The 81,517-nt window shown below is 63.9% G+C and carries 69 protein-coding genes, 1 tRNA gene and 1 pseudogene (1 of these 71 only partly in view); 53 read left to right on the top strand and 18 right to left on the bottom strand.

Going from position 1 to position 81,517, the window contains the following annotated elements; translation table 11 throughout:
- Window positions 1–104: 104 nt before the first annotated feature.
- Window positions 105–512: a DoxX family protein gene (locus tag C266_RS20610; RefSeq protein WP_010805672.1), complete on the bottom strand. Its 408-nt coding sequence runs from the start codon at window positions 510–512 to the stop codon at window positions 105–107.
- A gap of 385 nt (window positions 513–897) precedes the next feature.
- On the opposite strand from C266_RS20610, the gene C266_RS20605 reads away from it, so the two are divergent.
- From C266_RS20605 to C266_RS20595, 3 genes are all read left to right on the top strand, one after another.
- Complete coding sequence (locus C266_RS20605) at window positions 898–1,485, top strand: hypothetical protein (RefSeq protein ID WP_010805671.1); 588 nt, start codon at window positions 898–900, stop codon at window positions 1,483–1,485.
- Window positions 1,486–1,596: 111 nt separating this feature from the next.
- Window positions 1,597–1,998 carry a PaaI family thioesterase gene (locus C266_RS20600; RefSeq protein ID WP_010805670.1) on the top strand — a complete coding sequence of 134 codons (402 nt, stop codon included), beginning with the start codon at window positions 1,597–1,599 and terminating at the stop codon, window positions 1,996–1,998.
- 56 nt (window positions 1,999–2,054) lie between these two features.
- Entirely contained in the window at window positions 2,055–2,903 is an 849-nt protein-coding gene (locus C266_RS20595) for a patatin-like phospholipase family protein (protein WP_010805669.1), read from the top strand.
- Window positions 2,904–2,941: 38 nt separating this feature from the next.
- Here the strand turns inward: C266_RS20595 and C266_RS20590 are convergent, their stop codons facing one another.
- Complete coding sequence (locus C266_RS20590) at window positions 2,942–3,952, bottom strand: D-2-hydroxyacid dehydrogenase family protein (protein ID WP_010805668.1); 1,011 nt, start codon at window positions 3,950–3,952, stop codon at window positions 2,942–2,944.
- A gap of 561 nt (window positions 3,953–4,513) precedes the next feature.
- Here C266_RS20590 and C266_RS20585 point away from each other — a divergent pair.
- The 3 genes from C266_RS20585 (at window position 4,514) to C266_RS20575 (ending at window position 7,300) form a co-directional block, all read left to right on the top strand.
- On the top strand, window positions 4,514–6,400 hold the full coding sequence (locus tag C266_RS20585) for a phosphoenolpyruvate carboxykinase (GTP) (RefSeq protein WP_010805667.1): 1,887 nt from the start codon (window positions 4,514–4,516) through the stop codon (window positions 6,398–6,400).
- 262 nt (window positions 6,401–6,662) lie between these two features.
- Window positions 6,663–6,863: a DNA-binding protein gene (locus C266_RS20580; RefSeq protein ID WP_144265877.1), complete on the top strand. Its 201-nt coding sequence runs from the start codon at window positions 6,663–6,665 to the stop codon at window positions 6,861–6,863.
- Between the two features lie 17 nt (window positions 6,864–6,880).
- Window positions 6,881–7,300, top strand: coding sequence for a type II toxin-antitoxin system VapC family toxin (locus C266_RS20575; protein ID WP_010805665.1), 420 nt, complete (start codon window positions 6,881–6,883; stop codon window positions 7,298–7,300).
- Between the two features lie 31 nt (window positions 7,301–7,331).
- Here C266_RS20575 and C266_RS20570 read toward each other — a convergent pair whose 3' ends face one another.
- Together C266_RS20570 and C266_RS20565 are read right to left on the bottom strand one after the other, a co-directional pair.
- Window positions 7,332–7,964 (bottom strand): response regulator transcription factor, encoded by a 633-nt coding sequence (locus C266_RS20570; RefSeq protein WP_010805664.1) that lies wholly within the window; start codon window positions 7,962–7,964, stop codon window positions 7,332–7,334.
- Window positions 7,961–9,346, bottom strand: a complete 1,386-nt coding sequence (locus C266_RS20565) for a cache domain-containing protein (RefSeq protein WP_036663508.1) — start codon at window positions 9,344–9,346, stop codon at window positions 7,961–7,963. Before C266_RS20565 ends, C266_RS20570 begins: the two co-directional genes overlap by 4 nt.
- Before the next feature lie 366 nt (window positions 9,347–9,712).
- Here C266_RS20565 and C266_RS20560 point away from each other — a divergent pair, with 366 nt between their 5' ends.
- Both C266_RS20560 and C266_RS20555 read left to right on the top strand, forming a co-directional pair.
- Window positions 9,713–11,779 (top strand): carbon starvation CstA family protein, encoded by a 2,067-nt coding sequence (locus C266_RS20560; protein WP_010805662.1) that lies wholly within the window; start codon window positions 9,713–9,715, stop codon window positions 11,777–11,779.
- Between the two features lie 16 nt (window positions 11,780–11,795).
- Entirely contained in the window at window positions 11,796–11,993 is a 198-nt protein-coding gene (locus tag C266_RS20555) for a YbdD/YjiX family protein (protein ID WP_010805661.1), read from the top strand.
- A 95-nt stretch (window positions 11,994–12,088) separates the two neighbouring features.
- Here the strand turns inward: C266_RS20555 and hemN are convergent, their stop codons facing one another.
- On the bottom strand, window positions 12,089–13,636 hold the full coding sequence (gene hemN / locus C266_RS20550) for an oxygen-independent coproporphyrinogen III oxidase (RefSeq protein WP_010805660.1): 1,548 nt from the start codon (window positions 13,634–13,636) through the stop codon (window positions 12,089–12,091).
- Between the two features lie 424 nt (window positions 13,637–14,060).
- Here hemN and C266_RS20545 point away from each other — a divergent pair, with 424 nt between their 5' ends.
- Entirely contained in the window at window positions 14,061–15,029 is a 969-nt protein-coding gene (locus C266_RS20545; protein WP_010805659.1) for a LysR family transcriptional regulator, read from the top strand.
- Between the two features lie 100 nt (window positions 15,030–15,129).
- Here the strand turns inward: C266_RS20545 and C266_RS20540 are convergent, their stop codons facing one another.
- The 3 genes from C266_RS20540 to dprA all read right to left on the bottom strand — a co-directional run bounded on the left by C266_RS20540 (window position 15,130) and on the right by dprA (window position 19,995).
- Entirely contained in the window at window positions 15,130–17,838 is a 2,709-nt protein-coding gene (locus tag C266_RS20540; protein ID WP_010805658.1) for a DNA topoisomerase III, read from the bottom strand.
- Between the two features lie 226 nt (window positions 17,839–18,064).
- On the bottom strand, window positions 18,065–18,454 hold the full coding sequence (locus C266_RS20535) for a thioredoxin family protein (protein WP_036663933.1): 390 nt from the start codon (window positions 18,452–18,454) through the stop codon (window positions 18,065–18,067).
- A 101-nt stretch (window positions 18,455–18,555) separates the two neighbouring features.
- Window positions 18,556–19,995 (bottom strand): DNA-processing protein DprA, encoded by a 1,440-nt coding sequence (gene dprA, locus C266_RS20530; protein ID WP_010805656.1) that lies wholly within the window; start codon window positions 19,993–19,995, stop codon window positions 18,556–18,558.
- A gap of 131 nt (window positions 19,996–20,126) precedes the next feature.
- Between dprA and def the strand changes: the two genes are divergently transcribed.
- From def to C266_RS20455, 15 genes and pseudogenes are all read left to right on the top strand, one after another.
- Window positions 20,127–20,630, top strand: coding sequence for a peptide deformylase (gene def, locus C266_RS20525; protein ID WP_010805655.1), 504 nt, complete (start codon window positions 20,127–20,129; stop codon window positions 20,628–20,630).
- A gap of 144 nt (window positions 20,631–20,774) precedes the next feature.
- Window positions 20,775–22,529: a glycosyltransferase family 39 protein gene (locus C266_RS20520; protein ID WP_010805654.1), complete on the top strand. Its 1,755-nt coding sequence runs from the start codon at window positions 20,775–20,777 to the stop codon at window positions 22,527–22,529.
- A gap of 30 nt (window positions 22,530–22,559) precedes the next feature.
- The gene (gene fmt / locus C266_RS20515; RefSeq protein WP_010805653.1) at window positions 22,560–23,543 is read left to right on the top strand and encodes a methionyl-tRNA formyltransferase; all 984 of its coding nucleotides are present in this window, start codon (window positions 22,560–22,562) and stop codon (window positions 23,541–23,543) included.
- Window positions 23,544–23,759: 216 nt separating this feature from the next.
- A complete protein-coding gene (htpX, locus tag C266_RS20510; protein WP_010805652.1) occupies window positions 23,760–24,620 on the top strand; it encodes a zinc metalloprotease HtpX in 861 nt (286 codons plus the stop codon).
- A 174-nt stretch (window positions 24,621–24,794) separates the two neighbouring features.
- Window positions 24,795–26,108 carry a 16S rRNA (cytosine(967)-C(5))-methyltransferase RsmB gene (rsmB, locus tag C266_RS20505; RefSeq protein WP_010805651.1) on the top strand — a complete coding sequence of 438 codons (1,314 nt, stop codon included), beginning with the start codon at window positions 24,795–24,797 and terminating at the stop codon, window positions 26,106–26,108.
- Window positions 26,105–26,692 (top strand): annotated as a pseudogene (locus C266_RS20500) (DUF4390 domain-containing protein); the annotation flags it as partial. The gene rsmB and the pseudogene C266_RS20500, both read left to right, overlap by 4 nt.
- 322 nt (window positions 26,693–27,014) lie before the next feature.
- Window positions 27,015–29,306, top strand: coding sequence for a PAS domain-containing sensor histidine kinase (locus C266_RS20495; protein WP_305809495.1), 2,292 nt, complete (start codon window positions 27,015–27,017; stop codon window positions 29,304–29,306).
- Window positions 29,307–30,044, top strand: coding sequence for a response regulator (locus C266_RS20490; RefSeq protein ID WP_010805648.1), 738 nt, complete (start codon window positions 29,307–29,309; stop codon window positions 30,042–30,044).
- Between the two features lie 106 nt (window positions 30,045–30,150).
- Window positions 30,151–30,226: transfer RNA gene (locus tag C266_RS20485), tRNA-Phe, on the top strand.
- A gap of 218 nt (window positions 30,227–30,444) precedes the next feature.
- Window positions 30,445–31,182 (top strand): 7-cyano-7-deazaguanine synthase QueC, encoded by a 738-nt coding sequence (gene queC, locus C266_RS20480; RefSeq protein ID WP_010805647.1) that lies wholly within the window; start codon window positions 30,445–30,447, stop codon window positions 31,180–31,182.
- A gap of 22 nt (window positions 31,183–31,204) precedes the next feature.
- Window positions 31,205–31,840, top strand: coding sequence for a 7-carboxy-7-deazaguanine synthase (gene queE / locus C266_RS20475; RefSeq protein WP_010805646.1), 636 nt, complete (start codon window positions 31,205–31,207; stop codon window positions 31,838–31,840).
- Between the two features lie 9 nt (window positions 31,841–31,849).
- The gene (gene queD / locus C266_RS20470; protein ID WP_010805645.1) at window positions 31,850–32,293 is read left to right on the top strand and encodes a 6-carboxytetrahydropterin synthase QueD; all 444 of its coding nucleotides are present in this window, start codon (window positions 31,850–31,852) and stop codon (window positions 32,291–32,293) included.
- A gap of 471 nt (window positions 32,294–32,764) precedes the next feature.
- Window positions 32,765–32,980: a hypothetical protein gene (locus C266_RS27570; protein ID WP_144265876.1), complete on the top strand. Its 216-nt coding sequence runs from the start codon at window positions 32,765–32,767 to the stop codon at window positions 32,978–32,980.
- A 96-nt stretch (window positions 32,981–33,076) separates the two neighbouring features.
- Window positions 33,077–33,499, top strand: a complete 423-nt coding sequence (locus C266_RS20460; RefSeq protein WP_010805643.1) for a DsrE family protein — start codon at window positions 33,077–33,079, stop codon at window positions 33,497–33,499.
- A 136-nt stretch (window positions 33,500–33,635) separates the two neighbouring features.
- Window positions 33,636–34,355, top strand: a complete 720-nt coding sequence (locus tag C266_RS20455) for a tetratricopeptide repeat protein (protein ID WP_010805642.1) — start codon at window positions 33,636–33,638, stop codon at window positions 34,353–34,355.
- Between the two features lie 88 nt (window positions 34,356–34,443).
- On the opposite strand, the gene rodA is transcribed toward C266_RS20455, so the two are convergent.
- The 5 genes from rodA to C266_RS20430 form a co-directional block, all read right to left on the bottom strand.
- Window positions 34,444–35,592, bottom strand: coding sequence for a rod shape-determining protein RodA (rodA, locus tag C266_RS20450; protein ID WP_010805641.1), 1,149 nt, complete (start codon window positions 35,590–35,592; stop codon window positions 34,444–34,446).
- Window positions 35,592–37,826, bottom strand: coding sequence for a penicillin-binding protein 2 (gene mrdA, locus C266_RS20445; protein ID WP_010805640.1), 2,235 nt, complete (start codon window positions 37,824–37,826; stop codon window positions 35,592–35,594). Before mrdA ends, rodA begins: the two co-directional genes overlap by 1 nt.
- Before the next feature lie 52 nt (window positions 37,827–37,878).
- Window positions 37,879–38,391: a rod shape-determining protein MreD gene (gene mreD / locus C266_RS20440; protein WP_010805639.1), complete on the bottom strand. Its 513-nt coding sequence runs from the start codon at window positions 38,389–38,391 to the stop codon at window positions 37,879–37,881.
- Window positions 38,392–38,400: 9 nt separating this feature from the next.
- The gene (gene mreC / locus C266_RS20435) at window positions 38,401–39,369 is read right to left on the bottom strand and encodes a rod shape-determining protein MreC (RefSeq protein WP_010805638.1); all 969 of its coding nucleotides are present in this window, start codon (window positions 39,367–39,369) and stop codon (window positions 38,401–38,403) included.
- A 184-nt stretch (window positions 39,370–39,553) separates the two neighbouring features.
- Window positions 39,554–40,597: a rod shape-determining protein gene (locus C266_RS20430; RefSeq protein ID WP_010805637.1), complete on the bottom strand. Its 1,044-nt coding sequence runs from the start codon at window positions 40,595–40,597 to the stop codon at window positions 39,554–39,556.
- Between the two features lie 550 nt (window positions 40,598–41,147).
- Here C266_RS20430 and gatC point away from each other — a divergent pair.
- From gatC to C266_RS20355, 15 genes are all read left to right on the top strand, one after another.
- Complete coding sequence (gene gatC / locus C266_RS20425; protein WP_010805636.1) at window positions 41,148–41,447, top strand: Asp-tRNA(Asn)/Glu-tRNA(Gln) amidotransferase subunit GatC; 300 nt, start codon at window positions 41,148–41,150, stop codon at window positions 41,445–41,447.
- Window positions 41,448–41,559: 112 nt separating this feature from the next.
- The gene (gene gatA / locus C266_RS20420) at window positions 41,560–43,050 is read left to right on the top strand and encodes an Asp-tRNA(Asn)/Glu-tRNA(Gln) amidotransferase subunit GatA (RefSeq protein ID WP_010805635.1); all 1,491 of its coding nucleotides are present in this window, start codon (window positions 41,560–41,562) and stop codon (window positions 43,048–43,050) included.
- A 95-nt stretch (window positions 43,051–43,145) separates the two neighbouring features.
- Entirely contained in the window at window positions 43,146–43,562 is a 417-nt protein-coding gene (locus C266_RS20415) for a hypothetical protein (RefSeq protein WP_246189753.1), read from the top strand.
- 115 nt (window positions 43,563–43,677) lie between these two features.
- Window positions 43,678–45,150 carry an Asp-tRNA(Asn)/Glu-tRNA(Gln) amidotransferase subunit GatB gene (gene gatB / locus C266_RS20410; RefSeq protein WP_010805633.1) on the top strand — a complete coding sequence of 491 codons (1,473 nt, stop codon included), beginning with the start codon at window positions 43,678–43,680 and terminating at the stop codon, window positions 45,148–45,150.
- Window positions 45,151–45,275: 125 nt separating this feature from the next.
- Window positions 45,276–46,082, top strand: coding sequence for a polyphosphate kinase 2 family protein (locus C266_RS20405; RefSeq protein ID WP_010805632.1), 807 nt, complete (start codon window positions 45,276–45,278; stop codon window positions 46,080–46,082).
- A gap of 145 nt (window positions 46,083–46,227) precedes the next feature.
- Window positions 46,228–47,478 (top strand): efflux RND transporter periplasmic adaptor subunit, encoded by a 1,251-nt coding sequence (locus C266_RS20400; RefSeq protein WP_246831206.1) that lies wholly within the window; start codon window positions 46,228–46,230, stop codon window positions 47,476–47,478.
- Window positions 47,475–50,636, top strand: coding sequence for an efflux RND transporter permease subunit (locus C266_RS20395; protein ID WP_010805630.1), 3,162 nt, complete (start codon window positions 47,475–47,477; stop codon window positions 50,634–50,636). Before C266_RS20400 ends, C266_RS20395 begins: the two co-directional genes overlap by 4 nt.
- A gap of 483 nt (window positions 50,637–51,119) precedes the next feature.
- The gene (locus C266_RS20390) at window positions 51,120–51,758 is read left to right on the top strand and encodes a type 4 pilus major pilin (protein ID WP_036663499.1); all 639 of its coding nucleotides are present in this window, start codon (window positions 51,120–51,122) and stop codon (window positions 51,756–51,758) included.
- A 121-nt stretch (window positions 51,759–51,879) separates the two neighbouring features.
- Window positions 51,880–52,389, top strand: coding sequence for a toxin co-regulated pilus biosynthesis Q family protein (locus C266_RS26380; protein ID WP_168162938.1), 510 nt, complete (start codon window positions 51,880–51,882; stop codon window positions 52,387–52,389).
- A 50-nt stretch (window positions 52,390–52,439) separates the two neighbouring features.
- Window positions 52,440–54,206 carry a secretin N-terminal domain-containing protein gene (locus tag C266_RS20380; RefSeq protein WP_010805627.1) on the top strand — a complete coding sequence of 589 codons (1,767 nt, stop codon included), beginning with the start codon at window positions 52,440–52,442 and terminating at the stop codon, window positions 54,204–54,206.
- 1 nt (window position 54,207) lies between these two features.
- Entirely contained in the window at window positions 54,208–55,563 is a 1,356-nt protein-coding gene (gene pilO2 / locus C266_RS20375; RefSeq protein ID WP_010805626.1) for a type 4b pilus protein PilO2, read from the top strand.
- Window positions 55,553–56,017: a hypothetical protein gene (locus C266_RS20370; RefSeq protein ID WP_010805625.1), complete on the top strand. Its 465-nt coding sequence runs from the start codon at window positions 55,553–55,555 to the stop codon at window positions 56,015–56,017. Before pilO2 ends, C266_RS20370 begins: the two co-directional genes overlap by 11 nt.
- Window positions 56,001–57,719, top strand: coding sequence for a GspE/PulE family protein (locus C266_RS20365; RefSeq protein ID WP_010805624.1), 1,719 nt, complete (start codon window positions 56,001–56,003; stop codon window positions 57,717–57,719). The genes C266_RS20370 and C266_RS20365 overlap by 17 nt, the downstream gene beginning before the upstream one ends.
- 42 nt (window positions 57,720–57,761) lie before the next feature.
- On the top strand, window positions 57,762–58,853 hold the full coding sequence (locus C266_RS20360; RefSeq protein ID WP_010805623.1) for a type II secretion system F family protein: 1,092 nt from the start codon (window positions 57,762–57,764) through the stop codon (window positions 58,851–58,853).
- A gap of 2 nt (window positions 58,854–58,855) precedes the next feature.
- Window positions 58,856–59,746: an A24 family peptidase gene (locus tag C266_RS20355; RefSeq protein ID WP_010805622.1), complete on the top strand. Its 891-nt coding sequence runs from the start codon at window positions 58,856–58,858 to the stop codon at window positions 59,744–59,746.
- Here C266_RS20355 and C266_RS20350 read toward each other — a convergent pair.
- Window positions 59,717–61,405 (bottom strand): GMC family oxidoreductase, encoded by a 1,689-nt coding sequence (locus tag C266_RS20350; RefSeq protein ID WP_010805621.1) that lies wholly within the window; start codon window positions 61,403–61,405, stop codon window positions 59,717–59,719. The two genes, C266_RS20355 and C266_RS20350, sit on opposite strands and share 30 nt — an antisense overlap.
- Before the next feature lie 292 nt (window positions 61,406–61,697).
- Here C266_RS20350 and C266_RS20345 point away from each other — a divergent pair, with 292 nt between their 5' ends.
- Together C266_RS20345 and C266_RS20340 are read left to right on the top strand one after the other, a co-directional pair.
- On the top strand, window positions 61,698–63,362 hold the full coding sequence (locus tag C266_RS20345; RefSeq protein ID WP_010805620.1) for an isovaleryl-CoA dehydrogenase: 1,665 nt from the start codon (window positions 61,698–61,700) through the stop codon (window positions 63,360–63,362).
- 188 nt (window positions 63,363–63,550) lie between these two features.
- A complete protein-coding gene (locus C266_RS20340) occupies window positions 63,551–64,915 on the top strand; it encodes a coniferyl aldehyde dehydrogenase (protein ID WP_036663913.1) in 1,365 nt (454 codons plus the stop codon).
- Window positions 64,916–65,052: 137 nt separating this feature from the next.
- Here C266_RS20340 and metK read toward each other — a convergent pair whose 3' ends face one another.
- The gene (metK, locus tag C266_RS20335) at window positions 65,053–66,231 is read right to left on the bottom strand and encodes a methionine adenosyltransferase (RefSeq protein WP_010805618.1); all 1,179 of its coding nucleotides are present in this window, start codon (window positions 66,229–66,231) and stop codon (window positions 65,053–65,055) included.
- Window positions 66,232–66,418: 187 nt separating this feature from the next.
- Here metK and C266_RS20330 point away from each other — a divergent pair, with 187 nt between their 5' ends.
- The 5 genes from C266_RS20330 (at window position 66,419) to C266_RS20310 (ending at window position 71,533) form a co-directional block, all read left to right on the top strand.
- Window positions 66,419–67,315 carry a lipid A biosynthesis lauroyl acyltransferase gene (locus tag C266_RS20330; protein ID WP_010805617.1) on the top strand — a complete coding sequence of 299 codons (897 nt, stop codon included), beginning with the start codon at window positions 66,419–66,421 and terminating at the stop codon, window positions 67,313–67,315.
- Window positions 67,316–67,359: 44 nt separating this feature from the next.
- Window positions 67,360–68,211: a diaminopimelate epimerase gene (gene dapF, locus C266_RS20325; RefSeq protein WP_010805616.1), complete on the top strand. Its 852-nt coding sequence runs from the start codon at window positions 67,360–67,362 to the stop codon at window positions 68,209–68,211.
- Between the two features lie 151 nt (window positions 68,212–68,362).
- Window positions 68,363–69,031, top strand: a complete 669-nt coding sequence (locus C266_RS20320) for a DUF484 family protein (RefSeq protein ID WP_010805615.1) — start codon at window positions 68,363–68,365, stop codon at window positions 69,029–69,031.
- A gap of 55 nt (window positions 69,032–69,086) precedes the next feature.
- Window positions 69,087–70,160, top strand: a complete 1,074-nt coding sequence (xerC, locus tag C266_RS20315) for a tyrosine recombinase XerC (RefSeq protein ID WP_010805614.1) — start codon at window positions 69,087–69,089, stop codon at window positions 70,158–70,160.
- A 158-nt stretch (window positions 70,161–70,318) separates the two neighbouring features.
- Window positions 70,319–71,533 carry a class I SAM-dependent rRNA methyltransferase gene (locus C266_RS20310; protein ID WP_010805613.1) on the top strand — a complete coding sequence of 405 codons (1,215 nt, stop codon included), beginning with the start codon at window positions 70,319–70,321 and terminating at the stop codon, window positions 71,531–71,533.
- Between the two features lie 19 nt (window positions 71,534–71,552).
- On the opposite strand, the gene C266_RS20305 is transcribed toward C266_RS20310, so the two are convergent.
- Window positions 71,553–72,428, bottom strand: a complete 876-nt coding sequence (locus tag C266_RS20305) for a DMT family transporter (RefSeq protein ID WP_010805612.1) — start codon at window positions 72,426–72,428, stop codon at window positions 71,553–71,555.
- Window positions 72,429–72,574: 146 nt separating this feature from the next.
- Between C266_RS20305 and C266_RS20300 the strand changes: the two genes are divergently transcribed.
- The 7 genes from C266_RS20300 (at window position 72,575) to hslU (ending at window position 80,440) form a co-directional block, all read left to right on the top strand.
- Entirely contained in the window at window positions 72,575–73,069 is a 495-nt protein-coding gene (locus C266_RS20300) for a Fur family transcriptional regulator (RefSeq protein ID WP_010805611.1), read from the top strand.
- Window positions 73,070–73,160: 91 nt separating this feature from the next.
- Window positions 73,161–74,228, top strand: a complete 1,068-nt coding sequence (locus C266_RS20295; RefSeq protein WP_010805610.1) for a GTP-binding protein — start codon at window positions 73,161–73,163, stop codon at window positions 74,226–74,228.
- Between the two features lie 389 nt (window positions 74,229–74,617).
- Window positions 74,618–75,037, top strand: coding sequence for an RNA polymerase-binding protein DksA (dksA, locus tag C266_RS20290; protein ID WP_010805609.1), 420 nt, complete (start codon window positions 74,618–74,620; stop codon window positions 75,035–75,037).
- A 236-nt stretch (window positions 75,038–75,273) separates the two neighbouring features.
- The gene (locus tag C266_RS20285; protein WP_010805608.1) at window positions 75,274–75,717 is read left to right on the top strand and encodes a hypothetical protein; all 444 of its coding nucleotides are present in this window, start codon (window positions 75,274–75,276) and stop codon (window positions 75,715–75,717) included.
- A gap of 228 nt (window positions 75,718–75,945) precedes the next feature.
- Window positions 75,946–78,114 carry a TonB-dependent receptor gene (locus C266_RS20280; protein ID WP_010805607.1) on the top strand — a complete coding sequence of 723 codons (2,169 nt, stop codon included), beginning with the start codon at window positions 75,946–75,948 and terminating at the stop codon, window positions 78,112–78,114.
- A 292-nt stretch (window positions 78,115–78,406) separates the two neighbouring features.
- The gene (hslV, locus tag C266_RS20275) at window positions 78,407–78,958 is read left to right on the top strand and encodes an ATP-dependent protease subunit HslV (protein ID WP_010805606.1); all 552 of its coding nucleotides are present in this window, start codon (window positions 78,407–78,409) and stop codon (window positions 78,956–78,958) included.
- Between the two features lie 123 nt (window positions 78,959–79,081).
- Window positions 79,082–80,440 (top strand): ATP-dependent protease ATPase subunit HslU, encoded by a 1,359-nt coding sequence (gene hslU / locus C266_RS20270; protein WP_010805605.1) that lies wholly within the window; start codon window positions 79,082–79,084, stop codon window positions 80,438–80,440.
- A gap of 64 nt (window positions 80,441–80,504) precedes the next feature.
- On the opposite strand, the gene C266_RS20265 is transcribed toward hslU, so the two are convergent.
- Window positions 80,505–81,047 carry a response regulator transcription factor gene (locus C266_RS20265; RefSeq protein WP_010805604.1) on the bottom strand — a complete coding sequence of 181 codons (543 nt, stop codon included), beginning with the start codon at window positions 81,045–81,047 and terminating at the stop codon, window positions 80,505–80,507.
- Window positions 81,044–81,517: the end of an ATP-binding protein gene (locus C266_RS20260; protein WP_010805603.1), read on the bottom strand. 795 nt of this gene lie beyond the right edge of the window; only the last 474 of its 1,269 coding nucleotides appear in the window; its start codon lies off the right edge, out of view; it ends in the stop codon at window positions 81,044–81,046. Before C266_RS20260 ends, C266_RS20265 begins: the two co-directional genes overlap by 4 nt.

Raw genomic sequence — 81,517 nt, 5'->3', positions numbered from 1 at the left:
CCATCGATAGGGGCGGCAGGCGCGGGCCGTCACGACCGCCGGTGCAACGCCGCGCCCGGCGGCCGGTTCCCGATGGGCGACGTTAGCTGGTCTCCGGCCTCCGATCAGTCCCAGGCGCCACGGCCACCGGACACGCTGTAGCGTCCGGCACCGAAGAGAATCACGCAAAGGCCCGCGAGCAGATAGAAGCCTTGCAGTTCCAGCGCCCATCCGCCGGTCTTCGAGAGATCGCCCAGTTGACTCAGGTGGACCAGTGAGAAGGCGACAAGCATGTTGCACACGACGAGCAGGCCACCCAGACGGGTGAGCACGCCGAGAATCAGCAGCACCGGCGCGAGCACTTCACCCAGGTAGGCGCCGTAGGCGAGGAAACTCGGCAGGCCGTGCGAAGTCACCATGCCCTCGATGAAACCGACGCCGTTGATCACTTTGCTGACGCCGTGAAATAGCAGCAGGATGCCGAGGGTAAGGCGCAGGATGAGTTTGCCGAGGTCGTCTCTGGTGCTCTGCATGGGGAAGGCTCCTTCTTGACCCGCTTGTTCGCGGATGGGGACTGAGGGGGGAACGGGGTGGCACGCTCTGCGGCAGGGCGTGCCGGCCAAATGGGCACCACTGTATCAAATCGTTACGGCGCTGTCTGTGACTGTCTGAGCGATTTCAGGGACATAGCCCGCCCCGGACCCGGCGCGCGGATTACAAGCCGTTACTTTTCGGACTGCCCGGTTACACGACGGCTGTCGGCGCGACGCTCGCGCGCCCCGTTAATCCGCATAAGGACACGGTCATTCGCTGGCAAGCCCGCCAACGGCCCCGGTCCCGCCGGTTCCCCGAACACGTATCCACCCGATCATGTCCGGGCATTTCGAAAGCACAGCCAAAGTCAATAAGGATTCCATCATGAACGTTCGTAAAACGCTGATTCTGAGTGCCGTGACGGTTGCCCTCGGCGGTGTGTTCGCCTCGCAGGCGTTTGCGCAAAGCACCACCACCGAGACGGCGCGCGACATCCATCAACAGCAGCGCGTCGAGAACGGACTGAAGAGCGGTCAACTGACGACCAAGGAAGCGTCGAGCATCGAGAAGGGCGAGGCGAAGATCGACCGCATGCAAGCTCATGCCGCTCACACGGGAGATACCGCCGCCGAGAAGGCACGCATCGCCAACGCGCAGAACAAGGAAAGCGCGAAGATCGATCAGCTCAAGCACAACGGTCAGGTGGTGAATCCCACGTCGAAGTCGTCGGAGCGCATGCAGGCCGACGTGCAACGTAACGTCAACCAGGAAAAGCGCATCGCTCAGGGACAGGCCGCCGGCACGTTGACTAATCGCCAGGCCGGTAGTCTTGAGCGCGGGCAGGCCCATGTCGACACCGCCGAAGCGCACGCGGGCAAGAACGGTCATGTGAGCAAGGGCGAGCAGGCCGGTATCCAGCATCGCGAAAATCATCAAAGCGAGCGAATTCATCAGGACAAGACGAACGGATGAGTTGCCGCTGATTGCGGATCACGCGCATGACGCCAGCGCCACCCTTTGCCGGGTGGCGCTGTTGTTTTGGGGCTATCATCGGCGTCACAACGAACTTGGAGGAGGGGCGGGATGGAGCGGGTGCAGGCGCAGAAGATGCTCGATGAACTCGTCGCGCCGTGGGTGCGACAACTCAATCTGCAAGTGGAGGCGACCGGGCCGGAACAAAGCGAATTGCGATTGCCGTTCGACGCCGCGTTCAAACACGGCGGCGGCGTCATCTGCGGACAGGTCTTCATGGCCGTGGCCGACACGGCCATGGTGGTGGCGCTCTCGGCCTCGCTTGGCGGTTTCCAGCCAATGACGACCGTCACGCTCAACACGCAGTTCATGCGTCCGGTGGCCGAGGGCGATTTGCGCGTGATCGCGCGGATTCTGCGTCGCGGCAAGAATCTGGTGTTCGGCGAGATCGAGATTCTCGATGCGTCGGGCAAGATGGCGGTGCACGCCACCACGACCTACGCGCTGCTTTGAGCGCACCGTTGCAAGACGCTCAACGTCGATAACGCGATATCACCGAAGGGGGCCAGGTGTTCGATCAGATCGTATTCGCCGGCGGCGGCAACCGTTGCTGGTGGCAGGCGGGATTCTGGGAGCGCGTCGCGCGCGAGGTGCCGCTGCGCCCGCGCGTCATCACCGGGATATCGGCCGGTGCCGCCACCGCGTGCATGCTGCACATGCGCGAGTCGGACTGGGTGATGGACTATTACCGGCGGGCACTAGCGAACAATCGCAAGAACGCCTACTGGGGCAACCTGCTGCGCCGTGAGCGGGTGTTTCCGCATTACCGCATCTACCGGCAGGCGCTGCTCGACATTTATGAGGGCCAGCTCGACAAGCTCGCCGCCGGGCCGGAGATTCGCGTCGGCGTGTCGCACATCCCGCGCTGGCTCGGGCCGCGCACGGCCACGGCGGCAGCGCTGGTGGCCTACAACATCGACAAGCACGTGCGTCGTACGCTGCATCCGACGCTCGCCCGCCGGCTTGGCTTCACTCCCGAATTCGTGCGCGCGCAGGATTGCCGGTCCACCGGGGATCTGGCCGATCTGATGCTGCAATCGTCCTGTACGCCGCCGTTCACACCGATTCTCCGTCGCGACGGGCGGGCCGTGCTCGATGGCGGCATGGTCGACAACGTGCCCGTCGATGCGCTCGATGCCACGCCCGGCCAGGTGCTTGTGCTGGTGACGCGGCGCTATCCGCGTCCGCAGATATTCACGCAGCATCACGGCGGACAAGACCGGCTATATGTGCAGCCAAGCGTGCCCGTACCGATTTCCAGTTGGGATTACACGCGCCCCGACATGATGGGCCCGGCATTCGCGCTGGGCCGCAAGGACGGCGAGGCGTTCCTGCGTCATCTGGACACGATGAAATAGCGCACGCCTCGCCGTTGCGCGAGGCGTGTGCGGCGGCGTTATCGACCGAAGCCGAGCAACGCAGCCGGATTCGCGACGTGAGTGCGGTCGCCGTTCAGGAAGTCGACGATGTTCTGGAAAGCTACGCGGAAATACAGCTCGTAGCTCTCACGCTCGACATAGCCGATGTGCGGCGTACACACGCAATTCTCCAGGCGCAGCAGCGGGTTGCCTTGCAGAATCGGCTCGCTCTCGAAGACATCGATGGCCGCCATGCCCGGACGGCCGCGGTTCAGTGCCGTGATCAGCGCGTTTTCTTCCACCAGTTCGGCCCGGCTCGTGTTCACGAACAGGGCGGTCTGTTTCATCTGCAGCAGATCTTCGAGTTTGACGAGGTGACGCGTCTCGTCGTTCAGACGCAGGTGCAGCGAGAGCACATCGCTTTGCGTGAAGAGTTCTTCCTTGCTGTTCGCCACGCGCAAGCCGTCGGCCGCGGCAGCTTCACGCGAACCCTCGCGGCCCCACACTATCACCTCCATGCCGAATGCGCGGCCGTAGCCTGCCACGAGGCGGCCGATCTTGCCGTAGCCCCAGAGGCCGAGCGTCTGGCCGCGAAGTACCTGACCCAGCCCGAAGTTCGGCGGCATGCTCGACGATTTCAGGCCCGATTGCTGCCAGGCGCCGTGCTTGAGGCTGGAGACGTACTGCGGAATGCGGCGCTGGGCGGCCATGATCAGCGCCCAGGTAAGTTCGGCCGGTGCGATGGGCGAGCCCACGCCTTCGAGCACAGCCACGCCATGGGCGGTGCAGGCGTCGATGTCGATGTGAGTGCCGGCGCGTCCGGTCTGGCTGATGATCCGCAGACGCGGCAGTTTGTCGATGAGCTGCGCCGTGACGGCGGTGCGTTCGCGGATCAGCACGAGCACTTCGGCTTCGCCGACGCGGGCAGTGAGTTGCCCGACGCCTTTGACCGTGTTGTTGAAGACCTTGACGTCATGACCGGCCAACAGGGAGAAGCAGTCGAGCTTGCGAACGGCGTCCTGATAGTCGTCGAGAATGGCAATTTTCATGGCAAAACGTAATCGGATCGGCGCGGAACCGGGGAGTCCTGCGCGGACGGAACAATTGTCGGAGGCCGCCGCACGGGCGGGTGTTCTGGTCGTTGACATGGACGGCGTCTATCGGGGCAAATCCCCCGCCGGCCTTGTTGCGACGCAGCACCGGTGCGATTTGCGCGGTGGTATGCTGACGCCTCGTTTTGCATAGTATGGCAGGTGTCCTGGCAACCATGGCGAAACCGCCTGAACACGATGGCAAAAAATCGAATCCACCCCGTACACACAAGTCGGACCTGGTGAACGAGACGCTTGAAGCGCACGTATCGATGCGCGTGTTGCCCTCTGCCTTCCCGCGTGTGTTGCTGCGTGTGTCGCAAGACGTACAACACACACCATTTTTCACGCGGCCTGAACCTGCGAGCGCCTGGATTGCCAGCGCCTGCGGCAACCGCCGGGGCACGTCCGCCTGTCCGGTATCCCCAACCGGATGGGTCGCCCGGCGATCCAGGGTGCCCGCGCAACAGACGCCCGTCGTCCGCATCGATTTCCCGACTCTGCATGGAGACAACCCCCATGACGCAAGCCAGTGTGAGCGCTAGCGCGCTCGACGCCTCCTCCTCGTCCAACGTCGCCACACGTGATCTGCCCGCCTGGGCGCGTCACCGCAAGCTGATCGACTGGGTGTCGCACATCGCGGCGATCACCCAGCCTGAGCGTGTCGTCTGGTGCGACGGCTCGCAGGAGGAATACGACCGTCTGTGTGAACAGATGGTCGCCGCCGGCACGATGACGCAGCTCAACCCCGCCAAGCGTCCGAATTCGTTCCTCGCGCTGTCCGATCCGTCGGATGTGGCGCGAGTGGAAGACCGCACGTTCATCTGTAGCGAAAAGCGCGAAGACGCCGGGCCGACCAACCACTGGATCGATCCGCGCGAGATGCGCACGACGCTCGACGGCCTGTTCGCGGGCTGCATGCGCGGTCGCACGATGTACGTGGTGCCGTTCTCGATGGGGCCGCTCGGCTCGCCGATCGCACATATCGGCGTGGAATTGTCCGACTCGCCTTACGTGGTGGTGAACATGCGCATCATGACGCGCATGGGCCGCGCCGTGTACGACGTGCTCGGCACCGACGGCGCCTTCGTGCCGTGCGTGCACACGGTCGGCAAGCCGCTTGCGGCCGGTGAGAAGGACGTGGCCTGGCCGTGCAACGCGACGAAGTACATCGTTCACTTCCCGGAAACCCGCGAGATCTGGAGCTATGGTTCGGGCTACGGCGGCAACGCGCTGCTGGGCAAGAAGTGCTTCGCGCTGCGCATCGCCTCGAAGATGGGCCGCGACGAAGGCTGGCTGGCCGAACACATGCTGATTCTTGGCGTGACGTCGCCCGAGGGCAAGAAGTATCACGTGGCGGCGGCGTTCCCGTCGGCATGCGGCAAGACCAACTTCGCGATGCTGATTCCGCCGAAGGGCTTCGACGGCTGGAAGGTCGAGACCCTCGGTGACGACATCGCCTGGATCAAGCCGGGCAAAGACGGTCGTCTGTACGCGATCAACCCGGAAGCCGGCTTCTTCGGCGTGGCGCCGGGCACGAGCGAGAAGACCAACCCGAACGCGCTGGCTACGCTCGGCGAGAACGTCATCTTCACCAACGTGGCGCTGACCGACGATGGCGACGTGTGGTGGGAAGGCCTGACCGACACGCCGCCGGCGCATCTGATCGACTGGCAGGGCAAGGACTGGACACCGGAAAGCGGGAAGGCGACGGGCCGCAAGGCAGCGCATCCGAATTCGCGCTTCACGGCGCCGGCGTCGCAATGTCCGTCGATCGATGCCGGCTGGGAAAACCCGGCCGGTGTGGCGATCGACGCATTCATTTTCGGCGGCCGCCGTTCCACGACCGTGCCGCTGGTGACCGAAGCCCGCGACTGGACCGAAGGCGTGTACATGGCCGCGACGATGGGCTCGGAGACGACTGCCGCTGCGGCGGGCCAGCAGGGCGTGGTGCGTCGTGATCCGTTCGCCATGCTGCCGTTTTGCGGCTACAACATGAGCGAGTATTTCCAGCACTGGCTCGACACCGGCGCGCATCTCGGCAAGACGGGCGCGAAGCTGCCGAAGATCTATTGCGTGAACTGGTTCCGCAAGGACGCCGACGGCAAGTTCGTGTGGCCGGGCTTCGGCGAGAACATGCGCGTGCTGGCATGGATGCTCGGCCGTATCGACGGCACGGCGCAGGGTGTGGAGAACGCGTTCGGCATCACGCCGCGCTACGAAGATCTGAACTGGAACGGCCTGTCGTTCACGCAGGCGCAGTTCGACGACGTGACGTCGATGGATCCGGCCGCATGGCATGAGGAGTTGAAACTCCACGCCGAGTTGTTCGACACGCTCAAGCATCACCTGCCGCAGGCGTTGCTCGACACGAAGGCCGACATCGAGCGTCGTCTGAAGTCGTGATTCGTCAGATATCGCAGCGATAGTGCACTGACCCTGTGCGATCGCCGGTATCGGCGGTAGCGCCAACGGGTGCACCATACGATCCCATCGAGGAAAACCTCGGTGGGATTTTTTTATTGCCTTGTGATCCTTCCGAAAGCTGCACCGGGCGAGGTCTTGGCCGGTTTTCGAAAGTTCTCCGGTGCTAGCATTTCCCCTGTTGTTCGGGTGTTCAATTCGGACGCCGATTTTTGTTTATGAATGAAGGGAGGGGCATATGCACATGATGCTGATCGAGGGGATTGATGAACCGCTTATGCGATCGATTCGATCGCGTGCGGCATTGCATGGGAGAACGCCGGAGGAAGAGGTGTTGTCGATTCTGGATAACGTGGCGAGACTACCGGGGTTCCGATGTATCGGGGAAGCGATCATGAATTTCCCTAACGTCGGACTCGACAGCGATTTCGAACGTGTCAATTGAGCCAATTGAGTACTGCAATGTATCTGTTCGATACGAACGTGATCAGTGAGTGCAGGAAGTTAGGGGGAGGTGACGTTGGTGTGCAACGATTTATTCGTCACACGACGCGAAACGCGATACCTCGCTACCTGTCGGTCATCACGCTTGGGGAGTTGCGACGTGGCGCGCTCTTGCTGCGTTACCGCAACGATCCGCGTCAGGCAACGCTTGTGGACAATTGGGTGAAGACCGTGCATCGCGATTTTCTGCAGCAGATTCTCCCCGTCGATCAGAGCGTCTGCAACATGTGGGCTCGCCTGCGGGTGCCGCATCAACAGCATCCCGTCGATAAGTTGATCGCGGCGACTGCGCTAGTTCACGAACTCATTGTAGTGACGCGTAACGTCAAGGATTTCTCCGGCACGGGCGTGGAGGTGTACAACCCGTTTCACCAGTAGATCGATGCCGGGCGATTGCCCCGCCGACACCTTACAGTCGATTCTCCACCGCGAATTTGATCAACTCCGCTTGCCCTTCGATGCCGAGCTTGCGCTTGATGTTGAGCCGATGGGTCTCCACCGTCCGGACCGACAAATCCATTTCCGTCGCAATCTGTTTGTTCGCCAGTCCGCGGGCGATACGCGTGAGGATTTCGCGTTCGCGGGGCGTGAGCGAGTCGATTGGCGCATGCGACGTCGAGGCCTGCACCACGCGCGCAGCAATGGCGGCGCTGTAGTACGCGTCGCCGCGGGCTACGCGTTCGATGGCGGTCACGATCTCGTGCGCAGGCGCGTCTTTGAGCACGTAGCCGCGTGCACCGGCACGAACCGCCTGACGCACGTATTCGGCATTGTCGTGCATCGAGAGTATCAACACGGCGATGTGCGGAAACTGCTCGCGGAACTGTGCCGTCAGTTCGATGCCGTTCGTGCCGCGCATGCTGATGTCCATCAGCGCGAGATCCGGCGACGATGTTTTCGCTCGCGTGAGCGCTTCCTGTGCATTGCCCGCTTCCCCCACGACCTGGAGATTGGGCGAGGCGTCGAAGCGCGCACGGAGTCCGTCGCGAACGAGCGGGTGATCGTCGATCAGCAGCAATCGGATAGGGTGAGCTTGCGTCATTTGCGTGTTGTTGCACGAAGCGCCGCTTTCACGGCGGCAGGCGTGAGAGGCACCCACACACTGATGGTGGTAAGGCCGGGCCACGATTGAATACCGAGTACGCCGCCGACGGCGTCCAGGCGCTCACGCATGTTGCGCAGGCCGATGCCGTGGCGGGGGTCGTGGTGCACGTCGGACACGTCGAAGCCGCGTCCGTCGTCGGCAATCGACAGATGAATGCCATCGGCTTTGAAGATCAGCAGAATCGAGACGCGCGACGCCTGCGCATGGCGCTCGATGTTGGTGAGCGCCTCCTGTGCGATGCGGTAGAGCATCGTCTTGATGTTGTCGTCCAGAACGGGAGCGTCGCCTTCGACATTCATTTCGACCGGAAGCCCCGCGTGCGAGCCGAATTCCCGTGCGAGCTGATCGATGGCGGCGGCCAGACCGAGATCGTCGAGCATGGCCGGGCGCAACGCTTGCGAGATGCGCCGCACTTCGCCGAGCGTGCCGTTCAGCCGTTCGATGGCAACGCCCAACGTGGTGCTGGCGGCGGCGGGTGAGCCCGGCAGGCGCATCGATGCCGACTCGAGCAGCAGCTTGACCGAGACCAGAAGCTGGCTGATGCCGTCGTGCAACTCGCGCGAGATACGGGATCGCTCGAGTTCCTGCGACGCCACGACCTGACGCGCCAGTTGGCGCAGCTTCGCGTCGGCGGTCTTGAGTTCGGTGATGTTCACGACGAGCCCGCACAGGCCGACGATCGCCAGACACGATGAGGCGATGAGCGTGATCCAGATCAGCGTGCGATCGATGTTCGACTGCGCGCGCTCGTCCGACTCACGCAGCGTGGCTTCGACATCGTCGAGATAAATGCCCGTGCCGATCATCCAGTTCCAGCGTGGCAGGGCAATGACGTAGCCGAGCTTCGGTGTCATTTGCTGGCGGGACGGTTTCTCCCACGGGTACTGCACGTAGCCGCCGCCCGCGCGTGCCGCTGCGATCAGGCGTTGGATGGTGGGTGCGCCCGACTCGTCCCTGAGCGACCAGAGGTTGTGGCCGACCAGCTCGGGTTGACGCGGATGCATCAGGCTGCGGCCTTCGAGATCGTAGACGAAGAAGTAGCCGTCCTTGCCGAATTCCATGCGGGCAAGGGTGGCGAGGGCCTGTTCGCGCGCGGCCGGGGTGTCGGGGCCGTTGTACAGCGGCTCGATGGCATTGCGCGCCAGACCCACGTAATGCAGCAGCTCGGCCCGCTTGTTGGCCAGCGACGTGGTTTGCACGGCTTCGTGCTGCGCGCGCGAAAGCTCGTTGCCTTGATGCCGTACGGCCAGCGCGATGGCGACCATGGCCAATGCGACCGGTAACAGTGCCAGGACGAAAAATTTCTGTCGGAGATTCATGCCATTCGAAAAGCCTGCAATGCCGTGTTCCACAGCATTTGGCTACGTAGTAGCACGTAGCGGACCTGCGTAGTTCCGCGCTTGTGGCGCAGTGGGCAAACGCCAATACTACACGCCGAATCGTGGCCGGGGCGGCCGAGTGTAACTCGCAAGCTTCTCGCAAGTGTTGCGCAACTTTGCATGTCCGCATGTGGTGTTTGCGCGCAACGTCGCCGGTTCTCGCTGTATGCAGACCCCCGAAAGAGGGGCGTTCGCAGCGAGCCGCGATTCGAGGCGTCTCGATGGCGCCACACCAAAAGGCGGGACAGTGCTGCAACGGCACGGTTCCGGGTTGCTGCCCGCAGGAGGCAGTTCCGAGGAGAGACAATGAATCGCATCTGGCAACAACTGCCCTGGGCAGCGGTGGCCGTCGTCGGCGCTTGCGCGCTTGGCACGGTAGCCCTATCGCGCGGCGAAACCGTTAGCGCACTCTGGATCGTGATCGCAGCCATCTGCGTTTATCTGATCGCTTATCGTTTCTACAGCAAGTTCATCGCCACGCGTGTGGCGCAACTCGACGGCACGCGCATGACGCCGGCCTGGCGTCACAACGACGGGCTGGACTACGTGCCGACCAATCGCTACGTGCTGTTCGGTCACCACTTCGCCGCCATCGCCGGCGCGGGACCGCTCGTGGGCCCTGTGCTCGCCGCGCAGATGGGTTATCTGCCGGGCATGTTGTGGATTCTCGCCGGGGTGGTGTTCGCCGGCGCGGTGCAGGACTTCATGGTGCTGTTCATCTCCACGCGTCGCGACGGCCGTTCTCTGGGCGATCTCGTGAAGTCCGAACTCGGCATGATCCCCGGTGTGATCGCATTGTTCGGTGCCTTCCTCATCATGATCATCATTCTCGCCGTGCTTGCGCTGATCGTGGTCAAGGCGCTCGCCGGCTCGCCGTGGGGCACGTTCACCGTCGGGCTGACGATTCCGATCGCGCTCTTCATGGGGATCTACACGCGTTTCATCCGCCCGGGCCGTATCGGCGAAGTGTCGATCATCGGCTTCGTGATGCTGATGGCCGCGATCTACTTCGGCCAAAGCGTGCACGACAGCGCCGCACTCGCGCCGCTGTTCACGTTCGACGGCAAGCAACTCACGTGGATGTTGATCGGCTACGGTTTCGTCGCGTCCGTGTTGCCGGTGTGGCTGCTGCTCGCCCCGCGCGATTATCTGTCCACCTTTCTGAAGATCGGCACGATTCTGGCCTTGGCGATCGGTATTCTGGTGGTCGCGCCTGAACTGAAGATGCCGGCGCTCACGCAATTCGTCGACGGCAGCGGTCCGGTCTGGTCGGGCAAGCTGTTCCCGTTCCTCTTCATCACGATTGCGTGCGGCGCCGTCTCCGGCTTCCATGCGCTGATTTCGTCGGGCACTACGCCCAAGCTGCTCGATAACGAAGTCAACGCGCGCTTCATCGGCTACGGCGGCATGTTGATGGAGTCGTTCGTGGCCATCATGGCGCTGGTCGCGGCCTCCGTGATCGACCCCGGCGTGTACTTCGCGATGAACAGCCCGGCCGCCGTGATCGGTACGACGCCGGAAGCCGTGGCGCAAGTCGTCTCGGGCTGGGGCTTTTCCATCACGCCCGACGTGCTGACTGCCACCGCCCACGCGGTCGGTGAGAACACGATCATCTCGCGTGCCGGTGGCGCACCGACGCTGGCCGTTGGCATGGCCCACATCCTGCATCAGGTGGCGGGCGGCGAAGCGATGATGGCGTTCTGGTACCACTTCGCGATCCTGTTCGAGGCGCTGTTCATTCTGACGGCAGTCGACGCAGGTACGCGCGCCGGGCGCTTCATGCTGCAGGATCTGCTCGGCACGTTCGTACCGTCGCTCAAGCGTACGGAGTCGTTGCCCGCGAACCTGATCGCCACGGCGCTTTGTGTCGCCGCGTGGGGCTACTTCCTGTATCAGGGGGTGGTCGATCCGCTCGGTGGCATCAATACGCTGTGGCCGCTGTTCGGCATCTCCAACCAGATGCTGGCCGCCATCGCGCTGATTCTCGCAACGTGTGTGCTCTTCAAGCTCAAGCGTGAACGCTTCGCCTGGGTGACGATCCTGCCGACGCTGTGGCTGCTCGCCTGCACGCTCACCGCCGGGTGGCAGAAGATGTTCGATCCGGATCCGAAGGTCGGCTTCCTCGCCCACGCCGGGAAGTATCAGGCGGCACTCGCAGACGGCAAGCTGCTCGCCCCGGCGAAGTCGGTCGCGCAGATGCAGCAGATCGTGTTCAACGATTATGTCGATGCAACGCTCGCAGGTGTCTTCATGTTCGTGGTGGTGGCCGTGGCGGTCTTCGGTCTGCGGACCATTATGGTGGCGCGCCAGGCCAACAAGCCGACGGCCCGGGAAACGCCGTTCGAGCCGATGCCGGCCGGCCGTCAGGTCTGACACCGGGAGAGGCGCCATGCTCGACGAAGTCGGTAAGGTTGGCCGGTATCTCGGACAGGCCATGCGTCTGATGGTCGGCCTGCCCGACTACGAGACGTACGTGGCGCACATGCGCGCCACGCATCCGGATCAGGAGGCCATGAGCTACGAAGCCTTCTTCCGCGAGCGTCAGGAAGCGCGCTACGGCGGCAAGAGCGGTGGACGATGCTGCTGACGCACCGATAGCATCGCAACGTCGACGTTCACGACGAAAACGCCCGGTGGGATCTCCACCGGGCGTTTCTTTTTGTGACGTGAACAGCGCTTCGGTTACATCACTTTTGCGCACCGCGTGTTTGCGGTGCTGCGGCGATAGCTGTCGAAGACCTGCGCCACGACACGTACGAGCAGACGCCCCGCTGGCAGGATGCGCAGCCCGTGGGCGCCGATGGCCACGAGACCGTCGGTGGCCAGATCGGCCAACTCGCCCAGCTCGCTCGCGAAGTAGGTGACGAAATCGATGTCGTAGGCCTGCTCGATGTCGGCGAAGTTCAGCGACATATTGCACATGAGACGCGAAATGACCTCACGCCGGATGCGGTCGTCTTCATCGAGGCGCACGCCGCGCGTGATGGCGAGTCCGCCCGAATCGACGGCGTCGTAATAGGTCTTAAGGGTCTTGGCGTTTTGCGCATAGCTATCGCCCACACGGCCGATGGCCGACATGCCGACGCCGATAAGATCGCAATCCGCCCGCGTGCTGTATCCCTGGAAGTTGCGATGCAGGGTGCCGGCCGCTTGCGCGCGCGCGAGTTCGTCGTCGGGGCGGGCGAAGTGATCCATGCCGATGTAGACGTAGCCCGCCGCCGTCAGGCGGGCGATGATCGTCTGTAACAGCGCCAGCTTTTGCGGGCCGTCCGGCAAGGTGTCGGGCAGGCAACGCTGCATCTTGAACTGCTGCGGCAGATGCGCGTAGCTGAACACCGACAGGCGTTCGGGCGCCATCTCGATCACGGCGTCGAGCGTGTTGGAAAACGACTCGGGTGTCTGGTGCGGCAAGCCGTAGATCAAGTCGAAGTTGACCGAGCGGAAGCCGCAGCTTCGCGCGGCATCAAGTGCGGCTTCGACCAGTGCGCGCGGCTGCACGCGATGGATGGCCTCCTGAACGCGGGGGTCGAAATCCTGTACGCCGATGGACAGGCGATTGAAGCCAAGCGCACGCAGGGCACGAATCGACGCCGGACCCGCACTGCGGGGGTCGATCTCGATGGAGTATTCGGCGCTGTCGTCGGTCGTCATCACGAATTGGCGGCCGATGGCGTCGATGAGCGAGGCGATCTGTTCCAACGCAAGGAAGGTGGGCGTACCACCGCCCCAATGCATTTGCGCGAGCGTGCGGCCCGCGCCGAGCAGCGACGCCTGACGCGCAATCTCCACGTGCAGCCGCTCGACGTAGGCTTCGGCATGGGCGCGATTGTTGGTGACGATTTTGGTGCACGCGCAATAGAAGCACACGGTATCGCAGAATGGAACGTGTACGTAAAGCGAGAGCGGCTTGCCGGTGCGTTTGGACTGGGCCGCCGCGCGCGCGTAGTCGCTGGCGCCGAAATCGTCATGGAATTGCAGCGCCGTCGGATACGACGTGTAGCGCGGCCCGTTGACGTCATACCGGCCGAGCAGCCGCGCATCGAAGTGAATCGGGGCGGGGGGAATGGCGAGGGCCGTTTGCGATGCCGCGCGTGTTGCGCACCGCGATTGTCCGTGTCCTTCGGCAGATGCGTGCGACGTGCAGCCGGGGCACCGCGAACCGGCGGCGCGTGGTTCGCCGGTGGCTGAGGCGTTGGTGCACTGCGCCGACAAAAGGGGGAAGGGGGTCATGACGAAGCCTGTAACGGTCGGTGATAGTCGACTGTAGCGTCGCGGCGAATGCCGCGCCCTGACCTGCGTCAAACCTCCCGCTGGCAGCCGGTAAGCTGCGCGCGAATGGCGTGATTCGCGGCGGCGCTGCGTCAAAACCGCCGTCAGACGCAGATTCGGGTATCACGATGTGCATGCAACGCAGCAGCCGTGCACCGAGATCGTTGCCATGTCAGGCAAATTTTGGCCGTCTACGGTAAGCTACGCGTTGTTGAAGTCCCCCCGCCGTGTCGACATCCCTGGCGGCACGCGCGCGGCGCGCCCCGGAACGGTTCGGGGTGGCGGTCCTGCCGGTGCCCGCGGGTATCCTCAGTGCCGGTGAATCACCGGTCCGCCCATGCTCGTTTTTGCCTGAACGACGCGGCACATCACGATTGGAAAGAACATGGACCGACTGCAATCGATGCGCGTTTTCGTCAAGGTAGCCGACAACGGGAGCTTTGCCCGTACGGCTGCCCAGATGGATCTGTCGGCGGCCGTGGTCACGCGGCACGTCGCCGAACTGGAATCGCATCTCGGCGTTCGTCTTCTCAACCGCACGACTCGCAGCCTGTCGCTGACCGGCGCGGGACAGGTGTATCTCGAACGCTGCCGGCAAATCATCGACGAAGTCGACGAAGCCGACGCCCTCATCTCCAGCGCATCGCGCGATCCGAAAGGCACCCTGAAGGTTGTCGCCCCGGTTTCGTTCGGTTTGCGCAATCTCGCCCCGCTCGTTAAGAAGTATCAGGAGATGCACCCGAAAGTGGTGGTCGATCTCACGCTGACCGATCGCGCGATCGATCTGGTGGAAGAAGGCTACGACTGCGGCATTCTGCTCACGCGCATGATCAATAGCGAAAGCCTGATCTCGCGTGTGCTTGCCGAGACGCGCGTGATGCTGTGCGCATCGCCCGCGTACATCGCTGAGCACGGCGAGCCCGTGACGCCCCAGGAGCTGGGCGAGCACGGCGTGCTGGGCCTGCCGAACGACTTCTGGAGCGACGATCGCGTGTTCGCCGGCCCGGATGGCGAAGTGCGTGTGCGCGTGCAGAACAAGTTCATCTGCAACAACACGGCACTGTTGCGCCAGTCGGTGCTGTTGGGGCACGGCATTGCGTTCTTGCCGTCGTATCTCGTGGGGAACGACGTGCGCGACGGCGATCTCGTCGCGCTGCTGCGCAACTTCTCGCAGACACCGGTCGATGTCTCGCTGGTCTATCCGAGCCGCAAGTATCTGTCGGCCAAGACGCGTGGCTTCATCGATCTGACGGTCGAATATTTCCGTCAGAACGAAGGTATCTCGGCCGCCGAGCGCTGGGTGCCGCCCAAGCTATCGTCTCCGGCTGCGCCGACTACCGAAATTCCGGTGTGACGTCCTTCGTACCACCAGATGACAAAACGGCCACTCCCGTGAGGAAGTGGCCGTTTTTCATTGCCCCGTGGAGAACGGCGCAACGCGGTGCTTGACCCGCTTAGAACGGTGCGTCGTCGTCGTCGAAAGTGGCTGCGTCGTCCGACGCCCCCGACGCCGGCTTCGTGGCCGGTTTGGCCTTTGCCGTCGTCTTCCGGGCGGCTGCCTTCTTCGCAGGCGCCTTGGCCGGTGCCTTGGCGGCAGCCGTCTTCGCTGCCGTCTTGCGCGCCGGTGCGGCCTTCTCGTCGCCCTCGGCGTCGCCTGCCTTCGCAGCGGTCTTCTTCGGGGCCTTCGCCTCGAATTCGAAGCCGATGGTGCCGTCCTTCTGCTTGGCCAGATAGGCCTTGAACGTGCGGCCCGTGCGCGACGACTTGAAGTTCGTCAGCAGATCCGTCTTGCCTTCGGTCAGCAACTTGTGAATCTGCTCGCGTGTGATCTCCTGCTGGAGGATCACCTTGCCCGATGTGAAATCGCAGGTCTTCGGGTTCGCGACCGCGTTCTCGCAGACATAACGCATGCCATGCTCGAATACGCGTCCGCCGCACTTCGGACACTTGCCGACCGGCTCATGCCCCGTGAAGTCCGGGGCTTCGCCGTCTTCGTCGCCATTGTCCTGACCGAAGTCGAACTCGAGCTTGTAGCCCATCTCGTCATCGGGCGAGAGCTTGAGAATGGCCGAGAACGGACGTCCCATCTTGCTGCGAAAACCCGACAGCGGTCCGATCGTCTTGTTCTTGAGCAGTTCTTCGACTTCCGGGATCTCGAACTGCCGTCCGCCCGGGATCTTCGAGATCGAGAAGCTGCAGTTCGTGCACGCGAAACGGCGGTAGTTCTCTTTGACCACCCCGCCGCAATGCGGGCACGGTGTGGTGAGCGTTGCGTAGTCGCCGGGGATCGTGTCCGAGTCGTATTCCTTCGCACGCTTGACGATGGTCTGCGTCATTTGTGCGATCTCGTGCATGAACTCATCGCGCTTGAGGCCGCCGCGCTCGATCTGCGAGAGCTTGGCTTCCCACTCGCCCGTGAGTTCGGGCAGCGTGAGTTCGTCCACGCCGAGGCCGCGCAGCAGCGTCATCAACTGAAACGCCTTGGCCGTCGGGTGCAACTCGCGGCCTTCGCGCACGAGGTACTTTTCAGTCAGCAAGCCTTCGATGATGGCCGCGCGTGTGGCAGGTGTACCCAGCCCCTTGCCCGCCATCGCCTCACGCAACTCACCATCTTCGACCAGCTTGCCGGCGCCTTCCATGGCGGAGAGCAGTGTCGCTTCGCTGTAGCGCGCCGGAGGCTTGGTCTGCAGGCCGACGGCTTCGACCTTGTCTACGCCGACCTTCTCGTCCTTGGCGACCGGCACGAGGTTCGGCTGCTCTTCCTTGCCGTCCTTGCTGTCTTTCCCGTCGCCCGCGCCTTCCTTGCCGTAGATGGCGAGCCAGCCGGCGTTGACCAGCACCTTGCCTTCGGTCTTGAAGTGATGACCGACCACCTCGGTGATGCGGGTCGTCACCAGAGACTCGGCCGCCGGGAAGAACACCGCCAGGAAGCGCTTGACCACGAGGTCGTACAGCTTCTGCTCCGGTTCGGAGAGGTTCTTCGGCGCCTGCAGCGTCGGGATGATGGCAAAGTGATCGCTGATCTTGCTGTTGTCGAAGATCCGCTTGTTCGGCTTGACCCAGTCCTTGCTCAGCACCTGGCTGGCGAACTGGTGATAGTTGTTGCTCTCCTTGAGCACGGCCATCGTCTCTTTGACGGTGTCCAGATAGTCTTCCGGCAGGGCACGTGCGTCGGTACGCGGGTACGTCAGCACCTTGTGCTTTTCGTACAGCGCCTGCGCCAGACCCAGCGTGTTCTTCGCGGAGAAACCGAAGCGGCTGTTGGCTTCGCGTTGCAAGCTCGTCAGATCGAACAGCAGCGGTGAGAGTTGTGACGTCGGTTTCGATTCTTCCGTGACCGTGCCGTGCTTGCCACGTACTGCGGCCACGACCGATTCGGCCGCTGCCACGCTCCAGAGGCGCGAGTCGCGCTGTTCCGGATCGAATTCGTTGCGCTTGAAGTTCGGGTCGAACCAGCGGCCTTCGTAGAAGCCTGCGGCGGCGACGAACTCGGCCTTCACTTCCCAGTAGTCGCGCGATACGAACTTGCGAATCTTCTCTTCGCGCTCCACCACGATCGACAGCGTCGGCGTTTGCACGCGACCGACAGTCGTGAGGAAGAAGCCGCCGCCCTTGCTGTTGAAGGCGGTCATGGCGCGCGTGCCGTTGATGCCCACCAGCCAGTCGGCCTCGGCACGGCTGCGCGCGGCGTCGGCCAGCGGCAACATGTCGTCGTCGGTACGCAGGCGCTTGAAGCCGTCGCGAATCGACTGCGGCGTCATCGATTGCAGCCACAAACGCTGGACCGGCTGCTTTGCCTTCGCGTGCTGCGCAATCAGGCGGAAAATCAGTTCCCCTTCGCGCCCCGCGTCACAGGCATTGATCAGGACGTCGATGTCCTTGCGCTTGATGAGACGGGTGAGCACCTTCAGACGCGATTCGCTCTTGGCAATCGGCTTGAGGTCGAAGTGGGGAGGAATCACGGGCAGGTTGGCGAAGCTCCACTTGCCGCGTTTGACTTCATAGTCTTCCGGCGCGCCGATTTCGACGAGGTGGCCAACCGCCGACGAGACGACGTAATCGTCGTTCTCGAAGTACTCGTCATGCTTGGTAAAGCCGCCCAACGCCCGCGCGATGTCATTCGCGACGGACGGTTTCTCGGCAATGATCAGAGCTTTTGACATGACGTTAGGTAATGTTGAGGGGGTGTCGCCAAGCGACATTCGTTGGCTTTATAACATATAGCCAATCCGGCGTTGCCGCCGGATCGGGCACAAGGGGTGCCTGAAAGCGGCACATCATAAGCGCGTCGCAGGCCGGCGGCAAGCGCGGGGCCGGTGGGGCGACGTCAGGCAAGCGGCGTAGCACCCCGCTGTGCCCGGCGTTCCCGTCGTGGGAGGCCGGCAGGGATTATCCGGCAAGGAGATGCTCGCGCAGCGCGGGGGCGATAACGGTGGCGCCGCCCAGCACGCGGGCGTCGAGCATGCGTTCGAGAATGCCGATGGCAGGCAGCACAGGACCGAAGAAACGCGCCTGTCCGGCCGGTTGCCGCGCGTCCTGAACCAGCAAGGTCGGGAAGTTCTCGATGTCGTGATCGTCGAGCCAGTCGGCGTGCGTCTCGATGTCGACCCAGACGAAACACAACTCCGGATGGCTGGCCGCCAATTGTTCGAACGTCTGCGCGTATTCGCGGCAGGTGCCGCACCACGCTGCGCACAGGCAGGCCACGAGACGCGTGTTGCCATCGGCCAGTGCGGCGGCCAGCGCAGAACGGTCGGCGACGGGATCGAAAACGGGCATGGTGTCGGTGATGTCGGTATCTCGGTATTTGGGAAGCGCGATCGTCAGCAATGCCCCGGTCTTGCACGATTCGGTCTCGACCTCGGCCGGCAGCGCATTCGCTAGCGTGCGCCCTGGGCTGTCAGCCGGACAAACCGGCCGCCGGGCAGGCGAGCGATCCGGCCATCGAGTTCGAGCACGCTCAGGTGAGCGAGCACTGCGCCGGCGCCCATGCCGGTGCGCTCGCAGAGCGTGTCCGCGCTGACGGGATCATAACCCAGTGCCTCCACGACCGCCGTCACGTCCGGTGGCATGCTTGCAGACGCGGTCACGGTGGGATGGACAGTGGGCAGGCCGTGAGCGTTCCCGTCACTGTCAACGTCGACCGGGCCGGCCGCTTGCGGCCCTCGCGGCGCGTGCTGTTGTCCGGGAGGGCGCGCACGCCCCTCGCCAGACCGCCTTGTGTCGGCCTTCGCGGCAAGCGGCACGATACCCAGCGCCTCGAAGACGTCTTCGGGGGAGGTCACGAGTGTCGCGCCATCCCGGATCAACGTGTGACAGCCCTGGCTTTGCGGCGCGTGGATCGAGCCTGGAATGGCGAGCACGTCCCGGCCCAGTTCGCCCGCCAGACGTGCCGTGATGAGCGAGCCCGAGTGCGTTGCGGCTTCCACGACGACCGTGCACCGCGCCAGCGCCGCGATCAACCGGTTGCGGCGCGGGAAATGATCCGGCCGGGGCGGTGTGCCGATCGGGAATGCGGAAAGCAACAGCCCGCGCTCCGCGATGCGCCCGGCGAGTGCGCGATGGCGCGCCGGGTAGACGATGTCGGCACCCGTCCCGACGACCGCGCAGGTGCGCCCCGCCGTCTCCAGCGCACCCTCGTGCGCGGCGGCGTCGATGCCGGCCGCCAGTCCGGACACGACGGTAACGCCTGCCTGACCCAGCACGCGTGCGAAATGCCGTGCGTTGTCGCGACCTTGCGGCGTGGCGCGGCGGCTGCCGACGAGGGCTGCCGCCATGTTGCCCGCCCGGTTCGGCAGACCGATGTCGCCGCGGCAGTAAAGGATGGGAGGGGCGTCGCCGAGCGTCAGAAGCGCGCGTGGATAGGCCGGCTCCGACAACGTCACAACCGCGCACCCCGGCCGGCTGGCCCAGTCGATGGTGTGGGCGATTTGTGTGGCCAAATCGGCGCAAACCGGTGCCAGCAACCGGGCTACGACGTCATTGGGCACGACGTGGGCGAGGTCGCGGCGCGGCGCGCGAAAGACCGCCTCGGGCGGCCCGAAGGCCGCCAACAGACGCCGTACTGCCGCAGGCGGCACGCCGGGCGTGTGACACAGCCGCAGCCAGTCCTTGATTTCCGAGCCGTCGGCCCCGATCTGATCGCTATTGGGCGTGAGGGGGGGACTTTCGTCAGCGGTGCCGTCGGCAGCGACGCCCGCGATGGCGCCGGAACAAGCGTCAGAAAGGGCATCAGAAAGGGCGCCGGAGCGGGCGTTTCGGGCCGGCAGCGTATCGCCGGCCGCCAGCGCCGACAGGGGCGCTATGCTAAAATTTTTCATTATCCGGTAAGCATTGACCGGGGGGCCAAGGGTGGCATCCGCAGCGGCGCGAGCCTCGCGACGCCGTCACCACCGCAAGATTGTGCGTTCGCGGCCACCCCAAGGCAATGCGGCGAATTCCCGTTTTCATCATGGCATTACTGACAATTCTTCAATATCCCGATCCGCGTCTGCATAAGGTGGCCAAGCCGGTCGCCCAGGTCGACGACCGGATCCAGCAACTCGTCAACGACATGGCCGAGACCATGTACGAGGCCCCCGGCATCGGCCTTGCGGCAACGCAGGTCGACGTGCACGAGCAGGTCATCGTGATGGATCTCTCGGAAACGCGCGACGAACTTCGCGTGTTCATTAATCCCGAGATCCTCTGGCGCAGTGACGAACAGAAGGTCTACGAGGAGGGCTGCCTCTCGGTGCCCGGCATCTATGACGAAGTCGAGCGTGCCGATCGCGTGCGCGTGCGTGCCCTGAACGAGAAGGGCGAGAAGTTCGAACTCGACGCCGACGGGCTGCTCGCCGTGTGCATTCAGCACGAGATGGATCACCTCAAGGGACGCGTTTTCGTCGAGTACCTCTCGCCGCTCAAGCGCAATCGCATCAAGCAAAAGATGAAGAAGCAGGTCGAGCGCGCCTGACCTCGTCAGGCTCGCCTGCCGTGGGCTAGCCCGGTAAAGTCCTCTATACTTGCAGCGCTCGCGCGCCCATGGGCTCGCCTTCCGCCGCTGCGACGGGGCGTCTCGAACGTCTGCCGTCGGGCCAACTCCCGACCGTTTGCCGAGATGTCCATCGCCATTACTTCGTCGTCATCCCGCACCCGCACGATCTACTGGTTGAGCGCCGTACTCCTGTTCGCCTTCGTACTGGCGGGACTGTTCGATCGCGACCCCTGGAAGGCCGACGAGCCATATTCCGTCGGCATGGTCCTGAATTTCTTTCGCGGCCACGATCTGATTGTGCCTCACGTGGCTGCCGATCCCTTCGTGGAGAAGCCGCCCGTCATGTATTGGACGGGAGCGCTCTTCGCGCGATTGACGTCCGGCGTGCTGCCGGTCTTCGATGGCGCACAACTCGCGGTATTGGCCTGGCTTGTGATGGCGGTGCTTTGTGTCGGCCGTCTGGCGCGGCGCCTCTGCGACCCGGCCCACCCGCAGAGCACGGATAGGTTCAATTGGCTCGCACCCATGCTGATGGTGGGTAGCTTCGGGACCATTGAGAACATTCACAAACTTACCGCAGACGTGCCGCAACTGGCGGGCGCGGCGCTCGCTCTTGCGGCGCTGGCCCGCCTGGCCAAGACGGAGAATTCGCCCCGCCTGTGGGGGCTGCTGTTCGGCACGGGCACCGGGATCGCATTTCTGAGCAAAGGCTTGCTCGTGCCCGGCGTGTTGGGCCTGACCGCACTGGCGGTGCTCGTCGTGCCAGCCTATCGCACGCGTCGTTACGCCGCTGCGCTGGCATGGGCAGTGCTGGCGGCGCTGCCTTGGGTCGTCATTTGGCCGATGCTGTTCTGGCGCGCCTCCGAGCCGCTCTTCATCGAATGGTTCTGGGACAACAACTTCGGCCGTTTCTTCGGCTTCGTCCATCTCGGCGGTGAGCGCAAGTCGTATTGGAGCGACCTCAGGAGCCTGATCGGGCTGACGTTCCCCGCTGGCTGGCTGGCGGTCGGTGCATTGATTGCGCAACTGCGGCAGGGGGGCGGGGTGCGGGGCTTTCTGAGCGAGCGTCCGGAGCACGTCATGCTCTGGCTGTACTCGGGATTGTTCGTGCTGACGCTCGTGGTTTCGTCGGCCATTCGCGATATCTATATGTTGCCGCTCTTCCCCGCCATCGCCGTGCTCGGTGCGGGTGCGCGCCTGCCAGCGTGGCTCGAGAAGACGTGGTCGGGCGTGGCGCTCGTGCTCATGAGTGTGCTGGGCCTGTTTCTGTGGGTGCGCTGGGGGCTGCAACTGACCGGCAACGGACACGTCGCGGCCGGGCCGATCGGTAAGTGGCTGCCGCTCGACTACGTGTTGCCGTTCTCGCCGGGCCTGTTGCTGGCGGCGCTTGGCATCGCGGGGCTCTGGGTGACGGCTATTGTGCATCGTCGTCAGTTGGGCGCCCTCGTCTTCGGTTTCGCCGGGCTGATGTTCGTCTGGGGCACTCTCTCGACGCTGCTGCTGCCATGGGTCAACGAGGCTCGCAGTTACCGCACGCCGTTCGCTGCGCTGCGCGAATCGCTCGATCGCATGGCACTCGCCGGCTCCCCGGCGGCAAATGCTTGCATCGGGTCGTTCAACGTCGGCGAGTCGGAGCGCGCAATGCTCGACTATTTCATCGACGTACGTCCGGTGCAGCTCCCGGATCTGACGCAGGCGTCGCGCTGCGGCGTGCTGTTGCTGCTCGACAAGGCCGCCGCGCGCATTCCTGCGCCCCCCGGATGGCGCGAGATCTGGCAGGGCGGCCGAGCAGGCGATACCAACGAGCGTTTCCGCGCTTTCGTCGCGCCGGGCGCTTCCACCGGTGCGGCCACTGCGGCCACCCATGCCGTCAAATAAGTTACCGCGTTCAGCAAGAGGAAGTTCGTCATGACGCTTCGCATCGTTTTCGCCGGTACGCCGGAATTTGCACAAACCGCGCTTGCCGCCATCGATGCCGCCGGTTTTCCCGTCGAGTTGGTACTCACTCAACCGGATCGCCCGGCCGGACGTGGGATGAAGCTGCAAGCCAGTCCGGTCAAACGCTACGCGCTGGCACACGGCATGCCGGTATCGCAGCCGCCGTCGCTGCGTCGTAACGGCAAGTACCCCGAGGAAGCGACGGCCGCCATCGAACAACTGCGCGCGCTGGCGCCGGACGTCATGGTCGTGGCCGCCTACGGCTTGATCTTGCCCCAGGAAGTGCTCGATCTGCCGCGTTACGGATGCCTGAATATTCACGGCTCGCTGTTGCCGCGTTGGCGTGGCGCCGCGCCGATTCACCGAGCCATCGAGTCGGGCGACCCCGAGACCGGTATCACCATCATGCAGATGGACGCGGGGCTCGATACGGGCGCCATGATTCTGCGTGAGGCCGAGCCCATCGGCCCCGAAGACACGACGGCGGTGCTGCACGACCGCATGGCGGCGCTGGGCGGCAAGCTGATCGTCGACGCGCTGCGCCAACTCGCGCGTGACGGACATCTGCCGAGCGTCGCTCAGCCCGAGGCGGGGGTGACCTATGCGGAGAAGATCGCGAAACAGGAGGCCGTGCTCGACTGGCACAAGCCGGCCGAGGTGCTGGCGCGTCAGGTGCGGGCGTTCGACCCGTTCCCCGGCGCGCTCGGCACGGTGCACGACACGCCCATAAAGCTGTGGCGCGCGAGCGCTGTACCGGGTACGGCGGGCGCCACACCCGGTACCGTTCTCGAAGTGAGCGCTGACGCTATCGTCGTCGCTTGCGGACAAGGCGCATTGCGCGTGACCGAATGTCAGAAGCCGGGCGGCAAGCGCCTCCCGGTTCGTGAATTCCTCGCGGGGTTTGCGCTGACGCCGGGCGACCGGTTCGTGACGGTCGACCCGGCGGCGGCGTGATGACTCGCCGGTTTGTGCGTTCCTGCCATCAAAACAGCACGGAAGAGTCGCAAAACATCGGTGAATTGGCAGGAAATTCAGGCAAACATCCGAAAAGTATCTAAGCTGAAGCCGCCGCCGTTGAATTTTTGACGCCTGGCACCATCTAACGCCCGAGGACACGTAAAGTACGTGGCTCCCCAGGTCATCAAGATTTGCAGAGGAGAAGAGAACACCATGTTCAATTGGATGAAGACCACCCTGCTCATGGCGGCCATCACCGCGTTGTTCATGGTGGTGGGCGGCATGATCGGCGGCAAGCAGGGCATGATGCTCGCGCTGGCGTTCGCGCTCGCGATGAATTTCTTTTCGTACTGGTTCTCGGACAAGATGGTGCTGCGCATGTACAACGCGCAGCAAGTCGACGAGACGAGCGCACCGCAGTTCTACAACATGGTGCGTGAGCTGTCGCAGCGTGCCGGCCTGCCGATGCCGAAGGTCTACCTGATCAACGAAGACGCCCCCAACGCGTTCGCGACCGGGCGCAATCCGGAGCATGCCGCAGTGGCCGCCACAACGGGCATTCTGCGCGTGCTCTCCGATCGCGAACTGCGTGGCGTGATGGCGCATGAGCTGGCGCACGTGAAGCATCGCGACATTCTCATCTCGACCATCTCCGCCACGATGGCCGGTGCCATTTCGGCGCTTGCCAACTTCGCCATGTTCTTCGGCGGACGCGACGAGAACGGCCGCCCCGCCAATCCGATCGCCAGCATTGCCGTGGCGATTCTCGCGCCGCTGGCCGCATCGCTGATTCAGATGGCGATTTCGCGCGCCCGTGAATTCGAGGCAGACAGGGGCGGTGCGGAAATCTCCGGCGATCCGCAGGCGCTTGCGGTGGCGCTCGACAAGATCCACCGCTACGCACAGGGCATTCCGTTCGAGACGGCCGAGCAACACCCGGCCACGGCGCAGATGATGATTATGAACCCGCTCTCCGGCGGCACGATCGCCAATCTGTTCTCGACGCACCCGGCGACCGAAGAGCGCATTGCCCGTCTGATGGAGATGGCGCGCACCGGGCAGTATCCGGCCTGATCGCGTGAGCAATGCGCTGGAAGTGAGGGCTGACATCGCCGGCGACAACCTGGCCCGCTGGCGCGCCTGTTGCCCTCGGGCAAGGTTCGCCAGTCTGCTATCCTGTCGCCCGACAGCCGTCCGATAGCCTCCCATGCCCGCCGTCGCGCGGGCATGTTCGTTTGTAGAACGCCCATGCCGCAACCGAGTCTGCCCACCGAATCTCTGGCCTTTGCGCTGCAACGCGCTGCGCAGGCCCTCGAATCCGTCCAGAAGGGCACCGCGTTGCCGCAAGCGCTGGCGCAAGCCACCGCGCAGTGCGCGCCGACCGTGCGCGCCGCCGCACAGGATCTTGCTTACCGCGCCGTGCGCCGTCTGGGCAGCAGCCGTGCGTTGCTCGCCTTGCTGGTCAAGTCCGCGCTGCAAGCCCGCGTGCGCGACATCCTGTTGTGCGCCCTCGCGCTGCTGCAGGACGCCGCCGAGGACGCTGCGTACACCGAATTTACCGTCGTCGATCAGGCCGTCGAGGCGATTGCCGCGCAGCGCCGTACCGTCGCCGCGAAGGGGCTGGCCAATGCCGTGCTGCGCCGCTATCTGCGCGAGCGCGACACCCTGCTGGCCGAGATTGCCAAGCAACCCGAAGCGCGCTGGAACTACCCCGCGTGGTGGATCGACACTGTGCGCCGGGCCTATCCGGATCAATGGGAGACGCTGCTTGCCGCAGGGGACAGCCGCGGCCCGATGACCCTGCGCGTCAACACGCGACGCGTCAGCGTGGCCGCCATGCAAGCGCGCTTGACGCAGGAGGGCATGGTGTCCGAAGTGATCGGCCCGGTGGCGTTGCGTTTGGCGCAGGCGGTGCCGGTGGACCGTCTGCCGGGGTTTGCCGACGGATGGGTGTCGGTGCAGGATGCCGGCGCACAACTGGCCGCGCCGCTCGTGCTTGGCGAGAACCCGCGCGCAGGGCTGCGCGTGCTGGACGCCTGTGCGGCCCCCGGCGGCAAGACCTGCCATCTGCTGGAGATGGCCGACGTGCAGGTCACGGCGCTGGAGTCGGATCGCACCCGGGTGCCGCGCATCTACGAGAACCTCGAGCGTCTGGGGTTGAGCGCAGACGTGCGCATCGGCGACGCCGGCACCCCGTCGAAGTGGTCCGGCGGCGGCTGGGACGGCGTGCCGTTCGACCGCATCCTGGCAGACGTGCCGTGTTCGGCGGCCGGCATCGTGCGGCGTCACCCCGACATTCGCTGGCTGCGCCGCGAGGCCGACATCGCGGCCCTGGTGAAAGAGCAGCAGCGCATTCTGCTCGCGCTCTGGGACACCCTGGCCGTGGGCGGTGAACTGATTTATGCGACGTGCTCCGTCTTCCCGGCGGAAAACGAATCGCAAGCGCAATGGTTTGAACGTGTCCGCACAGATGCGGTACGATTGGGCGCTCCCGGGCAATTGCTAATGACCCCTGGCGGCGCCCATGACGGCTTCTACTACGCTCGCTTCCAGAAACGGTGACTTTTTCCCAACGGCTCCTGGCCAGTTTGCTGCCGCTGTTGCTGTGCGTTTTTGCGCTCGGCTTCGCAGCGCCCGCACGCGCCGAAAACGAAATTCAGGTGCGCGAAGCTCGACTCGAGCCTTCCGAAGGCGGCTGGTCGCTCGACGCGCGCTTCGCGTTCGAACTCAACAGCAGCCTTGAAGACGCGGTCAATCGCGGCGTCTCGCTTTACTTCACGACCGACTTCGAACTCACGCGCTCGCGCTGGTACTGGTTCGACGAGAAAGTCGTGACCACTTCGCAGAGCGTGCGGCTTTGGTTCCAGCCGCTCACACGTCAATACCGTGTCTCGAGCAACAACGGCAACAGCAACAGCGGCGGGTTGCAGCTCGGCTTCACCTCGTTGCGCGATGCGCTTGCGCTTGTGCGCAACGTGAGCGGCTGGCGCGTCATTGAAAAAGGCGTCGCCAAGGCAGGCACCCAATACCAGGCGTCGGTGCGCATGCGTCTCGACAACGCCCTCATGCCCAAGCCGTTCCAGATCGATGCCGTGAACAACCGCGACTGGAATCTCAGTTCGGACTGGGCGCGCTTCATGTTCTCGCCGAGTGCGCCGCCGGCAGCGGCCAGCCTGCCGGCGTCACCTGTCGTCGCAACGTCGAGCGTCTTACCGAAGGCGTCGTCCGGCGCCGCTGCCCCGGTGAGCGTGCCCGCTGTCGCGCCGCCGGCAAGCGCGTCTGCGAGCGCCGGCATGGCGGGGCAGGCCGGCGCGGCAACGGCAGCGTTCGGCACCACGGATGCCTCGCCCCGTCTGACGGGCAATCTGCCGCTCGCCTTCAGTGCGGCATTGCCGCCCGGAGCTGCCCGTGTCAAATAACGGCGGCGGACTGCTCAAGCACATCATCATTCGCACGCTGCTCGTCACGATGGCGCTGGTCGCCATCGGGCTGTTCTGCCTGCTCGCGCTCGCGTCGGCCAATACCGAATTCTTCGATCGTTACTATTCGCTGCTTTACACCGCGAACATTGCGGTGGCGATCATCTTCATCTTCATCGTCGGTGCGCTTGTCTGGATCATTCTGGTGCGCCTGCGTCAGCGCCGCTTCGGCACGCGTTTGCTGGCCAAGCTCGCGATCTTCTTCGCACTGGTCGGCGTGCTGCCGGGCGGCATCATTTATCTGGTGTCGTTGCAGTTCGTCTCGCGCAGTATCGAATCGTGGTTCGATGTGCGCGTGGAGACGGCGCTCGACTCGGGACTCGAACTCGGCCGCGCCATTCTGAATAACGGCTTGTCGGATCTGAGCGCGAAAGCGCAGCTCGTTGCCGACAATCTCACGTCGAGCGGCGACAAGGGCGGCACGCTGACGCTGCTGCGCATGCGCGACCAGTTCGGTTTGCAAGACGCAACGATCGTGGACGGTAACGGGCGTGTGCTCGCGTCGGCGTCGGGCAACTTCAATGCGCTTGTGCCCGAACTGCCAACGGCCCTCATGTTGCGTCAGGCGCGCACGCAGTCGCGCGGTTATACCGCCATCGAAGGCGGCAGCGAGGGTTACGACAAGCGCCAGGGCAACGATCAGTTGCGATGGCGGGTCGTGATTCGTATCCCGTCGGGCTACTCGTCGTCGTTGCAGGACGAGGAGCGTTTCCTGCAAGTCACGCAACTGGTGCCGGCCAATCTCGCGCAGAACGCCGAGGCAGTGCAGAACGCCTATCGCGAATATCAGGAAAAGGCGCTTGGCCGTACCGGCCTGCGCAAGATGTATATCGGCACGCTGACGCTGTCGCTGTTCCTGGCGACGTTCGTCGCGATGATGCTCGCGCTGGCGCTCGGCAATCAGCTTGCGCGCCCGCTTTTCCTGCTTGCACGCGGCACGCAGGAAGTGGCGGCGGGCGATTTGTCGCCGAAGGGGGAAGTGCGTACCAACGACGAACTCGGCTTCCTCACGCAGGCGTTCAATGCGATGACGCGTCAATTGTCGGACGCCCGGGCGACAGTCGAGCGCAACCGTCTCGCGCTCGAAAGCTCCAAGGCTCACCTGGAGAGTATTCTGTCGAGTCTGACGGCCGGGGTGTTCGTCTTCGACCAGGAATTCCGGCTGACGACGGCCAACGCCGGTGCCGAACGCATCTTCAAGCAGAGCTTTCAAGGCGAGCTGAACCGTTCACCCGCGCATATTCCGGCGCTGGTGGAGTTCGGCGAGACGTTGCGCCGCGCTTTCGCCGATCGCGATGCGAATGCCGATCTCGGGCCGGGCGGGCACTGGCAACAGCAGATTGGCCTGACGCTGCCGGGCGAGACCGACGCCGTCACGCTCCTCGTGCGCGGCTCGCATCTGCCGGAACCGATGGTGGCGGTGGCCGGGGTGCCGACGCGCGCGGGCGGCGGCTATGTGGTGGTGTTCGACGACATCAGCGACGTGATCTCCGCGCAGCGCTCGGTCGCGTGGGCCGAAGTGGCGCGGCGTCTGGCGCACGAGATCAAGAATCCGCTCACGCCGATTCAACTGTCGGCTGAGCGATTGCAGATGAAATTGTCGGACAAGTTGCCGCCGGCCGATGCCGAGGTACTGCGCCGCGGCGCGACGACCATCGTCAATCAGGTGGCGGCAATGAAGCGTATGGTCGACGATTTTCGCGATTACGCGCGTCTGCCGCCGGCGATCATGCATCCGCTGCAACTCAACGAGTTGATCGGCGAGGTGTTGACGTTATACGGTGTGGACGAAGGGCGTGGTGCGATTCGTCCGTATCTTGACGCCGAGCTGCCGGAAATTCGTGGCGACTCGACGCAATTGCGTCAGGTTATTCATAATCTGCTGCAGAATGCTCAAGATGCCGTGGGCGGAACCGAAAACCCTATTATCACGGTGGAAACGAAGACAGTAGAATACGCAGGATCGGATGTGCATCCCGGCGAGCCGAAGCGCACTGCGGTGCGTTTGACGATCACGGACAATGGGCCGGGTTTTCCGGCCCGCATTCTGACCCGCGCATTCGAGCCCTACGTGACGACCAAGTCGAAGGGCACCGGGCTGGGACTCGCGATGGTCAAGAAGATCATCGATGAGCATCAGGCGCGCATCGACATTCGCAACCGGTCGTTACCCGAGGGCGAAGGCAGTGCAGGGGCGCAGATTTCTATCTTGTTTACTCAATTGGCTGACGACCAGGACCTGCCGCGCAACAAGCCGGCAGAACACACGAAGGTAGCGTAAATGGCAACCATTTTGGTGGTGGACGACGAAATGGGGATCCGGGAGCTGCTCTCGGAGATTCTGAGCGACGAAGGGCATGTCGTGGAGGTGGCGGAGAACGCGCAGGAAGCGCGTGCGTTCCGCGCCACGCACACGCCTGACCTCGTGCTGCTCGATATCTGGATGCCCGATACCGACGGCGTGACCTTGCTCAAGGAGTGGGCGGCACAGCAGTTGCTGACCATGCCTGTGATCATGATGTCGGGCCACGCGACGATCGACACCGCCGTCGAGGCGACCAAGATCGGTGCGCTCAATTTCCTCGAAAAGCCCATCGCCTTGCAGAAGCTGTTGCAAGCAGTGGAACAGGGGCTGGCACGCGGTAAGCGCGATCTGTCCGGTGGCGTCGCGAGTGCATTCGATGCCGACGACGACGCGCTGGATACGGGCGTCTTCGGTGAGAGCGAAACGCGCCACGCGGGCACGGGTCTGAACGGTGCGGCCACGCATCACGCGCCAATTGGCGTGCACGATGCCGAGGGCACCGCTGGGGTGGCTGCGGGCATGTCTGCGGATATTTCGTTCGACGTTCCGCTGCGCGAGGCGCGCGATGCTTTCGAGCGCGCGTACTTCGCTTATCACCTGGCCAAGGAACACGGCAGCATGACGCGCGTGGCCGAAAAAACCGGGCTGGAACGCACGCACTTGTATCGCAAGCTCAAGCAATTGGGCGTAGAGCTTTCCAAGAGCAAGACTTGATGGCGGCATGGCGCGCGCAGGCGCGCCGCGATGCCGCTTTCCTGCGGATATTTTCGATATAGGGCTTGCATAAAGCGCTCGCAGTCTCTATAATCGCTTTTCTCTTGGCCCGGTAGCTCAGTTGGTAGAGCAGCGGATTGAAAATCCGCGTGTCGTTGGTTCGATTCCGACCCAGGCCACCAAATTCGAAGGGCTTGCGCACATCGCAAGCCCTTTTTGCGTTTGAACGAAAACGCTGCCCGATGATGGGTATAACGTCCCGGCGATAGCAACGCGGGGCATCGCGGTTCAAAATCGCGTGACATATCCCGCACGCGGGCTGCCCAAGGGGTGGCCGCAAGCGCGTGCCCCTGCCCTCATCGTCGTGATGTCCTGACGGCGAGGGCGATACTGCTAGCGCATGATCATGACGACAAGCACCGATTCCGCTCTGGTTCTGTTCTCCGGTGGACAGGATTCGACCACCTGCCTCGCGTGGGCACTGTCGCGCTATGCGCGCGTCGAGACGCTGGGCTTCGATTACGGCCAGCGCCATCGCGTGGAGCTGGAGTGCCGCACCGACGTGCTGGCCAAGCTGCGTGAGCGTTTCCCGCAGTGGGCGCCGCGTCTGGGCGACGACCACATGATCGATTTGTCGATCCTGGGGCAGATCAGCGAGACATCGCTCACGCGCGAGACCACGATTGCGATGGCGGCAAACCAATTGCCGAATACCTTTGTGCCGGGCCGGAATCTGCTGTTTCTGACGATTGGTGCGACTATTGCGTATCGGCGCGGTTTGCGCGTGCTGGTCGGCGGGATGTGCGAGACCGATTTTTCGGGCTACCCCGACTGCCGCGACGACACCATGAAGGCGCTTCAGGTCGCGCTCAATCTGGGCATGGATCAGCGCTTCATCGTCGAGACGCCGCTCATGTGGATCGACAAGGCCGACACGTGGCAGATGGCGCAGGATCTGGGCGGCGAGTTGCTCGTCGAGACCGTGCGCGAAGACACGCACACATGCTATCTGGGCGAGCGCAGCGTGCTGCACCCATGGGGCTACGGTTGCGGCGAATGTCCGGCGTGCCAGTTGCGCCAGCGCGGCTACGAGCAGTGGCGCGCCCGCAGTGACGATCAGGACCGCGGCGCGGCCTGATCCTTCGACTATCGAGAGAATCATGACGTACGCAGTGAAGGAAATCTTCTACACCTTGCAGGGCGAAGGCGCGAACGCCGGCCGCCCGGCGGTGTTCTGCCGGTTTGCAGGGTGCAACCTGTGGACCGGCCGCGAAGAGGACCGCGCTGACGCCGTCTGCCAGTTCTGCGACACCGACTTTGTCGGCACCGACGGCGAAAATGGCGGCAAGTACCGCACGCCGGCCGAACTCGTCGCGCAAATCGTGGCGTTGTGGCCGCAGGGCGACCGGGCGCATCGGTTTGTCGTGTGCACCGGCGGCGAGCCGCTGCTTCAACTCGACGCGCCGCTCATTGATGCGCTGCACGCCGAGGGTTTTCGCATTGCGGTCGAGACCAACGGCACGCAAGTCATTCCCGAGGGCATCGACTGGGTGTGCGTGAGCCCGAAGGCCGATGCGGAGATGGTCGTCACGCGCGGCGATGAACTGAAGGTGGTGGTGCCGCAGGATCGTCAGCGTCTGGCCGACTACGAAGCGCTCGACTTCCGGCACTTCTATCTCCAGCCGATGGATGGCCCGCTGCGCGACACCAACACGAAGCTGGCGATCGACTATTGCAAATCGCATCCGCGCTGGTCGCTGTCGATGCAGACGCACAAATACCTGAATATTCCCTGAGCCGTTGCCGTGATTACGATTACCCGGAAACTCGAATTCGATGCGGGCCACCGCATTCCCGATCACCGAAGCCAGTGCCGTAACCTGCACGGGCATCGCTACGTGCTCGAGATCACGCTGGCGGGCGAAGTGAGCCGCGAGAGCGGTGCGTCCGATAACGGCATGGTGATGGACTTCGCCGACGTGAAGGCGCTGGCCAACGAACACCTCGTATCGGTGTGGGATCACGCGTTCCTCGTTTATGAAGGCGATACGGCCGTGCGCGCCTTCCTGGAGACGATGCCCGATCACAAGACGGTGGTTTTCGATCGCGTGCCGACCGTCGAGAATCTGGCCGCCGCGGCCTTCGACAAGCTGAGCAGCGTCTTCGATACGCACTATGGTCACGACCTGCGCCTCGTGCGTTTGCGCCTGTACGAAACGCCGAATTGCTGGTCGGAAGTCACGGCGTAAGGGGGCGGGTCTGTCGACGCGGCATTCGTTCGCGTTGCGGGCGCAATTGAGCCGATGCCATCTGAATTGACTGGGATGCCGCCTACGGCACGTCAAATTCCAAACTCCACCGGCGAAGTCGATGGCCGCCGGTGATGACATGACTGAAAGTCCAAACCCGTCAGATATCGATGTCTGGCGGGTTTTTTCATTACAGGAAAGGTCATGTCAAGAATCTCAGCGGGTAACAATGGAGTTGCCTACGATAGTCAGACGGACGTGCAGTTCATCTCGATGCGCCGAGTGGATTCACAGGGGAATCTGAGCTCGCTCGATCGCGTAGTCAATCGGCCGGTCGTGTCCGCCCGGCCGCGACCGAGTGCACCTCCGCTCCCACGTGGCGATTTTCGTGCGGACTTTACGGGTTCGCGATCGGCCGGCGGCATCGCATCGTCTGACGCGGCGCGAGGGGCTCATCTCCGGTCATTCGATATGCCGGTACGAACCGACGGTGCGTCGGACGTGCCGCCGCCGTATTCGGCAACGCAGACCGGCGATGCATGGGGGGCGCCGCCGCCCTATTCGGCAAGCGACATCGCGCCTCACTACGGCCTTCCGAGCGCGCCGCTCCCCGACTCGCCGCCTGCGTATAGTCCGCCGAGTCTGGAGTGGTATTTGCAACACGGCTATCCGAGTTCGGCTGTCTGACACGGGTTGGACCGGCGTGTTTCGTCGATGACCCACGGCGCGTCAACGCGCTATGATGCGGCTGGTACGACGTAACCAACAGGGGAGACTCCACACATGAAGACGCTGCTGCGCGGCTTGCTGGCCGCATTCCTGCTCACGGCATTTGCGCTGCCCGCCACGCCGGCGTTCGCACGCGACAAGGTTGTGTATCACATCAACGACGCCGAGCATCAGGCACTTGCCGGTTTGCGCAACATCCGCAACCAGCTCGACACCGTACCGGATTCCGACATTGTGGTCGTCGCCCATGCGCAAGGGGTCGATTTCCTGATGGAGAGCTACAAGGATGCCGCGACCGTCGGGCCGCTGATCTCGGCGCTGCATGCCCGTGGCGTCAAGTTCGAGGTGTGCGAGATCACGCTCAAGCAGCGCAATCTGAAGAAGGACCAGTTCGTGCTCGACGCCGACTTCACACCCTCGGGCGTGGTCGAACTCACGCGCTTGCAGCAGAAGGGCTACGCGTATATCAAGCCGTAAGCCGGCGCTTCCTGCGGCACCCGACCCCGGCCATGTGCCGGGGTTTTTTATTGGACCAACGCCGAAGACGGGCGGTGCCGGCATGTCTTTTTCGATTGGCGCACAATAGACGCAAGCCCGCCCCCGGAGGTTTGTCATGTCGCCGTCTTTCGCCATGCGCCGGCTGCTCGCCGGTCTCGCCGCCACGCTCGCGAGCGTGGCGTGCCAGCCGATTCCCTATGCGGTGGCTGCCGCTCAGGCCCCTGCGCAGACACTGACCGATCAGGCCGTCCATCACTACGAAGCGGGGCAGCAGTCGCAGGCGTTGGAGGAGTTCCGCCGGGCGGCCGAACAGGGCAATCGTCTGGCGCAGTTCGACTACGCGATGATGCTGCTCAACGGCGAAGGGGGCACCCCCGATCCGAACGGCGCCGTGCATTGGCTGGCGCGTGCCGCGAACGCGGGCATGACGCAGGCGCAATACGTCTACGGGAAGATGTTCGACGACGGTTACGTCGTCGGCAAGTCGATTCCTCAGGCCAATCTCTGGTACGAGAAGGCCGCGAAGCAGGGGCATGTGCAAGCGCAGGCGGCCATCGCCAACGAGTACTTCATCGGACGCGGTGTCCCCAAGGACTATAAGGCCGCGTTCGGCTGGTACGAAAAGGCGGCGCGCGGCGGTGACCTGCCGTCGCAGTACATCGTGGCGAGCTACTACGAGCGCGGCTACGGGGTCGTCACGCCGGATATCGAGCGGGCGCGTCTGTGGTACGAGAGGGCCGCCGCACAGGGCGACGTGGCGGCTCAGGGCAAACTCGACGCGATGAATCGCGAGCGTCCGCAGCCGTCGTTTCCCGCACCGTCCCCGGCTCGCTAAGCCACCCGCCAAAACAAAAACGGCAGGGCGATGACCCTGCCGTTTTCTCCGCTTCCCGGCTTCCCGGCACTGTGGTGTCAGAGCACCGTCAGCTCTGCATGAGCCGTTTCTCGCGCGCAACGCTCATCAGAATGCCGATGCCGAGACCGAGCGTCACCAGCGCGGTACCGCCGTAGCTCATGAACGGCAGTGGCACGCCGACCACCGGCAGAATGCCGCTCACCATCCCCATGTTCACGAAGGCGTAGGTGAAGAAGATCATCGTGACCGACCCGGCGAGCAGCCGGCCGAACAGGGTCGCGCCGGAAGCCGCGATCATCAGCCCGCGCGCCACCAGCAACAAATACAGCACCAGTAGTACGCCTTCGCCGATCAGCCCGAATTCTTCGGCGAACACGGCGAAGATGAAGTCGGTGTGCTTCTCGGGGATGAACTCAAGGTGTGCCTGCGTTCCCTTGAGCCAGCCTTTGCCCATGGTGCCGCCGGAGCCGATGGCAATGACCGACTGAATCGTGTGGAAGCCCTTGCCGAGCGGGTCCGTCGTCGGGTCCAGCAGCGTGCACACGCGGTGCTTCTGGTAGTCGTGCAGGATGTGCCATTCGACGTCCGGCTGGCAGATCTTGTCTTCAAGCGCGAGGATCGTTCCGACGCCAAGCACCCCGGCGATGAGCACCGGCAGAATGAGTTTCCACGACAGGCCGGCCAGATAGATCACATAAAGGCCGGCCGCCGCCACGAGCAGGCCGGTGCCGAGGTCGGGCTGCTTCGCAATGAGTCCGACCGGCACGCCGAGCAGCGCCAGCGCAGCCAGATAATCGAACCAGCGAATGTTGCCTTCGCGCTTCTGGAAGTACCACGCGAGCATCAGCGGCATGGCGATCTTCATGATCTCGGACGGCTGGATCACCATGCCGACGTTCAGCCAGCGCCTCGCGCCCTTCTTCGTCAGCCCGAACATCGCCACCGCGATCAACAACGCAACACCGGCCGTGTAGAGCGGCACGGCGAACTTCATCAGCGTTTGCGTTGGCATCATCGCCAGCACCCACATCAGCATGAACGTGAGCACGATGTTGCGGATCTGATCCTCGACGCGGCCCGGCACATCGATACTGGCGCTGTAGAGCGTCACCAGTCCCACGCACAGCAGCAGGAAGACGATCAGCGCCAGCGGCTTGTCGAAGCCGATGAACAGGCGTTTGACCTGCTCTTTCCACGTATGTTTGTCGAGCGCCATTATGGCGTTCCTCCTTGCGCACGAATGGCGGCGCGATGGCGGGCCTCGTCGGCGACGGTCGGGCTTACGGCGGGCTGACGTGGCGGGGTCGGCTTCGGCGCTTCCGGTGCCGTGGTGGCGCGGCCTTCGGCCACACGCGGCGCGCCTGCGGTAGCCTCCGATGCCGTGGCGGGAACCGGAGCCGCGCGTGCCACGCTCGCCGGGGCGCCGGCAGTACGGCCTCCGAATTCGGCGGCGCTGGCGGGCGGCGCGTCCGGTGCGGCGGACACACCCAGCGCCCCCGAGGCAGCGCGTGGTGCAGATGCCGAAGCCTGCAACGCCGCCGCTTCCGCAGCGCGCTCCTTGGGTTCGTCGATAAGGTAGTAATCGAGCAGACGGCGTGCGACCGGACCTGCTTGCGCGCCGCCCCAACCGGCGTTCTCGACGATCAGCGCGATGGCGATCTTCGGATCATCCGCGGGAGCGAAAGCGATGAACAACGCGTGATCGCGCTTGAATTCGGGAATCGCGTTGTGGTTGTACTTCTCGTTCTTGCCCAGCGAGTAGACCTGCGCCGTGCCCGTCTTGCCGCCGGCGTCGTACGGGGCACCGGCAAACGCCTGACGGCCCGTACCTTCCTTGATGACGCCGACCATCGCCCGTTTGACGAAATCCACATCCGCCTGCTTATACGGCAGCCGCGCGCTCTCATGCGGCACGGTCAACTGGCGCGAGTGCGATACCGGGTCTTCGACGGCCTTGACCAGGTGAGGCTTCATCACCACACCGTTGTTGGCCAGCGTGGCCGTGGCGTGCGCCAGTTGCAGAATCGTGAACGAGTTGTAACCCTGGCCGATGCCCAGACTGATCGTCTCGCCGTCGTACCATTTCTGCTGCGCGGCCTTCTTGTAGGCTTTGCGCTTCCACTCGGTCGACGGCAGAATGCCGCGCGCTTCGCCTTCGATGTCGATGCCCGTCAACTGACCGAAGCCGAGCGGCGCCATGAAGTCGTGGATGGCGTTCACGCCGAGGTCGTGCGCGAGCATGTAGTAATACGTGTCGTTCGACACCACGATCGAGCGGTACATGTCGATCCAGCCCTGACCGTTGCGAATGTCGTTGCGGAACGTGTGGTTGCCGAGCGTGAACGAGCCCGTGTCCTGGAAGCCCCAATTGGTCGTGCGTTTGCCGAGTTCGAGTGCGGCGAGCGCCATGAACGGCTTGTACGTCGAGCCGATCGGGTAGGTGCCGCGCAGCGGACGGTTGAGCAGCGGGCGGTCGGCCGAGTTGTTCAGCGCGTCCCAATTCTGCTGGTCGATGCCTTCGACGAACATGTTCGGATCGAAGCTCGGGGCCGACACGAACGCGAGTACGTCGCCCGTCTTCGGCTCGATGGCCACGACCGCACCGCGCCGTCCCGCAAAGGCTTGTTCGGCCACCTGCTGGAGTTTGATGTCGATGGACAGCACGAGGTTGTCGCCCGGCGTGGCGGGGGTGCGCGAAATCGTGCGCACCGGCCGGCCGCCGGCGGTCACTTCGATTTCCTCGAAACCGGTGATGCCGTGGAGTTGCGTCTCGTAGCTCTGCTCGACGCCGATCTTGCCGATGTAATCGGTGCCCTTGTAGTTATTCACGTCGCGGCGGATATCGTACTTGGCGCTATCGCTGTCGTTCTCGTCGCTCATCGCTTCGATCCGTTGGCGATCGCGCAGCGAGATCCGGCCGATATAGCCGATCACGTGCGCGGCCGTCTCGCCAAGCGGGTACTGACGGAACAGACGAGCGTGCACATCCACGCCGGGGAAGCGGAAACGCTGTGCGGTGAAGCGGGCGACTTCTTCGTCGGTCAGGCGCGTACGGATCGGCAGGCTCTCGAAGCTCTTGCTGTCGTCCATGAGCTTCTTGAAGCGGGCGCGGTCGCGTGGCGTGATCTCGATCACGTCGGACAGATCGGTGACGAGGTCCTCGAGCGGGCGGCCGATCTTCGACGGTGTGATTTCCAGCGTGTAGGCGGAGTAGTTGCGCGCGAGCACCACGCCGTTACGATCCATGATCACGCCCCGGTTGGGCACGATCGGGGCGAGCGAGACACGGTTTTCGTCGGCTTGCAGCGCGTACTGATTGTGACGGAAAACCTGGAGGTAGACGAAACGCACCGCGAGCAGGCTGAAGCAGATCAGCACGAAAAACGCAGCCGCCGTCACCCGCAGATGAAACGTCTGCAGTTGTTGCTGGGGGTTCTTGAACTCGGTCATTCTGGCTGGGCGGGCGGAACTCGATGGTGCGGTCTTGCAGGCGGGCGGCCCATCAGATTGGACGCGTGTCGTCGCGGTCGACGGCGCGTTTCTGCGGCGCCAGCAGCAGGATACTGATCACCGGCCAGAGCAAGGCTTCGACGAAACTCGCCGCGAGCGGCCACCAGCCCGGAAATGCCGCGCCGGTTGCCAGACGAATGATGAACGGCACCACGTGGGCGAGCAGCAGCAGCGGCAGTACCGTCAGCGCCTGCCCGAGTAGCGTGAAGAACAGAACGCGGCGGTGAATCATGATTGCACCGTACGACAGCAGCGTATAGGCGAGTGCATGTTCGCCGAGCAAACCGGCGTTGTGCACGTCCATCAACAGCCCGACGAGAAATGCCACGCCCATGCCCACCTTGCGCGGCTGGTGGATGTTCCAGAACATCAGCACCAGCGCGACGAAGTCGGGCATGGCCGGGGCATGGCCCCACGGCATCAGGTTCACCAGAAACGCCACCACGAGACTGAGCGCGATGAAGTACGGATTGACCGGCAGCAGAATGTATTGCGGTCGTGACATGTCGATTCCTCAATGGCCCTTTCGGAGCGTCGGCGCGCGCTTCGGATCGGCGCGAGTGGCACCCTTCTGGCCAGGCTTTTCGCCGCTTGCCGACGGATCGGAGGCGCGCGCGAGATCGGCGGCGGCGTCCGGGTGCAGGGCGAGCGGCGTGGTGTATTGCAGCACCAGCACCTGACGCTGGCTGCGCAGATTGGCCACCGGCTGACACAGAATGCGCGCAAACGCGGTGTCCGAGACGCGATCGACCTTGGTAATACGGGCCACGGGCAGACCGGCAGGATAGATGCCGTCCAGACCGCTGGTGGCGATTTCGTCGCCGACCTTGACGTCGGCCGACAGCGGAATGAAACGCAGGTCGAGCACGTCGCCGCGCATGCCGCCGTAAATCACGCTATGCACACCGCTGCGCGTGACCTGCACGGGCACGGCCTGTTCCTTGTCGGTGAGCAGCGTGACTTCGCTTTGCAGCAGGAATACGCGTGAGACCTGGCCGAGCAGCCCCTGTTCCGTGACGACCGGCGCGCCCAGCTTCACGCCGTGTTTCGTACCGCGATCGATGACCACGCGCTGCGTGAACGGGTCGCGCGTGTCGTATTCGATTTCGGCGGGAATGCTGGGTACGGGCAGGCGCTCGCGCAGTGCGAGCATCTGGCGCAGATGTTCGTTCTCGACCATCAACTGGTTATTGCGCTGGGCCTGGACGGAGAGTTCGAGATTTTGCTCGCGAAGCGTGCGGTTCTCGCCAGTGAGTTGCGATTCGGTCGAGAAGAAGCCCGCCACGCCGAGAATGGCGTCGCGCGGCAACAGCATCATGCGTTGCACCGGGTAGAGCGCGGTGCCGACAACGGCCCGAACCCGTTCCAGCGTGTTGTAGTGCGAGTCGACCACGAGCAGGCCGATGGCGAGCGCGACGAAACAGATCAGCCGGGCCAGCGCCGACGGTCCCTGTTTGAACAGTGGCGGCGGACTGTACTGCATGGTAGGCCCTTCAGGGAAGCACGCGCAGCGAGCCGCTGCGGTGCGCGAATGGTGTCAGTCGGGCGCGACGGAACCGCATGACGGCAAGCTCCGTGCGCGTGGTCTTGCTGCGAGGTTGGCCGTGTCTGGCGAGGTGTGGAAGGGATTGCCCCACCGCGCCGGACGACGAACCACGCACGTTGCCTTACTCGTAGGAGAAGATGCTGCCGAGCTTGTCCATGCGCTCGAGTGCCATGCCCGAACCGCGCACCACGCAGGTCAGCGGGTCTTCGGCCACGAGCACCGGCAGGCCGGTTTCTTCCGCGAGCAGACGGTCCAGATCACGCAGCAGCGCGCCGCCACCCGTGAGCATCATGCCGCGCTCGGCAATGTCGGCGCCCAGTTCCGGCGGGGTCTGTTCCAGCGCGATCTTCACCGACGACACGATCTGGTTGAGCGGATCGGTCAGCGCTTCGAGGATTTCGTTGCTCGAAATGGTGAAGGCACGCGGAATCCCTTCCGAGAGGTTGCGCCCCTTCACTTCCATTTCCTTGACTTCGGAACCCGGGAAGGCCGAGCCGATTTCCTTCTTGATCGCTTCAGCGGTCTGTTCGCCGATCAGCATGCCGTAGTTGCGGCGGATGTAGTTGACGATGGCTTCGTCGAACTTGTCGCCACCGACGCGCACCGAACCCTTGTACACAATACCGCCCAGCGAGATCACGCCCACCTCGGTCGTGCCGCCGCCGATGTCGACGACCATCGAGCCCGTGGCTTCCGAGACCGGCAGGCCGGCACCGATGGCGGCGGCCATCGGCTCTTCGATCAGATACACCTGCGAAGCGCCGGCACCGTGTGCGGCTTCCTTGATGGCGCGGCGCTCGACCTGGGTCGAACCGCACGGCACGCAGATGATGATGCGCGGCGACGGCGAGAACAGGCGCGACTCGTGTGCCATCTTGATGAACTGCTTGATCATCTGCTCCGTGACCGTGAAGTCGGCGATCACGCCATCCTTCATCGGGCGGATCGCCTCGATGTTGCCCGGCACCTTGCCGAGCATCTGCTTGGCTTCCTTGCCGACGGCTTGAATCGTCTTCTTACCGCTCGGGCCACCCTCTTGGCGAATGGCGACGACCGACGGTTCGTCGAGAACGACGCCCTTGCCGCGCATATAAATGAGGGTGTTGGCCGTGCCCAGATCGATGGCCAGGTCGTTGGAGAAATAGCTGCGAAGAAAACCGAACATGCAAAATCCTGTGTTTGCGTGAGGCCGCCCCAAGGGATGTGACTGGGACGACTGCCTGTCATCTGGGTTCCGGACTGTTCGCAAAAAAATCGCCAGGCGCCACGCGGCGGCTCGCGAAACGTGCGGACAAACCGAGGAATGCTGTACTGGGCAGGAGGCGGGGCTGCCGTTATAAATCCGTCGCGTCAGGGGCTTTCAATGGACTACGCGATCATCTGTCACGCCCCCCGGATTGACCGCGGCCCACCTGCGCGACAGCGGCGAAGGGTGCAAAAACACGCTCCGACGCAAATTTAATGCGCAATGATACCTTATAATTTCGCAGGTTTTGCAGGAAAAACGAGCACGTTGACACCACATTCGACGCCCTCGGCGTTCGGGCCGGGAGCCTTGTGGCGCGGCGCGCCAGCCCTCCTGCGCAGCCCGGTGCACGGAGTAAAACCGCAGACGAGTTCGATCTCATTCGCGCATTCTCCGCATTCTGTCCCTAATATTGGCGTCAGGTGCGCATCCGGCTGCTCTCCAATGCGCATTTTTTCGGGATTTCTTCATGGCTTTGAATCTCTCAGACGTCAAACGCATCGCTCATCTCGCGCGTCTCGAGCTGGCCGAAGACGAGGCGGCTCATATGGAAAAGGAGCTGAACGGCTTCTTCGCGCTCGTCGAGCAGATGCAATCGGTCGATACGAAGGGCGTTGCTCCGCTTGCGCATCCGATCGAGCAAATTCAGGCAGTTGCCCAGCGGCTGCGTACCGACGTCGTGACGGAAGTGGTCGACCGCGACGCCAATCAACGTCCGGCCCCCGCCGTGCAGGACGGCCTCTATCTGGTGCCGAAGGTCATCGAATGAGTCCGGCGCGTTGCCTGACGTCCGGCCTGCCCGGCCCGGCCGGGGTTCACGCAACGTGTTGCCGCACGCCCTCGGCGCACCTCATTCCCTCACGCGCAACACAGCAGCCATCATGGAACAAGATCTGATTCATTTGCAGGATTTGCGCGCCGCGCTCGACGCGAAGCGCGTCTCGAGCGTCGAGCTGACGCAGCACTATCTGGACCGTATCGCCGGCGCTGCCGATCTGAACGCCTTCGTGCACGTCGACGCCGAGGCCAGTCTCGCGCAGGCACGTGCAGCCGACGCCCGCATTGCGGCGGGTGACGGCGCGAACCAGCCCCTGCTGGGCATTCCCGTCGCGCACAAGGACGTGTTCGTCACGCGCGGCTGGCGCAGCACGGCCGGCTCGCGCATGCTCGAGAATTACGTGAGCCCGTATGACGCGGCCGTGGTCGAGCGTCTGGCGCAGGCCGGTATGGTCACGCTGGGCAAGACCAATATGGACGAGTTCGCGATGGGCTCGTCGAACGAGAACTCGCACTACGGCCCGGTGAAGAACCCGTGGGACAAGCGTGCCGTGCCCGGCGGTTCGTCGGGTGGTTCGGCCGCCGCAGTGGCTGCGCGTCTCGCGCCGGTCGCGACCGGCACCGACACCGGCGGCTCGATCCGTCAGCCGGCCGCCTTCTGCGGCGTGACGGGTATCAAGCCGACATACGGGCGCGTGTCGCGCTACGGCATGATCGCGTTCGCGTCGTCGCTGGATCAGGGGGGGCCGTTCGGTCACAGCGCGGCAGACTGCGCGTGGATGCTTAACGGCATGGCGGGCTTCGACGCCCGCGACTCGACCAGCCTCGAGCGTGCCGACGAAGACTTCGCGCGCGCGCTGGGCAAGCCGCTCGACGGTGCCACGGCGGACAAGCCGCTGGCAGGTCTGCGCATCGGTCTGCCGGCCGAATACTTCGGTGAAGGCCTCGACGCCGACGTGCGCGAAGCCGTCGACAACGCCTTGCGCGAGTTCGAGACGCTTGGCGCCGTGCGCGTGCCGGTGTCGCTGCCCAAGACGGAACTGTCGATCCCCGTGTACTACGTGCTGGCACCGGCCGAAGCCTCGTCGAACCTGTCGCGTTTCGACGGTGTGCGTTACGGCCACCGCGCCGCCGAGTATCGCGATCTGCTCGACATGTACAAGAAGTCGCGTGCCGAAGGCTTCGGCACCGAGGTCAAGCGCCGCATTCTCGTGGGCACGTACGTGCTCTCGCACGGCTACTACGACGCCTACTATCTACAGGCGCAGAAGATCCGCCGCCTGATCGCCCAGGACTTCCAGAACGCGTTCTCGCAGTGCGACGTCATCATGGGGCCGGTGGCCCCGTCGGTCGCGTGGAACCTCGGCGAGAAGAGCGCCGATCCGGTGCAGATGTATCTGGCGGATATCTACACGCTGTCGGTTAGCCTGGCCGGTCTGCCTGGCATGAGTCTGCCGGTCGGGCCGGGACGCGATGCGCGTCCGGTCGGCCTGCAACTGATCGGCAACTACTTCGACGAAGCTCGCCTGCTGCAGGTGGCCGACGCGTTCCAGCGCGCGACCGACTGGCACAAGCGCGCGCCGTCGGGCGTTTGATCGTGAGCCGCCCGCGCGTGGTGAGGTCTCTCGCGCCTGCCGGCTCGCGCACGGCTGCGCTGGCCCTGGCCGCCAGGGGCCTGACGCTTGCCGGCATGGTGCTCACGCTCGCGTCGTGCACCTTGCCGTTTGGGCGGCCAACGCCGATTGCGTACCGCGAGATCAATCTGTCGGGGTATTGCTCGCAGACGGACGAGGACGGTTTTCGCGAACAGGCGACGCTCAATGTGTCGGCCAATCAGGTGCAGTCGCTCGACTGGCGTCTGTGGGTCGGCAAGCGCGGGAGCTGCCACTTCAATCTGGCGGATTTTCACCAGACGCAGTGGCGTCCGAGCATCGAACTGCGCGCGAACAGCGGGAGTTGCAAGTTGCTCATCTGGCAGGACCCAGGCAACGTGACCATCGGACATGCGAACTGCGAGGCGTATTGCACGCCGGGTATCTACGAGAACGCATGGCCGGTGAGTTTCGATCCGCATTCGGGGATTTGCGCGGCGGGAACTCGCAGATAAGCGTCAGCAGCGACCGACGAACAGGAACAGGCCGGAGCGTCACCGCAGCGGGGACGACCGGCGGCAAGGGCAGGGCGAATGCGCCATGCCGACAAGTTGAGACAGGGTGAACCTTATGCAATGGGAAGTCGTTATTGGTCTGGAGACGCACGCACAGCTCTCCACCGCTTCCAAGATTTTCTCGGGCGCATCGACGCAGTTCGGCGCGGCCCCCAACACGCAGGCCTGTCCTGTGGATCTGGCGTTGCCGGGGGTGTTGCCGGTGCTCAATCGCGGTGCCGTCGAGCGCGCGATCGAGTTCGGTCTGGCCATCGGGGCGACGATTGCGCCGCGCAGCATCTTCGCGCGCAAGAATTACTTCTACCCCGATCTGCCGAAGGGCTATCAGATCAGCCAATACGAAATTCCGGTGGTGCAGGGCGGCTCGCTGAAGATTCAGGTCGAAGCGGATGCCCGTACCGGCCGTGAAGCGTACGAAAAGGTTGTCACGCTCACGCGCGCGCACCTTGAGGAAGACGCGGGCAAGTCGCTGCACGAAGACTTCGCCGGCATGACCGGCATCGATCTGAACCGTGCCGGCACGCCGCTGCTCGAGATCGTGACCGAGCCCGACATGCGCAGCGCTGCCGAGGCCGTAGCGTACGCCAAGGCGTTGCACGGGCTGGTGGTGTGGCTCGGCATTTGCGACGGCAACATGCAGGAAGGCTCGTTCCGTTGCGACGCCAACGTGTCGGTGCGTCCGGTCGGCCAGGAAGCATTCGGCACGCGCGCCGAGATCAAGAACCTGAACTCGTTCCGATTCCTCGAAGAGGCGATTCAGTACGAAGTGCGCCGCCAGATCGAACTGATCGAAGACGGCGGCACGGTGGTGCAGGAAACGCGTCTGTACGATCCGGACAAGAAGGAAACGCGTTCGATGCGCAGCAAGGAAGACGCGCACGACTACCGTTATTTCCCGGACCCGGATCTGATGCCGCTCGTGATCGACAGCGAGTGGGTCGAACGCGTGCGTGCCGCGCTGCCCGAACTGCCGGCCGGCATGCAGGTGCGTTTCGTCGAGTCGTACGGTCTGTCCGATTACGACGCCGCCGTGCTCACCCAATCGAAGGCCCAGGCCGCGTACTTCGAAGCCGTGGTCGCCAAGGCGGGCAAGGCAAGCGCCAAGCCGGCCGCCAACTGGATCATGGGCGAACTGTCGTCGCTGCTGAACCGCGAAGATATCGGCATTGCCGACAGCCCGGTGTCGAGCGCCCAGCTCGCGGGTCTGCTCGCCCGTATCGCCGACAACACGATCTCCAACAAGATCGCCAAGGAAGTCTTCCAGTTGATGTGGGAAGAACGCGCTACCGACGACGGTGCGGCAGACCGCATCATCGAAGCGAAGGGGCTGAAGCAGATCACCGACACGGGCGCGATCGAGAAGATCATCGACGAAGTGCTGGCCGCGAACGCCAAGTCCGTCGAGGAATTCCGCGCGGGTAAGGAGAAGGCGTTCAACGCACTGGTCGGTCAGGCGATGAAGGCCACCAAGGGCAAGGCCAACCCGGCCCAGGTCAACGAGTTGCTCAAGAAGAAGCTCGGTGCCTGACGAAGGTTCAGGCTGCCGCTGCTGCGGCAGTCGCAAAGCGTCAGACAAAAGCGCGGCAGCCGGTTCGGTGCCGCGCTTTTTGATTTGCGCGATACTGCCGCATAGCCTGTCATGAGGAGTTGGCGATGTTCGAGAAATACCGCGTACCGCTCGGCAAGAAGCTGGACCTGTCGAATTTCGATCCGGCCGACAAGCCATTTTCGGGCGACAGCAAGGTCGACGACAAGACACGCATGGCCGAACTGGCGCTCAAGCTCGACGAGTTGCAAACCATTCTGCACGCCAACAGCAAGCACCGTGTTCTGCTCGTGTTGCAGGGCATGGATACCAGCGGCAAGGACAGCACCATTCGCGCGGTGTTCCTGAACGTCGATCCGCTCGGCATTCGCGTGGCGAATTTCAAGTCGCCCACGCCCATGGAACTGGCTCACGACTTTCTGTGGCGCGTTCACACGGTGGCGCCGGCAGCGGGCGAACTGGTGATTTTCAATCGCAGCCATTACGAAGACGTACTCATCACCCGTGTGCACGACTGGATCGACGCCGACGAGTGCAAGCGCCGCTACACCCACATCAACAATTTCGAACATCTGCTCGCGGACAACCACACGCGCATCGTCAAGTGCTTCCTTCACATCTCGGCGGAAGAGCAGCGCAAGCGGCTTCAGGAGCGCATCGACGATCCGAACAAGCACTGGAAATTCGAGCTGAACGACCTCAAGGAGCGCAGCTTCTGGCCGCAATACACCAAGGCCTACGAGGCGGCTTTATCGGCGACCTCGACGGAAGATGCGCCGTGGTATATCGTGCCTTCCGACTCAAAACGCCACCGTAACCTGATGGTGGCAGAGTTGCTGGTGCAGACGCTGACCGATCTGAAGTTGTCCTATCCGCCCGGCAGGCCCGAACTGACGGGCATGAAGGTGGAATGACGCAACGCCGCATGGCGGCAACAGAAAAATGGCATGACGTGAACGGCCGTGGCAATCCACGGCCGTTTTGACAGAAGAAACAGGCGCGGCCGGGCGAACGGGGGTTTGCCGGGCAATGGGCGTCGCATGGGTAACGGGGAAGAAGATGAGTGACGAGAACGCCCGCCGGCACATGCCGGGGGACGCTGCCGCCCGCGGGCATCAGACGGCCGCCCAGGGTGGCGCAGGCGGTACGCCACGGGGCACGGCGCGCTCGCGCCGCTGGATCACCGGTTTGCTGGCGGTTGCGGTGATCGGCGGGGCCGGCGCATGGTTGCGCTCTCGTGGCGCGGAGAAGCCTGCCAAGGCGGCGGTGGCGCCCTCGGTGAGTGCCGCTACCGTTGAAGTGCGCGACGTGCCTGTGCGGCTCATCGCCAACGGCACGGTCACCGCGCGTCAGACCGTCGAGGTGCGTCCGCAGATTTCCAGCACGATTCGTCAGGTGCACATCAAGGAAGGCGATTTCGTCAAAGCCGGGCAGTTGCTGTTCTCGCTCGATGCGCGCATGGACGAGGCCAACCTCAAGAAGGTGCAGGCGCAATTGGCGAAGGACGAAGCCGATCTCGCCAACGCCCGCCGCACACTCGCTCGCACCAAGCAATTGATCGCCGAGCATTTCGTCTCGCAAAGCGCGCTCGATACGGCGCAGAGCGGTGTCGACAGCCTCTCCGCGCAGGTCACCGCCGACCGGGCCGCGATTTCCGCGAGTCAGGTCGCGGTCGATTACAACCAGATTCGCGCCGGCATCGACGGCCGCACCGGGGCGATCAACGTTCACCCCGGCAGTCTCGTCACGCCGGGCGGGGCGGTGCTCGTGAGCATCACCCAACTCGATCCGATCGATATCAGCTTCACGCTGCCGGAAGGCGCACTGGCCGAGTTGCAGGCTGCGCGCGCAGGCGGCCCCGTCGCGGTGACGGCCACGCTTGGCACGACCGGCACGACCGGCACGACCGCGACGGGACAACTCAGCTTCATCGATAACGCCGTAGACTCGCAGACGGGCACGATCCGTCTGAAGGCCGCTTACGAGAACCGCGATGCGAAGCTGTGGCCCGGCATGTATCTGAACGTCGCGGTGATCGGCCGCGTGCTCAGGCAGGCAAGCGTGGTGCCGCCGCAGGCGGTGCAGACCGGCCCTGACGGCAAGTTCGTCTATGTCATCGGCGCAGACGGCAAGGTGAGCGCCAAGCCCGTGAAGGTCGGCTACGTAGAGGCCAGGCTCGCGGTCGTCGATGGCGTGCCCGCCGGCGCGCGCGTGGTGCAGGAGGGCGCCGAGAACCTGCGTCCGGGCAGTGCGGTGACGGTCGTGGCGGCGCGTGGTGCGGGTGATGGCGCCGCAGGGAAAGCGCCATGAACCTGTCCGAACTCTGTATCCGCCGGCCGGTCATGACGATCCTGCTGTGCGTGGCGGCGGTGGTGGCTGGCTTGATTGCGTACGGCCAGATTCCGATTTCCGCCCTGCCCAGCTTCAACTCGCCGGTCATTCAGGTCACGGCCACGTTGCCCGGTGCGAGTCCGGAGACGATGGCCGCGTCGGTGGCCGCGCCGATGGAAAAGCAGTTCTCGACGATTGCCGGTGTGGCGGTCATCAGTTCGACCAATACGCAGGGCACCACGTCGATCATCATCGAGTTCGACAGCGACCGGGACATCGATGCCGCCGCCGTCGACGTGCAGGCCGCGCTGTTCCGCGCGCAGCGCAAGCTGCCGGTGGAAATGACCACGCCGCCGTCGTACCGCAAGGTGAACCCGGCCGACGCGCCGATTCTGTTCCTCGCGATGAATTCGCCGTCGATGTCGCTGGCCGAACTCGACGACTATGCGGAAAACCTCGTCTCTCCCACGCTGTCCACGCTGCCCGGCGTGGCGCAGGTGCTGATCTTCGGGCAGAAGCGCTTCGCCGTGCGCGTGAAGGCGCGTCCCGACGCGCTGGCCGCGCGCAAGCTCACGCTCGACGATGTGGCGCGTGCGCTGGCGTCGGCCAACGCCAACAGCCCGGTGGGCACGCTCGACGGCACCCGCCAGACGCTGACCATCGAGGCCAACCGTCAGATGACCAAGGCCGAGCAGTTCGCGAACCTCATTATCGCGAGCGTCAACGGCAGCCCGGTGTATCTGCGTGACGTGGCCGAGGTGCAGGACAGTGTTGAGTCCGTGAAGACGGGCAGCTGGGTCAACGGCGAACGCTCGATTGTGCTCGCCGTGCTGCGTCAGCCCAATGCCAACACTGTGGCCACCGTCGATCAGGTCAAGGCGGCGCTGCCGCGTCTGGCGGAGCAGATGCCGCAGTCGATTCAGGTCAAGCTGCTCAACGACCGCTCGGTGTCGATTCGCGAATCGATTGACGACGTGCAGTTCACCCTCGGCCTCACGGTGATTCTCGTCACGCTGGTGATCTTCCTGTTTCTGCGACGTCTGGCCGCCACGTTGATTCCGGTCATGTCGCTGCCGGTGTCGCTCATCGGCACGGTCGCGCTCATGAAGGGCATGGGCTACTCCATCGACAATATCTCGCTGCTGGGCATCACGCTCGCCGTGGGGCTGGTCGTGGACGACGCCATCGTGATGCTCGAGAACATCGTGCGTCATATCGAGAACGGCGTACCGCCGTTGCGCGCGGCGCTGGTCGGGTCGCGCGAGATGGGCTTCACGATTCTGTCGATCTCGATTACGCTGGTGGCCGTGTTCATCCCGATCTTCTTCATGCCGGGCGTGATCGGGTTGATGTTCCACGAGTTCGCCGTGGTGGTGTCGCTCGCGATTCTGGTGTCGGCCGCCGTCTCGCTCACGTTGATCCCGATGCTGTGCAGCCGGTTTCTCAAGCATGAGCAGGACGAAGGGCTGGGACTGCGTGCGACGCAGTGGTTCGAAGACGGCTTCGTGTGGGTGCAGAACGGCTACGTGCGCAGCGTCGATTGGTGCCTGGCGCATCGCCAGTGGGTGATGGCCGCCGCCGCCGCGACGTTCGTTGCCACGGGCGTGCTGTTCGCGACGATTCCGAAAGGCTTTTTCCCGAGCGAAGACATCGGGCAGGTACAGGTGACGGCCGAAGGTGCGCAGGACATTTCGTTCACGGCCATGTCGGCATTGCTGCGTCAGGCGGGCGATATCATTCGCGCCAACCCGGCGGTCGAGACGGTGATCGTGTCGGCCAGCGACAGCAATCAGGGCCGCATGTTCGTCAACCTGAAGCCGCACGGCGAGCGTCCGCACATGAGTGAGGTGCTCGAAGGGCTGCGGCGCGACGTCAAGCAGGTGCCGGGGCTCAACGTCTACTTCAACCCGGTGCAGAACCTGCAACTGGGCGGTAAGCAGAGCAAGAGCCGCTATCAGTACGTGATGCAGAGCGTGAAACCGGGAGAGATGCAATTGTGGTCCGGCCGGCTGATGACCCTCATGCGGGCCGATCCGATCTTCCGCGACGTGACGACTGACGCGCAGATGAAGGGCCTGCAAGCGCAGCTCACCATCGACCGCGACAAGGCGAATACGCTCGGCGTGGCCATCGGCGACATTCGAAGCGCGTTGTACAGCGCGTTCGGCGAGCGTCAGGTGTCGACCATCTATACGCCCAGCGACAGCTATCAGGTGATCTTGCAGGCCGACGACAACGATCGTCGTGACGAAGGCGCGTTCGACAAGATCTACGTGCGCGGCAAGGGCGGTGCGCTGGTACCGCTCTCGGCGGTGGCGACGGTCGAGCGCAAGATGGGGCCGGTGTCAGTCAACCATCAGGGCCAGTTGCAGGCGATCACGCTGTCGTTCAATCTCGCACCGGGTGCGGCATTGGGCGACGCGGCGCAGAAGATCGTGGGCTTCCAGCGTCAACTGGGCTTTCCGCCGAGCATTATCACGAGTTGGGGCGGCGACGCGGCAGCGTTCCAGAAGTCGCAGTCGAGTCAGATCGTGCTGCTGGTCGGCGCGTTGCTCGTGATCTACGTGCTGCTCGGCGTGCTCTACGAGAGCTACATCCATCCGATCACGATTCTCGCGGGCTTGCCGTCGGCGGCCGTCGGGGCGCTGATTACGCTGCGTCTGTTCGGCATGGATCTGTCGCTCATCGCGGTGATCGGTGTGTTGATGCTCATCGGCATTGTGAAGAAGAACGCGATCATGATGATCGACTTTGCACTCGACGCGCAGCGCAACGGCGGCATGACGCCCACGCAAGCCATTCGTCAGGCATGCGCGCTGCGCTTCCGGCCGATCATGATGACGACGCTCGCGGCACTCATGGGCGCGTTGCCGATTGCGCTGGGCCTCGGGGCAGGCGCGGAGTTGCGTCAGCCGCTCGGGTTGGCGGTGGTCGGCGGCTTGCTGTTCTCGCAGGTCATCACGCTCTATATCACCCCCGTGATCTATCTCTACCTCGACCGCTTCGCCGGGAAGGGGCCGCTTGTGCTGCCGGGAGACAAGGCGGCGAACGACAGCCGCGAGACGGACCACAACGGCGGGAATGCGCACGGTTCGGCCCGCGTCGTCGACGGCACTCACGCGGACGCGGCGCCGTGAGGCGGTGACGTCCTGAAGCCGAAGGCAGGCGAGACAAACGCATTGTCTGTGCCATCTGCCTTCGGCGCATCACGCGCGCAGCAAACTCGCGTACCCATGGCATGCAACGTGCCTTGTGAAATCGCTGAATAGCGCCATCGGCAAACGGCGTTGTGAATACTCTCGTTGCGGTTGGGCTAATTCCGACGATCGCAAAATTCTCCATGGCGGCGCCAGCGCTCGGCGATCCGCGTTCCCCCTTGCTCGGCATGCCATCGGCGGCGTGGTACTTCACCTTCGCGATGCGCATCGACTTATCGGAATTGGTGGGCAGACAGGTAGTTTCTTGCCCCACGCAATTGTCAATTTGCGAAATGTACGGATAGCACGCGATAACGCAGTGCTTGGTGTTCAGGCATAAATCGCCCCTGTCGCGGCTTAGGGGAGACATCGCTATGCCGCGCAATCTTTCCAATCGAATGGCTCAGGATGAGGGATATGAACATGCAAGCGAACGAGGGCGCACTCGTGCAGATGAAAAGCAAAATGGTCAGCCGCTTGAACAAGCGCCGTCAGCGCGGTGTGACGCTGGTGGAGTTGTCGGTGGCCGTGGCGGTGATGGGCCTGATTATGGCCGGCGCAATGGTCGGGGTGCCGCGCCTGATGAATTCGGTGCGGGTGAATCAGGAGATCAAGGACTGGCAGATGGCGGTGGTCTCGGTGCAAAACGCCGTCTTGTCGGGGCAATTGACCGCGACTACCGCGCTGCCCGATATGGACAAGATGGGGTTGTTCACCGGCATGACACCTATTTCCGGCAAGCCCGGCGAATATCTGAACCGGTTTGGCGGGAAGATGAAAATGGAACCTATCGCGAGCGCTATTGCCAATGGGCCCAATTTCGGCGTGAAGGTAACGTCCGAGGAGGTGCCTAGCGACCAGTGTCAGAAATTCATGACGACATTGCAATCCAACTTCGCGACCATCAGCGTGAACGGCACGAGTCTGAAGGATATGAAAACGCCGTTCAAGATGGGCGATCTGGCGACCGCTTGCCAATCCTCGGATGCGACCGGCGGAAGCGATGACACGAAGAACGACCTGACCAAGGCAAAACTCGAGTTCACCATCAGCGGCTCCTGATCCCGTGATCGAACCACATCCGGCAATTCGGCATTGAATTCGACGTGAGGAAAAGATGCGCATCAAAAGGATGCTAACGGCGGCAGTGGCCTCGACCGTATGGTCGAGTACGGCTTTCGCTTTGGAGAGGTCTCAAGAGAAGCATTGGTGGCCCGATATCGAGGTCGCGTTCGCCAGCCATAAACCGCTGATGTCCGGCGGCGCAGCGGCAGCGGCGACACCGCCGCCGAGTTCCCTTGCGAGTGCGCTGGAGCCGCTGCCGTCGGTCGATGTGTCGTCGGATGTGGCCGCAACGCCAGCCTCGCCTTCTCAGCGTGTGCCGTCTGTGCAGGCTGCGGAGCCGCTCAAGCCACCTGCGCAGGCCGAAGTTCGCGAGCTTCTCGAACTGTTCATGTCACCGGACGACGGCCGTGTTTCCGTAGCGCTTCAGCGCTATCTGAAGGGGCACGGCTGGCAGCTCGCGTGGGAAATCGACCGTGACTTCCCTATCGAGTATCCGGCCACGTTCACAGGTGACTTCCTCGACATCGTCGAGCAGATCGTGGTCTCCCTGCAGAACACCGATGCACCCATTCGCGTGAAAGTCTACGAGGCCAACCGCGTGCTGCGCGTCGTTCACGCCACACAATAACAAGCGCTGCGCCCCCCCCGGCGCGGCCATCATGACGGAAGCGGTAATCCATGAGAAAGCGACTTGGCGTGTTGTGCGCCACAACGTTTCTGACGGCGTGCGGCACGCCAGGCATGCTCGCCAAAACCGATGCCAACGTAGAGCAGGCGCAGACGGATGGGCAATCGGCGTTCGATACCCACTCGGCGGCGCCGATTCGCGCCATCGAGCACGTGGAAGGGGCGTGGCTCGCAAAGCGCTCCGTGCCCATCAATGCTTCGATAGCGTTACCCGAATTTTTCAAGCGCAACGTGCGATTCGCCACCGGCGCGCCGTTGCCCATGTCGATCGTGCTCGCTCAGGTGGCGCGCGGCAACGGCCTGACCATTCGCATGGCGTCGGATGTGTCGTGCGCAGCAGGCGGTGGCGAAAGGGGTGGGAGTGGCGCCAGCCGCGCCCCCAATCGCGGTGGCAGTCCCGCCAACCTGTTCCAAGTGAACTGCTCCGATGCTGGCGAGCCGACCGTGCCGCTGCAATACTCGGGCACGCTATCCGGATTGCTCGACACCATCGCCCACCGCACGGGCACCCACTGGAGCTATCGCGACGGCGTGGTGCATTTCGCACGCTACGTCACACGGACTTTCCAGATCAAGATGATGCCCGGCAGTTCTTCGTACTCTGCGTCGGTGGGCAAGGCCTCGCAGATGAAGGCGAATCGCGGTGCGGCGGGCGGCAGCGGGCCGGGCAGTTCCGCCGGTGGCGTCGATCTGAGCTTCAACGCCGACGCCAGCGTGAGCGTGGAATCCGAACTCGATTACTGGTCGGATCTCGTTCGTACCGTGACCGACATGCTCTCCGAAGGCGGGCGTGTCACGCCGTCGGTCGTGACGAGTTCTCTCGTCGTCAGCGACACGGCTGACGTTATCGAGCGCGTGGCGAGTTACATCGATGCGGAGAACGCCGTGTTGGGCCGTCAGGTCAAATTGCGCGTGCAGGTGTACTCCGTGGCGCTGGAAGAAAATTCGGCCGCAGGCGTCGACTGGGATCTGGTGTATCGGGCGGCGAGCGGCATCACGTTGGGCCTGGCCGGCCCTGCGGCGGGCGGCACGCTCATGGCACGCAAGGGCGGCCTGCAACTCAACAAGATCGACAGCGGCAGATTCAGAGGCTCCGGCGCCTTCATCCGCGCGCTCAGCCAGCAGGGGCGTGTGAGTACCGTGATCGACACCACGGTCGTTACGCTGAACAATCAGCCGGCGCCCGTCGCCGTCACCCAGAATCAGGGCTTTGTCGCACAAACGAAGATGACGCCCGGCAACTATGGCGGACAGGCGGTGGTGACCGCCGAACAGTCGGTGCTGACCACAGGCTTCGTGATGAACCTGTTGCCCACGCTGATGGACAACCGCAGCGTGATGTTGCAGGTGCAGATCGACATGTCCGACCTGAAAAAGCTCGACAAGATCAATCTGCGCACGGGTAAAGAAGCGCCCAGTGGCACTAACGTGGAGGGCAGCGGCGGTCCGGAAGTGAAGGCGGAAGTCGGTTCCGATGGTGTGAAGGTGGGCTTGGGTGGCAAGGACGACAGATCGGGGTCCGATGATGGCCTTGGCGTCGGAACCTTCATGCAGTTGCCGATTACGGCGTCGATCCAGACCATGCAGCGCGCGTCGCTCAAGTCGGGCGATACGCTGGTGCTTAGCGGTTTCCGCCGGCGCGACGACTCGACCGATCGCGATGGTCTCTTCAATTACCAGGGCGGCACCAAGGAGGCGCGCCAGCAGGTCAAGGAAGTCGTCATCCTGATTTCGCCGGAACTGACCGAGGGCGTGTGATATGACGCGCATATTGTCCAACCGGCTCGTCGTCGGTGCGCAGTGGGAGACATTGATCGGTCTGCAGAAGGAGCCTACGGAGATTCGCGGGCTCGCCCGCAGCCGCGACGCCTCTCATTACGCCGTGGCCGACGATGGCGCCGGCACGCGCACGGTGGGGCTGTTCTCGCTGGCCCCGTCGATCAAAGGGCAGAGCGCGCCCGAGTTATACGCCCTGGGTGCCGTGCTCGGCGCGATGGTCGATGCGCCGAACGTGGCGTTCGTGCATCCCGATCCCGACGACCTGTCTGCCGTGTTCTTCGTGACGTTGCGTGATCGTCGGCCGGAGCTGGATCTGGTCGTGCCCGCATCGGAACTGCGCGCAAGAATGGAGCAGTGGGCAGCGGAGATCGAGGGCGGAATCACGATTGCAGGTATTGCGCCATTGCACGGCAGCGGCGCCGATGTGGCGCTCACGCTCGACGATATCGCGGCACAGGCAGCGAAGGATCAGTCGCGCGACGCGCGTCTGCAAGTCGTGCGCAAGCCGTTACCGGCGCGCCAACTGAAGATCGCGGCGATCTCGCTCGCAGTGCTCTCACTCGTCTGCGTGGCCGGGTGGTGGGGGTGGGACTGGTACGAGGAAAGGGAGAAGGCAAAGCTCGCAGCGGCCAATCAGGTCGATCCGGTGGATGCCTACCGGCGCGCGCTCGCCCGCGCAATCGCCGCAGAACCCTTTTCGACGGGAGCGTCGTATGCCCGGCGCGTGCAATACGCGGTGCAGTCGCTGCCCGCGAGCGCTGGCGGATGGCGCCCCGCGTCCATCGAATGCAGGGGCAATCAATGTGAGATTCAGTGGCGCCGTCAGGAGGGCGGCACGTTCGATCTGCTTCTCTCGCAACGCCCGAATGCCCGGATCGTCGATCTCGACAATGCGAGTGAAACCATCACGCCCGCCGACACCGTTCCGCCAGTATCCGGGCAGGCCAAATCGATGCCGGTGTCTGCGAGCGCGGAAGGGCTCGCCGAGAACGAAGACGAGGTCGACGACGGGGAGGCGCGCGTGACACCCGTGCCGCGCACGCAGTTTCTGCGCACCGCCGGGGCGCGTCTGCAATCGCTCGGCGACTACGGCATGGACATTTCGCTATCGATGCCCCAACCGCTTGTTCAGGCACCACCGGCGGTGACCGCGCGCAGCGACGTACCACCGCCGATCGCCAGGGGGGAATGGAAGATTGCCGGGCATCTGGCGTTCGTCGATTCTGTGGCCGGACTGATGATGCGCGCCGGCAACATGTCGTTGCACGAGTTGACGATCGTGATCGACGACACCAAACCCGTCTTCTCCGCTAAAGGAACCTACTATGTTCATTAAGCTCCGCCGGACGGCATGGATTGCGACGGCCGTGGCGGCAACGTCCTCGATGGTTGTCGTACCCGCGCAGGCCGAAGAAACGATCGACGCGTTTGCCCGTGCCCATCTCAAGTCGACGCAGGAGACACTGACGGCCGACGGCGCGTCGTCTGCCGTTGCGATCAGCGCAACGCCTGAGGTGTTGCCGGAACTGATGTTCATTCACGGTGTTGACGACATCGCGACGGCTTATCTGCGCGTCGATGGCCGTTTTGGCTACCACGTGAGCGACGGCGATCGGTTCGGCGATTGGCGGGTGGTGAAGATCGGCAGCGATTTCGTGGACGTGACACGAGGTGGCAAAGTTCAGCGTCTGCTGCTGCCCAATGCGATGGGGGCGTCGCCCGCCGGCGAAACGCAGGCGAGTCGCGCGAGACTCGGGTCATCGGGGCGGCGCAATGGCGAAGATTTCTGATCGGTTCCAGGCGGCGTTCTCACGCGTCAATTCACGCAGCGGCACGGTCGCTCGACCCATCGCGGATCTTCGCGTCGACGATATCCAGATGCAAGGCTGGCGTCAGGATCTCGGCATCATATTGGCCGGGGCGGAAAACGGGTCGCTGGTACTCGTTGCCCCGAAGCCGCGGCTCTTTCTGGTACTGCTCGAACACACGACGTTCGTGCGTATGCAGGGCTCCGACTTGCTCTCGCGTTTCGAACAGGCCGTTCGAGCGACACATCGACTGGATCTCGAAGGGATTTACGTCGGCACGACAGAAGAAATGCTGCTCATGCAGTCGCGCCTGCAACAGCAAAGCGGTACCGGTGTCCGCACCGAAGCGCAGCGCACCGGCGCCTATCGGAATTTCGATCTGATCATCGAACGCGCCATCGACGCGCGGGCCTCCGACGTCCACTTCGAATTTCGCGAAGGCCAGCATGTGCGCGTGCGCATGCGGATTCACGGCAAGCTGCGCGCGACGAGCGAGACAGATCGCATCTCGCGCGACTATCACGCGATGCTCGATGCGGTGTCCGCGGCGTACAACTCGCGTGCCGACCCCAGCAGCCGAAGTCACAACCATTTCGATGAAGATCAGCATCAGAGTTGTTCGATTCCGCTGAACCTGCGTAATCGCAAGTATCAGCTTCGCTTGCAGAGCATTCGCGAGAATCGGGGTGTCGACGTGATTTTGCGACTGCTCGTCAACGAAGCCGTGGACGACGACGTGCTGTCGCTCTCCGAACTCGGTTACTCCGCCGATCAGATCGAGGTGCTCGAGAACGCGGTACATCGCAGCCCAGGGTTGACGATCATCGCGGGTGAGACCGGCTCGGGCAAGTCGACGACATTGCGCACGATGATGATGTACGAGCGTGACTCGGGTAAAAAATTCTTCTCCATCGAAGATCCGGTCGAATACATCCAGCCGCATGTGACACAGATCCCGATTCAGCGGCGTGCCGAAGACGGGCACGGCGAATCGGCGTTCGGCGCGGCGGCCAAAGTGCTGTTGCGTGGCGATCCGGACAAACTCATGCCCGGCGAAATTCGCGACATCGAAACGGGCTCGTTCGCCAAGTCGATGACCGAAACGGGCCATCAGGTGCTGTCCACGGTTCACGCGTCGAGCGCATTCGGCATCATCCCGCGTTTGATCAGCGAAGAGATCGGCATGCCGGTCTCGGCCGTCACGTCCCCCAACTTTCTCACCGCCATGGTGTATCAGAAGCTCATTCCGGTACTGTGCGATCACTGCAAGCTGCCGGCTGTCGGGCATCTCGACGAGACGACGTTGTGCGTCATCGCCGGCCTCGGTATCGACACGGCTCGCGTGCGTGTCGCAGGCCCAGGCTGCGATCACTGCAAGGGGCGAGGCACGGCAGGGCAGACGGTCGTGGCGGAAGTGTGCGAATTGTGCGACGAATTGCTCGACCTGCTGCGTCAATCGAAATTCTGGGAGGCGCAGCGCTATTGGCGCGCCCAACACGACGGCGATCTCACGAGCCCGGTCATGTCCGGTAAGTCGGCCATGGAGCATGCGATCTACAAGATGGCGCAGGGTCTCATTGATCCCGGTGACATCGAAGCCGGATTCCACAAGCTCAAGAAATTCCAGATGTGGAAGGGCGGGTCGACATCGCCTCAACCGCCCCGCCGTCTGGCGAGTGTGTAAGTCATCCTCACGCAATTCGTCTGAAACGCAGCGCTATTCCCTATGCTCGAAGCCGCCAATCGTCTGCTTGCCAAGCTGTCCCCCGCGCGGGACCCGTATCCGGGTCTGAACCGGGCAAAGCGCCATTTTCGCAAGATGCGCGCGAAGTTCTACAGTGACTTCGCCGATGCCATCGAAGATGGTGCGAATCCGTTCGAACTCTTCTCCCGCCGGTGTGCGCGTGCGAAGGAGCGGCGCAATCTGATGGCGCCGCTTTATGCCTTGTGGCGTGACCGCGCCAGCTCGAAGAACTTGCGCAAGTCGTGGGAAGGCACCATTCCCGACGAAGATCTGATTGTGATTTCCGCCGGCGAGAAGGGCGACCTGCCGGGCGCGCTGCGATTTCTGGCACGCGTGGTCACGCTCCAGCAGCAGACGCGCGCGGCGATTGCCGGCGCCGTGGTGCTGCCGATTTTCATGTCGGTGCTGCTCGCCGCCATTCAACTGGGGGTGGCCTACGGCATGATGCCGATCATGATCGAGATCATGCCGCCCGAGCAGTTCCCGCTGATCGGTACGGGGTTGTACATCGTGTCGGGATTCGTCGCGAACTGGTGGCCGCTGCTTTATGGCGTGCCGCTGCTGGCCGTGGTGGCCGTGTTGTTGTCGCTCAGTCGATGGACGGGACCGTTGCGGCGGCGCGTCGATAACTTCGGGCCGTACGCCGTGTATCGCGACGTGCGCGCCGGTGAGTTTCTCGTGTCGCTTGCCGCGCTGACCGGCGCGAAGACATCGGTGTTCGATTCCGTGTCGCTGCTGCTCGCAGGGGCTTCGCCCTGGATGCGCTCTCATTTGCTGCGCATGCGTGCGTCGCTCAAGAGCGAGCGGAGCATGGTCAAGGCGATGGATACCGGCATCTTCAACGAGGAGGTCTTCGATCGTCTGGTCGAATACTCGGGACGTTCCAACTTCGACGCCGGCATTCGCAAGATCGGTCTGATGACCATCGAGGAAGTTGCCGAGCGCATCAAGATGCGTTCCGCCGCACTTCGCTCCGTGCTGATGGCGCTCGTCGGTCTGACCATCATCTTCACCGTGGCCGGTATGCTTCAGATCGGACACGCGGCGGGTGAGTACGCGGAATCGATGTTCTGACGATGGCGTCGCTCATCGAACTCATGTGGCACGAATTCCGGGCGCTGCCTCGTGAAGCGGTCGTCGCAGCGATGGCCATGCTGGGGCTGTTCGTGGGGAGTTTTCTGAACGTCGTGGTGCATCGTCTGCCGCGTATGCTCGAGGCGCAGTGGGCGCATGAGAGCGCTGCGTGGGCCGGGCAGGCGCCACCGGTCACGCCCACGTTCAATCTGGCGTGGCCGCCGTCGCGCTGTCCGCATTGCGAGACACGCATCCTGGCGCGCTATAACTTCCCGGTGCTCGGCTTTCTTCTTCTGCGCGGCCGTTGCGCGCAGTGCCGCTCGGGGATTTCTCTGCGCTATCCGCTCGTTGAACTCACCGTCGCGGTCATGTTCGCGGGTATCGCATGGCAGTTCGTGCCATCGATGCAGTACCTCACGATGCTGGCGTGGTGCGGTTTCGGCGCAGTGCTGCTGGCGCTCACGCTGATCGACAGCGACACGCGGCTGCTTCCCGATGCGCTCACGTTGCCGCTGCTGTGGGCCGGCCTGTTGTGCAGTATCGCGGGGCTGACGTTACCCATCGACGATGCCGTGCTTGGCGCAGCATTGGGCTACGGCGTCATGGGAATGATCGCCGGCGCATATCGAGTGCTGACGGGCGAGCACGGACTCGGCGGTGGCGACGCAAAGCTTGTCGCGGCGTGTGGCGCGTGGCTCGGCTGGATTGGCGTGCCGTTGATGCTGGCATTCGGTGCCGTCGCGGCGACACTCGCCTTCGCGGTGCTGGGGCTGTGGCGCGGCCGCGCGCTGCGCGAGCCGCTGCCTTTCGGTCCGTGGCTGAATCTGGGGGCGCTGACTAGCCTGTTGTGGGGCGAGCCGTTCCTAAACCTGTGGCTGCGCACGGGTGGCTAACACAATCGATTCGGCCGAAGGCGTGCGTGATGCGTCCACGGCTGCCGGGTCATCGTGTGGCACCGGCGCCAGCACACGTCCCAGCATCAGATCCGCCGCCTTTTCTCCGATCATCATCGACGGTGCGTTGGTATTGCCGCCGATGAGTGTCGGCATGATCGATGCGTCGACCACACGCAGCCCCTCCACGCCACGCACCTTCAATTCCGGGTCGACGACCGACGCCGCATCGCTGCCCATCCGGCATGTGCCGACCGGGTGATAGATGGTGTCGGCGCGTGCCCGGATCAGGGCCGTGAGCGCCTCGTCCGACTCGATGCCCCGGCTGTGCAACTCCTGCCCGCCGAACTGCGCGAGCGATGGCGCCGCGAGAATCCGCCGAATCACGCGCGCACCGCGCAGCAACGTGTCGACGTCCTCTTGTGCTTGCAGGAATGCCGGATCGATTTGCGGGGCGTCGCGCATGTCGGCGGAGGCGAGCGTCACGCGTCCGCGGCTCTTCGGACGCAGCACGCACGCATGCAGCGACATGCCGCGCCGTAAATGCAGTCGACGATTGTGGTTGTCGCAAATACCCACGAGAAAGTGCATCTGCAAATCGGGGCGCGCGAGGGCGGGATCGCTCTTGAGGAAGCCGCCCGCCTCGGCGATATTGCTGGCGAACAAGCCGCGCTTGTCACGCAGATAATCTAGCCCCTGGGTGAGCAGATGCCACAATCCGGCCGGCGTATAGCCCACGAGATCGCGGTGCGCGACGTACTTGTTGATGATGAAGTCGATGTGATCTTGCAGATTCTCACCAACGCCCGGCGCGTCGACGCGCACTTCCAACCCGTGCGAGCGCAGATGCCCGGCGGGGCCGATGCCTGAGCACATCAGCAACTGCGCCGAGTTGAACGCGCCCGCGCTCAGTACCACCTCCGCTCGCGCACGAATCGTCTCCAGGGCGCCGCGACGTTGCAGTTTGACGCCCGTCGCCCGTTTTCCATCGAAGACGATGCGCTGCACAAGCGCGCCGGTGATGACATGCAGATTCGCCCGCGATTTCCCGTGCAGATAGGCGCGCGCGGCATTCCATCGCTCGCCGTCTTTCTGCGTCACCTGATAGACGCCAGCCCCTTCGTATTGCGCGCCGTTGAAGTCGTCGCTGACCGGAAACCCGGCTTCGCGCGCCGCCTCGACATAGTGTCTCGAAAACGGGTTCACCGTGCGTAGATCCGAGACGTTGAGCGGGCCGCCGGTGCCGTGCCAGGCGTTGGCGCCGCGCTCGTTGTGCTCGCTGCGACGGAAGTATGGCAGCACGTCGTCCCATCCCCAGCCGGGGCAGCCGGCCTGTGCCCAATCGTTGTAATCGTCCGGATGGCCGCGGGTGTAGATCATCGCGTTGATCGAACTCGAGCCCCCCAGCCCGCGCCCGCGTGGCTGGTAGCCCTGGCGTCCCGTGAGTCCCGCCTGCGGTGTGGTGCGATACCCATAGTTGCGACGCGACCGGAACGGCACGAGCGCCGCGATGCCGAGCGGCAGCCGTACGAGAAAGCTGTCGTCGGGGGGGCCGGCTTCGATGAGCGCGATCGTGCGCTGCGGTGCGCCGTCGGCCAGCCGCGCGGCCAGCGCGCAACCGGCAGAGCCGCCGCCGACAATGACGTAGTCATAGTCCATGCTGTCATCCTCCCTTGGATGGGCACTGCATCAACTGGGTTGTTGATTTCCTGTTCGCTGCGTTTTTGCTTATCGTTCTACGCGCATTTTTGGGGGGCCGCACCTGCGCGATTCGCTCCCCGTGGGTGACGTCTTGCAGCGGCACTTATTGTAGACAGACATCCCCTGTGCCCGGGGGCGAAGTGAAGCATTCCTCTAATTTGTGTGAATGGGGGAGACCTAGCCGCTATGATGAAAAGATGCACTTGAGGTGACCGTCCCAAGTTCGGCATATGGGCATACGGAGACACGGATGACTGAAGCCTGGCAGACCCACGACGTCACCAATCAGGTGCCGCCGCTCACGGATTACAACCTTTACGCCACGGATACCGCCCTGCAAGCCGCGGTGGCGGTTTTCAATGCCGACTGGCATGCGAAGACGCTGTATCGTCAGGGCGCGCGTCTGGGCGAAGCCGAGGTCCAGCAATGGGCGCAGATGGCCAATCGTTATGCGCCGGAGCTGCAATCGTTCGATTCGCAAGGCAATCGCATCGATCAAGTTGAGTTTCATCCCGCGTGGCATGCGCTCATGGGCCTGTTGCGCGGTGCACAACTCCAGTCGTTGCCATGGGCACATCCGCGCGGCGGCGTGATGGCGGCGCGTACGGCGTCGTATTTTCTGCACGCCCAGAACGAGGCGGGCGCGTTGTGTCCCACGACCATGACGTTCGCGAGCATTCCGGTGCTTGCCCAGGAGCCTTTGCTCTTCGCGTCGATCAAGGACAAGTTGCTCGCACCGCAGCACGATCCGCGCGATGTGCCGCTCGCACAGAAGCACGCCATTCTCATCGGCATGGGGATGACGGAGAAGCAGGGCGGATCGGACGTGCGCACCAACACCACCACGGCAACCGAGCGCGGCGACGGTACGTTTTCGCTGGTCGGTCACAAGTGGTTCTTCTCGGCGCCGCAGTGCGATGCGCATCTGGTGCTCGCACGCGATAGCGACAGCGATGCGCTCTCTTGCTTCTTCGTGCCGCGCTACACGCCGGACGGCCGCAAGAACGCCGTGCAGATTCAGCGTCTCAAGGACAAGCTGGGCAACCGTTCCAACGCGAGCAGCGAAGTCGAGTTTCAGGGCGCGTATGGCACGCGCGTCGGCGCGCCGGGGCGAGGCATTCCCACGATCATCGAGATGGCGACATACACGCGGCTCGATTGCGTGATCGGCAGCGCGGCGATGATGCGCGCCGGCGTCGTGCAGGCGATTCATCACGCAAGGCACCGTACGGCATTCGGTGCGAAGCTCATCGATCAGGATCTGATGACGACGGTGCTCGCGGATCTCGCGCTGGAATCGGAGGCCGCGACGTGGCTGGCGATGCGCCTCGCGCAGGCGTTCGATGCGAACGCCTCCGACGACGATTCACCGGTTGAGCGTGCCTGGCGGCGTATCGTGCTTCCCGCGGCGAAGTTCTGGGTGTGCAAGCGCGCGCTCGAACTGGCCGGCGAATGCATGGAAGTGTGGGGCGGTAACGGCTATGTGGAAACGGGGTCGCTCGCGCGACTGTATCGCGAGGCCCCCGTCAATTCGATCTGGGAAGGCTCGGGCAATGTGATGTGTCTTGACGTGTTGCGTGCCATCGGCCGCGAGCCCGACGTTGCGCAGCACTGGTTCCAGTGGCTCGAAAAGCGCACCGGGTCGCATGCGACGTTGCGTGCCGCGTTGGGGCAACTGCATGGCTGGCTGGCCGCCGATCCCGCAACGCATGCGGTGCGTGCGCGCGCCATTGCCCAGCAGATCGTCTTGTTGTCGCAGGCGGCGTTGCTGCTCGAACATGCACCCGCCGAATTGGCGCACGGTTTCATCGAGAGCCGCTTCTCGAGCGCCGGGGGACGGGTTTATGGTGTCATGCCGGACACGCTCGCGGCAGGTGTTCAACGTGCCTGGCTCGACCGGGCGTTTCTCGCATAACGCATGAAATACATCGGTCTGCGCCGGACGGCATGCAGGCCGGCCGCTGGCGGTCACAGGGAGGAGACGGCATGGGACATAACCTTGAACTGGACAGTTTGCATGAGGCGGGGCCGGTGACGTCGGCGCAGGATACCTCCGCCGACGAGGACGTTGCGCGCGCGCTGCTGTCCCCCCGTTTCGACGCGATGCGCCGTGCCCACGACGCCTCGCCGCACGTCGACTGGCCCACGCGCAAGCGTCATTTGAAGGCGCTGCAAGCGATGCTGCACAAGTATCGCGAGCCGTTCGCCAACGCCATCGATGAAGATTTCGGCGGCCGCTCGGTGCATGAAACGGACATGCTCGAGCTATTCCCGTCGCACGGCAATCTGAAGCATGCCCTTTCGCACACGCGTCGCTGGATGCGTGGCTCGCGAGGCTGGGCCAATCTCTGGCTGCTGCCTGCGCGGCGGGCGGTCGTCCCGCAACCCTTGGGTGTCGTCGGCGTGATCGTGCCGTGGAATTACCCGCTGTTCCTCGCCGTCGGCCCACTGACCGACGCACTGGCGGCAGGCAATCGCGTGATGATCAAGGTGTCGGAAGTCACGCCACGTTTTGCCGAGGTTTTCGCGGCGGCGGTGGCCGAGACGTTTGCGCCGGAATGGGTGACGGTCGTGACCGGCGATGCGCAGGCCGCCCGCGCGTTTTCGACGTTGCCGTTCGACCATCTGCTGTTCACCGGGGCGACGTCCATCGGCCATCATGTGATGCGTGCGGCGAGCGAGCATCTCACCCCCGTGACCCTCGAACTAGGCGGCAAGTCGCCTGCCATCATCGGGCGGGGTGCACGTTGGGAGCATGCCGTGGAGCGCATCATGCTCGGCAAGCTGGTCAACGCGGGGCAAACGTGCGTGGCACCCGACTACGTACTCGTGCCGCGCGAGAAGCTCGATGCTTTCGTGGCGACGGCGAAACAGGTGGCGGCACGTCTTTACCCGGATGCCGTAAACAATCCGCAGTACACGAGCATCGTGTCGGCACGGCACTTCGAACGGTTGTCCGGGCTGGCGGCCGAGGCGGCGGCGCAGGGCGCCACGTCGTATGAGTTGTTCGATACCCCGGCACAGGCGTCGCGCAGACGTCTGCCGCCCGTGGTGCTCACCGGCGTGCACGACGGCATGCGCGTAATGCGCGAAGAGATCTTCGGGCCGTTGTTGCCCGTGGTGCCCTACGACGACCTGGACGCCGCTATCGCGTATGTGAATGAGCGTCCGCGTCCACTGGCGTTGTATGTGTTCGATACCGACAACTCGCGCATCGATCAGGTGGTGGACAGCACGATTTCCGGCGGCGTGACGATCAACGACACGCTGCTGCACGTTGCCGAGCATGCCCTCCCGTTCGGTGGGGTGGGCGCATCGGGCATGGGCGGGTATCACGGCGAGGCGGGCTTTCGCACGTTCTCCAAAGAGAAGCCGATTTTCCGGCAGGCGCGCTGGAACGGTGCCGGACTGCTCAATCCGCCCTACGGCAAGGTGTTCGCCGCGATGATCCGGCAGTTGCTGCGCTGACGGATCTCTGCCGGAAGCCCTCGCGTCGGGCGACGGGCGCCGGGACAAAACAAAACCCCCGCCGGTTTGACCCGGGCGGGGGTTTTGTTTGACGCTCACCGGTTTCGACCGGTGAGCGCCGGGTCACGCACTCTCGATCAGGCCACGGCGCGCAGGCCAGCGTCGGCCAGCAGGGCGTCGGCGCGATCGGTCGCTTCCCACGAGAATTCCGGCTCTTCGCGGCCGAAGTGACCATAGGCGGCGGTCTTCTCGTAGATCGGGCGCAGCAGGTCGAGCATCTGGATGATGCCCTTCGGACGCAGATCGAAGTGCTTCTCGACCAGCTCGGCGATGCGCTGATCGCTGATCTTGCCGGTGCCGAAGGTGTTGACCATGACCGACGTCGGACGGGCCACGCCAATGGCGTACGAGACCTGAATCACGCATTTCGTGGCCAGACCGGCGGCCACGATGTTCTTCGCAACGTAACGCCCGGCATAGGCCGCCGAACGGTCGACCTTCGACGGGTCCTTGCCCGAGAACGCGCCACCGCCGTGCGGTGCGGCGCCGCCGTACGTGTCGACGATGATCTTGCGGCCCGTGAGGCCGGCGTCGCCTTGCGGGCCACCGATCACGAAACGGCCGGTCGGGTTCACCAGGAACTTGATATCGCCCTTGATCAGGTCGGCCGGCAGCACCGGCTTGATGACTTCTTCGATCACGGCTTCGCGCAGGGCTTCCAGACCGATGTCAGGCGCATGCTGCGTCGAGAGCACGACGGTGTCGATGCTGTGCGGACGGCCGTTTTCGTATCTGATGGTGACCTGGGACTTGGCGTCCGGGCGCAGCCAGGGCAGACGGCCATCGCGGCGCACTTGCGACTGGCGCTCGACCAGACGGTGCGACAGGTAGATCGGCAGCGGCATGAGTTCCGGCGTTTCGTCGCAGGCGTAACCGAACATCAGGCCTTGGTCGCCGGCCCCTTGATCGAGGTTGTCGTCATGCGCGCGGTCCACGCCCTGGGCGATGTCCGGCGACTGGCGGTCGTAGGCGACCAGCACCGCGCAACCCTTGTAATCGATACCGTAGTCGGTGTTGTCATAACCGATGCGGCGAATCGTATCGCGTGCGACTTGCTGGTAGTCGACTGTGGCGGTCGTGGTGATTTCGCCAGCCAGCACGACAAGGCCCGTGTTGCAAAGCGTCTCGGCAGCAACGCGGGCGTATTTGTCTTGCTTCAGGATGGCATCGAGAACGGCGTCAGAAATCTGGTCAGCGACCTTATCCGGGTGACCTTCAGAAACCGATTCGGAGGTAAAGAGATAATCGTTCGCCACTTCTGGCTCCTCTAAATGAACTTGGCGACTCACGTAGCCGTCATCGGAGGGGAAGCGGCGACGCTTTAGCGGAAAGTTGGTCGAATGTGCTGCCTGATAGGGTGGCCCACTCGAATCGCCCCGCAAGTTGTCAGTTAACTCGGCGATGTCGATTATTATACGCCCCTGAAGAAATTTTGCTGGCGACATGGCAACTACTCCCAAGAAGTCCATCGGCTATTACCTTAGCGTTGGCCTGCTGCGCGGGCTGAATCTGCTCCCTTATAGTTGGGTCGCGCGTTTCGGCGCCGGCCTGGGTCGGGTGCTTTACGCGCTTCCTAGCTCGCGCAAGCGTGTGGTGCACACCAATTTGCGTCTGTGTTTCCCCCATTGGGACGACGCGACGCGCGAGCGCGTTGCCAAGGCGTCTTTCGTGCACGCCATTCGCAGCTATGCGGAGCGCAGCGTGCAATGGTTCGCCGACGGCAAGAAGCTTGAACGGCTTATCGAACTCGACTCGGCGGTCGATCTGCGCGACCCGAACATGCCGCCGACGATCCTGCTCGGATTCCACTTCGTCGGCATCGAGGCGGGCTCGGTGTTCATCAATTACTCGCTGCACCGGCCTTGTGCCTCGCTCTACACGCCGATGTCGAACCCGGCGTTCGACGCCATGGCGCGCGAGCAGCGCGGCCGTTTCGACGCAGAAATGATCCCGCGCGGCGACAGCGCCCGCGACGTACTGCGTATGTTCCGTAAGGGCAAGCCGGTCATGCTGGCGGCCGATATGGACTACGGCGCGCGAAACTCGACGTTCGTGCCGTTCTTCGGCGTCCCGGCCTGCACGCTGACGTCGGTTTCTCGCCTCGCCGAAGTTGGCCGGGCGCAGATCCTGCCGTTCATCGGCGAGGTGCTGCCTAATTACAAGGGCTACCGTCTCAAGGTGTTCCCAGTGTGGGAAAACTACCCGAGCGGCGACCCGGACGCCGATGCGCGCCGCATGAACGCGTTCCTCGAAGAACAGATTCTCAAGATGCCGGAGCAGTACTACTGGGTGCACAAGCGCTTCAAGACGCGTCCGCCCGGCGAGCCGGGCGTGTATTGACCGGTGCCGGATGCGCGTCGATCTTCTCCACTACAATAGCGGGCATGAAGCTTAAATTCACCAAGATGCAAGGTGCCGGTAACGACTTCGTCGTGATCGACGGCATCTCGCAGACCATCGATTTCACGCCCGAACAGTGGCGTGCGCTCGCCGACCGTCATTTTGGCGTCGGCGCGGATCAGCTTTTGCTTGTCGAACACTCGACGTTGCCGGGCGTGGATTTCCGCTACCGCATCTTCAACGCCGACGGCGGCGAGGTGGAGCATTGCGGTAACGGCGCGCGCTGCTTCGTGAAGTTCGTGCACGACACGGGCTTGACCGACAAGCGCTCGGTGCGCGTCGAAGTGCAGCAGGGCGTGATTTCGCTGACGATGCGCGACGATGGTCAGGTCAGCGTGGATATGGGCGCCCCGATCCTCACACCGTCCGACGTGCCGTTCGATGCCAGTGGTCTGGAAGGCCGCCGCGAAGGCGACGACACGCTCTGGCCGCTCGACGTGGCTGGCAAGACGACGTGGATTTCCGTAGTCTCGATGGGCAATCCGCACGCCGTGCAAGTGGTGGATAACGTCGATACCGCCGCAGTGGAGACGGACGGCCCGCTGATCGAGCGTCACGCCCGCTTTCCGCGCCGCGTGAACGCCGGTTTTCTGCAGGTGGTGGACAAGCATCGGGTGCGTCTGCGCGTGTACGAGCGCGGTGCCGGCGAGACGCTCGCCTGCGGCACCGGTGCGTGTGCGGCTGCGGTGGCGGGCATTCGCCGCGGGCTGCTGAGCGCGCCCGTGGCCGTCGAAACGCATGGCGGCACGCTCACCATCGACTGGGACGGCGCAAGCGGCCCGGTCATCATGACGGGGCCGGCCGCCACGGTCTTTGAAGGCACGATCGAGATCTGACGTAAAACGCCGGCGACGGCGCGGTGCCCGGAGCGCAGGGCAGTACGATATTGGTTTCTCACGGATTCTGATTTAGCGACCCAGGCGGCCGCGGGCCACCCTTGTGCTCGAGGGCGGCTGGCAGCAGTTGACGAACAGCAGACGGACACTCATGAACGACCGAGATATTGCGGAATACCTGATCGCGCATCCCGACTTCTTCGAGCGCCATGCCGAATTGCTGGCCGGTGTGCGGCTCACCAGCCCGCACGGCCAGCGTGCGGTGTCGCTGCAAGAGCGCCAGATCGAGATGCAGCGCGAGAAGACCAAACAGATCGAGCGACGCCTCGCCGAACTGATGCGCTATGGTCACGAAAACGACGACATCTCGGCAAAACTGCATCGCTGGACCCTCGGTCTGCTCGGTGAGCGCGATCCTCATGCCCTGCCCGATGCGATTGCCCGGGGTCTGCGCGACGTCTTCGACGTGCCGTTTGCGGCAGTGCGTCTCTGGAACGTAGCCGCACCCTATCAACCCGCCGACTTCGCCCGCAGCGTGAGCGAAGAGGTGAAGATCTTCGCGTCGAGCCTGGCCACGCCGTATTGCGGCGCCAATACCGGCTTCGAAGCGGTGACGTGGCTAGGTGCGTCGAGCGATCCGGCGTCTGTCGCATTGCTTGCACTGCGCGATCCGCAAATGCCTGAAGGTCCGATCTTCGGCCTGCTTGTCATGGGGTCGGAAGACGCCCGCCGTTTCCACGAAGGCATGGCGACCGATTTCCTGACGCAGATCGGCGAGTTGGCGGGGGCGGCGCTCGGCAAGCTGCGCGCAGACGACTGAGCAACTCATGCCCGCCGGGTCCGTGGCGAGCTGACGACTTCATTTCCGGCACCTCATGGTCACGTCGACCCGATCGCCACGCACTGCCAACGGGGCCGCAGCCAACACCCGAACCGGCGGCCCCTCGCCGGTTCACGCCCGCAAGCCCAAGGCGGCCGGCGTCCATGAGCGTGCCGGCAAAGCGGAAACGCCTGAGTTGTCCGACACGCCGCTGGAACCCGGCATTCGCCGCTACCTCACCTCGCTCGCCAGCGAGCGCAAGCTCGCGGCATTGACCCTCGAGAACTACACGCGCGACCTGCGCCAGTTGCAGCGTCTGGCGCATGGCCGTTCGCTCGAATCGCTTCAGCACGGCGACATTCGCCGCTTTGCCATGCAGTTGCACAGCGAAGGTCTCGTCGGCCGTTCGATTGCCCGCAAGCTCTCTGCGTGGCGCGGTTATTTCGCGTGGCTCGCGCAGCGAACCCCGCTGGCCGCCAACCCTGTCGAAGGGGTGCGCGCCCCCAAACAGCCCAAGCCGTTGCCGAAGGCGCTGTCGCCCGATCAGGCGTCGGCGCTCGTCGAGTACGTCTGCGGCACATCCGCCGAGGCCGTTCGCAACCGGGCGATGTTCGAACTGTTGTACTCGTCGGGGTTGCGTCTGTCGGAGCTGACCGGGCTCGATCATCGCTATATGGAAGCCGACGGTTATCGATCCGCGAGTTGGCTGGACTTGCCCGAACGCGAAGTGGTCGTCACCGGCAAAGGGAACAAGCGCCGTCGTGTGCCCGTGGGCGAGAAGGCGGCGCAAGCGCTCTCGCTCTGGCTCGACATGCGCACGGCACTGGCGACGGCCGAGCTGCATGCCCTCTTCCTTTCGGCGCGCGGCAAACGTATCGGCGCGCGCGCGGTTCAGCAGGGGCTGGCACGTCATGCACTGGCGGCCGGGTTGCCGACCCACGTCCACCCGCACATGTTGCGTCACTCGTTCGCGACGCACGTTCTGCAATCGTCCGGCGATCTGCGTGCCGTGCAGGAGATGCTCGGCCACAGCAATATTTCGACCACGCAGATCTACACGAAGCTCGACTTCCAGCATCTCGCGAAGGTCTACGATCAGGCGCATCCGCGCTCGCGCAAGAAGACCTGAGCTTTGCGGCGGGCGGTGCGACTCAGTGTAGAATCGCGTCCTTCCCCAGTAAGTCCCGCATGTTGTCCGTTTGCCGGACGTCGCCCCCGAGAGGCGACGCCGCCGCGTGCCCCGCGCGACTTGCCGCCATTCCGTTTGCAACCGTTGGTCCGTCCCGCATGAACACCTTGACCCTCAAGCCCGGCAAAGAAAAGTCCTTGCTGCGCCGTCATCCCTGGATTTACGCCACCGCCGTGGCGCGCGTGGACGGCAAGCCGGCTTCCGGCGCAACGGTCGTGGTGCGAGCCGCCGACGGGCGCTTTCTCGCGCGCGCCGCGTTCAGCCCGGTCTCCGCCATCCGTGCCCGCGTGTGGACGTTCGACGAGAACGAGCCGGTCGATCACGCGTTCTTCAAACGTCGCGTGTCGGCGGCCCTGGCCTATCGCGAGCAGATGGTGCACGACACGGGCGCGACGCGCCTGATCTTCGGCGAGGCCGACGGTCTGCCGGGTCTGATCGTCGACCGCTATCAATCGGCCCCCGGCGCGCCGGTGACCGACCAGATCGTGTGCCAGTTCATGGCCGCGGGCGTAGAAGCCTGGAAGGATGCGATCACGCGCGCGCTCACCGGCGCGACCGGTTGCCCGAACGTCTATGAGCGCTCCGACGCCGCCGTGCGCGAGCGCGAAGGCCTGCCGAGCATCACCGGCGTGCTGGCGGGCGCCGAGCCGCCGGAAGCGCCCGACCTCCTGACGACATACGAGTGCGGCGTGAAGTATTACGTCGACGTGCGCAACGGACACAAGACCGGCTTCTACATCGACCAGCGCGACAACCGTTTGCTCGTACAGCAACAGGCCAAGGGCAGCGACGTGCTCAATTGCTTCTGCTACACCGGCGGCTTTTCGCTGGCGGCGCTGGCGGGCGGCGCACAGAGCGTGCTGTCCATCGACTCGTCGGGCGAGGCACTGGCCATCGGCGCGCGTAACGTCGAACTCAACGGTTTCGACGCCAACCGCGCCGAGTGGCGCGATGCCGACGTCTTCAAGACCCTGCGCGCTTTGCGCGAAGAGGGACGCACGTTCGACATGATCGTGCTCGATCCGCCCAAGTTCGCCCCGTCGGCCCATCACGTGGATCGTGCCGCCCGGGCCTACAAGGACATCAATATGGCGGGTTTCCGCCTGCTGCGTCCGGGCGGTCAGTTGCTGACGTACTCGTGCTCGGGCGCCATCGACGCGGCGCTGTTTCAGAAGATCGTGGCGGGGGCAGCGGTCGATGCCGGTGTCGACGCGCGCATTCTGCGCCGCCTGTCGGCTGGCATGGATCACCCCATGCTCACGCAATTCCCCGAGGGCGAATACCTCAAGGGACTTTGGTTGCAGCGTATGTAAGTGCTCGCTATTGTGAGCGTCAGCCCAGCGTCAATGCGACCACACCCAACGCGATCAGCACGGCACCGCCCACGCGGCGGTGCATCTCACCTTCTCCCAGCAGACGTACGCCCAGCAGCGCGGCGACCATCATCGACATCTCCCGCGCCGGGGCGACGTGCGAGACCGGCGCGTATTTGAGCGCGGTGAGTATCAGAAAGTAGGACATCGGCGAAATCAGCGAGATGAGCACGATCTTGCGCCAGTTCGACTGCCAGAGCATGGCGATGCGTGCAGGGCGCGAGCACGCCATCGGGGCCGAGAGCACCACCCGCAGCACGTTCTCCAGGTAGTAATAGACAAGCGGCGCGAGCAGCAGCGTACGAATGGCGTAGGCGTCGGCCAGCGTGTATGCGGCGATGAATCCGCCCGTCAGCACGCCCCAGCCGGCGCCCGCATGCATGCTGCCGCGCCGGAACAGGCGCTCGCCGCCGGCGATCACCAGCACGCCGCCCACCACGAGCCCGATGCCGGCGAGCGCCAGCCAGCCTGGGCGTTCGCCCAGCAGCACGATGGCGCCCAGCGACGACAGCAATGGCCCGGTGCCGCGCGCGAGCGGGTAGACGACCGACAGATCGCCCACCCGGTAGCCGCGCTGCAAGACCAGGGTATAGCCATAGTGCAGCAAGGCGCTGGCGGCGATGACAACCCAACCGAGTGCCGTTGGCCAACCGGCGTCGGCACCGATCAGGAAGAACAGCGCCAGCGGCGTGTAGAGCACGACGGTGAGCAGCGCATAGAGGAAGACGAGTTGCGGGCCGCCCCCTTCGCTCGTGTCGATGCGTTTGGCGAGGAAATTCCATGTGGCATGCAGGAATGCGGCGGTAACGACTAGAGCGAGAGCGGTGGGCGACATGGCAAGGGGTGTTTTTTGTGTCAATTGTATGACGCATTGCTCGTACACTTTCAGTCACTTTCGAGCCGTCCCTCCGACGCTCGAGGCCGAGTCCTCACTTTTGCAACTCGGTTGCAGCGCTGGCGGCGCTGTGCTTAAATCGATTCATGAGCCTTACTCAACTACAACCGTATCTGGAAGCTGCGCGCACGAGCTTGCAGGAGCAATCGGGCCGCGTGACCTCGGGGCGTGTGCGTGTGCTGGCCTTGCTGCTCAAGGCAGGCCGGCCGCTCACTCATCAGGAAGTGCTGGCCGATCTGGCCACCGACGCCGATCCGCTCGACCGCGTGACGGCCTACCGCGTACTCGACTGGCTGGTCGCGCAGGGGTGGGCCATCAAGCAGGCGGGCGACGACCGGATCTTCCGCTTCGTCATGGCCGAGCATGTCGACCCGCAACGTGCCGCATCGCCGCGTCCGCATACGCAACACGGTCATTTCCGCTGTGTACGCTGTCACCGGACCTTCTGTCTTGACGATTGGCCCCAGCATCCCCAACTGAGTGAGCGCGAACTCAAGCGCCTGCCCAAGGGTTTCGTGGGCGAACAGGTCGAGCTGCTGATTCACGGCACTTGCGCACAGTGCGCGGGCGCCCCCAACTGACGCGTCCCAAGCCGCTTTTCGTCACCTCGGGTAGAGTGGGTGACTTTCAGGCGGCAACGGGCAAGCCGCTTCACAACAGGACATTGCATTCATGACCCCCGTCACCATCCTGACCGGTTTTCTCGGCAGCGGGAAAACCACGCTGCTCAAGCGCATCCTGACCGAAGCGCACGGCATGAAGATTGCCGTCATCGAAAACGAATTCGGTGAAGAAAACATCGATAACGACATCCTCGTGCAGGAGAACGCCGAGCAGATCGTGCAGATGAGCAATGGCTGCATCTGCTGCACGATTCGCGGCGATCTGGTGCAGGCCCTGTCCGATCTGAACAGCCAGCGCGATGCGGGCAAGATCCAGTTCGATCGCGTGGTGATCGAGACGACCGGCCTGGCCAACCCCGGCCCGGTGGCGCAGACCTTCTTCATCGACGACGAAGTGGCCGACACCTATCGGCTCGACGCCATCATCACGCTGGTCGACGCCAAACACGGCCCGCAACAGCTCGATCAACACGAAGTGGTGCAGCGTCAGGTGGGCTTTGCCGACCGCCTGTTCATCACCAAGGCCGATCTGGTCACGCCCGAGGTGCTGCACGATCTGAAGCATCGTCTCGCGCACATGAACCCGCGCGCGCCGCAGCAGGTGGTCGACTTCGGCCGGGCCGACCTCAAGCAGATTTTCGATATCCACGGCTTTAACCTGAACGACAAGCTGGATATCGATCCGGACTTCCTGGCCGCCGACGAGCACTCGCACGACCATGACCATGACCATGACCATGACCACGCGCACTGCGATCACGATCATGGCCAATGCGCTCACGAGGGTCACGACCACGGGCACCACCATGCGCATCACGACGACGCCATCAAGTCGTTCGTCTTCCGCACCGAAAAGGCATTCGATCCGGCCAAGCTGGAGGATTTCCTCGGGAGCATCCTACAGGTGTACGGCGAACGCTTATTGCGTTATAAAGGCGTATTAAATATGCGCGGCATCGACCGCCGGGTCGTGTTCCAGGGCGTGCACCAGATGATGGGTAGTGACGTGGGCACGAAATGGCAACCCGGAGAGACGCCGAACACCAAGATGGTGTTCATTGGTGCCGAGCTGCCGAAAGACATCATCCTGCAAGGGCTGGAGCGCTGTCTGGTCTGAACGGGACTGCCGAATCGATCAACGGGAAACCCCTTAACCGGGGCTTTCCGATGATTCGGTTACAATACCTGCCCACTGGGCTGTCGCCAGCGAATTGACGCGGCATTCCGGGGGGTAGGCAGGGGAGCACCGCCATGGCCACCGCCTCTCGCAAGACTGCCACCGCACGCCCCACGCGCCGGTCTGACCCGGCGCCGGATGCGGGTGCCAAGCGTGCTCCAGCAGGCAAATCGAAGACGGGCGAGAAGGTCGCCGCCAAAAAGGCCGCGCCCCAATCGTCCGGCAGGAACGTAACCCAAGAAGCCGCCCGCGGCATCGCCGGTAAGCAAGACGTCCCATCTGCTGCAGGGGCGTCGCCGGACTATCCGAAAGAGACGCCACAAAAACCCATGAGCAAGAAAAGACTTTTGACCGAGGCCGAAATTCTGAAGATGGGCGAGAAGGACTACATGAATGAAGATCAACTCGCCTTCTTCAAGGATCGTCTGGAAACTCTGCAAGCTGACATTCTGCGCAATGCCGGTCAAACGACCGAGAACCTTCGGGAAACCATTCTCGTCCCGGACCCGGCTGACCGCGCCACGATCGAAGAAGAGCACGCACTTGAACTGCGTACCCGTGATCGTGAACGCAAGCTGCTGAAGAAGGTGCAGCAATCGCTCGCCCGCATCGATTCCGGCGAGTATGGCTGGTGCGAGGAAACCGGTGAGCCGATCGGCATTCCGCGTCTGCTTGCCCGCCCGACGGCCACCCTGTCGCTCGAAGCGCAGGAACGTCGCGAACTGCGTCAAAAGCTGTTCGGCGACTGATCGCATCACGCAATCCGGCCCGATGCCGCGCGGTGGCGGCAAGTTTGTCAGTCGGGCCCCTCGGTTTGCTAAAGGCATGTCTTCACGACATGCCTTTTTTGTTGCCCATCTTGATGCCGGCCGGTCGACCATGCGACGCCAGCCTCGCACTGTCGCCTGCACGCAACGCAAGGTAGCGCTCGCGGCCTAGAGGGCTTTATGGCAGAATTGCAACTCAGTTGCAATTTAGCGTTTCCATGCTGCCTATCGAATCCGTCTTTCGCCAATGGCGTGCGCGTTTGCGCACGCTGGCCGGCCGTGGGCGAAGCGGCTGGATCGTCTGGCTCATCGTCGCGCTGATCTGCGTGCAGATGTGGGGTTTGCAACACGAAATCCTGCATGCGCGCGAGTTGTCCGGTGGCGTGTGGAGTGCGTCGGCGCCAGTCGATTCGCATGCCTCGGATCTCACGTTTGGCGACGACGATGACGTGTCGTCGTCGACGCCATTCGGTGTTGGCGGCCATCACCATCATTGCCATCTGTTCGAAGGGGCGACGCTGGCGGCCGCCATGGCGGTGGCCGTCCTGCAATGGCGCGGTGCCAACGCCACGGCGAACACCCCGCTGCGCGCCAACGGCCGCACTCATGCCAGTGCGCTTGAACTGCCGTTCGACTCTCGCGCCCCGCCGATCGCGGTCTGACCCCACGCGTTCTCTCGCGTTTTTCCGCGCTTCCTGCGCGAATCCCTGCCAACGCCAGCACTGAGCTTCGCCGCCCTTCAGGGCCTCGACGGCGGTGTGCTGCTGCGCGTTCGTTCGCCGACAGGCGTCGACGCGGCGGGTTCGCTCGCGCCGATGCACGGGATATCCGGGAGTCTTGCGCCCTCGGGCGAGGCTCCCCCGGACAGATCCAACAGAACTCATAACGACATGGCACACATTTCATCGAACGCCGCGCGTAAGCGCGCGACGTCTTCGCTCGCTTACGCATCGCTTCCCGCCGCGCCTCGTGCGCGCCTCGCGCGGCCCAACCTGGCACCGCTGCCGTTGGCTGCCGCACTGACATTCAGTGCGCTCGCCATGACGAGTTGGTCCGTACAAGCCGCTGACGCACGCGCCGAACTACCTTCTGCGACCGCCACCCCGGCGGCGCCCGAAGCTGTGCTGCCGACAACGTTCGTCACCGGCAACCCCCTCGGACGCGCCGCTGCCGACCTCGCCGCACCTGTGACCGAACTCGACGGGAAAGCGCTCGCGCTGCGCCGAGCCGGCACGCTGGGCGAGACGCTCGACGGCCTGCCGGGCGTCTCGGCGACGTCCCACGGCCCGAACGTCAGCCGTCCGATCATTCGCGGTCTCGACGGCGACCGGATTCGCGTGCTGCAGAACGGCACTGCCGCGCTTGACGCCTCGTCGCTGTCGTACGACCACGCCGTCGCGCAAGATCCGCTGACGATCGAGCGCGTAGAAATCGTGCGAGGCCCGGCCGCCTTGCTGTACGGCGGCAATGCCGTCGGCGGCGTAATCAACACCATCGATAACCGTATTCCGCGCGAATCCATCACCGGCATTTCCGGGGCGACGGACTTCAGCTACGGCGGCGCCAACCGCGAACGCGCGGGTGCGGCACAGCTTGAATTCGGCAATGGCCAGTTCGCGCTCCATGTCGATGGCTTCGCACGAAAGAGCGCGGACCTGCGCATCCCCGGCTTCGCGCATTCGGCACAACAACGTGCACGCGACGACGACGGCACGCCGCAAGCGTCGGGCACGTTGACGAACAGCAACGGACAGGTGAGCGGCGCGGCTGTGGGGGCGTCGTGGACATGGGCCAACGGCTACACGGGCCTTTCGTACTCCGGTTACGACTCCGATTACGGCACGGTGGCCGAGGCCGACACGCGCATCCGGCTGCGGCAGCAGCGTCTGGCGTTAGCCAGTGAAGTGCGCAATCTGAGCGGACCGTTCACCGCCCTCAAGTTCAACTTCGGCTACACCGATTATGAGCACAAGGAAATCGAGAACGGCGAGACGGGCACGACGTTCAAGAATCACGGCTACGAAGGGCGCATCGAAGCGCGCCACGCGAAGATCGGGCCGCTCGAAGGCGCCGTGGGCGTGCAGTTCTCGCAAAACACTTTCTCGGCGCTCGGCGAAGAGGCCTTCGTGCCGAAGAGCGATACGAGCAATGTGGCCCTTTTCGCACTCGAAGAGTGGGCCGTGAGTCAGGCGGTGAAGCTCTCGTTCGGCGCGCGTATCGAACACACGAGCGTCAAGCCGAGCGCTGGCGGCAACGAGCGTTTCGACAACCTGCCGTCGCGCAATTTCACCCCCGGCAGCGTGTCGGCAGGGGCCGTCTTCGCGCTGGCGCCCGCGTGGTCGGTCGCGCTCAATACGTCGTACACCGAGCGTGCGCCGACGTTCTACGAGCTATACGCTAACGGCCCGCATCTGGCGACCGGCGTTTGGGAAATCGGCAACCCGCAGGCCAAGCTCGAAAAGGCATTCTCGACCGATCTGTCGCTGCGCTACGAAAGCGGTCCGAACAAGGGCAGCGTCGGCTTGTTCTACAGCCGCTTCACCAATTTCATCGCGTTGAACAACACGGGGCAGACGATCGCCGGGGACGTCCGGGACCTGCCGGTCTATCAATACGCGGGCGTGCCGGCCGACCTTTACGGTGTCGAAGCCGAAGGCCGCGCCCGGCTCTGGCAGGGCTACGGCAATCTCGATCTCGAGCTGCGCGGCGATTACACCCTCGGGCGCAACCGCGATACGGGCGAATCGCTGCCGCGCATCGCGCCGTTGCGTCTGACAGCGGCGCTGGCCTATGGACTGGGCCACTGGGGCGCGCGTCTGGAAATGGTGCACGCGAGCAATCAGGGCCGTGTGCCCGTGAACGATCTGACAACGAGCGGCTACACCACGCTCGGCGCCTCGCTCACATACCAGTTCAAGGCCGGCGGCGCTCAGTGGCTGGCGTATCTGAAGGGCGAGAACCTGACCAATCAGGAAGTGCGTCTGGCCAGTTCGGTGCTGCGCGACATTGCGCCGCAGGGCGGACGCTCGGTTCGTGTGGGGTTGCGCACCACGTTCTAAGCGGCAAGACTCCGCAAAAACGAAGCAATTTCCGAGAAATTGCTTCGCAGCATCCGATTCGCGCGGTGCAATGCCGCGCGAATCTCCCGATTCACGCCGCTTTTTGCGACATTGGCTTGCCGTCGACGGCGGCGCGTGCCCGCCGCCGTCGACGCCTCTTGATATTCTTTCGATTGCCCTAAACTACAGTCACGTCTCGCCCGGTCGGGTGCGTCGTCACAGTCGTGAGGACGTGTCAGGCGTCCGGGCCAATCGTTACGGGGCGAGTGTCGCCCCCCGAAAAGGAACAGGCATGGAGCAATATCACGGCACCACCATCGTCTCCGTTCGGCGCGGCGATCAGGTCGCGCTCGGCGGCGACGGCCAGGTCACGCTCGGCAACATCGTGATGAAGGGCACCGCACGCAAGGTGCGCACGATTTATGACGGTAAGGTCATGGTCGGCTTCGCTGGGGCAACGGCGGACGCCTTCTCGCTGCTCGACCGCTTCGAGGCGAAGCTTCAGAAGCATCAGGGGCATCTGACGCGCTCGGCCGTCGAACTCGCCAAGGACTGGCGCACCGACCGCATGCTGCGTCGGCTCGAAGCGATGATGATCGTCGCCGACGCCGAGACCACGTTGGTCATTACCGGCAATGGCGATGTGCTCGATCCGGAGGGCGGCGTGGCTGCCATCGGTTCGGGCGGATCGTATGCACAGGCTGCGGCCCGCGCGCTGATCGAGAACACCGATCTGACGCCGGGCGAGATCGTCAAGAAAGCGCTGACGATCGCCGGCGAGATGTGCATCTACACGAACGACAACCACATTATCGAAACGCTGCCGCCGAAGGCAGCGAAGTGACGACGGACGACGCGCGCGCTGCAGCAGGTGGACTCCTGCGGCGCGACCTGCCGGCCGGCGGCTGAACGACAGCCGGCCGGCCGGGCGTCACCCTCTGTGCGAACCCCTAATTTGGCGAACGTCATGACCCATATGACCCCCTCCGAGATCGTTTCCGAACTCGACAAACACATCATCGGCCAGCAGAAGGCCAAGAAGGCCGTTGCGGTGGCCTTGCGCAACCGTTGGCGCCGTCAGCAGGTGGCTGAGCCCCTGCGTCAGGAAATTACGCCGAAGAACATTCTGATGATCGGTCCGACCGGTGTCGGCAAGACCGAGATCGCCCGCCGTCTGGCCAAGTTGGCCGACGCGCCGTTCATCAAGGTCGAGGCGACCAAGTTCACCGAAGTCGGCTACGTGGGCCGCGACGTCGACAGCATCGTGCGCGACCTCGCGGAAATCGCGATCAAGCAGACGCGGGAAGCCGAAATGAAGAAAGTGCGTACCAAGGCCGAAGATCGCGCCGAGGACCGCATTCTCGATCTGCTGCTGCCGACCGGGCGCGAATCGTCGCGCGATATCCGTTTCGGTTCGGCGTCGCATGAGGCCGAGCCGAGCGCGGAAGACAACACCACGCGTCAGACCTTCCGCAAGCGTCTTCGCGAGGGCCAGCTCGACGACAAGGAAGTCGAACTGGAAGTGGAAGTTCCGGCACAGGGCATGGAGATCATGGGCCCGCCGGGAATGGAAGAGATGACCGAGCAGATCAAGGGCATGTTTGCGAATCTGGGCAATCAGCGCAAGAAGCGCCAGAAGCTCAAGATCAAGGACGCGCTCAAGGTGCTGACCGACGAAGAAGCGTCGAAGATGCTCAACGACGAAGAGGTCAAGCAACTGGCCCTGCGTAACGTCGAGCAGAACGGCATCGTGTTCCTCGACGAAATCGACAAGATCGCCACGCGCAGCGAAGTGGGCGGCGGCGACGTGTCGCGTCAGGGCGTGCAGCGCGATCTGTTGCCGCTCGTCGAAGGCACGACTGTGAGCACGAAGTTCGGCATGATCAAGACGGATCACATCCTGTTCATTGCGAGCGGGGCGTTCCATCTGGCCAAGCCGAGCGATCTGATTCCGGAACTGCAAGGCCGCTTCCCGATCCGCGTCGAACTCGAATCGCTCTCGGTCGGAGATTTTGAAGCGATTCTCACGCAAACGGATGCCAGCCTCGTCAAGCAGTATCAGGCGTTGCTCGCGACCGAAGACGTGCATCTCGAATTTGCGCCGGACGGCATCAAGCGTCTCGCGGAAATCGCGTTCTCGGTCAACGAGAAGACGGAAAACATCGGTGCGCGACGTCTGTACACCGTCATCGAGAAACTGCTCGAAGACATTTCGTACAACGCCGGCAAGCACGCGAGCGAGGTGGTGTCGATCAACGCCGAGTACGTCAATCGCTTCCTCGAAGAAGTGGCGCAGAACGAAGATCTGTCGCGCTACGTGCTGTGAGATCGAAGTGATGTGAAAAAGGCTCCGCGAGGGGCCTTTTTTTCGTCTGACGGCGACGCGAGCGTTACTGCTTCACCGGCCGCTTCAGCAGCTTGCGCTGCAACGTGCGGCGATGCATGTTCAGCGCGCGTGCCGTGGCCGAGATGTTGCCGTTGTGTTCGGAGAGCACGCGTTGAATATGCTCCCACTCGAGACGCGCGACCGACAGCGGCGAGGGATTTTCGAAGGCTTCGTCGGCCTGGGTCTCGCTCGCGTCGCTGCGCAGCGATGCGAGGATCGTGTCCGCATTGGCCGGCTTGGCGAGATAGTTGTCGGCGCCGTCCTTGACGGCTTGCACCGCCGTCGCGATGCTCGCGTAACCCGTGAGCACCAGCATGCGGGCTTTCGGTTGCAATGCGCGCAGCGGGGCGATGAGCGGCAGGCCCGAGTCGTGGCCCAGATGCAGGTCGACCGAGATCAGATCGAACTGACGCGTGCGCGCCGCGAGCAGCGCCGCGGCACCGTCGGCCGCTATCTGCACGTCGTAGCCGCGACGGGTCAACGCGCGGGCCAGCGTTTCGGCGAAGACGACATCGTCGTCGATAAGAAGGAAATGCGAGGCATTCATGTCTGACTCCGCGAGCCGAAGAAGAAGGTGGCCATCGGCAGGCGCAGCTCGGCGCGCGTGCCTTGCGGCGTGTTGGGGGTGAGGACGATGTCGCCGCCGAGACGCTGCGCACTGGCAAAGGCCAGATACAGGCCCATGCCATGCCCGCCGTGCGTGCTCATGACGGGGGAGGTGCCCAGTCGGGTACGCAACTCGGCGGTCATGCCGGGGCCTTCGTCACAGACGGTAAAGCGGGCATCTTCCGGCGTGATGCTTACGTCGAGCGTGACCGACGACGGGCTGAAGTAGGCCGCGTTATCGAGCAGGATGGTGAGAATCTGACCGACCTGTACCGTGTCTTCAATGCGCGCGGTCATCTGCGGCGGAACACGTAACTGGAACTGCACCTGCGGATGACGCAAGCGCCATTGCGTAGTGAAAGCGGGCAGCCACTCGGCCACCGCCTGACGTACGGGGGCTGCGGCACGCGT

The organism is Pandoraea sp. SD6-2 (assembly GCF_000389825.1).
GTDB classification, from domain to species: Bacteria; Pseudomonadota; Gammaproteobacteria; order Burkholderiales; family Burkholderiaceae; genus Pandoraea; species Pandoraea communis.
The sequence above is the reverse complement of the archived record's forward strand: the minus strand, read 5'-3'. Positions and strand labels throughout refer to the sequence as shown.

What these genes read in the sequence shown, in the direction of transcription:
- C266_RS20365 (WP_010805624.1), top strand. Translation starts at nt 56,001, where the DNA reads ATGGCGAAGATTTCTGATCGGTTCCAGGCGGCGTTCTCACGCGTCAAT.
- C266_RS20415 (WP_246189753.1), top strand. Translation starts at nt 43,146, where the DNA reads ATGGTGCTCACGCTCGCGTCGTGCACCTTGCCGTTTGGGCGGCCAACG.
- C266_RS20400 (WP_246831206.1), top strand. Translation starts at nt 46,228, where the DNA reads ATGAGTGACGAGAACGCCCGCCGGCACATGCCGGGGGACGCTGCCGCC.
- gatB (WP_010805633.1), top strand. Translation starts at nt 43,678, where the DNA reads ATGCAATGGGAAGTCGTTATTGGTCTGGAGACGCACGCACAGCTCTCC.
- xerC (WP_010805614.1), top strand. Translation starts at nt 69,087, where the DNA reads ATGGTCACGTCGACCCGATCGCCACGCACTGCCAACGGGGCCGCAGCC.
- C266_RS20455 (WP_010805642.1), top strand. Translation starts at nt 33,636, where the DNA reads ATGTCGCCGTCTTTCGCCATGCGCCGGCTGCTCGCCGGTCTCGCCGCC.
- pilO2 (WP_010805626.1), top strand. Translation starts at nt 54,208, where the DNA reads ATGACGCGCATATTGTCCAACCGGCTCGTCGTCGGTGCGCAGTGGGAG.
- C266_RS20610 (WP_010805672.1), bottom strand. Translation starts at nt 512, where the DNA reads ATGCAGAGCACCAGAGACGACCTCGGCAAACTCATCCTGCGCCTTACC.
- mreD (WP_010805639.1), bottom strand. Translation starts at nt 38,391, where the DNA reads ATGTCACGACCGCAATACATTCTGCTGCCGGTCAATCCGTACTTCATC.
- C266_RS20305 (WP_010805612.1), bottom strand. Translation starts at nt 72,428, where the DNA reads ATGTCGCCCACCGCTCTCGCTCTAGTCGTTACCGCCGCATTCCTGCAT.
- fmt (WP_010805653.1), top strand. Translation starts at nt 22,560, where the DNA reads ATGACGCTTCGCATCGTTTTCGCCGGTACGCCGGAATTTGCACAAACC.
- C266_RS20345 (WP_010805620.1), top strand. Translation starts at nt 61,698, where the DNA reads ATGACTGAAGCCTGGCAGACCCACGACGTCACCAATCAGGTGCCGCCG.
- C266_RS20600 (WP_010805670.1), top strand. Translation starts at nt 1,597, where the DNA reads ATGGAGCGGGTGCAGGCGCAGAAGATGCTCGATGAACTCGTCGCGCCG.
- dapF (WP_010805616.1), top strand. Translation starts at nt 67,360, where the DNA reads ATGAAGCTTAAATTCACCAAGATGCAAGGTGCCGGTAACGACTTCGTC.
- C266_RS20405 (WP_010805632.1), top strand. Translation starts at nt 45,276, where the DNA reads ATGTTCGAGAAATACCGCGTACCGCTCGGCAAGAAGCTGGACCTGTCG.
- C266_RS20570 (WP_010805664.1), bottom strand. Translation starts at nt 7,964, where the DNA reads ATGACGCAAGCTCACCCTATCCGATTGCTGCTGATCGACGATCACCCG.
- gatC (WP_010805636.1), top strand. Translation starts at nt 41,148, where the DNA reads ATGGCTTTGAATCTCTCAGACGTCAAACGCATCGCTCATCTCGCGCGT.
- dprA (WP_010805656.1), bottom strand. Translation starts at nt 19,995, where the DNA reads ATGAAAAATTTTAGCATAGCGCCCCTGTCGGCGCTGGCGGCCGGCGAT.
- C266_RS20430 (WP_010805637.1), bottom strand. Translation starts at nt 40,597, where the DNA reads ATGTTCGGTTTTCTTCGCAGCTATTTCTCCAACGACCTGGCCATCGAT.
- C266_RS20355 (WP_010805622.1), top strand. Translation starts at nt 58,856, where the DNA reads ATGGCGTCGCTCATCGAACTCATGTGGCACGAATTCCGGGCGCTGCCT.
- C266_RS20285 (WP_010805608.1), top strand. Translation starts at nt 75,274, where the DNA reads ATGCTGCCTATCGAATCCGTCTTTCGCCAATGGCGTGCGCGTTTGCGC.
- C266_RS20575 (WP_010805665.1), top strand. Translation starts at nt 6,881, where the DNA reads ATGTATCTGTTCGATACGAACGTGATCAGTGAGTGCAGGAAGTTAGGG.
- C266_RS20395 (WP_010805630.1), top strand. Translation starts at nt 47,475, where the DNA reads ATGAACCTGTCCGAACTCTGTATCCGCCGGCCGGTCATGACGATCCTG.
- C266_RS20580 (WP_144265877.1), top strand. Translation starts at nt 6,663, where the DNA reads ATGATGCTGATCGAGGGGATTGATGAACCGCTTATGCGATCGATTCGA.
- mrdA (WP_010805640.1), bottom strand. Translation starts at nt 37,826, where the DNA reads ATGACCGAGTTCAAGAACCCCCAGCAACAACTGCAGACGTTTCATCTG.
- C266_RS20565 (WP_036663508.1), bottom strand. Translation starts at nt 9,346, where the DNA reads ATGAATCTCCGACAGAAATTTTTCGTCCTGGCACTGTTACCGGTCGCA.
- C266_RS20380 (WP_010805627.1), top strand. Translation starts at nt 52,440, where the DNA reads ATGAGAAAGCGACTTGGCGTGTTGTGCGCCACAACGTTTCTGACGGCG.
- C266_RS27570 (WP_144265876.1), top strand. Translation starts at nt 32,765, where the DNA reads ATGCCGGTACGAACCGACGGTGCGTCGGACGTGCCGCCGCCGTATTCG.
- rsmB (WP_010805651.1), top strand. Translation starts at nt 24,795, where the DNA reads ATGCCGCAACCGAGTCTGCCCACCGAATCTCTGGCCTTTGCGCTGCAA.
- C266_RS20535 (WP_036663933.1), bottom strand. Translation starts at nt 18,454, where the DNA reads ATGCCCGTTTTCGATCCCGTCGCCGACCGTTCTGCGCTGGCCGCCGCA.
- C266_RS20320 (WP_010805615.1), top strand. Translation starts at nt 68,363, where the DNA reads ATGAACGACCGAGATATTGCGGAATACCTGATCGCGCATCCCGACTTC.
- C266_RS20265 (WP_010805604.1), bottom strand. Translation starts at nt 81,047, where the DNA reads ATGAATGCCTCGCATTTCCTTCTTATCGACGACGATGTCGTCTTCGCC.
- C266_RS20350 (WP_010805621.1), bottom strand. Translation starts at nt 61,405, where the DNA reads ATGGACTATGACTACGTCATTGTCGGCGGCGGCTCTGCCGGTTGCGCG.
- def (WP_010805655.1), top strand. Translation starts at nt 20,127, where the DNA reads ATGGCATTACTGACAATTCTTCAATATCCCGATCCGCGTCTGCATAAG.
- C266_RS20330 (WP_010805617.1), top strand. Translation starts at nt 66,419, where the DNA reads ATGGCAACTACTCCCAAGAAGTCCATCGGCTATTACCTTAGCGTTGGC.
- C266_RS20390 (WP_036663499.1), top strand. Translation starts at nt 51,120, where the DNA reads ATGCAAGCGAACGAGGGCGCACTCGTGCAGATGAAAAGCAAAATGGTC.
- C266_RS20340 (WP_036663913.1), top strand. Translation starts at nt 63,551, where the DNA reads ATGCGCCGTGCCCACGACGCCTCGCCGCACGTCGACTGGCCCACGCGC.
- C266_RS20605 (WP_010805671.1), top strand. Translation starts at nt 898, where the DNA reads ATGAACGTTCGTAAAACGCTGATTCTGAGTGCCGTGACGGTTGCCCTC.
- C266_RS20585 (WP_010805667.1), top strand. Translation starts at nt 4,514, where the DNA reads ATGACGCAAGCCAGTGTGAGCGCTAGCGCGCTCGACGCCTCCTCCTCG.
- C266_RS20295 (WP_010805610.1), top strand. Translation starts at nt 73,161, where the DNA reads ATGACCCCCGTCACCATCCTGACCGGTTTTCTCGGCAGCGGGAAAACC.
- hemN (WP_010805660.1), bottom strand. Translation starts at nt 13,636, where the DNA reads ATGACCCCCTTCCCCCTTTTGTCGGCGCAGTGCACCAACGCCTCAGCC.
- queC (WP_010805647.1), top strand. Translation starts at nt 30,445, where the DNA reads ATGATCATGACGACAAGCACCGATTCCGCTCTGGTTCTGTTCTCCGGT.
- C266_RS20495 (WP_305809495.1), top strand. Translation starts at nt 27,015, where the DNA reads ATGGCGCTGGTCGCCATCGGGCTGTTCTGCCTGCTCGCGCTCGCGTCG.
- hslV (WP_010805606.1), top strand. Translation starts at nt 78,407, where the DNA reads ATGGAGCAATATCACGGCACCACCATCGTCTCCGTTCGGCGCGGCGAT.
- rodA (WP_010805641.1), bottom strand. Translation starts at nt 35,592, where the DNA reads ATGGCGCTCGACAAACATACGTGGAAAGAGCAGGTCAAACGCCTGTTC.
- C266_RS20280 (WP_010805607.1), top strand. Translation starts at nt 75,946, where the DNA reads ATGGCACACATTTCATCGAACGCCGCGCGTAAGCGCGCGACGTCTTCG.
- C266_RS20370 (WP_010805625.1), top strand. Translation starts at nt 55,553, where the DNA reads ATGTTCATTAAGCTCCGCCGGACGGCATGGATTGCGACGGCCGTGGCG.
- hslU (WP_010805605.1), top strand. Translation starts at nt 79,082, where the DNA reads ATGACCCATATGACCCCCTCCGAGATCGTTTCCGAACTCGACAAACAC.
- C266_RS20590 (WP_010805668.1), bottom strand. Translation starts at nt 3,952, where the DNA reads ATGAAAATTGCCATTCTCGACGACTATCAGGACGCCGTTCGCAAGCTC.
- C266_RS20460 (WP_010805643.1), top strand. Translation starts at nt 33,077, where the DNA reads ATGAAGACGCTGCTGCGCGGCTTGCTGGCCGCATTCCTGCTCACGGCA.
- mreC (WP_010805638.1), bottom strand. Translation starts at nt 39,369, where the DNA reads ATGCAGTACAGTCCGCCGCCACTGTTCAAACAGGGACCGTCGGCGCTG.
- C266_RS20540 (WP_010805658.1), bottom strand. Translation starts at nt 17,838, where the DNA reads ATGTCAAAAGCTCTGATCATTGCCGAGAAACCGTCCGTCGCGAATGAC.
- C266_RS20490 (WP_010805648.1), top strand. Translation starts at nt 29,307, where the DNA reads ATGGCAACCATTTTGGTGGTGGACGACGAAATGGGGATCCGGGAGCTG.
- C266_RS20300 (WP_010805611.1), top strand. Translation starts at nt 72,575, where the DNA reads ATGAGCCTTACTCAACTACAACCGTATCTGGAAGCTGCGCGCACGAGC.
- C266_RS20360 (WP_010805623.1), top strand. Translation starts at nt 57,762, where the DNA reads ATGCTCGAAGCCGCCAATCGTCTGCTTGCCAAGCTGTCCCCCGCGCGG.
- C266_RS20310 (WP_010805613.1), top strand. Translation starts at nt 70,319, where the DNA reads ATGAACACCTTGACCCTCAAGCCCGGCAAAGAAAAGTCCTTGCTGCGC.
- queE (WP_010805646.1), top strand. Translation starts at nt 31,205, where the DNA reads ATGACGTACGCAGTGAAGGAAATCTTCTACACCTTGCAGGGCGAAGGC.
- C266_RS20545 (WP_010805659.1), top strand. Translation starts at nt 14,061, where the DNA reads ATGGACCGACTGCAATCGATGCGCGTTTTCGTCAAGGTAGCCGACAAC.
- gatA (WP_010805635.1), top strand. Translation starts at nt 41,560, where the DNA reads ATGGAACAAGATCTGATTCATTTGCAGGATTTGCGCGCCGCGCTCGAC.
- C266_RS20520 (WP_010805654.1), top strand. Translation starts at nt 20,775, where the DNA reads ATGTCCATCGCCATTACTTCGTCGTCATCCCGCACCCGCACGATCTAC.
- C266_RS20555 (WP_010805661.1), top strand. Translation starts at nt 11,796, where the DNA reads ATGCTCGACGAAGTCGGTAAGGTTGGCCGGTATCTCGGACAGGCCATG.
- C266_RS20560 (WP_010805662.1), top strand. Translation starts at nt 9,713, where the DNA reads ATGAATCGCATCTGGCAACAACTGCCCTGGGCAGCGGTGGCCGTCGTC.
- dksA (WP_010805609.1), top strand. Translation starts at nt 74,618, where the DNA reads ATGAGCAAGAAAAGACTTTTGACCGAGGCCGAAATTCTGAAGATGGGC.
- htpX (WP_010805652.1), top strand. Translation starts at nt 23,760, where the DNA reads ATGTTCAATTGGATGAAGACCACCCTGCTCATGGCGGCCATCACCGCG.